Origin of the sequence: Mesohalobacter halotolerans, from assembly GCF_006120725.1 — a bacterium.
Taxonomy (GTDB): Bacteria; Bacteroidota; Bacteroidia; order Flavobacteriales; family Flavobacteriaceae; genus Psychroflexus; species Psychroflexus halotolerans.
The window spans coordinates 57,672-173,014 of sequence record NZ_SWMU01000003.1 but is presented as its reverse complement, the minus strand read 5'-3'; the positions used below and the strand labels follow the sequence as shown (position 1 = coordinate 173,014).

90 protein-coding genes (2 of these 90 cut by a window edge) are annotated in these 115,343 nt (G+C 34.8%); 46 read left to right on the top strand and 44 right to left on the bottom strand.

The window, feature by feature from the left end:
* Both porQ and FCN74_RS07955 read right to left on the bottom strand, forming a co-directional pair.
* Positions 1-532, bottom strand: partial view of a type IX secretion system protein PorQ gene (porQ, locus tag FCN74_RS07960; RefSeq protein ID WP_138932072.1) — the 5' portion only. It extends 497 nt beyond the left edge of the window; only the first 532 of its 1,029 coding nucleotides appear in the window; its start codon is at positions 530-532; the stop codon falls past the left edge of the window.
* Between the two features lie 99 nt (positions 533-631).
* Positions 632-2,098, bottom strand: coding sequence for a TonB-dependent receptor (locus FCN74_RS07955; RefSeq protein ID WP_138932071.1), 1,467 nt, complete (start codon positions 2,096-2,098; stop codon positions 632-634).
* Positions 2,099-2,197: 99 nt separating this feature from the next.
* On the opposite strand from FCN74_RS07955, the gene FCN74_RS07950 reads away from it, so the two are divergent.
* The gene (locus tag FCN74_RS07950; protein ID WP_138932070.1) at positions 2,198-2,962 is read left to right on the top strand and encodes an MBL fold metallo-hydrolase; all 765 of its coding nucleotides are present in this window, start codon (positions 2,198-2,200) and stop codon (positions 2,960-2,962) included.
* A 154-nt stretch (positions 2,963-3,116) separates the two neighbouring features.
* On the opposite strand, the gene FCN74_RS07945 is transcribed toward FCN74_RS07950, so the two are convergent.
* Positions 3,117-3,872, bottom strand: a complete 756-nt coding sequence (locus FCN74_RS07945) for a bacteriorhodopsin-like (RefSeq protein WP_138932069.1) — start codon at positions 3,870-3,872, stop codon at positions 3,117-3,119.
* A 106-nt stretch (positions 3,873-3,978) separates the two neighbouring features.
* Between FCN74_RS07945 and FCN74_RS07940 the strand changes: the two genes are divergently transcribed.
* Positions 3,979-4,866: a Brp/Blh family beta-carotene 15,15'-dioxygenase gene (locus tag FCN74_RS07940; RefSeq protein WP_138932068.1), complete on the top strand. Its 888-nt coding sequence runs from the start codon at positions 3,979-3,981 to the stop codon at positions 4,864-4,866.
* On the opposite strand, the gene FCN74_RS07935 is transcribed toward FCN74_RS07940, so the two are convergent.
* The 9 genes from FCN74_RS07935 to uvrA all read right to left on the bottom strand — a co-directional run bounded on the left by FCN74_RS07935 (position 4,863) and on the right by uvrA (position 14,463).
* Positions 4,863-5,513: an alpha/beta hydrolase gene (locus FCN74_RS07935; RefSeq protein ID WP_138932067.1), complete on the bottom strand. Its 651-nt coding sequence runs from the start codon at positions 5,511-5,513 to the stop codon at positions 4,863-4,865. The two genes, FCN74_RS07940 and FCN74_RS07935, sit on opposite strands and share 4 nt — an antisense overlap.
* On the bottom strand, positions 5,514-5,834 hold the full coding sequence (locus FCN74_RS07930) for a hypothetical protein (RefSeq protein WP_138932066.1): 321 nt from the start codon (positions 5,832-5,834) through the stop codon (positions 5,514-5,516).
* Entirely contained in the window at positions 5,818-7,074 is a 1,257-nt protein-coding gene (locus FCN74_RS07925) for a dihydroorotase (protein WP_138932065.1), read from the bottom strand. Before FCN74_RS07925 ends, FCN74_RS07930 begins: the two co-directional genes overlap by 17 nt.
* Positions 7,075-7,080: 6 nt before the next feature.
* Positions 7,081-9,003 (bottom strand): BatA domain-containing protein, encoded by a 1,923-nt coding sequence (locus FCN74_RS07920; protein ID WP_138932064.1) that lies wholly within the window; start codon positions 9,001-9,003, stop codon positions 7,081-7,083.
* A 58-nt stretch (positions 9,004-9,061) separates the two neighbouring features.
* On the bottom strand, positions 9,062-10,270 hold the full coding sequence (locus FCN74_RS07915) for a sensor histidine kinase (RefSeq protein ID WP_138932063.1): 1,209 nt from the start codon (positions 10,268-10,270) through the stop codon (positions 9,062-9,064).
* Positions 10,271-10,386: 116 nt separating this feature from the next.
* Complete coding sequence (gene rplI / locus FCN74_RS07910) at positions 10,387-10,836, bottom strand: 50S ribosomal protein L9 (RefSeq protein WP_138932062.1); 450 nt, start codon at positions 10,834-10,836, stop codon at positions 10,387-10,389.
* Between the two features lie 12 nt (positions 10,837-10,848).
* The gene (gene rpsR / locus FCN74_RS07905) at positions 10,849-11,145 is read right to left on the bottom strand and encodes a 30S ribosomal protein S18 (RefSeq protein WP_138932061.1); all 297 of its coding nucleotides are present in this window, start codon (positions 11,143-11,145) and stop codon (positions 10,849-10,851) included.
* 3 nt (positions 11,146-11,148) lie between these two features.
* Positions 11,149-11,487, bottom strand: a complete 339-nt coding sequence (gene rpsF, locus FCN74_RS07900; RefSeq protein WP_138932060.1) for a 30S ribosomal protein S6 — start codon at positions 11,485-11,487, stop codon at positions 11,149-11,151.
* Positions 11,488-11,670: 183 nt separating this feature from the next.
* Positions 11,671-14,463, bottom strand: coding sequence for an excinuclease ABC subunit UvrA (gene uvrA, locus FCN74_RS07895; protein ID WP_138932059.1), 2,793 nt, complete (start codon positions 14,461-14,463; stop codon positions 11,671-11,673).
* A gap of 225 nt (positions 14,464-14,688) precedes the next feature.
* Between uvrA and FCN74_RS07890 the strand changes: the two genes are divergently transcribed.
* Complete coding sequence (locus FCN74_RS07890) at positions 14,689-15,279, top strand: RNA polymerase sigma factor (protein ID WP_138932058.1); 591 nt, start codon at positions 14,689-14,691, stop codon at positions 15,277-15,279.
* Between the two features lie 213 nt (positions 15,280-15,492).
* Here FCN74_RS07890 and FCN74_RS07885 read toward each other — a convergent pair whose 3' ends face one another.
* Positions 15,493-16,185, bottom strand: a complete 693-nt coding sequence (locus FCN74_RS07885; protein WP_138932057.1) for an endonuclease III domain-containing protein — start codon at positions 16,183-16,185, stop codon at positions 15,493-15,495.
* A 28-nt stretch (positions 16,186-16,213) separates the two neighbouring features.
* On the opposite strand from FCN74_RS07885, the gene bcp reads away from it, so the two are divergent.
* Positions 16,214-16,663 carry a thioredoxin-dependent thiol peroxidase gene (gene bcp / locus FCN74_RS07880; RefSeq protein ID WP_138932056.1) on the top strand — a complete coding sequence of 150 codons (450 nt, stop codon included), beginning with the start codon at positions 16,214-16,216 and terminating at the stop codon, positions 16,661-16,663.
* Positions 16,664-16,744: 81 nt separating this feature from the next.
* Here bcp and FCN74_RS07875 read toward each other — a convergent pair whose 3' ends face one another.
* The 4 genes from FCN74_RS07875 to FCN74_RS07860 form a co-directional block, all read right to left on the bottom strand.
* Positions 16,745-19,510 carry an alpha-amylase family glycosyl hydrolase gene (locus FCN74_RS07875; protein ID WP_246062590.1) on the bottom strand — a complete coding sequence of 922 codons (2,766 nt, stop codon included), beginning with the start codon at positions 19,508-19,510 and terminating at the stop codon, positions 16,745-16,747.
* 103 nt (positions 19,511-19,613) lie between these two features.
* Positions 19,614-20,819, bottom strand: coding sequence for a SusF/SusE family outer membrane protein (locus tag FCN74_RS07870; protein WP_138932054.1), 1,206 nt, complete (start codon positions 20,817-20,819; stop codon positions 19,614-19,616).
* Positions 20,820-20,838: 19 nt separating this feature from the next.
* Positions 20,839-22,446, bottom strand: a complete 1,608-nt coding sequence (locus FCN74_RS07865; protein ID WP_317128781.1) for a RagB/SusD family nutrient uptake outer membrane protein — start codon at positions 22,444-22,446, stop codon at positions 20,839-20,841.
* A 70-nt stretch (positions 22,447-22,516) separates the two neighbouring features.
* Positions 22,517-25,447, bottom strand: coding sequence for a SusC/RagA family TonB-linked outer membrane protein (locus FCN74_RS07860; RefSeq protein WP_138932052.1), 2,931 nt, complete (start codon positions 25,445-25,447; stop codon positions 22,517-22,519).
* A gap of 261 nt (positions 25,448-25,708) precedes the next feature.
* On the opposite strand from FCN74_RS07860, the gene FCN74_RS07855 reads away from it, so the two are divergent.
* From FCN74_RS07855 to FCN74_RS12350, 16 genes are all read left to right on the top strand, one after another.
* On the top strand, positions 25,709-26,761 hold the full coding sequence (locus FCN74_RS07855; protein WP_138932051.1) for a LacI family DNA-binding transcriptional regulator: 1,053 nt from the start codon (positions 25,709-25,711) through the stop codon (positions 26,759-26,761).
* A gap of 88 nt (positions 26,762-26,849) precedes the next feature.
* Positions 26,850-28,214, top strand: coding sequence for an MFS transporter (locus FCN74_RS07850; RefSeq protein ID WP_138932050.1), 1,365 nt, complete (start codon positions 26,850-26,852; stop codon positions 28,212-28,214).
* A gap of 9 nt (positions 28,215-28,223) precedes the next feature.
* On the top strand, positions 28,224-28,886 hold the full coding sequence (gene pgmB / locus FCN74_RS07845) for a beta-phosphoglucomutase (protein ID WP_138932049.1): 663 nt from the start codon (positions 28,224-28,226) through the stop codon (positions 28,884-28,886).
* Positions 28,887-28,937: 51 nt separating this feature from the next.
* The gene (locus FCN74_RS07840; RefSeq protein ID WP_138932048.1) at positions 28,938-31,244 is read left to right on the top strand and encodes a glycoside hydrolase family 65 protein; all 2,307 of its coding nucleotides are present in this window, start codon (positions 28,938-28,940) and stop codon (positions 31,242-31,244) included.
* A gap of 50 nt (positions 31,245-31,294) precedes the next feature.
* Positions 31,295-33,106, top strand: coding sequence for a glycoside hydrolase family 13 protein (locus tag FCN74_RS07835; protein ID WP_317128780.1), 1,812 nt, complete (start codon positions 31,295-31,297; stop codon positions 33,104-33,106).
* Between the two features lie 79 nt (positions 33,107-33,185).
* Entirely contained in the window at positions 33,186-34,196 is a 1,011-nt protein-coding gene (locus tag FCN74_RS07830) for an alpha/beta hydrolase (RefSeq protein ID WP_138932046.1), read from the top strand.
* Positions 34,197-36,605, top strand: coding sequence for a glycoside hydrolase family 31 protein (locus FCN74_RS07825; protein WP_138932045.1), 2,409 nt, complete (start codon positions 34,197-34,199; stop codon positions 36,603-36,605). It begins immediately after the preceding gene.
* A 51-nt stretch (positions 36,606-36,656) separates the two neighbouring features.
* On the top strand, positions 36,657-38,543 hold the full coding sequence (locus FCN74_RS07820; protein ID WP_138932044.1) for an alpha-amylase family glycosyl hydrolase: 1,887 nt from the start codon (positions 36,657-36,659) through the stop codon (positions 38,541-38,543).
* A 96-nt stretch (positions 38,544-38,639) separates the two neighbouring features.
* Positions 38,640-40,304: an alpha-amylase family glycosyl hydrolase gene (locus FCN74_RS07815; RefSeq protein WP_138932043.1), complete on the top strand. Its 1,665-nt coding sequence runs from the start codon at positions 38,640-38,642 to the stop codon at positions 40,302-40,304.
* Between the two features lie 190 nt (positions 40,305-40,494).
* Complete coding sequence (gene pfkA, locus FCN74_RS07810) at positions 40,495-41,481, top strand: 6-phosphofructokinase (protein WP_138932042.1); 987 nt, start codon at positions 40,495-40,497, stop codon at positions 41,479-41,481.
* A 26-nt stretch (positions 41,482-41,507) separates the two neighbouring features.
* On the top strand, positions 41,508-42,506 hold the full coding sequence (gene gap, locus FCN74_RS07805; protein WP_138932041.1) for a type I glyceraldehyde-3-phosphate dehydrogenase: 999 nt from the start codon (positions 41,508-41,510) through the stop codon (positions 42,504-42,506).
* A 60-nt stretch (positions 42,507-42,566) separates the two neighbouring features.
* On the top strand, positions 42,567-43,436 hold the full coding sequence (locus FCN74_RS07800; protein WP_138932040.1) for a BadF/BadG/BcrA/BcrD ATPase family protein: 870 nt from the start codon (positions 42,567-42,569) through the stop codon (positions 43,434-43,436).
* A gap of 9 nt (positions 43,437-43,445) precedes the next feature.
* On the top strand, positions 43,446-45,077 hold the full coding sequence (pgi, locus tag FCN74_RS07795; protein WP_138932039.1) for a glucose-6-phosphate isomerase: 1,632 nt from the start codon (positions 43,446-43,448) through the stop codon (positions 45,075-45,077).
* A 109-nt stretch (positions 45,078-45,186) separates the two neighbouring features.
* Positions 45,187-45,318, top strand: a complete 132-nt coding sequence (locus tag FCN74_RS12360) for a hypothetical protein (RefSeq protein WP_317128779.1) — start codon at positions 45,187-45,189, stop codon at positions 45,316-45,318.
* A gap of 20 nt (positions 45,319-45,338) precedes the next feature.
* The gene (locus FCN74_RS12355; RefSeq protein WP_317128778.1) at positions 45,339-45,524 is read left to right on the top strand and encodes a hypothetical protein; all 186 of its coding nucleotides are present in this window, start codon (positions 45,339-45,341) and stop codon (positions 45,522-45,524) included.
* A gap of 45 nt (positions 45,525-45,569) precedes the next feature.
* The gene (locus tag FCN74_RS12350) at positions 45,570-46,016 is read left to right on the top strand and encodes an OmpA/MotB family protein (RefSeq protein WP_317128777.1); all 447 of its coding nucleotides are present in this window, start codon (positions 45,570-45,572) and stop codon (positions 46,014-46,016) included.
* A gap of 71 nt (positions 46,017-46,087) precedes the next feature.
* On the opposite strand, the gene sucC is transcribed toward FCN74_RS12350, so the two are convergent.
* Entirely contained in the window at positions 46,088-47,281 is a 1,194-nt protein-coding gene (gene sucC / locus FCN74_RS07785; protein ID WP_138932038.1) for an ADP-forming succinate--CoA ligase subunit beta, read from the bottom strand.
* 150 nt (positions 47,282-47,431) lie between these two features.
* Between sucC and FCN74_RS07780 the strand changes: the two genes are divergently transcribed.
* Genes FCN74_RS07780 through FCN74_RS07765 form a run of 4 tightly spaced genes read left to right on the top strand, consistent with a single transcriptional unit; the run spans position 47,432 to position 52,241 of the window.
* Positions 47,432-48,043 carry a fumarylacetoacetate hydrolase family protein gene (locus FCN74_RS07780; protein ID WP_138932037.1) on the top strand — a complete coding sequence of 204 codons (612 nt, stop codon included), beginning with the start codon at positions 47,432-47,434 and terminating at the stop codon, positions 48,041-48,043.
* The gene (locus tag FCN74_RS07775; protein WP_138932036.1) at positions 48,044-49,288 is read left to right on the top strand and encodes a competence/damage-inducible protein A; all 1,245 of its coding nucleotides are present in this window, start codon (positions 48,044-48,046) and stop codon (positions 49,286-49,288) included.
* Between the two features lie 3 nt (positions 49,289-49,291).
* Positions 49,292-49,753, top strand: a complete 462-nt coding sequence (gene smpB, locus FCN74_RS07770; RefSeq protein WP_138932035.1) for an SsrA-binding protein SmpB — start codon at positions 49,292-49,294, stop codon at positions 49,751-49,753.
* Positions 49,754-49,763: 10 nt separating this feature from the next.
* Positions 49,764-52,241, top strand: coding sequence for a DUF5686 and carboxypeptidase regulatory-like domain-containing protein (locus tag FCN74_RS07765; protein ID WP_138932034.1), 2,478 nt, complete (start codon positions 49,764-49,766; stop codon positions 52,239-52,241).
* 28 nt (positions 52,242-52,269) lie between these two features.
* Here FCN74_RS07765 and FCN74_RS07760 read toward each other — a convergent pair whose 3' ends face one another.
* Complete coding sequence (locus FCN74_RS07760) at positions 52,270-53,562, bottom strand: T9SS type A sorting domain-containing protein (protein WP_138932033.1); 1,293 nt, start codon at positions 53,560-53,562, stop codon at positions 52,270-52,272.
* 140 nt (positions 53,563-53,702) lie between these two features.
* Between FCN74_RS07760 and FCN74_RS07755 the strand changes: the two genes are divergently transcribed.
* From FCN74_RS07755 to FCN74_RS07745, 3 genes are all read left to right on the top strand, one after another.
* Complete coding sequence (locus tag FCN74_RS07755) at positions 53,703-54,956, top strand: PAS domain-containing sensor histidine kinase (RefSeq protein ID WP_138932032.1); 1,254 nt, start codon at positions 53,703-53,705, stop codon at positions 54,954-54,956.
* Positions 54,956-55,990 carry a response regulator gene (locus tag FCN74_RS07750; protein WP_138932031.1) on the top strand — a complete coding sequence of 345 codons (1,035 nt, stop codon included), beginning with the start codon at positions 54,956-54,958 and terminating at the stop codon, positions 55,988-55,990. The genes FCN74_RS07755 and FCN74_RS07750 overlap by 1 nt, the downstream gene beginning before the upstream one ends.
* A gap of 78 nt (positions 55,991-56,068) precedes the next feature.
* A complete protein-coding gene (locus FCN74_RS07745) occupies positions 56,069-56,854 on the top strand; it encodes a universal stress protein (RefSeq protein ID WP_171047141.1) in 786 nt (261 codons plus the stop codon).
* Here the strand turns inward: FCN74_RS07745 and FCN74_RS07740 are convergent.
* A complete protein-coding gene (locus FCN74_RS07740) occupies positions 56,851-57,681 on the bottom strand; it encodes a universal stress protein (protein ID WP_138932029.1) in 831 nt (276 codons plus the stop codon). The two genes, FCN74_RS07745 and FCN74_RS07740, sit on opposite strands and share 4 nt — an antisense overlap.
* A 139-nt stretch (positions 57,682-57,820) precedes the next feature.
* Here FCN74_RS07740 and rimP point away from each other — a divergent pair, with 139 nt between their 5' ends.
* From rimP to infB, 3 genes are read left to right on the top strand one after another with little or no spacing between them, the layout of a single operon-like run.
* Positions 57,821-58,294 (top strand): ribosome assembly cofactor RimP, encoded by a 474-nt coding sequence (gene rimP, locus FCN74_RS07735; protein WP_138932028.1) that lies wholly within the window; start codon positions 57,821-57,823, stop codon positions 58,292-58,294.
* Between the two features lies 1 nt (position 58,295).
* A complete protein-coding gene (nusA, locus tag FCN74_RS07730) occupies positions 58,296-59,531 on the top strand; it encodes a transcription termination factor NusA (protein WP_138932027.1) in 1,236 nt (411 codons plus the stop codon).
* A gap of 55 nt (positions 59,532-59,586) precedes the next feature.
* Positions 59,587-62,280, top strand: a complete 2,694-nt coding sequence (gene infB, locus FCN74_RS07725) for a translation initiation factor IF-2 (protein ID WP_138932026.1) — start codon at positions 59,587-59,589, stop codon at positions 62,278-62,280.
* Positions 62,281-62,409: 129 nt separating this feature from the next.
* Here infB and FCN74_RS07720 read toward each other — a convergent pair whose 3' ends face one another.
* From FCN74_RS07720 to gldJ, 5 genes are all read right to left on the bottom strand, one after another.
* Entirely contained in the window at positions 62,410-63,870 is a 1,461-nt protein-coding gene (locus tag FCN74_RS07720; RefSeq protein ID WP_138932025.1) for a P-loop NTPase family protein, read from the bottom strand.
* Between the two features lies 1 nt (position 63,871).
* Positions 63,872-64,993, bottom strand: coding sequence for a vWA domain-containing protein (locus FCN74_RS07715; RefSeq protein WP_138932024.1), 1,122 nt, complete (start codon positions 64,991-64,993; stop codon positions 63,872-63,874).
* Between the two features lie 66 nt (positions 64,994-65,059).
* Positions 65,060-66,385, bottom strand: a complete 1,326-nt coding sequence (locus FCN74_RS07710) for an MATE family efflux transporter (RefSeq protein WP_138932023.1) — start codon at positions 66,383-66,385, stop codon at positions 65,060-65,062.
* Between the two features lies 1 nt (position 66,386).
* Positions 66,387-67,661: a UDP-N-acetylmuramoyl-tripeptide--D-alanyl-D-alanine ligase gene (locus FCN74_RS07705; protein WP_138932022.1), complete on the bottom strand. Its 1,275-nt coding sequence runs from the start codon at positions 67,659-67,661 to the stop codon at positions 66,387-66,389.
* A 67-nt stretch (positions 67,662-67,728) separates the two neighbouring features.
* Positions 67,729-69,381 (bottom strand): gliding motility lipoprotein GldJ, encoded by a 1,653-nt coding sequence (gldJ, locus tag FCN74_RS07700; protein ID WP_138932021.1) that lies wholly within the window; start codon positions 69,379-69,381, stop codon positions 67,729-67,731.
* Between the two features lie 162 nt (positions 69,382-69,543).
* Here gldJ and porU point away from each other — a divergent pair, with 162 nt between their 5' ends.
* From porU to cdd, 3 genes are read left to right on the top strand one after another with little or no spacing between them, the layout of a single operon-like run.
* On the top strand, positions 69,544-73,374 hold the full coding sequence (porU, locus tag FCN74_RS07695) for a type IX secretion system sortase PorU (protein ID WP_246062589.1): 3,831 nt from the start codon (positions 69,544-69,546) through the stop codon (positions 73,372-73,374).
* A 35-nt stretch (positions 73,375-73,409) separates the two neighbouring features.
* The gene (gene porV, locus FCN74_RS07690) at positions 73,410-74,573 is read left to right on the top strand and encodes a type IX secretion system outer membrane channel protein PorV (RefSeq protein ID WP_138932020.1); all 1,164 of its coding nucleotides are present in this window, start codon (positions 73,410-73,412) and stop codon (positions 74,571-74,573) included.
* Between the two features lie 10 nt (positions 74,574-74,583).
* On the top strand, positions 74,584-75,072 hold the full coding sequence (gene cdd / locus FCN74_RS07685; protein WP_138932019.1) for a cytidine deaminase: 489 nt from the start codon (positions 74,584-74,586) through the stop codon (positions 75,070-75,072).
* A 7-nt stretch (positions 75,073-75,079) separates the two neighbouring features.
* Here the strand turns inward: cdd and FCN74_RS07680 are convergent, their stop codons facing one another.
* The 8 genes from FCN74_RS07680 to FCN74_RS07645 form a co-directional block, all read right to left on the bottom strand.
* Entirely contained in the window at positions 75,080-75,958 is an 879-nt protein-coding gene (locus tag FCN74_RS07680; RefSeq protein WP_138932018.1) for an SDR family oxidoreductase, read from the bottom strand.
* A gap of 12 nt (positions 75,959-75,970) precedes the next feature.
* Positions 75,971-78,100, bottom strand: coding sequence for a methylmalonyl-CoA mutase (gene scpA / locus FCN74_RS07675; RefSeq protein ID WP_138932017.1), 2,130 nt, complete (start codon positions 78,098-78,100; stop codon positions 75,971-75,973).
* 12 nt (positions 78,101-78,112) lie between these two features.
* Complete coding sequence (locus FCN74_RS07670; protein WP_138932016.1) at positions 78,113-79,405, bottom strand: methylmalonyl-CoA mutase family protein; 1,293 nt, start codon at positions 79,403-79,405, stop codon at positions 78,113-78,115.
* 5 nt (positions 79,406-79,410) lie between these two features.
* Positions 79,411-79,728: an FtsB family cell division protein gene (locus FCN74_RS07665; RefSeq protein ID WP_138932015.1), complete on the bottom strand. Its 318-nt coding sequence runs from the start codon at positions 79,726-79,728 to the stop codon at positions 79,411-79,413.
* Between the two features lie 18 nt (positions 79,729-79,746).
* A complete protein-coding gene (gene udk, locus FCN74_RS07660; RefSeq protein WP_138932014.1) occupies positions 79,747-80,355 on the bottom strand; it encodes a uridine kinase in 609 nt (202 codons plus the stop codon).
* A gap of 96 nt (positions 80,356-80,451) precedes the next feature.
* Positions 80,452-81,084 carry a peptide-methionine (S)-S-oxide reductase MsrA gene (gene msrA / locus FCN74_RS07655; protein ID WP_138932013.1) on the bottom strand — a complete coding sequence of 211 codons (633 nt, stop codon included), beginning with the start codon at positions 81,082-81,084 and terminating at the stop codon, positions 80,452-80,454.
* A gap of 121 nt (positions 81,085-81,205) precedes the next feature.
* Positions 81,206-81,985, bottom strand: a complete 780-nt coding sequence (locus FCN74_RS07650) for a zinc ribbon domain-containing protein (RefSeq protein WP_138932012.1) — start codon at positions 81,983-81,985, stop codon at positions 81,206-81,208.
* A gap of 2 nt (positions 81,986-81,987) precedes the next feature.
* The gene (locus FCN74_RS07645) at positions 81,988-83,082 is read right to left on the bottom strand and encodes a Nif3-like dinuclear metal center hexameric protein (RefSeq protein ID WP_138932011.1); all 1,095 of its coding nucleotides are present in this window, start codon (positions 83,080-83,082) and stop codon (positions 81,988-81,990) included.
* 80 nt (positions 83,083-83,162) lie between these two features.
* Here FCN74_RS07645 and lpxK point away from each other — a divergent pair, with 80 nt between their 5' ends.
* Positions 83,163-84,152, top strand: coding sequence for a tetraacyldisaccharide 4'-kinase (gene lpxK / locus FCN74_RS07640; RefSeq protein ID WP_138932010.1), 990 nt, complete (start codon positions 83,163-83,165; stop codon positions 84,150-84,152).
* A gap of 39 nt (positions 84,153-84,191) precedes the next feature.
* On the opposite strand, the gene trxB is transcribed toward lpxK, so the two are convergent.
* The 3 genes from trxB to mazG form a co-directional block, all read right to left on the bottom strand.
* Positions 84,192-85,169 carry a thioredoxin-disulfide reductase gene (gene trxB, locus FCN74_RS07635; RefSeq protein WP_138932009.1) on the bottom strand — a complete coding sequence of 326 codons (978 nt, stop codon included), beginning with the start codon at positions 85,167-85,169 and terminating at the stop codon, positions 84,192-84,194.
* A 143-nt stretch (positions 85,170-85,312) separates the two neighbouring features.
* Positions 85,313-85,738, bottom strand: a complete 426-nt coding sequence (locus FCN74_RS07630; RefSeq protein WP_138932008.1) for a DUF4168 domain-containing protein — start codon at positions 85,736-85,738, stop codon at positions 85,313-85,315.
* A 55-nt stretch (positions 85,739-85,793) separates the two neighbouring features.
* Complete coding sequence (gene mazG, locus FCN74_RS07625) at positions 85,794-86,561, bottom strand: nucleoside triphosphate pyrophosphohydrolase (protein WP_138932007.1); 768 nt, start codon at positions 86,559-86,561, stop codon at positions 85,794-85,796.
* Positions 86,562-86,668: 107 nt separating this feature from the next.
* On the opposite strand from mazG, the gene FCN74_RS07620 reads away from it, so the two are divergent.
* Positions 86,669-87,829: a T9SS type A sorting domain-containing protein gene (locus FCN74_RS07620; RefSeq protein WP_138932006.1), complete on the top strand. Its 1,161-nt coding sequence runs from the start codon at positions 86,669-86,671 to the stop codon at positions 87,827-87,829.
* Between the two features lie 112 nt (positions 87,830-87,941).
* On the opposite strand, the gene FCN74_RS07615 is transcribed toward FCN74_RS07620, so the two are convergent.
* Genes FCN74_RS07615 through FCN74_RS07605 form a run of 3 tightly spaced genes read right to left on the bottom strand, consistent with a single transcriptional unit; the run spans position 87,942 to position 90,758 of the window.
* A complete protein-coding gene (locus tag FCN74_RS07615) occupies positions 87,942-88,784 on the bottom strand; it encodes a head GIN domain-containing protein (RefSeq protein ID WP_138932005.1) in 843 nt (280 codons plus the stop codon).
* 35 nt (positions 88,785-88,819) lie between these two features.
* Positions 88,820-90,421, bottom strand: coding sequence for a PspC domain-containing protein (locus tag FCN74_RS07610; RefSeq protein WP_138932004.1), 1,602 nt, complete (start codon positions 90,419-90,421; stop codon positions 88,820-88,822).
* Complete coding sequence (locus tag FCN74_RS07605) at positions 90,414-90,758, bottom strand: PadR family transcriptional regulator (RefSeq protein ID WP_138932003.1); 345 nt, start codon at positions 90,756-90,758, stop codon at positions 90,414-90,416. Before FCN74_RS07605 ends, FCN74_RS07610 begins: the two co-directional genes overlap by 8 nt.
* Positions 90,759-91,050: 292 nt before the next feature.
* Between FCN74_RS07605 and FCN74_RS07600 the strand changes: the two genes are divergently transcribed.
* The 3 genes from FCN74_RS07600 (at position 91,051) to FCN74_RS07590 (ending at position 95,511) form a co-directional block, all read left to right on the top strand.
* The gene (locus FCN74_RS07600; RefSeq protein ID WP_138932002.1) at positions 91,051-91,512 is read left to right on the top strand and encodes a DUF4442 domain-containing protein; all 462 of its coding nucleotides are present in this window, start codon (positions 91,051-91,053) and stop codon (positions 91,510-91,512) included.
* A gap of 104 nt (positions 91,513-91,616) precedes the next feature.
* The gene (locus tag FCN74_RS07595) at positions 91,617-93,053 is read left to right on the top strand and encodes an SLC13 family permease (RefSeq protein WP_138932001.1); all 1,437 of its coding nucleotides are present in this window, start codon (positions 91,617-91,619) and stop codon (positions 93,051-93,053) included.
* Positions 93,054-93,180: 127 nt separating this feature from the next.
* A complete protein-coding gene (locus tag FCN74_RS07590; protein ID WP_138932000.1) occupies positions 93,181-95,511 on the top strand; it encodes a hypothetical protein in 2,331 nt (776 codons plus the stop codon).
* 5 nt (positions 95,512-95,516) lie between these two features.
* Here FCN74_RS07590 and FCN74_RS07585 read toward each other — a convergent pair whose 3' ends face one another.
* Positions 95,517-97,103: a peptide chain release factor 3 gene (locus FCN74_RS07585; protein WP_138931999.1), complete on the bottom strand. Its 1,587-nt coding sequence runs from the start codon at positions 97,101-97,103 to the stop codon at positions 95,517-95,519.
* A gap of 280 nt (positions 97,104-97,383) precedes the next feature.
* Between FCN74_RS07585 and FCN74_RS07580 the strand changes: the two genes are divergently transcribed.
* Positions 97,384-98,124, top strand: coding sequence for an SOS response-associated peptidase (locus FCN74_RS07580; protein ID WP_138931998.1), 741 nt, complete (start codon positions 97,384-97,386; stop codon positions 98,122-98,124).
* A gap of 67 nt (positions 98,125-98,191) precedes the next feature.
* On the opposite strand, the gene FCN74_RS07575 is transcribed toward FCN74_RS07580, so the two are convergent.
* Both FCN74_RS07575 and FCN74_RS07570 read right to left on the bottom strand, forming a co-directional pair.
* On the bottom strand, positions 98,192-99,142 hold the full coding sequence (locus FCN74_RS07575) for a phosphoribosylaminoimidazolesuccinocarboxamide synthase (RefSeq protein ID WP_138932402.1): 951 nt from the start codon (positions 99,140-99,142) through the stop codon (positions 98,192-98,194).
* Positions 99,143-99,144: 2 nt separating this feature from the next.
* Positions 99,145-100,098, bottom strand: a complete 954-nt coding sequence (locus tag FCN74_RS07570) for a PhoH family protein (RefSeq protein WP_138931997.1) — start codon at positions 100,096-100,098, stop codon at positions 99,145-99,147.
* A gap of 300 nt (positions 100,099-100,398) precedes the next feature.
* On the opposite strand from FCN74_RS07570, the gene FCN74_RS07565 reads away from it, so the two are divergent.
* Genes FCN74_RS07565 through FCN74_RS07545 form a run of 5 tightly spaced genes read left to right on the top strand, consistent with a single transcriptional unit; the run spans position 100,399 to position 106,829 of the window.
* Positions 100,399-101,232 (top strand): SAM hydrolase/SAM-dependent halogenase family protein, encoded by an 834-nt coding sequence (locus tag FCN74_RS07565; protein WP_138931996.1) that lies wholly within the window; start codon positions 100,399-100,401, stop codon positions 101,230-101,232.
* On the top strand, positions 101,229-101,525 hold the full coding sequence (locus FCN74_RS07560; protein WP_138931995.1) for a putative quinol monooxygenase: 297 nt from the start codon (positions 101,229-101,231) through the stop codon (positions 101,523-101,525). The genes FCN74_RS07565 and FCN74_RS07560 overlap by 4 nt, the downstream gene beginning before the upstream one ends.
* Positions 101,526-101,531: 6 nt before the next feature.
* Complete coding sequence (gldF, locus tag FCN74_RS07555) at positions 101,532-102,263, top strand: gliding motility-associated ABC transporter permease subunit GldF (RefSeq protein ID WP_138931994.1); 732 nt, start codon at positions 101,532-101,534, stop codon at positions 102,261-102,263.
* A gap of 1 nt (position 102,264) precedes the next feature.
* A complete protein-coding gene (gene gldG / locus FCN74_RS07550) occupies positions 102,265-103,923 on the top strand; it encodes a gliding motility-associated ABC transporter substrate-binding protein GldG (RefSeq protein ID WP_138931993.1) in 1,659 nt (552 codons plus the stop codon).
* On the top strand, positions 103,920-106,829 hold the full coding sequence (locus tag FCN74_RS07545) for an FAD-binding and (Fe-S)-binding domain-containing protein (protein WP_138931992.1): 2,910 nt from the start codon (positions 103,920-103,922) through the stop codon (positions 106,827-106,829). Before gldG ends, FCN74_RS07545 begins: the two co-directional genes overlap by 4 nt.
* A 39-nt stretch (positions 106,830-106,868) precedes the next feature.
* Here the strand turns inward: FCN74_RS07545 and secDF are convergent, their stop codons facing one another.
* Positions 106,869-109,913: a protein translocase subunit SecDF gene (gene secDF, locus FCN74_RS07540; RefSeq protein WP_138931991.1), complete on the bottom strand. Its 3,045-nt coding sequence runs from the start codon at positions 109,911-109,913 to the stop codon at positions 106,869-106,871.
* A 162-nt stretch (positions 109,914-110,075) separates the two neighbouring features.
* Positions 110,076-110,918: a DUF2911 domain-containing protein gene (locus FCN74_RS07535; protein WP_138931990.1), complete on the bottom strand. Its 843-nt coding sequence runs from the start codon at positions 110,916-110,918 to the stop codon at positions 110,076-110,078.
* Positions 110,919-111,023: 105 nt separating this feature from the next.
* Between FCN74_RS07535 and FCN74_RS07530 the strand changes: the two genes are divergently transcribed.
* A complete protein-coding gene (locus FCN74_RS07530; RefSeq protein WP_138931989.1) occupies positions 111,024-113,777 on the top strand; it encodes a zinc-dependent metalloprotease in 2,754 nt (917 codons plus the stop codon).
* A gap of 86 nt (positions 113,778-113,863) precedes the next feature.
* On the top strand, positions 113,864-115,343 hold the 5' portion of the coding sequence (locus FCN74_RS07525; protein ID WP_138931988.1) for a zinc-dependent metalloprotease. It continues 1,196 nt past the right edge of the window; 1,480 of the gene's 2,676 nt are visible here — the first part of the coding sequence; its start codon is at positions 113,864-113,866; the stop codon falls past the right edge of the window.

Below are 115,343 nucleotides of genomic sequence, written 5' to 3'. Positions count from 1 at the left end.
ATTTGTAAGATAAGCCAATGTCTGAGGCGATACCAAATGAAGTAAAGTTTTCAAGTTTTGAAGTAATGAATTTGACATTGGCTCCGAGGTGAAAATCTGAGCGTCCCAGTTTTTGCTGATAACCTATTGATAGTGCCGCTTCATTACCGGTAAAAGTCCCAGTAGAATTCGCATTTTCGTCAAACCCATCAAAGCTGCCGTAATTGATGTATGTGATGCCAGCTTGTAAAACCCGTGTGCGACGATCAAACAAATAAGCATACGAAGCGGTACCGTAATTGATGTCACCGACAAAATTCATATAGTTGACTGCCAGCTGGTTGTCCATTTTGTAGTTAATCAGCGCTGGATTGTTTAAAGCAGATGACGGATCGTAATTATTGAGTGTAACATTTTTACCACCCAGCGCTGCATGTCTGGGTGAAACGGGCAGATTGAGAAATTGATATGTATTTTGTCCACCGATTTGAGCTGAAGCTAAAATCGGGATAAGGAAAATTAAACTACAAAACCAACGCGCTTTTAAATGCATTTAATAAGACAAAAATAGAATTGCAATAATAACGATATAATTGGAATTATATTTTTGTAAAGTGTTCTGAGATGTTTGGATTAAATCACAAGGTATTCACTACGAAATATTATATCCTACTTTATCGGCTTTTTTGTAATCGCGTTTAAACAGATTTTGGCTTTTTATCATTTCTGCAGTTTGTTTTGGTAGTTTGTCTTCCCAGCCTTTTTCGCCTTCAGCAATCATTTGCAAGACTTCTCTAGAAAAGATTCCGAGGTTATCTTCGTCGTAGTCTTCAATATCGACAACACGACCATTATTTTTAAAGAACTTGTAGAGTTCTTTCATTCTCGGGTGAACTTTTAAGTTTTCACTGTTAATGATATTACCGGTATCCGGGTCTTTGTAAGGATATAGATAGACCTTGAGGTCTTTAAAGAAAAGTTTACCAAAAGCTTCCAAAATACCACCACTGAGATGTCTGTAATAGCGTTCGTCAAAGACATCAATGAGATTATTTACACCCATGGCAATGCCCATTCTTTCTTTAGTATAGTTGGAAAAGTACTCGACGAGCTTATAGTATTCTTGGAAATTTGAAATCATCACGGTATGTCCAAGATTACATAATAAGTCGGCGCGATCAAGAAAATCCTCTTCATTAATTTCTCCCTCGGCCCTGAGGTTTGATAATGTTATTTCAAAAACAACCTGGGTTTGCTTGTCATCTACTTTTCTTTCTTTTTGAAATAATTCTAGAGAATTTTTATAAATATCCATATTGACATTGGTCACAGGTCTAAAACTACCGCGAAGAGCTAGGATATTTTTTTTATACAATACACTTGCAGGTAAAACATTGTTACCGCTAGGAGCAAACATGACTGCATCTGTCATATTGTTTTTTACCAATTGTAAGCTCATCAAGCGATTGTCTACATTTATAAATCGAGGACCAGAAAAGTTTATGGTATCAATCTCCAGCTGATCTTTATCCAAGTGATTGTACAAGTTTCTTAAGATATTTCTCGCGCTATCGTGATTATAATAGGCAGCGTATATTAAATTTACACCTAAGACACCAAGTGTAATTTGTTGATGCTTGGCATCATTTTCCTTAAACCTTATGTGTAAAACGATTTTATTGTAAGCTTCGTCAGGCTTGACTTGGTATTTTATACCTACCCAGCCGTGGCCTTTGTACTTTTTAGCAAAATCAATGGTTGTTACGGTATTGGCATAAGTAAAAAATAATTTATCGGGATGCTTACGTCTGATGATACGTTCTTCAATAAGTCTCGTCTCGTGATCAAGCATCTTTTGCAACCGGTTTTCTGTAACATATCGTCTGTCAGCTTCGGTCCCATAAATGGCATCACTAAAGTCCTTATCATAAGCACTCATGGTTTTTGCAATGGTTCCACTGGCACCACCGGCTCGAAAAAAATTTCTTACGGTTTCTTGTCCGGCGCCAATTTCTGCAAAAGTGCCGTAAATGTTTTTGTTTAAATTTACGCGTAAAGCTTTGTTTTTAATAGAGAGAACTTTGTCAAAGTCTTGGTCACCATCGATTGAAACAGCCATTTCTGAAGATTTAGTAGGTTTGATTTTGCTTAAAACAAAGATAATTAATTGCATAAGCTTACAAAAAATAATACCTATTTTTGTGAAAAAATAAGGCTTTTGAAAGTAACATTTTTAGGTACCGGTACATCACAAGGCATTCCAATAATCGGCAGTAAGCATCCTGTTTGTTTAAGTGAAAATCCAAAAGACAAAAGGCTGAGAGTATCTGTATTAATAGAATGGGGTAACTATGCTTATGTGGTAGATTGTGGTCCAGATTTTAGACAACAAATGTTAGCAAATCCTATTGATAAGCTAGATGGTATTTTATTTACCCATGAACACAATGACCACGTCGTAGGACTTGATGATGTAAGACCGTTTTATTTCAGACAAGGCGATATTTCGATTTATGCGCATCAAAGGGTTTTAAATGAACTCAAAAAACGTTTTGAATATGTATTTTCAGTTCAAAATAAATATCCAGGCGCACCAACTTTGGATATTAATATTATAAAAGACAAACCTTTTGATCTAGGAGATAAAACTGTAATTCCTATAAATGTTTATCACGGGAACCTTCAGGTTTATGGTTTTCGTATCGACGATTTTGCATATATCACAGATGCCAAAACAATACCTGCAAATTCAATAGAAAACTTAAAAGGATTAAAAGTACTTGTATTAAATGCTTTACGAAGAAAGGAACACCATTCACATTTTAATCTTGATCAAGCAATAGAGATTGTCAATATTTTAAAACCCGAAAAGGCATATTTTACTCACATAAGTCATCATATGGGATTCCACGATGAAGTGCAGCAGGAATTGCCAGAAAATGTCTTTTTAGCATACGATAATTTAAAAATTGATATCTCATGAGAGAAAAAATATTTATGTTTTTATTTTTCTTTACTATCCTGTTGAGTTTATTTATTTATGTCAATGGCCAAAAGGTTTTAAAGCAAAAGGAGAGTAAAATAAACAAGCTTCAAGCAGAGCTTGAAGCTTGTCAAAAAAATCAAACAACAATAAATTAAGATTTAGAAGTAGAACTCACAGCTAGAGAGAAAACGACTAAACCAAATCCAATTTTGTTTACAGCATCACCAATATTGTACACAACATTCATAGCTTGTTGAGCTGCATCAATATCTGAGACTAGTTGTACGCCAAACAAACCACCTTCGGTACCTAATATATAACCTAATGGATAGATTGCCCAACCTACTAACACAAACCAACATAGTATTTTGTGTGCGGTTAAAACACTACCTCCGGCTGATACTGCCAATTTTTTGGCTTCTCCAAACCATACAATATAAACAATAACAAAATATGCAATACCAGAGATTAATCCCCAAACCCATTGCATAGTAGGGTTACCAATTGCTATAGCTTCACCAAAGTAACCTGTGACCAGCATTACAACTGACCAGAAGATTAATTTCCACATTAAAGATTTCTTGGCACCAGCTGCTCGTAAGATTAAGAAAAATTCAACACACATTAGAGGTACTGTAAGCACCCAGTCAACATATCTAAAGAATGTTGGTGATTCTTGTACAGCATCCCAATAATCTCTCATGTAAAAATAGTGTACAGCTGCGATAAATGTAATCAAACCAGACACTAGTACTGAGGTACGCCACTTTTTATCAAATTGACTTAATGATAAAAAGAAAAAAGCTGAAGCGGCCATCATAGCCATACTTCCTACAAAGAATGTAAAACCGACATAATCGTCGTTTGCAATCTTTGACATTTCACTTAAAAATAGTAAAGTTCTCATAGTATTATAATTTAGTTTTTGTTTATCAAATATAATATTTTATTTAAACAAATGATTTTATTAATTAATTTTTTTTTTAATTTTAAGAATCTATTTAATTAAACAAATGAAAATTTATCATTATTCTATAGTATTGAGTTTTGTTACATTATGGCTTAATTCCTACATACCCTCGCAAGGGCTTTATTTATTGGGCTTATTTTTAATTTTAAGTTTTGGTATTATTCACGGCGCAAACGATATCGTAATCATACCAAATGCTCATAAGTCATTGAAAAACAAACCTTTAATAAAATTAATTGGCATATATTTAACAGTTGTCTTATGTTTTGCCTTGTTTTTTACTTTTTTTCCATCAATCGCAATTATACTTTTCATTTTGTTTAGTGCCTATCATTTTGGAGAACAGCATTGGCATAATATCATTCAAGAAGGTTCTAAAATACCAAAGTTTATTTTTGAGTTTTGTTATGGCTGTTTAATATTTGGCTTAATATTTATGTTTCACCAGACAGAGGTTGAAAAGATCATCACAGATATTACTAAGGTTCCGATTACTTTAGATTTTCTACAATACTTACTATTAGGAATAGGTATTATTTTAATTGCTTTAGGTTTTTATTTCTTCAAAACCACAACGCATTTTAAAACGCAATTGGCAGAACAAATCTTATATCTCTTGGTATTGACCATTATCTTTAGAGTTAGTGATTTGATATGGGCTTTTTCAATTTATTTTGTGTTGTGGCATAGCATTCCATCACTCAATGATCAAATTCACTTTATTTATGGAGAGGTAAATAAATCTAATATTTTAAAATACCTTAAAAAAGCATTTTGGTATTGGGTTATTTCTATTATAGGTTTAGTTGTTTTCTATTTACTTTTTAAGGATACAAGGATTTTTGAAGCGCTTTTGTTTTCCTTTTTGGCTGCGATAACATTTCCCCATGTTTTTGTGATTAATAAAATGTTTAAGCAAAGCTCTTCTTAATGCCTTTTCAGCCAATCTAATACGGCTTGAAAATTATCTTGGTTGACTCCGTGACCAACGGGAAATTCCTTAAACTCACAATCTATGCTTAAAGACTTTAAAATATCCGGTGTTTTTCTTGCCCATTCTACAGGAATCACCTGATCTGCTGAACCATGAGAACTGAAAACCCGAAGGTGTTTTAAGGCTTCCTTATCGGCTAAATCGATCATGTTTTTGTCGATATATCCACTTAAGCCAATAATGTTTTTGACTAAATATGGATAGGTTAGGGCGGTAGCAAAACTTAAAATTGTACCTTGGCTAAAGCCAAATAATGTAACCTCTTTGGGGTTGATGTAGTATGCATCAATGGCTTCAGAAAGAAACATTTTTATCTTTTCTCTAGATTCTATGCCTTGTTTGGTGTCACTAAATTTATTGGCATCGGCATCAAAATTTATAGCGTACCAAGCATTGCCCATGGGTTGCATAGGGTAAGGTGCCCTTACAGAAATCACCGTATAGTTATCGGGCAAATAATTGGCAAATGCAAACAAGTCTTTCTCGTCACTTCCATATCCATGAAGCATTAGGATGAGTGGTGAAGCTTGATTTAACTTAGAAGGTTCAATAAGATGCGTTAAGCTTAAATCTTTGGTAGTCATTTACAGGGCTTTAAATATTTTTTGAAATAGATTTCCTAAAATTGGAATGGCTTGAGTCTTGTTGGATATCGCATTAAAAAAACCAAAAAACCAAAGTACCATATAAAAAATATAAAGGGAAAAGGTAATCATCCAGTTATTAAATCCACTTGCTAATGGCGCAAAAACTATAAAAATGAAATGGATGCCAAAAGCTTGGCGAATATGAAATCGCGCAAACTTATAGCGGTGTTCTGAATTCATAAAAATAGCAATAATGCTGCCAATAATAGTAAAATAAGCAACAATAGCAGCTGACTTTCCACTAGGATTCTGAGACATAAAACTGATTTTTATTAATAATTCCTAAAGCTTTTCCTTTCATTTTTTCTCCTAAGAAAATAGCATTTTTTGATTTAGAAAAAATATCAGTTTCTGAAAATGTCCATTGGGCTTTTGGATCTAGTAAAGTTAAATCGGCATTTTGCCCAACATCAATAGGTGATGTAGATAGGTTAAAGCGAGATTTACCGCGTGTAAGATAGCTGATGGTATCTTCTAAACCGAGTTTTTCATTTAAAACCCCAAATGCAGATTCTAAGCCTATACTTCCAAAAGCAGCATGTTCAAACTCCGTCTTCTTGAGCTCGATATTTAAAGGTTGATGGTCGGTGGTTACCATATCTATAATACCAGATTTTAGTCCTTTAATTAGTGCCTTTTGGTCTGAGGTTTCTCTCAAAGGTGGCCAAACTTTATATCGGCTATCAAAATCTCCCAATTTCTCAGCTGTGTAAATGAGATTTGAGATGGCGACACTACATGTGACTTCTAAGCCTTCTTTTTTGGCTTTTTTAATCAGTTCAACAGATTCAGCTGTCGAAATACAAGAAAAATGAATTTTTGAATTTGTGTATTTTAATAAATCTAAGTCTCTTTTTAGTTGGATAACTTCAGCCATGCGTGGTAGAGCTTTTAGTCCAAGACTTGTGCTAATAAGACCTTCGTGCATTTGTGCTTGTTGGCTTAAACTATTTTCTATGGGAAAAACTTGCACCAAACCACCAAAACCTTTTACATATTGCAAAGCCAGCTTTAGTAAGTTAGCACTATTGATTCCTTTTTTATAATCGCCAAAGACAACTGCATGATGTTGATGCATATCAAACAATTCTGCAAGTTGTTCATTTTTTGACTGTTCTGTTAAAGCGCCAGAAATTAAAGCCTGAACAATATGGTTTTGAGTTTTGGTTTTTAAATATTGTACTAGAGCTGCGTTGTCGATTATGGGTTTGGTATTGGCATTGAGGATGACACTCGTGAAGCCACTTTTCATAGCAGTGTCTAAACCATTTTTTAAAGTCTCGCGTTCTTCAAAACCCGGTTCGCCAAAAGATACGGAAGAGTCAAACCAGCCTTGAGAAACATGAAGATGTTTAATGTGTATTTCATTATCAGCTGTTTGGTCAATGCTATTTTCTATAGCTTTGATGATACCATTTTCAATAAGTATATCTTTTTGTTGAAGGTGATAAGGACTTTTGGAGTCTACAATTTTTGCCGATTTGATAAGCAATCTCATGAAGTCTTATTTAATAAATCTCAACAAAAGTAACTCAATAAACATAAATATCAATGCAAATGCGATAAACCATTGCCATAAAGTTTTAAACTCTTGACTTTGAGCCAAATTTTGAGCATAAGCTTCAAAGTTGTCGTAAGCCTTAAAATAATCTGATGTTGAAAAATCTAAATATTTAAATTGGTTTTCTTTACGATCCAGATTAAATGCCAAAAAACCTAGTGTGTCTATTTGTGGGTTTGTCAAGGCATAATGTCCTGGAAACTTAGGATTATCGTTAAACTCAAGCTCGATATTTTGACCTTTTGCAGTTTGTCTTGGTATAAATTTGTAATCATCTTTAGAGAGACTTAAAACTTCATCGGCGTTGAGTTGGGTTTTTATATTCAGTTGATATTTTTGACCAACATTTGCATAAAGTTGAGCTTTATTTTGAGCTTGTAAAGCTAAATTATAAAAACTTAAAACCGTTAAAGGTGACTGTTTAAAATTTGAATTGTCTTGTATAGCTGCATTAAATCTGAAAACATTGTCTTGGGACTCCAAGAAAGCAAGGCCGTTACTAAAAGCTAAAGCTTTTTCTGGATTTGGACTTTCAAAATAGGTGTCAAAACTTGGATAGTCAAAATTTTCAACATTTTTAGTAAATACATTTTTAAATACTGGGTGTTCAAACACTATTGTAGTCAGTTTTATAGTAGTAGAATTTATTTTGTCATAAGGCTTGAGGTTTAATTTGTTAAATAAACTATTATAACTCATCAAATTGATTTCCTTTCCGGGAACGATACCAACTATTTTGTTGCTGATATATTGACTTTCTAAGTTCAACCTTAAAGCACTTGGTATACTTTGAAGCTCATTAAGGATGATAACATCAGCTTGACTGATTTCAGCATATTCTAAATTGTTTATTAAAACTTGTTGATAATCAAACCTATCATTGTTATAAACTTTGTCCAGATAGGCTGAAGGCTGATTTGAAATGACTAGAACTTTAATTTTTTCAGGTTTAGCCATTGAGAAAAAGAGTTGATTGTCAAAGTTGAGGCTAGAATCTTCAATTTGAATTAAGCCTTTTAAAATTTGATCCTGCTGAATATCAAAACTATAAGTTTTATGAGTTGCGTTTTCAAAATTTAAACTGAATTTACCAAGTAAAGTTTGACCATCATAAACCGATATTGGGAGGTTTTGAGTTGTTTGAGTAGACGCTGATACTTTAAAAATTAAAGTTTTTCCTTCTGCTGAGGTGTTCAGATAAGCTGTATCTATGCTGAAGTTAATCTGTTCCTTAGCTTGATATTTGACAAAATGGTAGTTGTAAACTGAATCGAGTTTTGTCGTATTAAATTCTTCAAAAATTTGAAAATCTGATAATATAATCAGTTCGTTAGATTGATTGGGATGAGCTTGATAAAGGCTTTTCGTTTTGTCGATTACACCTTTAAGGTCTAAGCTATAAGGACTGTAATCCAGATCGTAAATCCAAGATTCAAATTCTTCAGGGGTTACATTTTTTAAAGTTTGATCATGTGTGGCAATGTGAAATTTTTCATTTTCTGGAAGGGCTTTAAGGAGGTCTCCTTTAGCTTGATTGAAAAGCACAGTATTTTGACCATTTAATGCCATACTGTAGGAATTATCTATAAAAAGACCGATTTGATTTTGTTGACTTTCAACAGTTGTATCTGAGAAGTAAGGTTGCGCAAAAGCCAAAACTAAACACGTGATAATGAGCAATCTTGTGATGAGACTTAACCATTTTTTAAGCTTTGAACTTTTACGAGATGATATTATAAGCTTTTTGAGCAAAGCCACATTGGTAAATGGCTCAGTTTTAAATTTTCTTAATTGAAAAAGATGAACTATAACAGGGATAGCCAGCGCCAATAATCCAAATAGAAGTTCAGGATGATAAAATTGCATACTTAATTTTACAGGCGTTTAGGCAAAGATAAGTATTGGGGTTGTAAACAAACCAAACTCAACTACATTTCTCAATACTAAATGAGATTTTTGTATAAACACCTTTTTCAGACTCTACATCTATAGTACCACCTAGATTATTGATTAATTTACGAACGGTAGATAAGCCAATACCATTGCCTTTTTGACCGCGACGATCTTTTTCAGCTACAGTTGAAAATAATTTAAAAATATCTTTTTGCTTTTCTTTAGGAATGCCAATACCATTGTCTTTAACGCTGAAATAATAGTAATGCTCATCTTCAGAAACATCGATATCTACTATAATTTTTTCTTTGTCGTTATATTTTAAACTATTTCCCAACAAGTTGAGAAGAATTTGTTCTATAGCTGTTTTGTTGCATTTGAGCTGTATGTTGTCTGCTGGTAAATTGATATCACAGTTATCGTTGACATCTAGCAATTCTATAACATCCTCGAGAAGTTCGTGAACGTCAATATTTTCTTTGGACTGTTTTTCGGTGATTTCATCACTTTCATAGTGAGTGAGTATGTTGCTGATGTAATCACTCATTTTAAAAGCGGACTGCTTCAAATTGTTGAGATAATCAAAACCCGCTTCGTCTAATACTTTATTGTATTTACGTTTTAAAATATCAATAGTTACAATAATATTGGCCAGGGGCATTTTCATATCGTGAGAAACCACACCTGCAAAGTTTTTTAATTGTGTATTTTTCTCTTTTAAATTGCGTTGCGCTTCTCTTAGGTTTTCATTTTTAAAACGCAATTCAAAAAGTTTAACAACTTGGTTAGCTAAGTTTTTTAGGGCAAGTTTTTGTTTGTCAGTTAGTGATTTGGGTTTGTAATCAATGACACAAATTGTACCAAGTGCATGTCCATTATGGTGAATTAAAGGTGTTCCGGCATAAAATTTTACGCCCTTTTCAATTACAAATGGATTATCTTTAAAAAGATCATGTGATGAGGCATCTTCTATTTCATAAATCTCATTGGTTTGATTGATCGCGTGTGTACAAAACGAAATCTCGCGTTCAGTTTCACATGCATCAAAACCGATTTTAGACTTAAACCATTGCCGGTCTTTATCAATTAGACTAATAAGTGCTATAGGTGCGTCACAGATATATGCAGCTAATTCTGTCAACTCATCGTATTCCTTTTCAGGTTGACTATCGAGAATATCAAGAGACTTCAGCGCTTTTAGTCGCTCTTCTTCATGTATTGAGGTGGTGGAGCTTTGCATAGTATATAAAATGGCAATTTAATGAAATTTAAAAATATTTCCTATAAGCTTAAAGAGTTTATATAAAAAAACCTCGTCAATTGACGAGGTTTTATCAATAAATAACAAAAAATGTTTTAAGCTTCAGCGACAACATCAAACGTAAAATCTACCACAACTTCTCTATGGAATCTGATTTTAGCTTCATATTGTCCTAACCTTTTAATATTACCACCAAATATAGAAATGAATTTTTTGTCAATTTCTACACCTTTATCGGCTAAAGCTTCGCTTAAGTTGGCGTTGGTAATACTTCCAAAAAGTTTATCACCAGCACCAGCTTTAGCTGAAATTTTGAGTTCTAAACCGTCAAGTTTTGAAGCGGCTTCTTTAGCTTCTTTAATGACTTTTTCTTCTTTATGAGCGCGTTGCTTTAAGTTTTCTGCCAAAACTTTTTTGGCCGATGAAGTTGCTAAAACAGCATAGCCTTGCGGTATTAAATAATTGCGGCCATAGCCATTTTTAACAGTGACTACATCATCAGCAAAACCTAAATTTTCAATGTCTTTTTTCAGTATAAGTTCCATGTTTGTTCGGTTTTATTTAAGTAAATCACCTACGTAAGGCATTAAGGCTAAGTGTCTTGCGCGTTTAACAGCTTGGGCTACTTTTCTTTGGTATTTAAAAGAAGTTCCAGTAAGACGTCTAGGTAGGATTTTACCTTGTTCGTTTACAAATTCCATCAAGAAATCTGCGTTTTTGTAATCGACGTATTTTATACCCGCTCTTTTGAAACGGCAAAAACGTTTTTTACTTTTAGTTTCAATATCAAGAGGCGTCAAATATCTGATTTCGCCTTCATTTTTTTCTTTAGATTGTTCTTCAATTTTTGACATGGCTTAAGCTTTTTGTTTGGTTCGTTTTACGCGTTCTCTTGCCCATTCTATGGCATATTTGTCTAACTTTACAGTTAAGAAACGCATCACACGCTCGTCTTGTCTCATCATCATCTCAAAGTTGTCGATGATTTCAGGTTTTACCTTAAATTCTAATAAACGGTAGAAACCACTTTTTTTGTTTTCGATAGGGTAAGCCAATTTTTTGAGGCCCCAATCTTCTTTGTGCACCATTTCTGCACCTTGTGAAGATAAATAATCTTCGAACTTTTTGACTGTTTCCTTTATCTGGTCTTCAGATAAAACGGGATTCAAAATGAAAACAGTTTCGTACTGGTTCATAATTATAGTTTTAAATTAAACGGGTGCAAAAATAAACTTTTTATACTTAAAAACAAGACTTTATGTCAAATAAAATAATATTGGTAATTAGGTTTTAGCTGGTATTTAAATCAGGTTTTAAAAAAAGCCAATTGCTGCAGTTTTTTACTATAAGTGGATAACTGCCAATGCTGAATTTTTATTTTATGCGTTCAACTTACTTTTTAAATATTTTGCCGTCAGCGATTGTTTTGATTTTATGACTTCTTCTGGTTCTCCAGCAGCCATTAAGTCACCACCATTTTCACCACCTTCAGGGCCGAGGTCTATAATATAATCAGCACATTTTATCAAGTCGAGTTGATGCTCTATTACCACTATTGAATGTCCTTTTTCGATTAAAGCCTCAAAAGATTTTAACAATTTTTTGATATCGTGAAAGTGCAGGCCAGTTGTAGGTTCGTCAAAAATAAATAATGTATTCTGCGCTTTCTGGCTTTTACCTAAAAATGTGGCTAATTTGATACGTTGAGCTTCACCACCCGATAGGGTAGAAGAACTTTGCCCTAAAGCCACATAGCCTAAGCCTACGTCTTGAAGCGGTTGAAGTTTTTTTACGATTTTATCTTGGTTATGATCTTCAAAAAAGTCCATAGCTTCATCAATACTCATACTCAGGATATCATCTATGGATTTGTCTTCATATTTTACCTCAATGACTTCGGGTTTAAAACGCTTGCCTTGACAAGCATCACAAAGAATATGCACATCGGCCATAAATTGCATTTCTATGGTGATTTCGCCTTCGCCTTGACATTTTTCGCATCGACCGCCATCTACATTAAAGCTAAAGTGCTTGGCTTTAAAATTTCTAAGTTTTGATAATTTTTGTTTGGCAAACAAATTGCGGATATCATCATAGGCTTTGACATAGGTTACAGGGTTGGATCGCGATGACCGACCAATAGGGTTTTGATCGATATATTCAACTTGTTTCAAACTTTTTATATCGCCTTCAAGAGTATCAAACTGACCTGTTTTGCGGCCGTGTATCCCCAAAGCTTTACTAAGTGCTGGATATAAAATATTTTTGACCAAAGTGCTTTTGCCACTACCCGAAACGCCGGTTATTAAGGTCAACATGTTCAAGGGAATTTTAACATCAATATTTTTTAAATTATTGGTGCGAGCACCCTTAATGAGCAATTGTTTTTTGATTTGACGTCTTTGTTTCGGTACTTCAATTGATTGTTTCTCACTCAAATATTGACCGGTTAAAGATTTTGATTTACAAACCTTTTCAAATTCACCATAAGCGACAACTTCACCACCGTGAACGCCTGCTTCTGGTCCGATATCTATGATTAAATCGGCTGATTTCATAATGTCTTCATCGTGTTCGACCACAATCACGGTGTTGCCAAGATCTCTTAGGTTTTTTAAAACTTTTATAAGTCGTTCACTATCGCGTGAATGTAGACCAATAGAGGGTTCGTCTAGAATATACATCGAGCCGACAAGACTACTCCCAAGTGAGGTTGCCAAATTAATGCGTTGCGATTCGCCACCCGATAATGTATTTGATTTTCGGTTGAGTGTCAAATAACTTAACCCCACATCCATTAAAAATTGAAGCCGTGTAGTGATTTCTTTTAAAAGTCGTTTAGAGACCATTTTGTCGTGGTCCGACAATTCGAGACTTTTAAAAAACTGAAGCACTTTATGAAGTGGTAAGTCTACTAGGTCTGAAATGCTTTTGTCTTGAATTTTGACGTAATTGGCCTCAGGTCTTAAGCGCTTACCTTGACAAGTCTTACATTTGGTTTTACCACGATAGCGCGACAATAACACCCGATTTTGGATTTTATAAGATTTGGCTTCAAGTTTCTTAAAAAATGCGTTGAGTCCTTTGAAGTATTCATTGCCTTCCCAAAGTAAGTTTTTTTGTGATTCAGAAAGTTTGTGGTAAGGTTTATGTACCGGGAAATCAAAGTGATGGGCATTTTTGACCAATTGGTCACGGTACCAACTTAAAGAATCACCACGCCAGGGATATATTGCATTTTCATAAATGCTCAAGCCCGTATTAGGTATGATTAAATCTTCATCCAGACCAATGACATCGCCGTAGCCTTCACATTCAGGGCAAGCGCCGTATGGATTATTGAAACTAAACAAATGGATGTTAGGCTCTAGAAATTTCATCCCATCACGTTCAAAAACATTACTGAATCTCTGTTCATTTTCAGTTTTAAGGTTATTTAAGATGATGTGACCGTGACCTTCATAAAAGGCATTTTCAAAGGCATCGGCTAAACGGTTGTAAAAATCTTCGTTGTGTTTTACCACTATGCGGTCGACAACAAGAAATAAATCTTTTCGTGAAATTCTTTTTTTGAGGGCTTCTTCAAGCCTTATGATTTCACCTTTAAACATTATTCGGCTATAACCTTGTTTCAGTAAGACGTTGAGATGGTCTTTTATTTTGCGTTTTTTATCAATTTTAATGGGTGCAAGAAGTAATAATTTTGTTTTTTCTTCAATACCTTTAACTGTGTCAATAACATCAGCAACGCGATCTTTTTTGACGATTTTTCCGGAAATAGGAGAGTAGGTTTTTCCAATTCTGGCGTAAAGTAATTTGAGATAATCGTAAATTTCAGTAGTAGTGCCAACAGTAGAACGCGGATTGGTGCTGTTGACCTTTTGCTCAATAGCAATGGCAGGGGCTATGCCTTTTATATCCTCAACTTTAGGTTTGTTGAGCTTTCCCATAAATTGTCTGGCATAAGATGAGAGGCTTTCTACATATCGTCGCTGGCCTTCGGCGTAAAGTGTATCAAATGCTAGGCTAGACTTGCCTGAACCAGATAAACCCGTAATGACAACAAGTTGATTCCTGGGAATGACAACATCAATATTTTTGAGGTTGTGCATTTTTGCCCCTTTAATAATGATGTTTTTTAAGGGATTTAGATTTAGTGGATTTTTTGTCATAATTAACTAAAGCTACAAATATAGAATGACAAGATTAGCTTTAGGGATAGCCAATTGTTAAATTTAAGTTCAATTAGTAAATGTTAAATAATAAATTAAAATTTTGCGATTTTAAATAAAATTATATATTTGACATTCAAATAAATACAATTGCCTATAGCATAGCATTACTCTTTTAGCTTATAAAAATTAAAGAAAACCCATAATTGGGATCAAAGTAATGTTATGAAACAACAACAAACAATTTCGGAAGCTGAGCTTATAAGAAGCTATTTGGGCGGGAATGAAAATGCATTATGTCAACTCATTAATAGGCATAAACATAAAATATTTGGATTTATTATCTCAAAAATTCAAGATAGAGATCTAGCCGAAGATGTTTTTCAAGATACCTTTATAAAAGTCATTAATACCTTAAAGCGAGGTAAGTATAATGAAGAAGGTAAATTTTTACCTTGGGTTATGCGAATAGCACATAATCTGGTAATCGACCACTTTAGAAAAAGTAATCGCATGCCAAAATTTGATACCAAAACAGATTTTGATATATTTTCAGTAATTAAAGATGACAATTTGAATGCAGAGTCAAATTTGATTAAAAACCAAATTGAGAGTGATGTCAAATCCTTAATTAAAGAGTTACCTGACGATCAAAAAGAAGTTTTAGAAATGCGTATTTACAATGAATACAGCTTTAAAGAAATTGCCTATAAAACTGATGTTAGTATTAATACTGCTCTAGGGCGTATGCGTTATGCTTTAATTAATTTAAGAAAAATTATTGAAGAACGAAATATCATTTTAACCGAAAAATAATTTAAAATAAAACAATAAATTGGTCTTTAGTACGTTTGTTATTTAAATAAAATTTTTATATGGCAAACCTCTACTTAAACCCATCACCAAAAAAAAAGGTGGAAAACGTTGAACCCTCGAAGGAATGTATAAATTTCCTTCTTAACTATTCAAAAGCTTTGAAGATTATCAACCATAAAAATCTTCAATTTGAAAGTATTCAGAATTAGTCTTTTATTTGTTAGTTTCATTTTTAGCACCTGATTGTTTTCGGGTGCTTTTTTTGTAATAGGATTTTATAACCGACTGTCTTCCAATGGTTCGGGTAATGATGTCTTTGTCTAAATCCCAACCGCGCGCAGGGCTATATTCTCTTCCATACCAAATGATCTGCAAGTGAAGTTTATTCCATAAATCTTTTGGAAATAGCCGTTTCGCATCTTTTTCAGTTTGCTTTACATTCTTGCCCGTAGATAAATTCCAGCGATACATCATGCGATGAATGTGTGTGTCAACAGGAAAAGCAGGCACACCAAAGGCTTGGGACATCACCACACTTGCCGTTTTATGACCTACTGCTGGCAGCGCTTCCAAGGCCTTAAAGCTTTGTGGTACTTTAGCCTCGTATTTTTCAATGAGAATTTTTGATAAGCCATAAATACCTTTAGACTTCATAGGGGATAACCCTACAGGTTTGATAATTTCTCTAATCTGGTCTACACTTAATTTAACCATATCGTAGGGATTGTCTGCTTGTTCAAAAAGTAAAGGCGTGATTTGGTTTACTCTCTTATCAGTGCTTTGAGCTGAAAGCAAAACTGCAATCAATAAAGTATAAGGATCTTTATGGTCTAACGGGATAGGAATTTTCGGATAAATTTCATTTAACGTATTTATAACGAAATTTACTTTCTCAGACTTCTTCATTTTCTGTAATTTTAAACAAAAATACATTATGACAACATTAAAAGCAGGCGATAACGCTCCGAATTTTTCAGCCAAAGATCAAGACAGCAACGTTCATGAATTAAAAGACTTTAAAGGAAATAAACTTGTGGTTTTCTTTTATCCAAAAGCCAGTACACCGGGATGTACTGCAGAAGCTTGTAATCTACGGGACCATTGGAGTACTTTTCAGGATAAAGGCTATAAAATTCTAGGTGTGAGCGCTGATTCGCCAAAACGTCAACAAAATTTTAAAAACAAATATGAGTTGCCTTTCCCATTACTTGCCGATGAGGACAAATCGGTGATTGAGGCTTTTGGCGTTTGGGGACCAAAAAAGTTCATGGGTAAAGAATATGATGGTATACACCGAACCACTTTTGTTATTGATGAAGAAGGCAAAATTGAAGAAGTGATTTCTAAAGTTAAAACTAAAGCCCACGCAGAACAAATCCTTTAATTTTCATCATAAAAATTTAAAATAAAAAGGCGACTCGTTGTGAGTCGCCTTTTCTGCTTAATGAGAACAAAGCAATACCTATTAATCTTTTATAAGCTTAACAGACAAAGTTTTTTCTTGAGATTGAACTTTTACAAAGTATAAACCGCTATTTAAAGCTTCAATATTATAACGCTGGTTGATGTTAAAATCACCTTCAAATTGTTTGACAATCTGACCTGTAACATTATAAATTGTGATACTTTTGGCAGGTTTATTAAGCGAAAAATAATCTGATGAAGGGTTAGGGTGGATAACAATTTCATTTTCAAAAGTATTAAAATCTTCATTTGATAAAGTCACCAACTCATTACCATACATTTTAAATTCACCTGGAGCCAATGTGATAGACATATTTGTGTCATTGACCTGTAAAGGGGTTTCAGTCATCAAATCATACCATGCTCCAGTTTCCTGGAAAAAAGGTTGAGTCGTAATCGTGTTGACCCCAAAATTCCCAACAATAGTTACATATTCTAAATCATTTGGACCCGCATTATCATCGACTAAGAAAATTTTCTTTTCCACATCATCAGATACTTCTAAAGTAAAGTTAGGGGTGTCAAAAATGGGTTCCTGAAGTTTAAGGTTAATTAATTTGCTCCAGGTATCATAAACCTGAGTTCTGTTAGGGTTTGTATTATAGTTTAAGCCCCACGGAATAGGTTTTGGTGCAGTTCTACAACTGTTATCAATTGTTCCATTTGGACAATAATTGATACTAAAATCATAGCCCAATTCTCCAAATTGCCATAGCATTTTTGGTCCAGGAATAGGGAAAAAGAAAGCTCCGGCTATTTCAAGACGTTCCAATCCAGTGTTTAAATTTGTAATATCATAAGATCCTGAACTATTTCCAAATTCTAAATTTTTATACATCAAGCGCTCTTCGTCGTGGCTCTCCATATAGCTCATATTGGATGGAGTTGACCAACCACGATTTTGGTATTTGATAAAAGAAAAATCAGAATTATCATAACCCATAGTCGCTTGGTTATAGGTAAAATTAAAATTGCCCCAAACTTGCATACCTGGTTCATTAGGATCAGTGGTCAATCTATGGTTTATTAATTGTGTTTCTTCACTGTTTGGCGCAAAGTGCTCTAAGATAACGTATGCTGTAGGATCAGCTGCTCTGATAACGTCGTACATCCTGTTAAGATTGTTGATTCTGGAAGCGTCAAAACCGCCTCCGTCACCAACGACATTTGTAAACCCTTTGGTAAAATCAAAGCGATAACCATCTATATTGTATTCTTCTAACCAGTATAAATTCATACGATCCATATACTCTTCCATATCGGTTGATTCATGATCCATATCATTAAAGAATGAAAATGAGGTGTTAGGATCATTGACATTAAAAAATGGATTGTCGTTTGTCGCTTGACCAACAGTACACCCGTTACAATCATTCCACATTCTGTAATAAGGATTTTGACCGGTGGCATGGTTATACACCACATCTAAGATAACAGCGATACCTCTTAAGTGACATTCATCAACAAAGTTTTTAAAGTCTTCCGGTGTCCCATAATATTTGTCTAAAGCACCGTGAAGAGCAGGATTGTATCCCCAACTGATATTACCATCAAATTCATTCACTGGCATCAATTCAATGGCGTTGATACCTAAGTCTTCCAAATAATCCAATCTATTCACCACAGAATTAAAGGTATGAGCAGCGTCAAAATCTCTTATCAGCAATTCATAAACAACCAATTCGTCCTGATCGGGTCGTTGAAAATTTGGGACTTGCCATTGATATTCAGGCTGATTTAATCTCACCCAAGATATCAATTCAGTAGTTTTATCTTCTGGATAAGCTGGTATATTAGGGAATACTGTGTTATCAATAAAAGGATCATTAAATGGATCTAATACTAACTCTGAGTATGGATCTGCAACGTTTATCTCGGCATCAACAACATATTGAAATAGAAAATTATTACTAGGATGGTTGTTGAGTCCATTAATTGTAATCCAAAACCTATCATTGGAAGGGTCACGATTCATCAAGTAGTTATTACTTAAATTCCAGTCGTTATTATCAAAATTTCCAATGACATGGACAAAGTTTTTGTTGGGTGCGTATAGCACTAATGTGATCTCATCAGGATTATTGATATCGTAATTTATACCGTCTTGCATTCCTGCTGGAACGGGCGCATTGTTTACAACTGGGGTTGTAATAACATTAAATTCAGCGGTTTGAACTTCGCTTGTGTTGGGTTCTGTTGCAACCAGTTCAAAAGCAGCATCATTATTGACTGTATAATTAAAATTGTAACTTGTAGTGTTGTTTTGAGTATCAATAGAAGTACCGTTGGCAAATAATTCAAAGTTTGCTGCTAAACTTGTTGTGGCCGAAATAGTTAAAGAATTGCCTTGATCAACAATATTAACATCGTCTAGCGAGCTATCAAGAAATAATTGGAAACTTCCAACGGGAACTAAATGATCTTGGGTTTTTTTATCTCCGGTTCCGTCATCAGCTTTTACAAGCATACCAAGAGTGCCAATATTTGTTGTACTGTAAAAATTAGTAGGGGTAATGGTAAAAGAAAATGTACCATCTCCATTGTCTGTCATTTTTTGAGACTCGTCAGAATTTGTCCAAGAGCCATTAGTTGGAGAATCTCCACCAAAACTTCCATCAGGATTGAAGTACCACGCCCACAGATAAACGTCTGAAACTCCCCATATACTTGGGTCTACACCTGATACGGTTATTGTGATCTGTTCATCCTCTTCAAATGTTGCCGGATTGATGCTAAAAGTGCCCTGTTGGACTTGTGCATGTCCCAAAACAACAAAAGACAGTAAAAAAAAAAAGATTGAGTAATATTTTTTTCATAATAAAAGATTAAAAAAGGGCATTTGTTTCCAAATGCCCTTTTTGTGATTTTATTTATTCTTCTAATCTTACAAAAACATAAGTTTCAGTCAGGTCGTTAAACCACACGTCATAAGTCCCTGCAGCAACAGGAATATTAGGTCCATCTTGTGAAGCGAACCCAGTTAATTCGGTGTTTGCTCCCCAATTGACAGCCCAATCATCATCCGCTCTAAATTTAGCTTCACCATCAAATAGCTCAAGACCAGTCATATACCAAAGGTGTGGATCAAAAGTAGATTGAGTCATGTCCATATCTGCACTCCAACCAGAGTCATCTCCAGTAGTAGCACTACCTATAATTCCAATAGTAGCAAAAGTTGTGGAGCCTGATTCATCAAAGGATTGAATATCAAAAGTTGCATTGTCAATATCGACAGTAATGCTGTAATAACCTTCGCCACCAGGGATATTAAATACATCCGGGTCACTGCCAAGATCTTCAGAACTTGCTAAAGCACCTTCGCTTAAGCCCCATTGTGGCTGCCATGCCCCTCTTTGCTCTAAAAGTTTAAATGCAGCTGGATCGCCTAAAAATTTACCGGTAAAGGTGTACACATTTTGATTTTCAGGATCTCTAACAATAGGTGGATTGTTGTTGTTGTTATCCCAACCAGGAGCTGTAGCGTCACCGACTAAAAATAAATTTCTAAGCGCTACTTCACCGCCACCATCGTTTGACAATAATCTAACAAACAAGATTTGTACATCTGAAATTGAGCTAGGTGAATTATCAGCTTCATTGGTACCTAAATCACCTACAACTCTAAAGAACATTTCACCTGAGTCATTTGGAATAGGATTACCAGCTTCGTCCAAAATAGGGTCACCATTATCATCTACTAAAAATGTCTCTGGATCATTGTCTAACCCTAGTTCAGTTGTGGCTAGATTCCATAATTGTTCAACATTTATTGAAAGTTGGGTTTCTGTAGTTGAACCAACAACAATAGGGTTTTCAAAAGTACCATCAACAGAATATTCTAAGTTATATGAGATGTTAGACTCAACACCAAAATCTGGTGTCTCCCATGTAAATCTTTCAGCTATATTAGGAAATGTTTGGGTCGATAATAAATATTCTCCTAATAAACTATTTGTAATAGTCAACTGTTCAACTTCTGCTGGTGTTTGGAACCTAAAGTTATCATCATCTGTACAAGACTTTAGTCCAAATAGGCCTAAGCAAATTATTGTTAAAATTAAGAATTTATTTTTCATTGTTTTGAGTTTTTAAATATTAGTAACCAGGATTTTGAGTTAAATTTGGATTGGCTGATAAGCTTTCACTTGGAATAGGGAATAAGCCTCTATAATCAGCTATTGGAATACCACTTAAAGAATTTCCTTTGAGTGTCCAGACATAAGATGCGCCAGTAAACAAACCAAAACGTCTTAAGTCTTGTCTTCTGTGAGATTCCCAATAGAGTTCACGAGCTCTTTCATCGATGATAAAATCTAAAGTTAAATCTGATTCAGAAATATTCCAAGTTGTGCTGCCATTATGTGCACGTGTTCTTATAAGGTTAATATATTCAGTCGCTTGTGTCAATGAGCCACCCCCACCTCGAAGGTGTGCTTCAGCATACATAAGATACACATCAGCTAATCTGAACATTGGAAAATCTACTGATGAAAAGGTTAAATTATCATCTACCGGGTCATCAGATGTATTGAGATCTGTAAATTTTTCTAAAATATAACCTTGATCGCGATTGGATACATCAGTAATATTAATAGGTCTATCTTCTGAGATAATGCCATTTCTAGCATCATTTGTAAATTCAGCGCCTTGAAAAAGCGACACAAACTGCGGTGATAAGCGTATAGCACCGCCCCAGCCACCTTCTGTAACGCCAAGATTAGCTCCATTTTGTTCAATACTACCTACAGCACCATTGGTCATAACCGTTGTTGGGCCAAAAGACTGCGAAAATTCGCCATCTGCCGGCACAGGGAAAATAACTTCATTTTGCGCGCCATTTACATCATTATCTCCTCTAAAGACATCTTGATAATTTGGTGTTAAACTGTAACCTGCATCTATGATATTTTGGGAATATTCTAAAGCATCTGCATAGCGGTCTTCACCAATATATACTTCAGCATTGAGATAAAGCTTAGCTAAAATCATCCAAGCTACAGCTTTATCAGCTCTGGCATATTCATTGGTTCTAGCGTCTTTTAAATCTGGTATAATTTCTAAGAGTTCAGATTCGATGTAATTGAACAGGTCAACACCTACAATTTCTTCATTTCTAAATACACCTACAGGGTCTTCTTCTGTAATAAAATGAGCTTTGCCAAATAAGTCTAGCATATGGTAGTAAGATAATGCCCTCAATAATCTTGCTTCAGCTCTAAATGTTGGCATTTCTTGAAGTTCTTCTCCACTGATATCACGGGAGTTTAATTTAGCTTCTGTAGATTGTCTTAAAAATTCATTTGCAAAAGCTACACTTCCCATTATACGTCCAAAAGCTCCACGAATGATGACGTTTGCAGGCGTCCAGGTTGTACGTTGTAATTCGGCAATACCGGGGTCATTTTCGTAAGACCAGATAGCTTCATCTGTGGTAAAGGTTTGAAGATTCATCAAAGCTCGTCCATATTGACTTGTACCTGGGTCTAAGCCACCAATATTTGAACCAAAAGCACCACCAGCACTAGTCAAACTTAAATTGCCATAAACACCGGCTAGGAGACTTTTATAAGCATTATCTTGACTGAAAAAGTCTTCCGCCGTAGAAGCGTCATCATCTAATGGGACTGTATTTAAATCGTCTTCGCACGAAGAAACTAAAAACAGCAGTCCTGCAAATAGATAGATTAAATTTAATTTTTTCATTATTTTCATTTTCATCTTATTTTAATATTAAATATAAGGTATTCAGACTATTAAGCCTGTAAAACATTTCTTAAAATTTGAAATTTAAGCCCATTAAAAAGGTTTGAGGTCTAGGGAAAATTGTATTGTCTATCCCACCAAATACTTCTGGATCTAGGCCAGAGTAATCTGTGATGACAAACACATTGTTCATACCGGCCCAAACTCTAAGTGTTGAACTTTTCTGAACCACATCTTGAAACGTATAACCCAATTGAAAGTTGTCCATTCTTAAAAATGAGGCATTTTCGATATATATATCAGAACGAATCACATCAGAGGTGTTTTGAAATCCTGTTTCTAAAACTTGGGTTGGGATGTTCCCTAGAGCCGTATTGTCTTGTAAAAATTGAAATTGAGCTCTTGCAGAATTGACGTTATTATAGACATAATTGCCTAAACTCGCTCTCATATTAAAGGAGAAATCAAAGTTCTTGTAGTTCATTGTCGATTGAAAGCCCATAGTAATATCGGCATCAGGATCTCTAAATAAATAACGATCGTCATCATTAATGATGTTGTCACCATTTAAATCTGCATAAGCGCCTTCAATGGGTCTGCCATTATCATCGTAAATTTGGTTAAACACCCAAAATGAGTTTGGGGCATGACCTACACTGTGCAATTGAATAAAACCACCGGTACCACCACCAATGCCACCAACGGGAATATCAGAATCATTAGCTAATTCATCCAACTCTTGATTAAGTAAAGTGAAGTTATAATTTACATTCCAATCAAATTTATCAGAATCTCCTTCTGCATCAAACACTAAAGCATTGATCCCAAATTCAAGACCTTGTGTATTTAAAGTTCCTGAATTTTGTTCGATAGTATTCGTAAAATTTGAACCTTCCGGTACAGGTGCAACGACAAACAGATCTTCTGTATCTCTAGTATAAACATCTAATGTCCCCGTAATTCTATTATCAAATAAACCATAGTCAATACCGATGTTATAAGTTTTAGCGGTTTCCCAAGTTAAATTTTCATTTCTTGCATTCGGAAAACCAGCCGTTAAAGGCGCACCACCAAAAATGACTTGAGCTGTAGGCTGTGAGGTTGCAAAGCTTTCAAGACCGATAATACGTGGACCAATTTCCTGTTGTCCTGTTTCACCATAACTGGCTCTTAATTTTAAATTAGAAACCACTTCAGAATCTTCTAAGAAATTTTCATCAGAAATATTCCATGACAAGGCTGCCGATTGAAATGTTCCCCATTTGTTGCCTTCAGCAAAACGTGAAGATCCATCGCGTCTAATCGAGTAGGAGGCAATATATTTATCTTTAAAACTGACAAAGGCACGACCAATATATCCAATTAATACCACATCGGGTAAAGTGTTGACATCTGAGTCATCTACTTGCGCTTCTTCACGAGTCTCCCCTGTAGAAAAGCTTTCATTTTGAAACTCTTGATAAGAATAACCAACAGTACCTCTTAAGCTGATGTCGTCAGTGATGTCATCATCAAACTTTAAATAAGCATCAAATAAGGTATTTCTGATATCACTTGTAAATCTAGAAAAACTTCCATTGAATGTCCCGTCATTAAAACGTTGTCCATTGATACTTTCACGAGATAATTCATTAGTTCCGCTACCACTAGAATCGTCAAAACCAAAATTCACAACGGCTCTCACTTGTGGTAAAAAATGAAATCTATAATCTAAGTTTAAGTTCCCGTAAAAACGATCAACATCCGTAACATTTCGGCGTTGTAGTAAACTTGCTACAGGGTTTCTGGTGCCTAATAAGGGTTCATTATTGTTGTTCGGGTCATAATATTCAAAGAAACCACCAAAGGGTGAGTTAGGATCTCTCACCGGTTGCGTCGGGTCAAAGCGAATCGCTGCACCTTCTACACCATCAGCAAATCGGTTGCTTTCACGCGTATAATTTGCGTTGAGGTTAATTCTTAATCTATCGTCAAAAAATGTAGGGTTAATAGAAGTAGAGACTGAATTACGTTCAAACTGACTTGTTAATCGAATTCCTTGTTGGTCTAGGCGTCCTAAAGACAAGCGAACCGGGATTTTGTCAAACAATTGACCTCTAACCGATAAATTGTGATCAAACGAGTTGGCGACGCGGTAAATTTCATCTTGCCAGTTGGTATTAGCATTACCTAATTTATCGACGTCATCTGGTCTTTCTTGAGCAATGATGTCTCTAAAGCCTTCTGGAGAAAACACATCGATTTCATTCATCAAACTATATACCCCAGCGGTATAGTTAAAATCGACTTGAAAATCTTTAGTTCCCTTTTTGGTTTTAATGATGATTACACCCGCAGAAGCTCTGTTACCATAAATGGCGGTTGCTGCGGCATCTTTTAAGATAGAGAAAGACTCAATATCATTCGGATTAATAGAAGATAGAATGGATCGACCACCGCCGACATTATCATTACTTAATGGTAATCCATCAACCACAATCAGCGGTTGATTGTTGGCGTTAAGAGAACCACCACCACGAATTCTTATTTCAGAACCCGATCCCGGTGCACCACTGGTTTTAACTGTAACACCTGCTGCACGACCGTTGATTAAGTTCTCTGGCGTAATAATATTACCCTTTGTAAAATCGTCTTCAGAAATTGCGGTCACCGAACCTGTTAAATCTTTTTTGGTACTTGTACCATAACCAATGAGAACAACTTCTTCAAGTTGAGATTGGTCTGGTGTAAGTTGTACATTAATTTCTGATTGTCCGGTATAACTTATTTTCTGGGTTTTAAATCCTAAATAAGAAAAAACCAAAACTTCACCATTGTTGATTTCAATGTTGTAGTTACCGTCAAAGTCTGTTGTCGTTCCACGCTGAGTGTCCTCAATCAAAATATTTACACCGGGAATGGGTAAATTTTGATCGTCGACCACAGTACCACTAACGGTATTTTGAGCAAAAACACCTAGTGGTAAAAACAAGAACAGACATAAATATTTAAACGTCTTCATAAATGAGTGATTTGTGTTAATAATATGTTACTTTTTACTTCCAATCGTAAAATTAATTAAACAATGTCTAACGCAAACATTTTCGAAGAACCGCAAACGTTTTCGTGTTGACAACTTTTTGATTTTAACATTTTAAAGTGAGATTATGATAAAAAAACTATTGAATAAATCCTTTTTTTTGAATAAATCTAAAAGCTATACCTAATCTTATTCCTATATTTATATCATATTTAGAATTTAAATTTTCTAATATTTAGTCCAATGAAACAAAAACCGACTTTAAAACTCATCGCTAAAGAGCTCGATGTATCAGTGTCTACGGTTTCTAAAGCTTTAAGGGATAGCAAAGAAATTGGTAAAGAAACCAAAGAGAAAGTCAAAGCTTTTGCCAAGCTTTATAATTACAGGCCTAATAATATCGCTTTAAGTTTAAAAAATAGAAAGACCCAAACTCTAGGTGTGATCATTCCAGAAATCGTCCATCATTTTTTTACTACTGTGATTTCAGGGATCGAATCTTATGCCAATGAGCATGGATATAATGTCATTGTTGGACTTTCTAATGAGTCCTTTAAAAAAGAAGTAATCAATTTAGACACTCTAGCAAATGGAAGCATAGATGGTTTTATCATGTCAGTAGCTAAAGAAACTTTATCTATTGGCGATTATCATCATTTACATGAAACCATAGATCAAGGTATACCGATTGTGATGTTTGATCGTGTTTTAGATAATATGGATTGTGATAAAGTTATAGTAGACGATGTCCGAACTTCTCAACAAGCGGTTCAAAAACTTATAGGTAATGGCTCTAAGAATATAGGTATTATAAGTACAAAAGATTACGTAAGCGTAGGAAGACTGAGAACTGAAGGCTATTTAAAAGCCCTTGAGAAAAATCAAAAAGACGTTAATTTATCTTACATTTTAAAAATTCATGATGAGTTTAGTTCAGAAGACAATTTAGAAGCTTTAGAAGATCAAATTTCAGACTTCCTATCAAAAAATAAAGATCTCGATGCCATTTTTGCTGTCAACGAACTTTATGCAGTTACTGCGATGAAAGTTGCTCGAAAACTTGGTCTTGACATTCCTCATGATATGCAAGTTATAGGCTTTACAGATGGGGTATTGTCAAAACACGCTTATCCGCCGCTTACTACAGTGAGTCAAAACGGTTTTGAAATGGGAAGAACAGCAGCCCGATTATTAATCAACCGTTTAGAAAAAGACAGGGAAGAGATTGAACGCTTTGAAACTGTAATCGTTGATACAGATATAATTGAAAGAGAAACTACACATAAATCAAAATAATTTTTATATTTGTATTACAAAACTACTTTTTACTTCCCTTTAAGTTTTGTCACCAAAGCTTATCGTTTTTTAATTTAATTCAAACGATATGCAAAAACGTAGGTTATCTGCTTTAGAAATCACCTATATCAGTTTTGGTTTCTTGGGTATACAAATGGGCTTTGCTTTGCAAAACGCCAACGCAAGCCGTATCTTACAATCTTTTGGGGCAGATGTTCACCAATTGTCATGGTTTTGGCTTATCGCACCAATAATGGGTTTGATTGTACAACCTCTCGTTGGTCATTACAGCGACAATACCTGGAATAGATTTGGTAGACGTAAGCCCTATTTTTTGGTTGGAGCTATCTTAGCTTCAATAGGTTTAGTTCTATTGCCACAAGCCGATTTATTTATTGCATTTTTACCAGCTTTATGGGTTGGAACAGGAATGTTGATGATTATGGATGCGTCTTTTAATATCTCAATGGAGCCCTTCAGAGCTTTTGTAGCAGATATTTTAAATGAAGAACAGCGTACTGTAGGCTTTACTACGCAAACGGTCTTAATTGGTGTTGGTGCGGTTGTTGGTTCATGGTTGCCTTATGTTTTAACCGAATATTTTGGGGTAGCCAACCGCGCAGATGAAGGCGCCGTACCGCTTAACCTTATATTGTCTTTTATAATTGGCGCAGCAGTGCTTATCGTCACGATTTTAGTGACTGTTGTGACAACAAAAGAGTATTCTCCTGAAGAACTCGATAAAATTGAAAAAGCTAAAGCTCAAAAACTCGATGAAATCACAGAGGTCAAACCCAAAGACAAAGCCAAGCTCACAGATATCTTTGTAGATTTTGTAAAAATGCCAACAACCATGAAGCAACTCAGTTGGGTGCAATTTTTCTCGTGGTTTGCGCTATTTGGTATGTGGGTGTTTTCCACTCCGGCAATTGCACAACATTTTTACAACTTGCCACACACAGACTCTTCAAGTGAAGCTTTTAATAATGCCGGAGATTGGGTTGGTATTCTATTTGGCATTTACAACTTAGTATCAATTCCTGTGGCGTTATCATTAGGGAAAATCTCAAAATATATCGGAAGAAAGTCAACCCATATGTATGCCTTGATAATAGGTGGTATAAGTTTTATGTCTATCTATATTATGCCTGATCGCTATTGGTTAATTCTACCCATGATAGGCATTGGAATTGCGTGGGCTAGTATTTTGTCGATGCCTTATGCTATTCTAGCCGGGGCTATAAACCCAAAAAAAATGGGTGTTTATATGGGAATATTCAACTTTTTTATTGTTTTACCTCAAATTTTAAATGGCATCATTGGCGGACCAATGGTCAAATACTTTTATAGTAACCAAGCTATTTTCGCATTGGTTTTATCTGGAGCCAGTATGATTATTGCTGCATTACTCGTAACTCGTGTCAAAGATGTCGACGATGTTAAATCAACTTAAATTTAAATTATGCAAAAACAAACGGCCTTTATATTCGATTTAGACGGTGTTATCGTCGATACAGCCAAATTTCATTTTTTGGCTTGGCAAAAGCTCGCCAACAAAATAGGTATCAATTTTTCTGAAAAAGAAAACGAACAGCTCAAAGGGGTCAGTCGGGTAAAGTCTCTTGAAAAGATATTGTCTTGGGGTAATAAAACCCTGTCTGATGAAGAATTTCAAAGATTAATGAACGAGAAAAATCAAGATTATCTCAATTATGTTAAGCAGATGACCGAAGCTGATATTTTGCCTGGTGTAAACTCATTTTTAGACGATTTAAAGGCTAAAAACCATCCTATAGCTTTGGGTTCAGCAAGTAAGAATGCTAAAACTATTCTGAAATGCGTTAAACTTTCAGACACTTTTGAAGCTATAATTGACGGTACAGTCGTCAGCAAGGCTAAGCCTGATCCGGAAGTATTTTTAAAAGCTGCTCAATGCTTAAACACTACACCGAGCAATTGCATTGTCTTTGAAGATTCAATTGCAGGTATCCAGGCTGCGAATGCAGGAGGTATGACTAGTATTGGTATAGGAGATAAAAACACATTACATGAAGCAGACTTTTGTTTCAGTAATTTTTTACAATTTGATTACCCGTTTTTTAAAAACATAAAAATGAAAGCTTAAGATAAAATTTATATCTTTAAATCTATTTAACCATCATAAAGACATTACAATATGAATCAAGATTATATCACCCCTTATGCGTGGTCAATTGTTGAAGAAGGCTTTGAGCCAGAGCGGGTAGAATCTTCTGAAAGCCTGTTTAGTTTAGGCAATGGCGCCATGGGACAACGTGCTAATTTTGAAGAAGATTACACTGGGCAAACCTTTCAAGGTAGTTATATTGCTGGAATCTATTATCCTGACAAAACCCGTGTAGGCTGGTGGAAAAATGGTTATCCTGAATACTTTGCTAAAGTATTAAATGCCCCAAACTGGATCGGAATTCACATTCATATTAATGGTGATGTATTTGATTTAAATACTTGTAAACATGTTGACAACTTCAAACGTGAACTCAACATGAAAGAAGGATGGCACAAACGAACGCTTGAAGCAGAAATGCAAAATGGTATTATAGTCAAAGTAGAAGCATTACGATTTTTAAGTTTGAGTCAAGATGAGCTCGGTGCTATTCAATATAAAATTACGCCCTTAAATTCTTCTGCGCATATTACTTACTCACCTTATGTCGATGCCGGCATAAAAAATCAAGATTCTAATTGGGATGACAAGTTTTGGGAAATTACAGATGTACAAATAAAAGACCAAAAAGCATTTGTATGCTCACACACTGTGAAGACCGAATTTCATGTCTGTACGTTTATGCAATCTTCAGTATTGCTTGATGGAAAAATCCTGAATAGCAAACCCGAACCTCACCAAAAAGCGCACAAGGCTTTTATGGCTTATGAAAAAGATGTTCAAAAAGGGCAAACTTTTACTATTCATAAATTTGCAGGTTATGTCACGTCTTTAAATCACGATAAAGGCAGTTTAGTTGAAGCCGCTTCAAGTGTTTTAGATGTTGCTTCTAAAAAAGGTTTTGATACTTTACTTAAAGAGCAGCAGCAAGCATGGGCTGATATATGGCACATGAGTGATATTATCATAGAAGGCGATACCAAAGCACAACAAGGGATTCGTTTTAATATTTTTCAACTCAACCAAACTTATCTCGGTAAAGATGCGCGACTAAATATTGGTCCTAAAGGATTTACAGGCGAAAAATATGGAGGCAGCACATATTGGGATACCGAAGCCTATTGCTTGCCATTTTACATGGCAACCAAAGACCAAAAAGTGGCTCGTAATCTATTGACTTATCGCTATAAACACCTACAAAAAGCCATTGAAAATGCAGAAAAACTTGGTTTTGAAAATGGTGCGGCGCTCTATCCTATGGTTACCATGAATGGCGAAGAATGTCACAATGAGTGGGAAATTACCTTTGAAGAAATTCACAGAAATGGCGCGATAGCATTTGCCATTTTTAATTATGTCAGATATACTGGCGACTATTCTTATGTGCCTGAAATGGGAATGGAAGTATTGTTAGCCATCGCAAGATTTTGGAAGCAACGCGCTACGTTTTCTAAACCTAAAAACAAATACGTTATTCTCGGTGTAACAGGTCCAAATGAGTATGAAAATAATGTCAGTAATAATTTTTATACCAACTATATCGCCAAATGGTGCTTGAATTATGCGGTTGAAAATCTCAATATTCTTAAAAAAGACTACAATGAAGACTACAATAGAATTGTAGATAAAACAAACTTTAATCAAGACGAAATTCAAGCGTTTAAAACTGTAGCTGATGAAATGTATTTGCCGTATTCTGAAGAGCATGATGTTTATTTGCAACAAGATGGGTTTTTAGACAAAGAGCTTATCACGGTAAAAGATTTAGACCAAACCCAAAGACCTATCAATCAACACTGGTCTTGGGATAGAATATTGCGTTCGCCTTACATCAAACAAGCCGACACGTTGCAAGGTTTTTATTTCTTTGAAGACCATTTTACAAACCAAGAATTAGAGCGCCACTTTGATTTTTATGAACCGTTTACGGTTCACGAATCATCGCTTTCTCCTTGTGTACACAGTATTCAGGCGGCTTTGCTTAACCGTATGCAACAGGCTTACCAGTTTTACCTCAGAACATCTCGTCTAGATTTAGATGATTATAATAAGGAAGTTAAAGAAGGCTGTCACATCACCAGTATGGCCGGCACTTGGATGAGTATCGTTGAAGGTTTTGGCGCTATGCGTGTTAAAAATGATATGCTCAATTTTGCCCCAAAAATTCCTGACGAATGGGAATCTTACACGTTTAAGGTTAACTTTAGAGATAATATTATTGCAGTTAAGGTGACTAAAGATGCTACGCATTTTACACTTGAAGGTCAAGATGAACTAGAAATAGTAGTCAATGAAGAACCTGTAGTTCTTAAAAATGGTCAAAATATAAACGCCTAATGAAAAAATTGATTTATGTTTTTTTGGTCTTTTATTTAGTAAACTATTCTATGTCAGGTCAAATTGAAAGAATAGAACCACCACATTGGTGGATTGGCTTTGAACAACAAAATCTTCAATTGTTGGTGCATGGGAATAATATCAGCAAAGCTGAAGTTGAATTGAAATATCCAGGTGTCAGCATACAAGATATCCGTCAAGCAGATAGTCCCAACTATTTATTTTTGGATTTGAAAATTGATACCAGTGCCAAGCCTGGAGAACTTAAATTTAAATTTCAACTAGGAAAAGATAAATTTTCATACAAATATGAATTAAAATCAAGAAAACTTTCAGCTAAAGAATACAAAGGTTTTGATAGCTCAGATGTGATTTATTTGATTACACCCGACCGTTTTGCAAATGCTAATCCCGAAAACGATATTATTGATAACCTAAAGGAAACAAACCCTGACCGCAATGACGATTACGCGCGTCATGGTGGAGATATCCAAGGCATAATTGAGCATTTAGATTATATTGAGCAGATGGGTTTTACAGCGATTTGGTCTTCGCCTTTATTGATTAATGATATGCCTAAGGCTTCTTATCACGGGTACGCGATAACCGATTATTATCAAGTTGACCCGCGTTTTGGGACTTTAAAAGACTACAAAACGCTCAGTCAAAAAGCCAAAGACCGTGGCATCAAATTGATTATGGATATGGTTGCCAATCACTGTGGAAGTGAGCATTGGTGGATGCAAGATTTGCCATTCGAAGACTGGGTTAACGCTCAAGAAGCTTTTGAAAATGACAAGAAACTCCCAACCTCAAACCACAGACGAACCACCAATCAAGATTTGTACGCCTCCGAATACGATAGTTCAAAAATGACTGAAGGTTGGTTTGTGCCAACTATGCCTGACTTGAATCAACAAAACCCGTTCATGGCAAAATATCTTATACAAAACAGTATTTGGTGGATAGAAACATTGCAGCTCGGTGGTATACGTCAAGACACCTATCCTTATCCAGATAAAGATTTTATGAGTGACTGGGCAAAGGCCATTATGAGAGAATACCCTAATTTTAATATTGTAGGTGAAGAATGGAGCACAAACCCTTTAATTGCCGGTTATTGGCAGTCCGGACAAAACACCGTAGATGGTTATAAGTCTCATTTAAAATCTTCTATGGATTTCCCTATGCAACAGACTATTGTTGAAGCTTTAAATGAAGACGAAAGTTGGGGTACAGGTTTGGTAAAAATTTATGAAGGTTTGGCTAATGATTTTTACTATCCTAGACCAACGGATATGATGTTATTTCCAGACAATCACGATATGGATAGGATTTTTACGCAATTGCATGAAGATATTACCAAAACTGAAATGGCCTTAGCTTTAATTTTAACGATGCCACGAACGCCTCAAATATATTACGGCACAGAAATATTGATGGACAATTCGGCAAAGCCTGGCGATCACGGGTTAATCCGTACAGATTTTCCAGGCGGTTGGGCAGGCGATAAGGTTAATGTTTTTCAAAATAAAGGCTTATCAGACCAACAGCAAGATTTTAAACTTTTTCTCAAAACTTTGTTGAATTTCAGAAAAACTTCAAACGCTATTCATCATGGGCAAACCAAACATTTTGCACCATTTGAAAACACTTATGCCTTATATAGACAAGCAGGTGATGAAGCGGTTTTATTGTTGATTAGTAAAAATGAAAACCCTATTGAAATCGATTTAGATCGTTTTGAAGAGCTGAATTTAGAAGCCCAAAAATGGGCTGAATTGTTTACTAGCAATAGTGTTGAGTTGTCAGGCAAATTAACGGTCAAACCTGGAGTGAATTTGTTTTCTGATAAATTTTAACTTGAAGTTTGAGATTTGACTAAAAAACCTTTGCGAGATCTGCTAAAAATCTTGCGATAATCGCGATAAAACATCAAATATGGAAAATATTGATAACAATTATTTAATAAGAACTTTTACAGTCTTAATAATAAGTATGGGTTTAATAGCTTGTAAAAACAATCAATCTGAACGCAAGCCAATAAATGACCCTAATAGAATTGTGGTCGAATATCCTTTTAAAAAAGTTGATTCTGTTCAATTATCAAGTGGGAGTTTATTGCGCATAAATAATTTTGATTCTAAATATGTTTCTCCTAGAAACATCGATGTGTGGCTACCTGAAAATTATTCTGAAAATGAAGATTACCAAGTTCTATTAATGCACGACGGACAAATGTTGTTTGATTCTACCACCACATGGAACAAACAAGAATGGGGTGTAGATGAAACTTTATCTCAGCTTATCAAAACAGACAGCATCATACCTACAATTGTCGTTAGCACATGGAATGTTTTTGAGGACCGCCACAGCGACTATTTTCCTCAAAAACCTTTCGATAATTTAGAGGACGAGACTAAAAAAAACCTGATTGACTATAACCAATCCAACAGCGATAGGTTGTTTAAAAAGCTACCGCAATCTGATGACTATCTTAAATTTTTGATCCAAGAGGTGATACCCTTAGTTAAAAATCATTTTTCAATATTAGACCAACCCCAATCTATAACTGTTGCGGGCTCTAGTATGGGCGGTTTGATTTCATTTTACGCCTTGTGCGAATATCCAGATATTTTTGGCCAAGCCATTTGTATGTCCACACATTGGCCTGGCGCTATGTCTTATGAGGAGAATCCTTTTCCGCAGACATTTTTTAACTATTTAGACGATAAATTGCCACAATTGAATAATCATAAATTTTATTTTGATTTTGGCACTGAAACCTTGGATGAGCTTTATCCACAATATGAAGATGAGGTCAATCAATTATTTGCCAAACACAATTTTAATAGCAGTAATTTTAAAAATTTAAAATATGAAGGCGACGCTCATGATGAAAAGTCTTGGCGTCAACGTTTGCATATTCCTCTAAAATTTGCATTAAAATAAATGAAAAAAATATACTTCCTCATTCTTATTTGTTACTCATTAGGGATTGCTCAAAACCCTAATCGAGAATACATTTCTCATGATGAAAAAAATCATCAACTCCTTGTTGATACCAATGAGGGGCAATATATTTTTAAGTTTTACACCGAAGATATTTTAGAGACATCATTTATACCAAAAGGTGAAGCATCTAAGCCTAATTCTCATGCTGTTGTTTTAAAGCCAGATTTAGTGGAAACAACCTTAACAGAGACCGAAGGTGATATTTTATATAAAAGTTCTGGCATTGTATTGACCGTAAAAACTTCACCTTTTAAAATTTCGTATTCCTATAAGGGAAAAGAATTAATTTCTGAAAAAGAAGGTTACTACAAATCCAAACACCAAGTTATGGATATGGTAAAAGTAAATATCGTTGCAGATACCACAGAAAAAATAGCATTCAATCTTACAAATGATGAAGTACTTTATGGTGGAGGTGCCAGAGCTTTGGGAATGAATAGGAGAGGTTATCGTTTGCCTTTATTCAATAGAGCTCACTATGGCTATGAAACTTATTCAAAATTGATGAACTTCACTTTACCCATTGTGGTGTCCTCAAAGCAGTATATGATTCATTTTGATAATGCTCCAGTCGGGTATTTAGACCTGGATAGCCAGAACAATAACACTTTGATTTACGAGACTATTTCAGGAAAAAAAACCTATCAAATCATTGCAGGTGAATCCTGGGAAAATATTATCGACAATTATACAGATTTAACAGGAAAACAGCCCATGCCACCGCGATGGGCTTTAGGTAATTTTGCCAGTAGATTTGGTTATCACAGCCAAGATGAAGTTCTTGAAACCATCAGTGATTACAAAAAAGAAGATATCCCTGTGGACGCGATTATTTTAGACTTATACTGGTTTGGTAAAGATATTAAAGGTCATATGGGAAATCTTGCTTTTGAAAAAGACTCTTTTCCGACACCGAGGCGAATGATTAAAAAGCTGAAAGCCCAAAATGTAGAAACTATACTTATTACTGAACCCTTTGTTTTAACCTCTTCCAAACGTTGGGACGAAGCAATTAAAAACAACGCTTTAGCATTAGACTCAATTAGTAAACCTGCACGATATGACTTTTATTTTGGAAATACAGGTATTATCGACGTGTATAAAAAAGAAGGTTATGAGTGGTTTAAAAATATATATAAAAACCTATCAAATATGGGCGTGAATGGCTTTTGGGGTGATTTAGGAGAGCCTGAGGTGCATCCCAATTGGGTTCAACATGCCACAGGCTCAGCAGCCGAAGTTCATAATATCTATGGTCACGATTGGTCGAGATTGGTGTTTGAGGCTAGTCTGGAAGCAAAACCTAACCGCCGACCTTTTGTTTTAATGCGCGCTGGTTATTCCGGTTCACAACGTTACGGTATGATTCCCTGGTCTGGTGATGTTAACAGAACTTGGGGTGGTTTACAAAGTCAACCCGAGATTGCTTTACAAATGGGTATTCAAGGTTTGGGCTATATGCATTCAGATTTAGGTGGTTTTGCAGGAGCTAATTTAGATGACGAATTATACGTTCGCTGGTTACAATATGGTACATTTCAACCGATTTATAGACCTCATGCTCAAGAAGAAGTACCAAGCGAGCCGGTTTATCGTTCTGAAGATGCTAAATCTAAAGCCAAATCAGCAATTAAACTCCGATACCAACTACTACCTTATAATTATAATTCGGCCTTTATCAACAATCAAAAAGGGACACCTCTCATGCGCCCTTTATTTTTTGAAGAGCCTGAAAAACACCTCAAAAATGCAAATACCTATTTATGGGGCAATGATTTTTTGGTTACCCCTGTTTTAAAACAGGGCCAAACCGACGTTGAGGTTACATTTCCTTCAACTTCAGACTGGTTTAATTTTTATACTGATAAGAAGATTGAAGGTGGTCAGACCAAAACTTTTAAAACCGACCCAAACCATATCCCTACTTATGTCAGGGCAGGTGCTTTGGTATTAATGTCGCCACCTTTTGATAACACAACATCTTATCAAGGAAAAAGCTTGATTTTACATTATTATCATGATGATGCTATCGAAGAAAATGAACGTAAATACTACAACGATGACGGTAGGACATTTCAAGCATATGAAAAGGATAACTATGAAATTTTAGAATTTGAAGCAGAAACAGAAGGACGTTGGCTTGAAATAGAATTTGAAGCCGAAACAGGCGAAAAATTTGAGGAACATACAAAAACAATACTATTAAAAGTTCATAACATAGACCGCAGACCAAAAAAGATAAAAGTTAATCGAAAAAAGGTAAAAATTCAATACCAAAACAATATCTTAAGTATTCCCCTTGAATGGAACACTTCTAAGGAATTGAAGGTGAGAATTAGAAAGTAAAAAACTGATTGCATATTTTTAGATAAAATAAGCATACTATTTAATGGCATTATGAATACAAAACAACTAAGTTTAATTATCATTACAGCTGTTCTTTTATTAGGCTGTAAACCGGATTCAAAAGACTCTACTCAAAAGCTAAAAGCGAAACAAGTAGATACCCTTGAACGCAAAAAAGTAGTTTACCAAGTGTTTACCAGACTGTTTGGTAATACCAATACTACAAATAAACCTTGGGGCACTCTTGAAGAGAATGGAGTTGGAAAATTCAATTATTTCACGGATAAGGCACTATCCGAAATCAAAGCTTTAGGTATTACACACATTTGGTATACAGGTGTTCCTCATCATGCTGTCATAACAGATTATACCAAATATGGCATTTCCAATGATGATCCCGATGTAGTTAAAGGTCGGGCAGGATCTCCTTATGCCGTAAAAGATTATTACAATGTCAATCCTGATTTGGCTGAGAATCCGGAAAAGCGTTTACAGGAATTTGAAGCCTTAATTGAAAGAACACATAAGGCTGGACTTAAACTTTTAATTGATATTGTCCCAAACCATGTTGCACGTCATTACAAAAGTTTATCTGCTCCTGAAGGTGTAGAAGACTTTGGTATAGCAGATAGTGTAAATGTACAATACAGCCGTAATAACAACTTTTATTATAATCCAGGAGAATCTTTCAAAGTACCAGAATGGAAAAATGCTTACCAACCTTTAGGCGGGGAAAATCATCCTTTAGCAGATGGCAAATTTAAAGAATATCCAGCAAAATGGACAGGAAATGGTTCTCGTGCCTCCCAACCAGATATGAATGACTGGTACGAAACAGTAAAGGTCAATTATGGTGTAAGACCAAATGGGGGAAAAGATTTTAGTAAATTACCAGAGGGTTTTGAAAACAAAGATTACAAGACACATTATAAATTTTGGAAAGATAAAAGCGTTCCTGATTCATGGACCAAATTTAAAGATATCGCTTTGTATTGGATTGATAAAGGTGTTGATGGTTTCCGTTTTGATATGGCAGAAATGGTACCTGTAGAATTTTGGAGCTATATGAATTCTGCTATTAAAATGAAAAATCCAGATGCCTTTTTGCTAGCTGAAGTTTATCAACCAAATTTATATAGAGATTATATCAAAAAAGCCAAGATGGATTATTTATACGATAAAGTTCAGCTTTACGATTCCTTGAAACGCGTCATGCAAGGACGTGGTAGCACTGATAATATTCCACCGATTTTTGATGAGCTTAAGGATATAGAACACCATATGCTTCACTTTTTGGAAAATCACGACGAACAGCGTATCGCCAGCACAGGTTTTGCTGGTAACGCTCTCAAAGGAAAACCGGCAATGGTAGTATCTGCAACTTCTACATCATCACCAACCATGGTGTATTTTGGTCAGGAGTTAGGCGAACCTGCTAAAGAAGATTTAGGCTTTGGCGACCCAACCCGTACATCAATTTTTGATTATGGGTCGGTGCCGAGTTATGTGCGATGGGTCAATGACAAACAGTTTGATGGTGGTCAATTGACTGAAGATGAAAAGAACCTCAGAGATTTTTATAAACGTTTACTCAATTTTACAATAAAGAGTCCAGCTTTAATGGGTGAATATCAGGATATTCATCTTTATAATCAGCAGAATTCAGAGGTTTATAATGATAAAATTTTATCTTATGTCAGATGTAGTGCAGGTGAACAACTCATAATTGTATCCAATTTTAGCCCCGATAACGCATATCGTTTTAAATTACAGCTACCTGAGGATCTAGTGTCAAAATTAGAATTGAAGACTGGTGAGTATCAAGTTAAAGATCAACTTTATAATAATTATACTTCAACTCTAAAAGTAAAAAACAGTAAAGCAATCGTGAAAATTGATATTCAACCTCTAGAATCTTTTATATTAAAAATTCAGTAACGCTGAATTTAAATCTAATATCTAAATCAACTAATTCTCTGTGGAAAAGTTTAAAGCTTTGCAACCTATTTAAATAGAATCATAAATTATCTGAAGATGAAAAATATATCTGTAATTATTCTGGCTGTTATACTTTTTAGCTGTAAACAGAATACAAATCAAAATGAAATAATCCCAGACGAGCCTGAAAAGCCCTTCGTTTGGCAGGGAGCCAATATTTATTTTTTATTAACTGACCGTTTTAATAACGGCGACCCTTCAAATGATATAAACTTTGAAAGAACCAGAGAAACAGCAAAACTAAGAGGCTTTGAAGGTGGCGACCTCAAAGGGGTTACTCAAAAAATCAAAGACGGTTATTTTACAGATTTAGGCATCAATGCGATTTGGATGACACCAATTGTCGAACAAATACACGGTGCAACCGATGAAGGTACCGGCTTAACTTATGCTTATCATGGATACTGGACAAAAGACTGGACCGCAATTGATCCTAATTTTGGAACTTCAGATGATCTTCAGGAACTGGTAGATGAAGCCCATAAACGGGGTATTCGTATTATACTTGATGCAGTGATTAATCATACAGGTCCTGTAACTGACAAAGACCCGGTTTGGCCAAAACAATGGGTAAGAACAGGCAATCAGTGTACTTACGACAATTATGAAAACACAGTCAGATGTACACTTGTAGAAAATTTACCAGATATTAGAACAGAGTCTGATAACGATGTAGACTTACCACCTCAACTGGTAAAAAAATGGAAAGCCGAAGGAAGATACGATAAAGAAATGGCTGAATTGGATGCATTTTTTGACCGCACAGGTTATCCACGAGCTCCTCGTTTTTATATCATAAAGTGGTTAACAGATTATATAAAAGAATTTGGAATAGACGGTTATAGGGCAGATACTGTAAAACACACGGAAGCATACGTATGGCAAGAATTTAGAAAAGAATGTGATTATGCTTTTGAGCAATTTAAAATCAATCATCCTGATAAGATAATTGATGATAATGATTTTTTTCTAGTAGGGGAAGTCTATAATTACGGTATCTCAACTGGACAAACATTTGATTTTGGAGATAAAAAGGTCAATTATTTTGATCCACCGAGTTTTCAAAGTTTAATCAATTTTGAGTTTAAATGGAATGCCAAAAATATTGACAAACCAAAACTTTTTCATAAATATGATTCAATATTAAGTCAAGAGCTCAAAACTTTTGGGACTTTAAATTATCTCACATCACATGATGATGGTAATCCTTTTGATGCCAAACGTGAAAATTCATTTGACGCAGCTACTTTACTTTTGTTATCACCAGGCCAATCACAAATATATTATGGCGACGAGACAGAACGTCCACTCGAAGTTGAAAATGCTGTAGGAGATGCAAATTTGCGGTCATTTATGAATTGGGAAGACCTTAAATCGACAGATAGTATTCAAAATACGTTAGAACATTATCAAAGGTTAGGGCAATTTAGACAAAAGCATCCATCTGTTGGTGCCGGAAAGCATCAACTCCTATCGGAAAACCCCTTAGTGTTTTCAAGACAACTTAGTCTAAAAGACATCGATGATAAAGTTGTAATTGGTTTAGACCTGGAAAGTCAAGAGATTGAAATTGATATAAAAGATTTTTTCGGTGAGGTAAATAACATCTACGATTATTATTCAGGGCAAAGACTTAAAGTAAAAGATGGGAAAGTAAAGGTTACACCTCATAAAGGTATTATACTATTAGAAAGTGAATAATTATAAAATTATTTGCTTGTCTTTAAATAGGCTTTAAGTTTTAAATATTTTATAACTTTTAAAGGGTATTAAACCTGAGACTATGATAATCGTCATTTTTTCTTGTTATCTTTAAATAATTATTAACGAAAACGTTTTATAGTTCAAAATGATATTTGTGTAACTCTGAAAAATCTAATATTTTTGACGTATGAAAAATAAGCTTAAAACCATTGCAGTTTTAACTTCAGGTGGTGATTCACCTGGTATGAATGCTGCCATTAGAGCTGTGGTCAGAAACGCTGCTTACAACAATTTAGATTGTTTCGGAATTTATAGAGGATATCAAGGTCTTATCGAAAATGATTTTGAAAAACTCGGCCCGCGAAGCGTCAGAAATATCATTAATCGCGGTGGTACATTTTTAAAATCAGCTCGTTCAAAAGACTTCAGAACTAAAGAAGGAAGACAGATGGCTTTCGATAATTTGAAAGCTCGAAACATTGATGCTTTAGTTGTCATAGGCGGTGATGGCTCTTTTACGGGTGCTGATATTTTTAGTCAAGAATTTGATATACCAGTGATAGGTATTCCAGGGACCATAGACAATGATATTAATGGCACAGATTACACTTTAGGTTACGATACAGCCCTAAATACAGTAGTGGATGCAATTGATAAAATTAGAGATACAGCGAGTTCACATGACCGTTTATTTTTGGTAGAGGTTATGGGAAGAGATGCTGGAGATATTGCTCTAAATAGCGGTATTGGTGCCGGCGCTGAAGAAATTTTAATTCCCGAAGAAGATCTCGGTATAGACCGCTTATTAGATTCTTTACACAAAAGCAGAAAATCTGGAAAAACATCAAGTATAGTAGTCGTTGCAGAAGGTGACCAGATTGGAAAAAACATTACTAAATTAGCTTCAGATATTGAAAAAGACTTACCTGAATACGAAATAAAAGTTACGGTTTTAGGACATATTCAACGTGGCGGGTCGCCCAGTTGTTACGATCGAGTACTAGCAAGTCGACTTGGAGTAGGTGCAGTTGATGCATTACTTGAAGGAGAAAGTAATATTATGGTTGGTATTCAAAATAAGAAAATTGTATATGTACCTTTCGAAACAGCAATCAATATCAAAAAAACTTTAGATTTTGACTTGATGCGGGTCGCAGATATAGTTTCGACTTAATAATAATTTAATTTAAAATAAAAATAATGAAAACAAAGATTGGAATTAACGGATTTGGAAGAATAGGAAGAATTGCTTTCAGAATCTCACAGCAAAGAGATGATGTTGAAGTCGTTGCTATTAACGACTTACTAGACGTAGAACATCTGGCTTATATGTTGAAATATGACTCAGTTCATGGAAAATACAACAAGTCAGTTGAAGTTAAAGACGGTCATCTGGTTGTGGATGGAAAAACAATAAGAGTCACTGCAGAAAAAAATCCAGCAGACCTCAAATGGGACGAAGTAGGCGTTGAAGTTGTTGCAGATTGTACAGGTATTTTTAAAGAAAAAGACAATGCTTCTGCACACCTTGAAGCTGGCGCTAAAAAAGTAGTCATTTCAGCACCGTCAAAAACAGCACCAATGTTTGTGATGGGCGTAAACCATAAGGATGTTAAACCTGAAGACAAAGTAGTTTCAAATGCGTCATGTACAACAAATTGTCTCGCACCATTAGCTAAAGTTGTCGATGATAATTTTGGTATAGTTGAAGGCTTAATGACTACAGTACACGCAGCGACCTCAACGCAATTTACAGTTGACTCTCCTTCAAAAAAGAACTATAGATTAGGTCGCAGTGCGATGAATAATATTATCCCAACAAGTACAGGAGCTGCAGTCGCAGTAACCAAAGTGATTCCTTCTCTTGCTGGTAAATTAACAGGAATGGCATTTAGGGTGCCAACTGCAGATGTATCAGTAGTTGATTTAACCGTTAAAACAGAAAAATCAGCATCTTATGAAGATATCAAAAAAGCCATGAGAAAAGCTTCAGAAGGCGAATTAAAGGGTGTACTTGCTTACACTGAGGACGAAGTTGTTTCTCAAGATTTTGTATCAGAGGCTGCAACATCAAATTTTGATGCCAATGCAGGAATTGCTTTAAATGATAATTTCTTTAAGTTAATTGCTTGGTATGATAATGAGTGGGGTTTTTCAGAGAAAATGATTGACCTAGCTGCTCATGTAGCTAAAGTTTAAAAAACCATAATTTAAGGCTTGTGAAACCCCACAAGCCTTATTTATTTAAATAAACCAACTATGATAATCATTGCTGATGGTGGTTCCACAAAATGTGATTGGCTTTTATTAGATGATAAAGGACAACAAGTTTTAAAAACCAGAACCAAAGGTCTAAATCCCGCTGTCTTTAAACCTCATGTATTAAAAGAGCGCTTAGAAGAAAACGAAGATTTAGCCAAAATTAAAAAAGATATTACGCGCGTAGATTTTTACGGCGCAGGATGTGGAACACAAACACCACGACAAAATCTAGAAGAAATTTTACAAGAGTTTATCCCACATGCCGAAATTAATGTGGATGAAGATATGGTTGCTGCAGCATATGCCGCAACAAACGAACCGGGTATAGTCTGTATTCTAGGAACTGGCTCGAATTCTTGTTTTTTTGATGGCAAAAAAATACATATGGAAGTCGAATCGTTAGGTTATGTCCTAATGGATGAAGCTAGTGGGAATTATTTTGGTAAGCGCCTAATCAGAGATTATTACTATAAATTTATGGGTGAAGATATGAGTCGTGAATTTGCTAAACGCTACGACTTAGATGCTGATACCATAAAGTACAACGTTTACAAAAAAGATAATCCCAACACCTACTTAGCGTCGTTTGCGGAATTTATCTTCACATCAGAAGAAAGGAATGGCTATTTCTACAAGCTTATTTACGAAGGCATGGAAAAATTTATAGAACGTCGCGTTATGTGTTATAAAAACGCTCAAAATGTGCCTATTCATTTTATTGGTTCTATTGCTTTCTTTTCTGAAGATATTATTCGAGACGTTGCTAAGCGTTACCATTTAAATATTGGTAATATTATCAGAAGACCTATCGATGGTTTGATAAATCACTATCAAAAAAATGTAATTCCTCAACTTAAAGAAGCCTAAATCTAAATAATGCCTTTATCCAACATAAACCCGACCCAAACAAAAGCTTGGCAAAAACTCACAGAGATTTATCAAGCAGAAAACCAACAAAGCATTCTTCAGCACTTTCAAAATGATAAACACAGGACCGATAATTTTTATGTTCAATTTGAAGATTTGCATTTTGACTTTTCTAAAAATAGATTATCTCAAAAGGCTTTTGATGCCCTTGTTGAGCTTGCAGATGAGGTAAATTTAAAATCAGCGATAAAAGCGCAATACTCTGGTGAACCAATAAATCAAACCGAAAACCGCCCAGTTTTACATACGGCCTTGAGAACAAAAGATGAAGTAAAAATTGATGAAGAACCTCTAAATAAATTGGTAGAAGACACCAAAGTCAGAATGTCTGAATTTGTTCAAAAAGTAGAAAACGGACAATGGAAAGGATTTTCAGGTAAACCCATCACAGACGTTGTAAATATAGGTATTGGCGGGTCAGATCTAGGGCCGCAGATGATAGTTGAAGCATTATCTTTTTACCATAATCATCTTAAAACACATTTCATTTCAAACGTCGATGGGGATCATGTCGCCGAAACTCTAAAGAACCTTAATCCCGAAACGACACTGTGTATCGTGGTTTCTAAATCTTTTACAACTCAGGAGACTTTGACTAATGCCAGTACAGTAAGAAGTTGGTTCTTAAAACATACTACAAAAAATCAAATACAACATCACTTTGTTGCCGTTTCTGCTAACATCGTAAAGGCCAATGAATTTGGTATTTCTTCAGATAATATTTTTCCGATGTGGGACTGGGTCGGCGGTCGATTTTCACTGTGGAGTGCGGCAGGTCTATCAATAGCCTGTGCAGTTGGGTTTAAACCTTTTGAAGAATTATTACACGGTGCACAGCAAATGGATGAGCATTTTCAGAGCGAAGACCTTAGCAACAATATTCCGGTTATTTTAGCTTTATTAGGCGTGTGGTATAACAACTTTTATAATGCTGAAAGTGAAGCTATTATTCCATACACACAATATTTAGAAAAATTGGCGCCTTATCTTCAGCAAGCCAGCATGGAAAGCAATGGCAAGGGGATAGATAGAAATGGACAACCTGTAGATTATCAAACTGGAACTATAGTCTGGGGAGAACCTGGTACAAACGCCCAACATGCCTTTTTTCAGTTGATGCATCAAGGTACAAAATTGATACCTGCAGATTTTATTGGATTTAAGAAACCTCTTAACCAATATCAAGACCACCATGATATTTTAATGGCTAATTTCTTTGCGCAGACTGAAGCTTTAATGAATGGAAAAAGTGAAGCTGTCGTAAAAGATGAACTGAAAAACCAAGGTCTTAATTCAGAGCAAATACAAACTTTGACTCCTTTTAAAGTGTTTTCAGGGAATCGTCCTACAAATACCATAATATTTGATAAGCTTACACCTAAAAGTTTAGGAATGCTTATTGCTATGTACGAACATAAAATTTTTGTGCAAGGTGTAATATGGAATATTTTTAGTTACGACCAATGGGGTGTCGAGCTAGGAAAACAACTTGCAAAAAATGTGCTTAAGGATTTTAAAGAAAAGGAAATTATTACCCATGATTTGTCTACTTCAAAGTTGATTGATTATTATAAGAATTAAGAGATATCAACACACATTTTATTAAGAATTTAGAAAATCTATTATTTAAAATTTTATTTATGATATAATAACATATACACTTGTTAAAGTTTAATCCAAAACCCTAATTATGAAAAACAAAATTGCATTATCCGGATTAGTTCTCACAATTTTAATGAGTTGCATCTCTAAAAAGAAATATGTAGAGCTAGAAAATAACTACGAGAATACGAGGTCAGAACTTCAAGCGACACGCATGTAACGTGATAATCTCCAATCAAAATGGAAGAGATCCAAATGCGAGTGCAAAGATACAACAACAAAATAGCTTCTTTAAATCAAGAAAAAGAAGGTATGATGGTCAATGTATCTGATGACAATATCGTACTCTCAGAAAAAAATAAGCAAGCGATGCGCAAAACTCTGGCTGGACTACCAGAATCCAAACTTGCAGGTGCGACTACCTAAAAAGATTCTTTGAATATTGCCATAGCTCATAATGTATCAAAAAATATGAGCAACTCAGAAGAAAATCTAAATATGAGCATAGCAGAAACTTATGTCAAAATTAATATTGATGATAATCTGCTATTTAAAGACAGTAGTTATAGAGTAGGTAGCGATGCAGACGATATTTTGGCTAAAATTGCTGAAGTTGCCAAATCTGAACCTTCACTTGAGGTTATGGTAGAAGGGCATACCGATAGCCGAACCATGAAAAAAGACAGTTATATCATTGACAACTGGGACTTGAGCGCCAGAAGGAGTGCAGCAATCGTGAGACGTTTACAGGATAAATTTGGTGTTTCACCAGATCAACTTATTGTTGCTGGTAGATCAAGTTATGACCCTGTCGCTCCTAACGATACAAAAGAAAATATGGCCAAAAATCGAAGAACCCAAATCGTAATTATGCCTAACCTAGATAAGTTTTTTGCACTTTTAGGTGAAGAAGAATAAGTTTTATAATCTTACTAAAAAAGCCATCTCCAGAGATGGCTTTTTTATTTATTTTAATGTCGTTTTGCAAATTAACTTAATACCTCGTGAACTTTGTCTGCTGCTTCTTTAAACAATACAGCGCTTTCAACATTTAAGCCAGAATTGTCAATAATTTCTTTAGCTAAATCTGCATTTGTCCCTTGAAGTCTAACGATAATTGGCACTTTAATTTGATCTCCGAGATTTTTGTAAGCTTCAACAACACCTTCAGCAACACGATCACAACGGACAATGCCACCAAAAATATTAATTAAAATAGCTTCGACTTTTTCATCTTTAAGGATGAGTCTAAAGGCTTCTTCAACGCGTTTTGCATCTGCAGTTCCTCCGACATCAAGAAAGTTTGCAGGCTCACCACCTGCTTGTTTGATCAAATCCATAGTAGCCATAGCTAGACCAGCTCCATTAACCATACAGCCTACATTACCATCGAGATTAACATAGCTTAACCCCGCTTTTTTAGCTTCAACTTCTGCAGCGTCTTCCTCTCTAATATCTCGCATAGCTTCGTAATCTTTATGTCTAAACAAAGCACTGTCGTCTAAAGTCACTTTAGAATCGACTGCCATGATTTTATCATCACTTGTTTTTAAGACTGGATTAATCTCAAACAATGAAGAATCCGAACCCTCGTATGCTTTGTAAAGGCTTGTGACAAACTTGCACATTTCTTTAAAGGCCTTTCCGGATAAGCCAAGATTAAAGGCTATTTTACGAGCTTGAAATGGCAAAATTCCCGTTGCGGGATCTATGACTTCAGTAAATATTTTGTCTGGAGTTTTTTCAGCTACCGTTTCTATATCCATGCCACCTTCTGGGGAATACATAATCATATTTTTACCCTGAGCACGATCGAGTAAGACTGACATGTAGTATTCGTCTGGCTCATTATCTCCAGGATAATACACATCTTCGGTAATTAAGACTTGGTTTACTTTTTTACCTTCCTTTGTGGTTTGTGGAGTAACTAAATTCATGCCAATGATATTATCGGCAATTTCTTTGACTTCCTTGAGGTTTTTGGCCAACTTCACACCACCACCTTTTCCTCGGCCACCGGCATGTACCTGAGCTTTGATGACGTGCCAACCTGTACCAGTTTCTTCTGTGAGTTTTTTAGCCGCTTCAACTGCCTCATCGGCTGTAGTGGCTACAATGCCACGCTGGATATTAACACCAAAACTGCTAAGTATTTCTTTACCTTGATATTCGTGAAGATTCATAATCTAAAATTATATAATTTTGAATTGCACAAAAGTAATAATTTATAAAGTTGAAACAAGATTTTTAACCCAAATTATGATTTAGCTTAATTTTAAGTCAAAGTCACTGGTGCATAGTTTACATTTGTAACAATTTTAATGAGTTTGTTTATGAAAATAATTTGTATCGGTCGTAATTATACCGAGCATATCAGTGAATTAAAAAATAAAAAACCAGACAACCCTGTTGTTTTTATAAAACCAGACTCCTCGGTACTCCCCAAATCACATCCGTTTGTAATTCCTGAATTTTCAAGTGAAGTACATCATGAAGTTGAACTTTTGGTTAAAATAAATAAGCTGGGGAAATATATTCAGCCTCATTTTGCCCATAAATATTATCAAAAGATTGGTTTAGGTATTGATTTTACAGCGCGAGATTTGCAATCAAAACTCAAAGCAAAAGGCTTACCTTGGGAAAAGGCAAAAGGCTTTGATGGTGCAACACTTATTGGACGACGTTGGTTTGATAAAACAGATTTTGACTTATCCAATCTAAACTTTTCATTACTTAAAAATAATGATATAGTTCAAAATGGTAATACCAAATTGATGCTTTGGACAATTGACGAACTCATCGCTTACGTCTCTCAATTTTTTACTTTAAAAATTGGTGATATCATTTTTACTGGAACGCCATCGGGTGTTGGAAAAATAAAAGAAAACGATGTATTAATAGGTAAAATAGAAGACCACGAGATTTTTAAAGTTAATGTAAAGTAAATGAACGCTGAAATCATAACAATAGGTGACGAGATATTGATTGGTCAAATTGTAGATACCAATTCTGCTTTTTTGGGTCAACAGCTCAATAAAATCGGTATTGATATCTTACAGATTACTTCAATTAAAGATGAACAAGACACCATTCTAAAGGCTTTAAAAGATGCTGAAAATAGGGTAGATGTCATCATAACCACTGGCGGTTTAGGACCTACAAAAGATGATTTAACAAAACATACAATGTGTCGTTTTTTTAATGACGAGTTGGTTCTGGACCAAAATACACTGCAGCATGTAGAAGATATTTTTGAAAAATATGTAAATCACCCTATTTTAGAAGCCAATCGATCACAGGCTTATTTACCTTCAAAATGTATTGCGCTGAATAATCAATACGGTACAGCGCCAGGGATGTGGTTTGAAAAAGAAGGTAAAGTTTATATAGCTTTACCGGGTGTGCCCTTTGAGATGAAAGGATTAGTAAGAAAAGAGGTTATTCCAAGGCTTAAAGACCGATTTAATCGTCCATTTATTTTACACAAAACTGTTTTAACTTACGGCCTTGGCGAAAGTGCAATAGCCGATAAAATTGAGGCTTGGCATAACAATCTCCCAAAATTTATCAAGCTTGCCTATTTACCAAGTTTAGGGCGTGTACGGCTTAGGCTTACGGCTCGTGGTGATGATGAAGAAGTATTGCAAAGCAGCATCAATAAGGAAATTAAAAAATTGCACGAACTTATAGGAGATATCATTAAAGGTTACGAAGATGAAAACACCATAGAAGAGAATATTGCCAAAAGTTTGACTGATAAACACCTCACTCTAGCCACAGCAGAAAGTTGCACAGGTGGTCGATTGGCAGCAAAATTTACTGAAATTCCTGGTGCTTCAGCATATTTTAAAGGCAGCATAGTAAGTTATGCCACTTCAGCAAAACACGATGTTTTGAATATCTCAAAAGACTTTATTCAAGCTCATTCTGTGGTAAGTGCAGAGATTACAAAGGAAATGGCTTTGAGCGTACAAAATTTATTTAAAAGTGACATTGCTGTTGCAACAACTGGAAATGCTGGACCAACTAAAGGCGATAGTGATGCTGAAATTGGAACGGTTTTTATAGCTTTGGCTCATCTGTCTGAGGTTACTGTTAAAAAATTTAATTTTGGCAATCATCGCGAACGTGTTACCCAAAAAGCTGTCAATAAGGCCCTTGAAATGCTTTACGACCGATTAAAAGATTAGAACATGAGTAATAATATCAATATTAAAAACAGAAAGGCCAAATTTCAGTATGAAATTTTGGATCGATATACAGCAGGAATCAAGCTTGTTGGCACTGAAATTAAATCTATTCGATCTGGAAAAGCTTCAATTGCTGAAAGCTTTTGTGAATTTAACGACAATGGTGAATTGTTTGTCATTAATATGCATATTCAAGAATATTCGCATGCGACACATTTTAACCACAACCCTAAAAGTGAGCGTAAACTTTTATTGCAAAAAAAAGAACTCAAAAAACTATATAAAGACGTTAGAAATACCGGTTTGACTATTATTCCACTTCGGTTATTTATTAACGACAGAGGTATTGCTAAACTTGTCATTGCACTTTGTAAAGGTAAAAAGCTATACGATAAGCGTGAAGATATTAAAAAACGAGACACTAAAAGGCGTCTAGATCGTGTTAAAAAAGCCTTCAATAATTAATAATATTCTATTGAAACAATTTGTATTTTTAGGAATTATCTTTAGTGTCTTTTTTGCTGAAGCACAAACAGTTAAAGGTATAGTTGTAGATAGTTTAGATCAAAATTTAGCCAATGTCAACGTCTATATAGAAGGGACATACAAAGGTACGACAACCAATCTTGACGGTAGATTTGAATTAGATGTAGAAGATTTCAGTAAAAGAGATATTGTCTTCAAATACTTAGGCTATAAAACTCAAAAAATTCCTATCACTAAACTTAGAAAACAGGATAATCCAAAAATTATCATGAAAGCGATTGCTACAAGCTTAGCTGAAGTGGTTGTCAAGTCTGATGAAAATCCGGCTGATAAAATAATTGAACAAGCGATAGAACAACGTGAAATTAATTTATCTAAACGACTATCCTACCAAGCTGATTTTTATTCTAAAGGTTTGTGGAAAGTGCAGAATGTCCCCGAAAGGATTCTCGGACAAGAAATTGGGGATTTAGGAGGTTCACTAGACTCTACGCGAAGTGGGATTGTTTATTTAAGTGAGACTGTTTCAGAAATTGCGTTTAAAGCTCCTGATAATTTTAAGGAAAATATTACGGCCTCTAAGGTAAGTGGTGATGATAATGGTTTTAGTTTTAATTCAGCGCAAGATTTTAACTTGAGTTTTTATGAAAATACATTAGAGATTAATGTCAATTTGATCTCACCTATCGCCGATTTTGCGTTTGACTATTACAGATACAAACTCGAAGGCATATTTTATGATGACAATGGGTTTGCAATCAATGAAATAAAAGTCATCCCCAAGCGTAAAAACGACAGAGTGTTCTCTGGTTCAATTTTTATTGTGGATGAGACTTGGGAGCTTTACGGTGTAGACCTAAATACAAATGGTAAGTCTATAAATGTTACGCCTTTAGAAAAATTAAATTTTAAACAGAATTTTACTTATAATGCTAAAGATAAATTTTGGGTTTTACTCTCTCAAAGTTTTAAGTTCAATTGGAAAATATTGGGTATTTCTGGTTCTGGTCAGTTTGTAGCCTCTTATGCTAACTATGAGTTTAATCCCGGTTTTGAAAATGGATTTTTTAGCAAAGAAATTACTTCTTTTGAGCGATACGCTAACCAAAAGGATAGTTTGTTTTGGAATAAGGCAAGACCATTACCGTTAACAAATGAAGAAATTGAGGACTACAAAAAGAAAGATAGTGTACAAACTGTAAGAAACTCCAAAAAGTACAAAGACTCTATAGATCAAGCCAGAAATCAATTTAAGATTCTAGACCCAATTTTAGGCTATAGTTGGCAAAACACTATCGACAGCAGGCATTTTAGCTATGATGGTGTAGTCGGTTTAGACAATCTTAATTTCAATACTGTCCAAGGCTTTAATGCTAGTACAAACTTTAACTTTACCCAACGCGATACATTAAATACTTTTGATAAATATTGGCGTGTGGGTTCAAGTCTTAATTATGGTTTGTCGGACGAAATGCTGAGAGCTGTTGGGTATTTTACCAAAAAGTTTAATAATTTTTCGAGACCTTACTTCACCTTGCGTGGTGGTGTAGAAGCTACCGAAATCAATTCGTCTAATACGACATCGAATATAGCACTTAATGTTGCAGCTATTTTTTTTGAAGAAAACTATTTAAAACTCTATGATAGACAGTTTATTGAGGCTGCATATTCTCAAGAGATTGTCAACGGTATAAGGGCAATGGCAAACCTTTCTTATCAACGTCGTAAAGCTTTAGTTAACGAAAGAAATGAACATGTTTTTGGCAATGATAATGGCGGATTTACCTCAAACAATCCTTTAGCACCAGAAGCGTTTGGTTCAATTTTATTCCCAACGCATCATATTTTAAAATTTAAACTAAATGCTAGAATAAGATTTGACCAAACCTACACGACAACACCACGTGGTAAATACAATAACTTTTCTCAAAAATACCCAACACTTCGATTTAATTATCAAAAAGCTTTTGGCTCGACACAAAAGGGTTATGATTACGACTTTTTTAATATAAATTTGAGACAACGACTGAGTTTATCTAGGTTTGGGAAATTAAGTTACCGTATTGATGGTGGTGTATTTTTGAATGCAGATGACATTAGCTTTTTAGACTACAAACATTTTAACGGCAATCAAACTCGTGTAGTTTTGGATGGAGACTTCTTAGATAAATTTAATTTACTACCCTACTATGAGCGTTCAACTAATCAAAGCCACAATCAAATACAAGTAGAACATAATTTTGAAGGACTTGTAATGAATAGATTGCCCTTATTAAAATACCTTAAAAGTAATCTAATCTTAGCAGCAAAATCCCTATTTATAAATGGTCAATCACCCTATCATGAATTATCTGTGGGTCTAGATCGTCTAGGCTTTGGTAAATTCAGATTTCTCAGATTAGACTATGTTGTGCCATATAATGGAGGTTGGCAAGATGGTGCACTCATTTTTGGACTTACGTTTTAGTAAAGCGATTAAAAATTAATAATTACAATCAATTTTTGACCACTTTGTAAACTGTTAAAGATTTATCAATAAAATAAATTTTGGTTAAGTAAATTCCCTTTGGAAAACCATTGAAACGAACTTGTGTTTGGTCTGTTTTAAGATGTTTAGTTTTTAAAATTTCACCATTAATATTGTAAACTTCAATCTTTTTTATGCTTAGGTCAGCGCTTATTTGTAGTAGATTTTGAACAGGATTAGGATGAAGCTGAACACTTTCATCGTCAAATTCGACAGTGGAAAGATTTTCACAATCAATAGGCGAAGCATTTTGAGATTGAAAATTACCTTGATTAACCCACCAATTCTCCCATTGACCGCCATTGCCAGTTTCCCAAGTATTGAGGTCAAAAGTGTGGGTGCCATTTGAAGTACCTGCAACTTTATATGCCTTAACTGCACTTTGATTGAGATTCCAATTCAAGGCTTGATTTGGGTTAAGGCTTTCTGGTGAAGTCGTGTCTAAACAATTGATTTGAATAAAATAGGCATAATCATTAAAGTTTGGAAAATCACCATATATTTGAGCGATACCGTTCTGGTTTATACAGGCTGCTGTAAATTCATCTAAACCTATGCCAAAAACGCGTTCTCCGATTTGATCTTGCAGCCTTGCCATAAAAGCCATATGACGGCCTCTTCTATCGGGATTATCGTAATGTGTATCAGTGATGGTGTTGGATAAAACATTTGCATCAATAAAATCTGAAGTGCCCAAGGACAACTTAGGATCAAAGGGATTTGACAAGGCTTCGATAGAAGTTATTGTCCCATTTAAGGCATCAAAATAAAATTCACTTAAAATCGCCATCCCAGCACTAATACCACCAATAGGATATTGTTTGATGTTGATATGGTCATTGAGTAAATCTTCTAAAGCTGTATTCTTAAAATAATTGACATAATCGGCTTGATCGCCACCGGCAAACCAAATGGCTTCAGCCTCTGCAACTTGTTGTAAAACATAATTTTCTGTCGCTCCTTGCGCTTGGTCTATTCTTATGGTTTCTACTGAGTTTAGATTGACTCCAAGCTGATTAAACATATAATCATTATAACCATCTGTACCTGAAGTTCTTAATACGACAATATCGCCACCATCTGCCAGATTTAGAAACCACTGCATTGCGTTGTCATTTTCACTGGCGCCACCCATAAGGCAAATCCCAAATTGCGGATTGGTGTCAATATTATTGGGATTACCTGTGTAAAAACTGGTATAATTCTGCGATAAACACAGTTTAAAACAAAATAGTATTAAAGTATATTTCAGTAATTTCATGACAAAATTTAATAGACAAAAACGAGATCAATATCGCAAGATAAGAGATATTTGAGTGAACCTCAAATTTAAATTTATATTTCATTTTTTACTGAATGATTATTTAATAAATTCTTATTTTTGGTGACAAATTTTTAAAATTGAAACCTTTTACGTTATCAGATTCTGATGTGTTCTCTATTTTATTCGATGGTATTTCTGAAGGAGCTTTGATTGTCAACACAAAACAAGAAATTGTTGACCTTAATCTGGCAGCGGCCAAGATGTTTGGCTATGATAAAATCGAATTGAAACATCAACACATAAATACACTCATTCCTCAAAAGTTTCATCGTAAACACGATAAACATGTCAAATCATTTATTAAAAAAGATGAACCCCGCCAAATGGGTGCCGGACGTAAAATATTTGGTTTAAAAAAATCAGGGGAAACGTTTCCTGTAGAAGCAGGTCTAAATCCGTTTGAAATTGAAGGCGAAAAATATGTCATGACTCTAATTACAGATATAACAAAAAGGGTCAAAACAGAGCAACAAATATTAGAACTAAACGCTTCACTAGAAGAGAAAGTCCAAAGACGCACCAAAGACTTGAAAACGAGTGTAGATGAATTATCAGAGCTCAATGATTTACTTAAAGATGAAATAATGCGGCGAAAACAAGCCGAAGCCCGCATAAAAACAGCATTGCAAAAAGAGCGAGAGCTCAATGATTTAAAAACGAAATTCTTATCCTTGGTTTCTCATGAGTTTAAAACCCCTTTAAGTGGAATTTTAACATCATCTACCTTAGCTAAAAAATATACTAAAACTGAGCAACAAGATAAGCGAGATAAACATCTGAATACTATCAAAAATAAAGTGCATTATTTAACTAGTATTCTCAATGACTTTCTATCTGTAGAGCGACTGGAGTCTGGAAAGTTTACTTACAAATTTGATCATTTTAGCTTATTAAACTTAATTAATGAAGTCGTTTACAACGCCAATGTAACGCTTAAATCAGGTCAAATTATCAATTATCCTCAGGATATAGAAGATGTAGAGTTATATCAAGATCGGAATGTTTTGGAGTTGATTCTGTCTAACTTGCTTAACAATGCGATCAAGTATTCAAAAGAAGATACTACAATAACTTTAGATATTAATATTGACAAAAAGTATTTAAATTGTAAGATCACTGACGAAGGTATCGGTATCCCAGATAAAGATAAGCAGCATATATTTGAACGCTACTTTAGAGCAGAGAATGCATTGCTTAATCAAGGTACCGGAATTGGTTTAAATATCATTAAAGTACATTTAGATAATTTAGGTGGAGAAATTTCATTTGAAAGTCAAGAAAATAAAGGGTCTACATTTAAAATAAAACTTCCAATAAAACACGATAACTAATGGCAAAAAAAATCTTATTAATAGAAGACGATATTACAGTAAGAGAAAATACTGCTGAAATTCTAGAACTCTCAGAATATGAAGTACAAACCGCAAATGATGGTCTTAAAGGAGTAGAAGAGGCTAAAAGCTTCAAGCCAGATATTATCGTATGCGATATCATGATGCCTGAACTAGATGGATACGGTGTTTTAGAGACCTTGTCCAAAGATGCAAACACAAAATTTATTCCCTTCATTTTTCTCTCTGCAAAAACAGACCATAAGGACATCAGAAAAGGTATGGATTTAGGAGCCGATGACTACTTGACAAAACCATTTGAAGAAGAAGAGTTGATAAGTGCCATAGAAAGTCGATTAGCCAAAACAGCAATACTTCAACAACGTGACAATGTCCAAAAAAACAACTACAAATTAAGTAATTTTGATGAATTAAAAAATCACCTGAAAAGTTATGAATTGAAATCTTTTGAAACTTCTGAGGTTGTGTATGATAGTCATAAAGGTTCAAATTACTTTTATATGGTTGAAAAAGGTGTTGTAAAAACTTACATGATAGATGAAAATGGCAAAGAACTAATTACAGCTTTGTATAAAACAGAAGATGTGTTTGGCGATTTTACATTTAAACAAAATACTTCAAAAGAAATTGCAGAATGCTTGGAACCCACAAGGCTGTATTGTATCCCAAAAACAGATTTTAAACGCTTTTTAGATGCAAATACAAATATGCTTTATGATATTATTGACGTTTTAGACCATAACTTGAAAGATACCAAAAATCAACTACTTGATATGGCCTATAGTTCTGTAAAGCGAAAAACGGCACAAACCATCATTTTATTTACTGAGCGACTTAAACGCAATAAACTTCGACAAATAAGAATTTCAAGAGCCGATCTGGCAGCAGTAGCCGGTATCGCTCAAGAAAGTTTAATCAGAACACTTTCAAAATTAAAAAAAGAAGGACTTATCGAAATTGAAGGTCGAAACATTAAAGTATTAGATTTTGAAAGACTTGAACAAATTTCTTAATCTATTTTTTCAAAACTGATAAATATCATTTTGTAGCATAAGCTTAGCCATTAGATTTGCACATCTATAATGGAGTTTATGCAGGTATTATTGCTTACCGACTTTTCTGAAAATGCCAAAATAATGCAGGATTATGCGCTGAATTTTTTTGGTAAAGAAGATGTACATTTCATTTTATTTCATGCCATGAAGCCTTGTAAAGGTTCAGCCTGTGAAGGAGTTTGTTCTAGCCAACGCCATAAAGCGCTGACTTCAAATACCGAAAAACTACAGCAAAGGTTAAAACCAAATCAAACCCTTACCAAAGTCTTTATAAAAAATAATCTTGTAGATGCTGTAAGAAATTATATTGAAAAGAACAGTATCGATATGATTATTATGGGTGGAAAAGGGATAACCTCAGATAAAAACAGACAATTTGGTAAAAACACTTATGATATTGTCACTAAAATTAAATGCCCAATCCTTGTCATTTTTGAAAATTCAGTCATAAAAATACCCGGGCGCATCGTATTTCCATTAGATTACAGTACTTCTTTTCAACACAAATATTTTAAAACGATCAGTAAATTAAATTTTTGGAAAACCATAAACTTGTCAATTTTAGAAGTTCCCAACCGAATGTTAAACAATTTAATGTTTCAAAAAACCAATAAGCATAAAATTTCTAAAACTTTTAAAGAAATAAATTATCAATTCAAACCTATCGAAAATAAAGGCGAAAATGGTATTTGTGATGGTTGTTTAGATGCAGATATGATCATGTTTATGGCTAAAAATTTAAGCATAAGTAATCAAATATTCAGCCAACTCAATGCTAAAAAATTGAACCAACAAACGCCGCTATTAGTCTTACACGCTTAAATTTTAAAAGTGACAATTGGGCGTTTAGCGTGATTAACTAAATCCTCACTTAAACTACCATTGATAAAATGCGCTATACCTTGTCGACCATGGGTGCTAATGCCAATTAAATCAGCATTGATTTTTTTTGCATAATTCAAAATTCCAGTCTCTACATTCACATCGTTGTAAACACTAAAATGATAATCGGCATTATCAATATCTTTGGTATAAGTCTTTAGCTTATCATCAATTTCATCGGTTGTCTTAAATTTACTTGCTGTATTAACCATAACAAGTTCAATTGTAGTTTCAAGCTTGTGTGCAAAATCAATAGCGTTTTTAAACGTATTTATGGTTTCGGGGTCTAAATCTGTTGCAAATACAAACTTTTTAACTTCAAATAAGGGTATTTCTTTTTTAATGACAAGAACAGGAATATTAGAGTGACGGACAACTTTTTCGGTATTCGACCCAATAAAAATTTCTCTCAAACCATCAGCCCCACTTGACCCCATTATAATGACATCACAATCGTGCTTTTTGCTGATTTCCATAATACCGTCAAAAGCTTCATGAAATTCTACAGTTTCGTGAACTGTTATGCCTTTTAAATAGTCTTTTCTCATGATCTTGTTAAACCTTTGATGGGCAAGCTTCATAAAGAAAATAGCTTCTGGCAGATCGCCAGTGCCCTTTGGTTGTGCGGGGTCAATTAAGTCTAGTGGCAAATCTAGCATGTGTAATAGGAATATTTCACTATCAAATTTTTTTGCAATTTGTGCAGCAACTTTTAAAGCGTTTTCTGCCTCAGGTGAGAAGTCTGTAGGAACAAGAATTTTTTTCATGGGTTTGGGTTTGAATTTTTGTTAATAAAACTACAAAAAATATCTAATTCTTAAAAGTTTTTAGAATCGTAATATAATCGTATATTTGCAAACAAATTTGAAGATGAGGGGACAATTTGTCCCCTCTTTTTATAAGACTATGCAGGCAAAGGCAATTATAGAGCAAACGATCTCCAAAATTCTTGAAGAAAGATCAGATTTATTTGTCATTAATCAGCATATATCTGATGCTCTAGATATCAATTTAACAATAGATGGAGAGGATCTTGTAAATATATCAGACTGTATTGAAATCAGTAGAAAAATAGAATCTGCCCTAGACCGAGACCTATACGATTTTTCTATTAAAGTCCAGTCCCCTGGAGCAGATGAGCCTCTTGTTGATAAGAGACAATATAAAAAGCATATCGGTCGAAAAGTAAAGTTAAAAACCGATTCCCAATATGTCGAGGGCAGATTAGTTGAAGTTGATGATGACCAAATTAGATTAACTTGGAAATCTCGTGAGAAAAAACCAAAAGGCAAAGGCAAAATGACTGTAAAATACGATAAAACTTTTGCTTTTACAGAAATAAAAGAAGCTAGTATCAAATTAATGTTTAATAAAAATTAAGATGGAAAATATTGATTTAATCAATTCGTTTTCAGAGTTTAAAGACGATAAATTAATCGATCGTGTTACCTTGATGGGTATCCTTGAAGATGTTTTTAGAAATGCTCTAAAAAGAAAATACGGCGAGGATGACAATTTTGACATTATTATAAATCCAGATAAAGGAGACTTAGAAATCTGGAGAAACAGAATTGTTGTTAATGACGGTGAAGTTGAAAATGAAAATCAAGAAATATCCCTCACAGATGCCAGGAAAATTGAACCGGATTTTGAAGTAGGTGAAGACGTATCAGAAGAAGTGAAATTAGCACACTTAGGTCGTCGTGCCATATTAGCTTTAAGACAAAACTTGATTTCAAAAATCCATGAACACGATAGCACCAATACATTCAAATATTTTGAAGACCTTATCGGTGAGATATATACTGCAGAAGTTCATCACGTTAGAAGAAATATGGTCATCCTTTTAGACGATGACGGCAATGAACTCATCATTCCAAAAGAACATCAAATCCCATCTGATTTTTACAGAAAAGGTGATAGTGTAAGAGGAGTTATAGATAAAGTTGAACTCAAAGGCAATAAGCCGATTATAGTTTTGTCAAGGACTTCACCAAAATTTTTAGAAAAATTGTTTGAACAAGAAATCCCAGAAGTTTTTGACGGCTTGATTAATGTCAAAGGAGCTGTTAGAGTTCCAGGTGAAAAAGCAAAAGTTGCCGTAGATACCTACGACGATCGAATAGACCCTGTTGGAGCCTGCGTTGGGATGAAAGGATCCAGAATTCATGGCATTGTTAGAGAATTAGGAAATGAAAATATCGATGTCATTAACTATACTGACAATATTCATTTGTATATTACGCGAGCTTTAAGTCCTGCTAAAGTGATGAACGTAAAAATAGATGAAGACAAAAAAGTAGCCGAAATTACGCTTAAGCCGGAGGAAGTCTCAAAAGCTATTGGTCGTGGTGGCCATAATATCAGATTAGCCGGTCGATTAACAGGTTATGAGCTTGAAGTGTTCAGAGATGGGATTGAAGATGAAGATGTTGAATTAAGCGAATTTTCTGATGAAATTGAGGATTGGGTTATTCAAGAATTTATAAAAATTGGACTCGATACCGCAAAAAGTATACTGGAACAGTCTATCGAAGATTTGGTGAGACGAACAGATCTAGAGGAAGAAACTGTTTCTAATGTAGTAAAAATATTAAAAGAAGAGTTTGAAGATTAAATATTTTAAAGTAATCTTTGTATAATAGTGATAAAAGAATTTAGTAAACTCATATATGGCAGAAGTCAAAAAAATTAGATTAAATAAAGTATTAAGAGAGTTTAATGTTTCATTAGATAGGGTAGTAGATTTTTTAAAATCTAAAGGCTACGATATTGATGCAAGACCAACAACCAAGATATCTGACGAAATATACAATGTCTTATACGATGAATTTGAAACAGACAAATCTAAGCGAGTTGAGTCCAAAGAAGTAAGTGAAGAACTCAAAAAAGAGAAAGAAATGTTACGCTTAGCTCGAGAAAAAGAACTCGAGCGAAAAAAGCAACAAGAAGAAAAGCAGCAAAAAGAAAAAGAAGAAAAAGCCCTACAGGAGAAAAAAGCCGCTGAAGAAAAAGAAGAAAAAGAAAGAAAAGCCAAACTTTCTGGGCCTAAAACCGTTGGTAAGATTGACTTAGACAAAGACAAGTCAAAAACTAAAGACTCTAAAGAGGAAACGACTAAATCTGAATCACAAAAAAAACCTAAAGCTAAAACCACTTCTGAGGAAAATCAAAACAAAACTGAAGATAAACAAGATAAAGCAGAAGAAACTGAGGATGCAAAGACTGAAAAAATAGAGACCAAATACACAAAACTTAAAGGTCTTAATGTCACTGGTGAAAAAATTGATCTTGATAAATTTAAAGATAAACCTAAGAAAAAGGACAAGAAAAAATCTTCTGATCAATCAAAGAAAAGACGCCGTAAACGAATTACCAAAAATGATAATAAACCTAATTTTGATAAACGTAAAAAATCTAAAGGCAAAAAATCTAAGCGAGTAACCAAAGAAGAACCTACAGAGGAAGAAGTACAAAAGCAAATTAAGGAAACTCTAGAAAAACTTCAAGGAAAATCTAAAAAAGGGAAAGGTGGTGCTAAATACAGAAAAGAAAAAAGAGAACAACACCGCCAAAAATCTCAAGAAGAGCTCGACCAGCAAGAAAAAGAAAGTAAGACACTGAAGGTTACTGAGTTTGTTACAGTCAATGAGGTAGCAAGCATGATGGATGTTTCGGTAACAGAAATTATTTCAGCATGTATGACTTTAGGTATGATGGTGACAATGAACCAAAGACTAGATGCTGAGACTTTGACCATTGTGGCTGAAGAATTTGGATTTGAGGTCGAATTTGTAGACAGTGAAGAAGAGGAAGATATCGAACCTGAAGAAGTAGACAAAGAAGAAGATCTTGAACCTAGAGCGCCTATTGTTACGGTTATGGGTCATGTAGATCACGGAAAGACTTCATTGTTAGATAATATTAGAGAAGAGAATGTTATTGCCGGTGAGAGTGGTGGCATTACCCAACACATCGGTGCTTATGGTGTTGAACTTAGCTCTGGGCAGAAAATTGCATTTTTAGATACACCTGGCCATGAGGCGTTTACAGCTATGCGAGCCAGAGGTGCTAAAGTTACCGATATCGCTATAATTGTCATTGCGGCTGATGACGATGTGATGCCACAAACCAAAGAAGCAATATCGCATGCCCAAGCAGCTGGTGTGCCTATAATTTTTGCGATTAATAAAGTTGACTTACCAACGGCAAATCCTGATAAAATTAAAGAGTCTTTAGCCAATATGAACTTATTAGTCGAAGATTGGGGTGGAAAAATTCAATCTCATGATATCTCTGCCAAAAAAGGAGAAGGAGTTGACGACTTACTTGAAAAAGTTTTACTTGAAGCTGAACTATTGGATTTAAAAGCCAACCCAAATCGCCTAGCTCAAGGAACAGTTGTAGAGGCTTATTTAGATAAAGGTAGAGGTTATGTCTCTACAATTTTGGTTCAAACAGGAACACTTAAAGTAGGAGATTATATCTTAGCAGGAACAACTTCTGGTAAGATTAAAGCCATGCAAGATGAACGTGGCAATAAAATAAAAGAGGCTGGTCCTTCAACACCGGTATCTATTCTCGGATTAGACGGTGCACCTCAGGCGGGTGATACCTTTAAAGTGATGGTAGACGAAAGAGAAGCTAAGGAAATTGCTTCAAAACGAACTCAACTTCTTCGTGAACAAAGTGTTAGAACCCAGAAGCATATCACTTTAGATGAAATCGGCCGTAGAATTGCTCTTGGTGACTTCCAAGAACTTAATATTATCCTCAAAGCTGATGTTGATGGTTCGGTAGAAGCTTTATCAGATAGTTTACAAAAGTTAACTACTGACGAAATACAAGTCAATATCATCCATAAAGGTGTAGGCGCGATCACAGAAAGTGACGTGTTGCTAGCTTCAGCCTCTGATGCAGTAATTATAGGCTTTAATGTAAGACCAGCCGGGGCTGCTGGAAGTCTAGCCGATAAAGAAGAAATTGATATTAGAACTTATTCCATCATTTATGATGCCATTAACGACATTAAAGATGCTATGGAAGGTATGCTTTCTCCTGAACTTAAAGAAGAGGTGACAGGTAATGCAGAAATAAGAGAAACTTTCAAAATTTCTAAGGTCGGCACAATTGCAGGTTGTATGGTTACATCCGGTAAAGTTTATAGGAAATCAAATATAAGATTGATTAGAGATGGTATTGTAATTCATACAGGCGAATTGGCTGCTTTAAAACGTTTTAAGGATGATGTTAAAGAGGTGTCTAAAGGTTATGACTGTGGAATGCAAATCAAAAACTATAATGATATCAAAATTGGCGATATTATAGAGGCCTTCCAAGAAGTAGAAGTTAAGAAAACACTTTAGAATCTGAAACAAGTTCAGATTGACAAGAGGAATTTAATCTAAAATGAGTCCAGATTGACAAAATTTAGAAGACCTCACAGGTTTCAAAAACCTGTGAGGTCTAAATGGTTATAATGGAAAACGTTAAACCTAAATCCCTTTTATAAAATCTCCAAAAAGATCTTCAAATTGACTACCTTGATCAAAGCGACGTTTGCTTAACTTTTTGTGAATAGTCAGTGACCACAGCACTAGCTCCATATAAAAATAGAGACTGTCCTCAGGTGGTTCTTTTAGATATTCATGGACAAACTTTTTTAAAGGTGTTATCTTAGATAACTCTTCTTTATAAAGGCTATCTGGACTGTCGTCTAAAATCTCAAGGCCTTCATTTCCAGAAAACCATTTTATAATATCATCGTAAGGCTTCTTTTCATCCTTTTTTTCAAGTTTTTTAATTTCTGGAAAATAGACATTATATAGACTGAGAATAGCGTTTTCAATTAAACCTTGTGCGACATATTCAACACCTTCTTGTTCACCTTCATAGAGCAACTCTACTTTACCTGTAATGGCTGGAAGAATACCATTAAAATCGGCTAACCGGATAACTGTATTTGCTTCATCGTTGATCATAGCACGTCTTTCTGCAGTACTGACTAAATTTTCGTAAGCACTAATACTTAATCTTGCACTTATACCACTTTTAACATCAATGTATTCACTTTTTCTTGCTTCAAAACTAATTTGTTCTAAGAGTAATTGTGCAATCTCAGAAACTTTAATGTGACTTTGATCTTCAGTAATATTGACCTCTTGTTGAGTAATGTCTTTAGCGATTTCAATATTTTTAGGATAGTGGGTTAAGATTTGAGAACCAATTCTATCTTTTAAAGGCGTGACGATACTACCTCTGTTGGTGTAATCTTCCGGATTGGCGGTGAACACAAATTGAATTTCCATTGGAAACCTAAACTTGAACCCTCTAATTTGTAAGTCACCTTCTTGTAAAATGTTAAACAAAGCGACTTGTATTCTAGCTTGCAAATCTGGTAATTCATTAATGACAAATATGCAACGGTTAGCACGTGGTATCATACCAAAATGTATAACACGATCATCAGCATAACTGAGTTTCATGTTTGCAGCCTTAATGGGATCAATATCTCCAATTAAATCAGCGACACTTACATCTGGGGTAGCCAATTTTTCTGAAAATCTATCATTACGGTGAAGCCATTCAATAGGTGTATCGTCTTTTAATTCCTCAATGCATTCCTGAGCATGTCTTGAAATAGCATGAAACGGATCATCATTAATTTCAGACCCTTTTACAACAGGAATATATTCATCTAATAAGCCAATTAATTTGCGAGCAATCATCGTTTTAGCCTGACCTCTTAAGCCTAAAAGATTAATATTATGTTTTGATAATATGGCTCGTTCAACCTGTGGTATGACGGTATTTTCATAACCTACAATCCCTTCAAAACTATTGACATTGTTTTTAATATTGTCTATTAAATTATCCCTTAATTCATCTTTTACAGATTTTGATGTATAGCCATGTGATTTGAGCTCACCTAAGGTTTTAATTTTCTCTATATTCATGTTATTTCATTCTTTTATTTCTGTTTTGTTCGTAGTCTCTAAATACCAATTCACCCAAACCTTTAAGTCCAGAATAGAAGGCTTTACCTTTATTTGATTTTGTAAAACGATCTACAAATTGTTGCAAATAAGGATCTGATGTTATCATAAAAGTTGTAATGGGAATATTAAGTTTTCTCGCTTGAGCTGCCATATTATAGCATTTTCCAGTGATAAATGGATCGAGACCGGCACTATTTTTATAATAAGTGCCGTCAGCCATTTTTAAACAACTAGGCTTACCATCGGTGATCATAAATATTTGTCTATTGGCTTGACGTTTCCGTCTTAATAAATCCATAGCGAGTTGCAAACCTGCAACTGTATTGGTGTGGTAAGGCCCAACATTGAGGTATGGCAAATCTTTTATATTTATAGGCCAAGCATCGTTGCCAAAAACTATAATGTCAAGTGAGTCTTTTGGATATCTTGTGGTAATTAATTCCGCCAGTGCCATCGCAACTTTTTTTGCCGGCGTAATGCGGTCTTCACCATAGAGGATCATACTATGACTGATGTCTATCATCAAAACCGTGCTCATTTGCGTTCGGTGATAACTGTCTTGAACAACTAAATCTTCTTCAGTTAAATTAAAATTTGACAAACCCTGTCTGGATTGTGCATTTTTAAAACTTTCAGTAAGTGATATTCTATCTAGAGCATCACCAAATTCGTAAGCTCTCAAATCCCCAGAAGGTTCGCCGTGAAGTCCTTTTTTGGAAGTTTCATGTTGACCTGAAGCACTTTTTTTTAACTTACCAAAAATCTGCTCCAGCGCTCGTTTTCTGATAGCCTGTTCTGTTTTGTCTGTTATAGATATTTTATTTCCACCGTCAGGTTTTATCTCTTCTTTGATATAGCCTTTTTTCTTAAGATCTTCTATAAAATCTTCTATCGTGTAGTCTTCGGTCGTCAGATTATACTCTTTATCTAAGGCTTTTAGCCAGTCTATAGCTTCGTCAAAATCGCCTGAAGTGTAGGTGATAAGCTCTTTAAAAATATCAAACAATTTTTCAAAAGTCGAGACATTCTCTTCATTGTATGCCTCAAATCTGTAACCGCTTTGCTTGAATTTAAAATTCATATCACTAAATTAAAAGAATTCTAGCGATAGGGCTAATAAGTATTTGTTAAACTGTTGATAAATCCATTAAATACGATTCAAATAAGAGAGTCTAAATTTAAAAATTAAAGTTAAACTTCTGATGAGCATCCAGATAAAAAAGGCAATCCAAATCGCATAAAGTTTCAGTTCAAAATAATCTGTGAGGAGTAGAGTAGGGATAAACCCTAAAAAAGTAGCAATGAGAAGAATATTTCTAAGAAATTTTGCTTCGCCCAATCCCTTAAAAATCCCATCAAACACAAAAGCTAATGCATTGACAGGCTGCATTAACAAAACGACCCAAAATACTTGGTAAAATAAATTCAGAACGTCTTTATCTTTATTAAAAATAAGTCCGATAGGCTCATATAAAACTGTACAAACCACTATGAGAATACCAGCTACTAATATGGCATATTTTGAAATGTCAATACTTAAATACCACAAAGATTTATAATTTTTTTCACCGAGTAATTTTCCTCCAATTGCATTTCCAGCATTTGCGAATCCATCTATAAAAAACGAAAAAAACAACCAAATATTCATCAATATGCTTTGTGCAGCAATGTAATTATTGCCGTAACCTGTGGCATAGGCATTAGCGACGTAAATAGCTACATTTAATGATAGCGTTCTTAAAAATAAATTAAGACTCATGTTAATCAAAGGCTTGAGTAACGGATTAATTTTAAAACTTAATTTGAGGTGAAATGGGGTTTTTTTAAAAAAATAATACAATGCCATAATTAACATGACAAGCTGCGCACATAAACTCGCTATCGCAGCTCCTGTGAGGTGAAGTCCATCAAAAACACCATCTATTCCGTAAACTAAAAGATAAGTTAATACGACATTCACCGCACCTCCAGTTAAACTACATCGCATGGCCCAAGCGGTATTTTGTAAACCTCTAAAGACCCCAAATATGGCAAAAGTGACTAAGGTTAAGGGGAAACCTAAAGCTCGGATACGGTAGTAAGATTTGGCATAATCTAAAATTAAGCCTTCTGCTTGATAGAGTTTAAAAATATACTCAGCCAGTAAAGCCGTTACGGCATAAATGAAAAGGCTTAATAGAAAGTTTAACGCAATTGTTTGTGGTACGAGCGTTTTTACAGCATTTAACCTCTTAGCGCCTAAATGTTGTGAGACTAAAGCCGAAATAGCAGTTTTGGTTTGGGCTAAAATCCAAATGATGGCACTTAGAAATGAACCCACCAAACCAACTGCTGCAAGGGCTTCAACGGGATTGAGATCGACGTTGCCAATAATAGCAATATCGGTTAGTGAAATAAGTGGTTCAGCTATCCCAGCTATGATAGCAGGAATAGCAATCTTATTGATATCTTTTAGGCTGACTTTTGATGCCATATTAAAGGATCTCGTGTAATCGTTCTAAGGCCATACCACGAGAAGCTTTGATTAAAATATGTGCTTTTTTAATAGGGTGGTGATTTAAATTGTCTTTAAGCGCTTCAAAACTATTGTAGACATTATATACATTAGGATTGATAGATTTTTTAAATATTTCACCGCAAAAGTAAACCTCATCAATATCGAGGCGATTTGTAAGCTCTGCAATTTTTTGATGCTCTTCAATTTCGTCCTCACCTAATTCGTACATATCACCTAGAATAGCTACTTTATAATCAGATTGATAGGTGTCAAAACTCATCAAAGCAGCTTCCATACTGGTTGGATTTGCATTATATGCATCTGAAATCAAGGTGTTATTAGAGGTGATTTTGATTTGAGAACGATTATCCTTAGCTTCAAAATTTTGTATTGCATCTTTAATTTTTAAAACTGGTACATCAAAATAATAGCCTATACCAACTGCAGCAGCAATATTTCTAAAGTTATACTCACCAATGAGCTTAGATTTTATAGTGATGCCCTCAAACTCTAACTCAACAAAGGGTTCTGCCGACTTAAAGTAAATATTTAAGTCTGCATGTTGAGATTCGCCAAAACTAAATTTTTTTGAATCCTTTAACTTCTGCATTTGTTTGTTATCATCCGCATTCACAAATGCAATTTTTTTATGCGTTTTTAGGAAATCATAAAGCTCACTTTTACCTTTTATAACACCTTCTACACCACCAAAACCTTCGAGATGAGCCTTTCCAAAATTAGTAATATAACCAAAATCAGGTCTTGCAATTTCAGACAAAAATGCAATTTCTTTTTGGTGATTGGCTCCCATTTCAATAACACCAATTTCTGTTTTTTGATCCAATTGAAGTAAGCTCAAGGGAACACCAATGTGGTTATTAAGATTACCTTCTGTAGATTTAACATTAAATTTTTGTTCTAAAACAGCATGGATAAGTCGCTTAGTTGTTGTTTTGCCATTACTGCCGGTAATAGCCAATACAGGAAGCTCTAAAAAGTCTCTGTGAAAAGTGGCTAAATGTTGTAGAGTTTTTAAGGTGTTTGAGACTTCTATTTTTCCAGACATTTTGTCCTGCTTTTCATCTACAATGGCTTTCAAAGCCCCTTTTTTTAGGGCTTTATCTGCATAGTGATTTCCATTGAAGTTCTCACCCTTTAAAGCAAAGAATAGTTGCTTTCTCTTAATTTTTCTGGTATCAGTACAAATACCATCACTATCTAGAAATAATTTGTGAAGTTTTTTTATGTCCATTTGATTAATATAAAAAGCCCTAATTTGAATGTAAAATTAGGGCTTTTTGAATTAAAATTAATAAAATTTAATTCCTGATTTTAGTATTTAGTACAGCTTCAGAACCTGACATTGACATGGCATTTCTAAACCCTATGTAATCTGTTGACATATCTTGTGGGTAAAATCTGCGTTGAGCTGGGTCAAGCCAATAAGCCCTGTCTCTCCAGGATCCACCTTTTATAACTCTAATTTTATTATTTATAAGTGTCGTTCTTTCACTACTTTTATCATATTGTCTTTTAAGACCAGTGGAATCAGCTTCTATTTGATGTTTTGGGGAATTGTACATTCTCTCATCATCACTGACATCGGTAACGCCAAAATATCTTGAAGATTGCTTATCGCCATCTCTGAAATCTCTATTATCAGCTCTATTAAATTGAGTTCTTAAATAGGTTTCTTTTTCATCAATTTTTTCCTTTTCTATTTCGCCAGGAAGATTTCTATAGACAATTTTACCATCACTTAAGGTATCGTACTGAACTTCACTAGGGTCTAAGATATCAACTGAACCATCATCATTTATCACATTTCTGGTGTAGACATTACCTCTAAAGTAGTTGAAATCATTGTATTCTTCATCGATTTTTGGTCTGTAAACATCGGCGACCCATTCTGCCACGTTGCCAGCCATATCGTATAGACCATAGTCATTTGGCTCATAAGATTTTATGGGTGCAGTAATTGAAGCATTATCATCACTCCAGCCGGAAATACCACCATAATCTCCTATGCCTTGCTTAAAGTTTGCTTTCTGATCGCCAAGTGATCTTTTGTCACCAGAACGCGTATATTTGCCATCCCATGGATACTTCTTTTTACCACGATATGAATTGTAGTTTCTTAATGAAGAAAGCCCTAAAGCAGCAAATTCCCATTCAGCTTCGGTAGGAAGTCTATATTCAGCTGGGAGTAAAACACCATCTTTTTGGTTGACGTATTTACCACTCGTGCTATCTCTTTTCAATTTGTTTTGAGAAACCTTGCCACCCAAAGTCTTATCGGTATCTCCACCATAGACTTGACTTGGTGCAGAAAGGTAAGTCTCTGTGGAAAAAGCAGGAACGGTATCACTATTATTAAGATAAATATCTCTTTCGGTATAGCCTTCTTCAGATAATCTTCTTTCATTGACACGGTCAGTTCTCCATTCACTAAATTCTGTCGCTTGTATCCAATTTACGCCAACAACAGGATATTTAGCATAAGACGGGTGTCTCAAGTAGTTTTTAACCATACTTTCATTAAAACCTAATGGGTTTCTCCAAACTAAAGTGTCTGGTAATGCGCCTGAATATATGTTGCTGTAATTTGGATTAGACGGTGGAAATTTGGACTTTAACCAATATAAGTATTGAAGGTACATATTGTTTGTAACTTCAGTTTCATCCATGTAGAAAGATTGAACATGTTGTTGCGTTGGAGTATTATTCCAGTCATGCATCACGTCTTCACGAACTTGACCCATGGTAAAAGTTCCTCCTTTAACTGGAACCAAACCTGGTCCGGTTGTTTCGTTCACAAAATCTTTCATAAAAGAAGGACCACCTTTTCTACCAGTAATATCAATTCCAGTAGCTCTCGATACTTTATCATAATTTCTGGTGTTATTACAAGAAATCATAATTGTCGCTAATGCGATACAAGAAAATAGATGGGTATTTTTGAATTTCAACATATTTTATAATTTCAAAATAGGGTTGCAATATAATAATTAACGACGTATTAACAACAATATTTTATCCTTTTAAAAAATTTCTTAATCTAAATTCTTTGTCCTTACAAAATACTACATTTGACATCCTGTCGTTAATATTGCACAGATTTTATCTTGATTTGAATGAATTATATCAAATTTACTATTTTTTGTTTGCTTGGATTTCAAGCCCTAGTCGCTCAAAATACAAGTTATAACATTATTTGGAATGATCAGAAAAACGTGTCTACAAGTGTAGACAACAGCATAATTGTACCTGGTTTTGATAGCAAATACTTTTACTATGATGTTTTGACAAAAACCGTTACCTATGCGCGTTCTTTCTCTAATTTCAATGCACAAAATTATGAGGTTACTCAAGTTCAATACGAAAATATAGATAATAGATTTTTAAATCAAGTCAAACAAATTGATACTGAATTTGAGTATACTTTGGTCCAAACCTATGCCAGAAACAAAAAGATATTTACACTCAAGTTTAATCCGTTTGTCAAATCAAATGGTACAACAAAACGAGTAGTTTCTTACACACTTTCTCCAACTTCTAGAAAGCCAACTCAAAGTAATACTACTAATAGAAGTACATCCGTTCAAAATTCTGTTTTATCAAATGGGCAATGGTTTAAATTTTATGTCGATCAAACGGGTGTGTTTAAAGTTACCTATTCCTTTTTATCCCAATTAGGATTAGATGTAAATAATGTGAGTTCAAACAATTTAAAAGTACACAGTCATGGTGGTCGTATGTTGCCACTTACAAATTCTGAGAATCAATTTTTTGATCCACCTCAATTACCATTGCAAGTATTTGATGGAGGAGATGGAGTGTTTAATCCTGGGGATTACTTTTTGTTTTATGGTGAATCTACTAGAGTTTGGAATCAAGAGAGTATAACCCATATAAATGCTTATGCTGATAAAGCTTACTATTATGTAACTTTAAATACTGAGACACCAAATCGCATACAGCCGGCACAAAATGCTACAAACTCACCTGATATAACTGTAGATACATTTGACGATGAACAGTTTCATGAAGAAGATTTAACAAGCATGTCTTTAGTTGGTAGACGATGGTTTGGAGAACGGTTTGATATTGAGACAGAAAGGGAATTTGATTTTGAATTTAAAAATATTGTAACTAGCGAGCCATTAGTTTACGATATAAGATTTGGTGCAATTTCTGAAGCTACAAGTAGTTTTTCTGTCAGCATCAATGGAAATGAAGCCGGTACGGTTGCTATTGGTCCTACAGGAGATGATTTACCTTCAAACGGTTCACAAATTTTTACAACAATTAGTGTCAGTTCAGACGATATCAATATCAAGTTAATTTACAATAAAAGTGGTAATCCTGCAGCTAGAGGCTTTTTAGACTATATAAGGCTTAGAGCCAAAAGAGAACTTCGAGCAGAGGATACCCAATTTGAATTTAAAAATTTAGATATTCCTGCATCTACTGGCTTTGTGCAATATAATCTATCCAATGCCTCAGAAATTTCTCAAGTTTGGAAAGTCAATAGTTTAACAACTATCGATACCTATAGCAATAATAATTCATCTCAAAACTTTAGTTTTGTTACAGCTCATGATCCACAAACCAAATTTATTGCCGTCTCACCAAATGATTACTTTCAACCTAAAATTGATGGTAGTGATAAAACAGTTGCTAATCAAAATTTGAAAGGCACTATCTTTAACAATAATCAAGGAGATTTTGAAGATGTTGATTATGTGATTATTACAAGACAAGATTACCTGTCTCATGCCAACAGGCTTGCAAATTTTAGGCGGAATAACAATAACCTCAATGTCAAAGTTGTTGATTTAAAATCAATTTATACGGAGTTTTCTACCGGTAAACCGGACATCTCAGCAATTAGAAATTTTATGAAATACATTTATGATAATGCAACATCCACTGATAAAAGAATAAAATATCTGTGTTTCATTGGGGATACTTCTGTAGATTATAAAAATAGATTACAAGGCAACAACAACATAGTTCCAACATTCCAAAGCCTTGGTAGTTTTGCCACTACGAGGTCATCATTCATGTCTGATGATTTTTTTGCCATGATGGACCCCAATGAGGGCGATATGAATTCAGGTAATAAAATGGATTTTGCAGTTGGTCGGATTGTGGTAGAAACACAACAACAAGCTAGAGAAGCTATTGATAAAATTATAGATTATGAAACGCGGCCTGCCTTTGACGATTGGCGAAATAATTTTATTCTGGTATCAGATGACGTAGATAAAGATTGGGAGCATACTAGTATTCAGGTCAATCTAGACAACTTAGGAGATGAAATATCAGAGAATAAACCCAATATTAATGTCAAAAAAATACACAGTGATGCCTTTCAGCAAGAGTCTTCTGCCGGAGGCGACCGTTACCCTAGGGTTAATGCTGAAATCGCCGATCAGGTTGAAGTTGGAGCTACTGTATTAAATTATTTTGGTCACGGTGGTGAAGATGGATTAGCTCAAGAACGTATTGTTACCCAGTCTGATGTAGAGTCATGGCAAAATCCCAATCGTTACAACATCTTTTTAACGGTGACCTGTGAGTTTACAAGATTTGATAACCCCTTGCGCATAACAGCTGGAGAATTGTCGTACAGAAACCCTGAAGGCGGTCCAGTAAGTATGATTACTACGACTAGGGCTATTTCTGTTAGTGACGGTGTTAGTTTTAATCGTGAGTTAGCACCATTTTTATTTGACTATGATGAAAATCTTATTTCAGTTGGAGAAGCTGTACGATTAACCAAAAACATACTTGGAACAGATGGTCGTCGAATTGTTTTTTATATTGGTGATCCGGCATTGAGAATACCTTTTCCAAAACCTAATGTTCGTTTAACACAAATTAACGATGTGCCAATCAACCAATTTAATGATACACTTAAAGCCTTAAGCCAGTACAAAATGTCTGGCGAAATTGTTGACGATACTGGTAATCTTATCAGTAATTATAACGGTATAGTTTCTACAACACTATTTGATAAGAGAATTCAACGTTCTACACTAGCCAACGACAATACAACAAACTCTCAAGGTGAATTATTGATCATGGATTTTACCACACTTGGAGAAATCTTGTTTAGTGGCCAAGCAAGTATAAACAATGGTAAATTTGATATTGAATTTGTATTACCTAAAGATACTCGAATTCCTGTTGGAAATGGAAGAGTGAGTTTTTATGCTTTAAGAGATAATGTGCTTGAAGACCAGTCGGGATATAATAATGGCATTTTAATAGGTGATATTAACGAAAATGCACCTGAAGATAATCAAGGTCCACAGATACAACTGTTTATGAATGATGAATCTTTTGTTGATGGCGAAATTACCGACGACTCTCCTTTTTTAATCGCCAAATTGCAGGATGACAATGGGATAAACACTGCCGGTGGTATAGGTCATGATATTGTTGCTTTTTTGGATGGAGATGAGTCCAATCCTATTGTTTTAAACGAGTTTTACGAAGCTGATGTTGATGATTTTACCTCAGGAGAAGTGGCGTATAAACTAAGAGATTTAGAAGATGGATTGCATACCTTAAGCTTTAGAGCATGGGATGTTTATAACAACTCATCTACAGCTGATATACAATTTAGAGTAGCTTCTTCAGAAGGTCTCGACATCACTAGGGTTCTAAATTATCCGAATCCTTTTGTGAATTATACCGAATTTTGGTTTCACCACAACCAGCCGTTTGTACCGTTAAATGTTCAAGTTCAGGTATTTACTGTAACCGGTAAAGTTGTATGGACGCATAATGAAACTATAACTACCGATAGTTTTTTAGCCAGAGAAATCACCTGGGACGGTCGGGATGATTTTGGAGATCAAATTGGGAAGGGGGTTTATGTGTACAAACTCACTGTCGAATCTCCCAGCATAAACAAAAAAGTAGAAAAATTTGAAAAACTCGTTAAGCTATAACGACATAATTATATATTTGCTTTAATTTTTATTTTATGAAATATAATTCAATAATTCTTGCCTTACTCACTTTCGGGACTATATTTAACTCCATTGCTCAAACTGAACCAGTGAGACCTATAACTACATCAGTACCAACAATGTTAATTGCCGCAGATGCGAGATCATCCGGTATGGGCGATATGGGCATTGCAACACCTGTCGACGGCTTTTCTCAACAATGGAACCCAGCCAAGTTTGTATTTTCAGAAACCCGTTCCGGTATAGGCTTAGCATATACACCATATTTAAGAGAATTGGTCACGGACATAAATTTGGGTCAACTCACGTACTTTAATCGAATCAATCAACGAAGTGCATTTTCGGGCAGTTTAAGGTTTTTTAGTTTCGGTGAGATTGAGCTTAGAGATTCGGCTGATGATATTGGCATTATAGATGAACCTAATGAGTTTTACGTTGATCTAAGCTATTCTCTTAGATTAAGTGAAAAATTTTCAATGGCTGTAACCGGTCGTTTTATAAGCTCCAACCTTGTTGTCACAAGTACAGGTGGAGATGCTTCAGCCGCAAATACATTTGCAGCCGACATTTCAGCTTTTTATCGTGGTGAAGAAAAATTTTACAACAATTTTAATGGACGCTGGCGATTTGGAGGAGCCATTCAAAATATTGGTCCCAAAATAAAATTTGACGATGTAGGTCAAGAAAATTTCTTACCAACAAATTTAAAGCTTGGAGTTGGTCATGATTTCATCCTTGATCCTTCTAACACGATTGGTCTTTATACTGAATTTAATAAACTATTGGTACCAACACCTCCAGATACTGAAGGATTATCTAATGCTGAAAGTCAACAACTCATAAATGAATACAATGATATTGGTCCGTTTTCGGGTATCTTTCAATCTTTCTCTGACGCGCCAGATGGGTTTTCAGAAGAGCTTAAGGAAGTGACCTGGGCGATTGGTGCTGAATATTGGTACGAAGACAGTTTTGCGTTTCGATTAGGTTATTTTAATGAGTCTGAAGAAAAGGGCTTTAGACAATTTTTGACTTTAGGTGTTGGATTTAGATATTCTTCAATCAATATTGATGCGTCTTATCTATTTTCAACGACACCTGTTCAAAACCCTCTAGAAGGGACACTACGATTTTCGTTGACTTTTAATATAGGAAATGATGCTTATATCGAATATTAAATAAGCTTTAATGCCTAAGGAATCTATTATAAGGACTTCAGTATTTGAGTATAACGACATCAAAGCGTGTCCTAGCGATATTCAACAATTAATGGATAAAGCTGTTATTGCCCGAGAAAAAGCGTACACACCCTATTCCCAATTTAAAGTTGGAGCTGCAATTAGGTTAGAAAACGGTAAAATCGTTACTGGTAGTAATCAAGAAAACGCTTCCTATCCTTCAGGGCTTTGTGCAGAACGCACCGCTATATTTTACACTGGGGCACAGTACCCTGATCAAAAAATCAAATCTATTGCCATTACTGCAACTGGTACTGATAAAGAAAATACTGAGCCAGTTCCACCATGTGGAGCCTGTCGTCAAGCAATAGCTGAATATGAGCAAAAACAAAAATCGCCGATTGCTGTATATTTTATGGGTAAATCTGGTCAAGTAAAAATGGTCAAATCTTTACTTTCTTTGTTGCCTTTGGCATTCTCTGAGCAATATTTAAAATAAAATGTTTTTACGATTTTTTAGCTTTTATCATTTGCTCGAGCATATCCCAAAGTTCATCAGGCACTTGGTCTAATAAGTTAAATTGACCAGCTCCTTTTAGCCATTCTCCACCGTCAATAGTAATGACTTCTCCGTTGAGGTATTCCGCAAAATCGGATAGGAGGTAAGCTGATAAGTTTGCAAGTTCTTGATGATCACCAACACGTTTTAAAGGCACTTTTTTTGATAGATCAAATTTTTCTTTTAAATCACCGGGCAGAAGTCTGTCCCAGGCACCTTTCGTTGGAAAAGGTCCAGGTGCAATGGCATTAAATCGAATACCGTATTTCGCCCATTCTACAGCAAGAGATCTAGTCATGGCGAGAACACCAGCCTTGGCTGTAGCACTTGGTACCACATAAGCCGAACCTGTCCAAGCGTAGGTTGTGACAATATTTAAGACTACTTTTTGCTTTTCTTTGAGCTCAATCCATTTTTTACCAAAAGCTAATGTGCAATTTTTACTGCCTTTTAAGACAATATCAATTATGGTATCAAATGCATTGGAAGACAACCGCTCAGTGGGTGAAATGAAATTTCCAGCAGCGTTATTGAGCAGACCATCAATTTGTCCAAAATGATTGAGGCTGTCATCTCTCATTTTACAAACGGCATCGTAATCTCTGATATCGCACTGTAAAGCTAAAACTTCGCTGCCAGTTTCACTTTCTAATTCTTTGGCTGTATTTTTTAATTTATCTAGATTTCTAGAAGTGATAACGACCTTAGCACCGAGTTCCAATAGGTAGCGAGACATAGATTTTCCAAGTCCGCTGCCACCACCGGTAACCACGTAGATTTTTCCTTGAAGGGCATTGTCTTTAAGCATTTTGTCCTGATAGGCCATAGTATGTTTTGTTTAGTCGGGAATGGTTTTTATAAGAATTTCAAGCAAATCAATAGCGGCTTGACTAATTTTGGTTCCCGGACCAAAAACAGCAGCTGCGCCAGCGTCAAATAAAAAGTCATAATCTGCTGATGGAATGACTCCGCCAACAATCACTATGATATCTTCACGTCCTAATTCCTTAAGGGCTTTGATAACTTCAGGGACGAGTGTTTTATGTCCAGCAGCAAGAGAAGATACACCAAGCACATGAACATCATTTTCAACGGCTTGTTGGGCAGCTTCTTTTGGGGTTTGGAATAGCGGTCCAATATCGACATCGAAACCAAGGTCGGCATAGCTTGTCGCCACAACTTTTGCGCCTCTATCGTGACCATCTTGTCCCATTTTGGCAATCATGATTCTAGGTCTTCGACCTTCAAGTTCTGCAAACTCATCGGCGAGTTGTTTGGCTTTTTCAAAAGTTTGATCTGTTTTCATTTCACGACTATATACACCACTGAAAGATTGAATTTCTGCTTGATGTCTGCCATATTCTTTTTCTAAAGCATCGCTAATTTCTCCTAGTGTAGCTCGCTTTTTGGCAGCTTCGACGGCGACTTCTAGTAAATTGCCTTTATTGCTTTTGGCCGTGTGATACAATTTTTCAAGAACATTCTTAACCTCAATGTGGTTTCTTTCTTTTTTTAATTTATTTAATTTTTCTAATTGTTGCAATCTCACTTTTTGATTGTCAACCTCTAGAGTAACGATGGGCTCTTCTTTTTCTAGACGATAACTATTTACGCCAATAATTTTATCCTGACCTGAATCAATTTTAGCTTGTTTTTTAGCCGCAGCTTGTTCGATACGCAGTTTTGGAATGCCTTTTTCTATAGCTTTAGTCATGCCTCCTAAACCTTTAATTTCTTCAAGGTGTTTCCAAGCGCGTTTGACAATATCGTCCGTCAATTTTTCAACATAATAACTTCCTGCCCAAGGATCTACAGTTTTAGTGATTTGAGTTTCTTGCTGTAAATAGAGTTGCGTATTTCTTGCTATACGTGCAGAAAAATCAGTCGGTAAAGCAATGGCTTCGTCTAAAGCATTAGTATGTAAACTTTGAGTACCTCCAAAAGCCGCAGCAGCAGCTTCAATACAGGTTCTAGCGACATTGTTAAACGGATCCTGTTCTGTCAGAGAATATCCACTGGTTTGACAATGTGTTCTCAATGCTAGAGATTTTGGGTTTTTGGGGTTAAATTGTTTGACTAATTTTGCCCACAGTATTCTTGCCGCACGCATTTTGGCAATTTCCATAAAATGATTCATGCCAATGCCCCAAAAAAATGATAATCTTGGCGCAAAGCTATCAATATCCATTCCCGCATCAAGTCCTGTTTTGATGTATTCTAATCCATCGGCAAGAGTGTAGGCCAGTTCGATATCGGCAGTAGCTCCAGCTTCTTGCATGTGATAGCCGGAAATGCTAATACTGTTAAATCTGGGCATTTTTTGGGAGGTGTATTCAAAAATATCAGCGATGATTTTCATTGATGGTGTTGGCGGATAGATATAAGTATTGCGCACCATAAATTCTTTAAGAATATCATTTTGAATGGTACCAGAGAGTTGTTCAGATTTGACGTCCGTTTCATGCGCCGCAGCTATATAAAAAGCCATAATAGGCAATACTGCACCGTTCATGGTCATTGAGACAGACATTTTATCGAGAGGAATTTGGTCAAATAAGACTTTCATGTCTTCAACACTGTCAATCGCTACACCGGCTTTACCAACATCGCCTACTACGCGTTCGTGGTCGCTGTCGTAACCCCGGTGGGTTGGTAAATCAAAGGCGACCGACAGTCCCTTTTGACCGGCTTTAAGATTTCGACGATAAAAGGCATTACTTTCTTCGGCGGTAGAAAATCCAGCATATTGACGAATAGTCCACGGTCGACCCACATACATACTGGAATATGGTCCACGTAAATAGGGCGGTATACCTGCAGCAAAATTGAGATGCTCAAGGGATTCTATGTCGTCAGAATCATAATGATTTTTAACCTCAATTTTTTCATTTGTCAAGAATTTATGATCTGCGATTGGTGCTTGATTAAAATTATAATTGAGTTTTAAAGTATTGATATCTTTTGTCATAGTCAACTGTCTTTAAACGCTTTCTTGTGGAAGTCTTTGTTGTTCTAATTGTTTAGCTATACGTCTTTCAGTAATGGGTCTTAAAAGGGTTTTTCGTTTCTTCATTTTTGGAAAAATGTCTTTTTCTATTTGTTTTTTCATTTGATCGTCTTCATTTTCAAAAACGTTTACACCAATGAGTTTCAAAGTATTATTTTCAAATTGTTTTAATGTTTTTTGAAATTGCTCATCAATTTTATGCTGAATTTTTCCATCAAACAATTGTTGAATAAAACCTCCAGACTTTTCAATGGATTTAAAGAGTTTTAACGATTTTTCTGATAAAGCATTTGTAAGATAATCAATATAATAGCTACCGTCTGAAGGATTACTGACTTTATCAAAATAGCTTTCGTTTTTTAGAATAAGAAGTTGGTTTCTTGCAATGCGTTGGCTAAATTGGTTTTTGTTTTTAAAAATTTTATCGTAAGTCGTATTACACACATAGTTACTTCCCCCAAGTATAGCACTCATACATTCTGTTGTAGAGCGTAACATGTTGACATTGTAGTCATATATACTCATGTGGTGAAGTCCCGGCTCTGAAATAATATTCAGGTTGTAGTTTATATTTTGATGCTTACAAATCGTGTTGACTAAAACTCTGAGTGCTTTGAGTTTAGCAATTTCAAAAAAATAATTTGGCCCAATACTGCAAAATATATTTAGATTTAAGGTCTTGGTTTGGTTAAAATTTAATTCTTTGAAATAACTATAAAGCTGTGAAGTGGTGTAGGCGAGTTGTTGTGTGATATTTGCGCCTGAGTTGTGATATAATCTGGCGTCTATGCTAATGCTATCAGTTTTATCCAGAAAACTTTGGTAAAGATTTATATCTTGCTTTTTATTGCTATACCAATTTCCAGTTTGCATTAAATGATGAATAGGATCAAATTTGTAAATCAAATTTTCTCTGAATTCAAAATTGAATTTTTCAGGTTGTTTTACATCTAGAATCAATGGCAACTTAGTATGAGTAAACGGTGTGTTTGATTTTATCCAAAAGGCTTCTGAGCCTTGAGATACAGGTTGTTCTAAGTTTTCAAAATCATCAAGTGAAATTTTTTCTGTAACAAGCCATTTTGAAGGCGATGGAATGTTGAGTTTTTGATGTGAATCTCGGTGATAAAAAGGTTTGATGTCAATGCCTTCATCTGTAGAGGTCAACAATTGGTTGTAGTCTTTGCCTTTAAGATCAACTTGTATTTTTTGCTTCCAGGCTTTTTCTGATACGGCATCAAATTCTTCAAAAAGGTGGTTTGGCATATTTATTAATTTAGGCTGTCTTCGTACTTAATGATAAATACATCTTCGTTTTTACGCTTCATGAAATAATTTTCTCTGGCAAATCTTTCTATTTCCACAGAATCTCTAAGCGATTGTAATGTTTTTTTATCTTTCTCAATTTCAGATTTGTAGTAATTAATATTGCTCTTGATTTCAGAAATTTCTTGATCAAGCTTGTGGTGTGTTAGCCAAGAATTGGTATCAAAAAAAAGCATCCATACCAAAAATACAAGTAGTACAATAATGTATCTATTGGTCAGAATTTTAAACCAAGTTTTTTGTTTAAGGCTTTTCCACTTCATTTGGTTAAATATACAAAATTAGATCAAACGTTCTTTGATTATGGTCTGAACAATTTCAACAGCAACGTTATTGTATTTGTTGTTAGGAATTATAATGTCTGCATATTCTTTGGTGGGTTCTATAAACTGAATATGCATAGGTTTTAAAGTATTTTGGTACCGGTCTAAAATCTCTTCTAGATTTCTGCCACGTTCATTAATATCTCTTTTTAGACGCCTTATGAGACGCTCATCACTATCCGTTTGCACGTAGATTTTAATGTCTAACATTTCGCGAATGGCTGGATTGGTTAATATCAAAATGCCTTCGACAATCATAACTTTTCGAGGTTGGGTTGTCTTGGTTTGTCCGGTGCGATTGTGGGTTTTAAAAGAGTATATAGGCTGTTCTACAGTTTGTCCTGATTTTAAAATTTTAAGGTGTTCAACTAAAAGTTCAAAATCTATAGATTGGGGATGATCAAAATTGATGTTTTTACGTTCCTCAAAAGTAAGGTGAGAGGTGTCTTTGTAATATGAATCTTGATAAATCACATCTACCTCGTCGTGTTGAAGTTCATCGAGTATGTGATTGACTACAGTTGTTTTACCACTGCCTGTTCCACCAGCAATTCCAATTGTAAGCATACAATAAAATTTGTGTAAAAATAATACACTTCACTTACATTTGGAATTGAAATGTGTTACTTGTTTTGAAAAGCTGATTTTTGTCAAGCTGTACGCTTATTTTAAGACCTCCGGCATTTTAGCCTTAAACCTTTCAAACCTGGGGTTAGAGACGTTTTGGATATACCTATTATTGGGATGTTTCTTTTTGTAATCTTGATGGTATTCTTCAGCAATCCAAAACTTTTCAAAAGCTTTCACCTCTGCAGCTATTGGCTTGTTATATTGGGGTTGCAGTGATTTTATTTTTTTGTCTATGATAGCTTTTTCTTTGTCATTTTGATAAAATATTATAGACCGGTATTGACTGCCTCGGTCTGGACCTTGGCCATTAACTTGAGTGACATTTTGTGAGGCAAAGTACACATCAACTAAGGTTTTAAAGCTTACAATATCACTATCATAGATAACTTTTACTGCTTCAGCGTGTCCTGTTTTTCCGGTATTACTTTCTTCATAGGTGGGATTTTTAGTATGTCCACCAGAATACCCAGAGACCACTTCTTTGACTCCTTTTACTTTTTCATAAATGGCTTCAACACACCAAAAACAGCCGCTCGCAAAGTAGGCTTTTTCCATGTCTTGGTAAGTGTTTTTGGCCATCGAAGGCTGAGCTTTAGATTTTTTATTGTCGGCATTACACGCCATAGCTAAAGGGGCAAATAGTAAAAGTAGTATTAAACTTCTCATCATTCTAGTTTTGGATAAAATTAAAAATAAATGAATAATTTTTACTTATAACATTGTTAATAAAGAAACAAAAAAAATCCACCCATTAGGTGGATTCTGAAAATATAATTTAAGACAGTGATTATAGTTTTTTGAAGATTTTTTGCATACGATCTTCTTCTTCTTGAGCGAGCTCTTGGTCTACTAATATTCTTCCGCTGTGTTCATCTGTCATAATTTTTCTCCGGCCTGCAATCTCAACCTGTACTTGTGGTGGGATGGTAAAGAATGACCCACCAGAAGCGCCACGCTCTATAGTAACAACAGCTAGACCATTTTTGACACTGTTTCTGATTCTCTCGTAAGCCTTTACTAATCTTTCTTCAATTTTAGTTTTTAACTTTTCAGATTCTTTTTCAAGGGCTTTTTCTTCTTTTTCAGTTTCCTTGAGGATATTCTTTAGTTCAGATTTTTTATGATCTAAGTGAACTTGTCTATCCTCTAATTTTGCTTCAGTTTGTTCTAATACTTCTTGTTTATGCTCAGTCTGGGCATAAAACTCCTTGATGTGCTTTTCAGCCAATTCGATTTCAAGTTCTAGGTATTCTACTTCTTTGCTGAGGGCATCAAATTCTCTGTTATTCCTTACGTTTTCCTGTTGTTTTTTGTATTTTTTGATGCGATCTTCGGTTTCTTTAATGAATAGTTTTTTGGATTTTATTTCCTCTTCAATATTGTCTAAAGAAGCCTTGATTTTATCAATTCTTTTATTGAGACCAACAACTTCATCTTCTAAATCTTCAACTTCTAAAGGAAGCTCACCACGCATGTTTTTTATTTCATCAATTCTTGAATCAACGAGTTGTAAATCATATAAAGCTCTGAGTTTTTGCTCTACGCTAATCTCTTTCTTTTTTGCCATAATCAATAATATTGAACGGGATTTGTATTAGTATTTGATAAAACGATTGCAAAATTAGTGAAATTTTCATTAATAAAAGTATATAAAAGCTCTTTTGTGAATTGCTCGCTTTCATAATGGCCGATGTCGACCATTAAAATTTTTTGTTCGGCTTTAAAAAAGTCATGGTATTTAAAATCTGCAGAGACGAATGCATCTGCTCCTGAAGCTTTGGCCTTTGCTATTGCCGAGGCTCCACTACCTCCTAAAACTGCTACCTTTTGAATAGGTTTTTTTAAGAAAGCAGAATGTCTTATAGTTGGGGTTTTAAATTTATTTTTAAGTAGTTTTAGAAAATCTCTTTCGTTAAGTGGTGCCTCAAATTGCCCAAGCATTCCTAAGCCAATATGCTGATTTGTATTCTCGAGGGTTTCAATTTCATAGGCAACTTCCTCGTAAGGATGATGTTTAAATAACTGTGTAAGCACTTGATTATGAATGTGCTTGGCATAGGTTATATTTATCTGTATTTCGTCTTCTAAATGGGTTTGTCCTTTTTGTCCCACCGCTGGATTTGAGTCTTCATTTCCTTTAAAACTGCCTTGGCCTTGAAGATTAAAACTACAATTAGAATAATTTCCAATATTACCAGCACCAATTTTAAATAGCTTTTCTCTTAACTGGTTGGCGTTATCCTTTGGGACATAAGTCGTTAATTTTTTGATTGTACCAGCTTGAGGCATCAATATGCTTGTGTTTTTTAAGCCTAGTTTATTACAAATAACCCGATTTACACCATGAAAGGCATTGTCTAAAGCTGTATGTATCGCATAAATTGAAATATCATTTTTTATAGCTTTTATGACAGCTCGATTGACGTAATTATCCGGATTTAGTTTTTTAATGCCAGAAAATATAATAGGATGAAAACTAACTATCAAATTGCAATTATGCTCTATAGCTTCTTGTACGACATCTTCAGTTGTATCTAAACTTATAAGCGCACCTTTTATCGATTGGTTTTCATCACCTACAATTAAACCTACATTATCAAAATCTTCTGCATATGCTAGTGGCGCATAATTTTTTAGATGATAAATGAGCTCTTTGATTTTCATAAGTTATAAGTATTTCAGTTTAATTGTAAATTTAAATATTATACTTTCGTAATCCATAGAACTTAAACTTATTTTTTGTCATGGGTATATTTAAGTGGTTATTATTACCATTTTCAATGATTTATTTGATCATCACCAATGTTCGAAATTTTTTTTACGATTTTGGAATATTTAAATCCTATTCATTTAAAACACCTGTGATTTGCGTTGGAAATATAAGTGTGGGTGGCACTGGAAAATCTCCAATGATTGAGCATTTAATACAGCAATATCAAGGCGATTTTAAAATTGCCATATTAAGTCGTGGATATAAAAGAAATACCAAAGGCTTTATAGAAGTTTATTCTGACATGACTGCGACTCAAGTTGGAGATGAGCCTTTACAATTTAAAAGAAAGTTTAAAGATATCAAAGTATTTGTAGAAGCTGACAGAAAATATGGTATTGAACAAATAGAAAAATACTATTCAGATATAGAACTCATTTTACTTGATGATGCCTACCAGCACCGGAGAGTAAAATCGGATATCAATATTCTTTTAACTACTTACGATAAACCGTTTTACAGAGACTTTATTCTACCTGTTGGACGATTAAGAGAGTCTAGACAAGCCAAAAAAAGAGCAGATTTGATTGTCGTTACAAAGTGTCCTGAAAATTTAACTAGTGATAAAATCGAAACCATTAAAACCCAAGTCAATACCAGTCAACATCAAAAAATTTTATTTTCAACCATAAGTTATGATGAGAAAATTTACAGTCAAAAGGAAACTAAGGATCTAAAATCCTTTGACGATTTTTATTTAGTTACAGGCATAGCAAACCCAAAGCCCTTGATACAATATTTAAAAGACCAACAAAAAAACTTTGATCACCTCAAATTTTCTGATCATCATAATTTTACTGAAAAAGAAATTGAAAAACTAAAGGCATTAAAAAAGCCTATACTTACCACTGAAAAAGATTTTACAAGATTATCTCAAAACATCCAGCACAATATCTTTTACATTTCAATAGAAGTTAAGTTGGATAAAGATTTGAAATCGTTATTAAATATAAAACCCCAGTAGAGACTGAGGTTTTTAATATTGTTTTAGACTTAACTAAACTTATTTGGCTTCTTCAACCAACTCGCTAACACTTTCAACTTCAGCAAGGTAGCGCTCAGCATCTAAAGCCGCCATACATCCAGTACCAGCTGCAGTGACAGCTTGCCTGTACTCTTTGTCCTGCGCATCACCACTGGCAAATACACCGGGATAATTGGTTTTTGTGCTCTTAGCTTCTGTAATGATGTAACCAACATCATCCATCTCTAACTGACCTTTAAAGATATCGGTATTAGGTTTGTGACCAATAGCGATAAACAGACCAGTAATTTTTATTTCTTCTTTTTCTTGAGTTTGGTTGTTAACCATTCTTAGTCCTTCTACCACTTGTTCGCCTAAAACCTCATCAACTTCTGTGTTAAACCTGACATCTATATTTTTTGTATTAAACACACGATGTTGCATAGCTTTTGAAGCTCTCATGACATCTCGACGTACTAGCATAGTTACTGACTTACAAATTTTGGCAAGGTAAGTGGCTTCTTCAGCTGCTGTGTCGCCACCACCGACAATGGCCACATCTTGACCTTTGTAAAAGAAGCCGTCACAAACTGCACAAGCAGAAACGCCACCACCTCTTAACTTTTGTTCACTTGGAATTCCAAGATATTTTGCAGAAGCACCAGTTGAAATGATGATACTTTCAGCCTCAACCCACTTATTGTTATCGATTTGAACTTTATGAATACCGCCTTTTTCCTTGTTAAGCTCTGTTTTAGTAGCCATGCCAATTCTCACATCAGTATCAAACCTTTCGGCTTGAGCTTTGAGCTCTTCCATCATTTTAGGACCGTCAATTCCGTCAGGATATCCTGGAAAATTGTCAACATCAGTTGTTGTTGTCAACTGTCCACCTGGTTCCATACCAGTGTATAAAACAGGTTTAAGATCTGCTCTTGCTGCATATATTGCAGCAGTATAGCCTGCAGGTCCAGATCCTATTATTAAACATTTAATGCGTTCTACTTGATTATCCATGGTCAATAATTTTATTTAGCAAAAGTATTATCTTTTATTGTATTGTCGACAATTTAGTTATAGGTTTTTACAATTTGTTATAAATTATAAGTATAAAAAAAAGCCGACAAAAATGTCGGCTTGAATTATGTGTAGAAAAAATTTTATTGAATTAATTTCTGAATTTTATCGTTTAAAGATTTATCGTTTTGAGAGGCTTTGGCTATTGCTTGATAGGTTTCTAACTTTAACCCATTATTTTCAATCAACCTTTCCATTGTCTCCTGAATATCTTTTTTAAGATTTTGAATATTCTTAAAGGCTTGATTGTATTGGCGTTTTTGAGCTGCTGTAGGTTGTTTTTCAGCATTAGGGTTTTTAACTAATGTATGAATTTCAGTGAATTCATCATTGGTTAAACCTGCATCTTCAATAGCTGTCACCATGTTGAGTTGGAATGTCATATTTTCATTTCTAACTTCTTTGTAGGCATTTGCAAACTTTTGAAGTGTTTGATCAGAAAATTGAGCTTTTTGACCATAAGACATGCCTACCATTATAAACGCTATAAGAAATACTGTTGTTTTCATATCATTATATTATAATAACAAATATATTAATATTGAACCTTCTACAACGATAAAATTATAAATTTTTAGCTTCTTCCCAGAATTTATTCATTTCATCTAAAGTCATGTCTTGTAACTTTAAATGTTGTTTTTGTGTCTCTTTTTCAAGATAAATAAAGCGATTGGTAAATTTTTTATTGGTTAACTGTAAAGCTCTTTCCGGATTGATGTTGTGATGTCTTGCATAATTGATCAATGCAAATAGCATATCTCCAAATTCTTCTTCCATTTTTTCGTGATTTTGAGTTTTGGCTTCTAACTCAAACTCTTCAATTTCTTCCTTTACCTTATCTAATATTTGTTCTGGTTTTTCCCAATCAAATCCAACTCCAGCAACTTTATCTTGAATACGTTGAGCCTTTACAAGAGCCGGTAGACTTTTAGGAACGCCTTCTAAGACACTATTCTTACCTTCTTTTAATTTGAGATTTTCCCAGTTTTGCTTGACTTCTTCTTCATTTTCAACTTTTGTATTCCCATATATATGAGGATGTCTATGGATAAGTTTTTTACATATAGTTTCAATTACGTCTTCAATGTCAAATTTATTTTTTTCTGAAGCTATTTTAGCGTAAAATACAATGTGAAGTAAAATATCACCTAGTTCGCCTTTCATGCTTTCAAAATCTTCTTCAAGAATAGCGTCTGTTAATTCATAAGTTTCCTCAATGGTAAGGTGGCTTAACGTATGAATGGTCTGTTTTTTATCCCAAGGACAACCCGCTCGGAGCTCATCCATGATTTTTAGCAATTTCGAAAAAGATTTTTCCTCAGGTTTTTTCATGTTTTTTGGTTCAAAAATAAGGATTACTTTTGTTTACATCTATATGTGAAATTTGTATTTCATCTAAAAATTATATAAATTAGTTAAAATTATTAAAACTTTAAATTATGAAGCAATTATTATTTTTTACAATTTTATTGTGCTTTCCATTTATGATGAAAGCGCAAACTGTAGGTATTGTTGGCCCTGCAGCCAACGGTTGGCCAGATGCCAGCAACCCAACACCAGATATCATGTTGACAGACAATGGTGATGGTACGCATTCTATTGATGGCTTAACCCTTACAACCGGTCCGGCAAAATTTAGAGAAAACCAAGATTGGGCTGTGAATTATGGTGGAGATACTTTTCCAAGTGGACCAATTACAAATGGTGATATTCCTGTACAAGCAGGTGTTTACGATATTGTTTTAGATTTAAACAACAATACTTACACCTTTACCGATGTTGGAGCGTTTACTGAAATTGAAATTGTTGGTACAGCCGTAACAGGTTCATCAAATCCTCAAATGCAGACCATTGACGGCGTCAATTATGAATTAAGTGTGACACAGTTTGGTGATGGTGATTTACAATTTCAAGAAGTCGGAACTTCAACCGTTTATGGTGCCAATAGTTTTCCAACGGGAACTGCTTCTATGGGAGGAATGATGATTCCTGCTCAATTTGGCTTTTATGAAGTAAATTTTAATCTCAACACTGGAGATTATTCTTTTGAAATCCCTGATGTTGGAATTGTTGGTCCCGCAGCAGCTGGTTGGCCAAGCGATAATAATCCAACCGATATTCTTATGAGTAGTACAGACGGCGATGTATATTCATTAGGAAGTCAAGTATTGAACGATGGTGAGCTTAAATTTAGACAAAACCAAGATTGGTCTGTAAATTGGGGAGGAACTGATTTTCCTAGCGGTTCTGCAGTGCCAAATTCATCTGACAATATACCAGTAACAGCTGGAACTTATGATATTAGCTTTTTTAGAGATAATCAAACGTATACGTTTACTACATTATCCCTAAATGATCAGTCTTTTGAGCAATTTCAGTTATATCCAAACCCCACTCGTGATGTTTGGATTTTTGAAAATCCAGGTACTGCTATAAAGCAAATTCAAGTCTTTGATGCTTTTGGCAAAACAGTCTTAAATCTTAAGCCAAACTCTACAGAAGTTGAGATAAATGCTCAAGTTTTATCGCAGGGATTGTATTTGGCAAAAGTAATTTTGACAAACCATTCAGAAACAACTGTAAAAATTATCAAGCAATAACTTATATTTATAATTTAGATGGCTTCGACTCCGCTCAGCCATCTAAATTATTTCGACTCCGCTCAAAATGACATTTAAAAATATTTTGAGGCAGCATCTTTTTAATTTATGTTTATCTAGAGCTTACATCACCTCCAGAGGATTCATTTTTGGTTATTTTTCCGCTGGGCTCATTATGATAATTAATATCTGAACCACTTGAGGCATTACCGACTAAAGTTTCTATGGGATAAACATCGATATTAGAGCCGGAACTAGCTGTCGCTGTAACATTTATGGCTTTTAACTTTTTAGCATTTATATCTGAACCGCTAGAAGAATTAGCAGTTAAGTCATCAGTATAGCCTTCTATATTTAAATCTGACCCACTTGAAGATGTCGCTTGTATAGATTTACTTTTCCCGATAAGCTGTAAGTCAGAACCACTGCTAGAGTTAGCAACGACATCTGTAGAGGAGATTTTTAACTTTAAATCAGACCCGCTGCTACTACTACAATTCAATTGTTCTGTTTTAAGGTTTAATTCAACATCAGAGCCGCTTGAAGATGAAATCTCAATATCGCCAAATACAAGTTGCTCGGCTGCAAATAGATTGACACCTGACGAGGCTTTTACTATGGATAACTTACTTGAAAAATAAACTGTAATTAGTTTTGAATCTGCTCTACCGATGTTATTTCCACTTTTGGTTCTTATGTTTAAAGTTTGTCCATCTTGATTTATTTCTAGCTCATCAATTAGGTTTTCATTAGCTTTTACAACTAATTTGTTTTGATTGGATTGAACTAGTTTTACATCCCAAGCATTGGCTAGAGATAGCTCCTGAAAAGATGAAATGTCTAACTCTTTTTCAGCAACTTCACCTTCACCATCAATGGTATTGTAGCCATCAATGTTGCATTGTACACTGAAAGTTAAAATGGTAAAAACTAAAAATTTTAATAATGTTGTCATGAGTTTTGGTTTTTAAGGTTAAATATATAGACGAATTATTGTTCTATTGGGTTGCCTGTATTATCATTTATTTTACAACTTGAGCATGATAATTTGTTATCATTCAATACATAAATTTGATCAAATTTGTTTTCACTTTCAATTGGATGAAAATAATTTTCAAGAAAGTCTTTAGTGTTTTCATTTAATTTGATTTTTAGGTCTTCCGGGACATAAATGTCAATATCTATACCGAGATAGTTGTCTACTAATTCTGGTGGTGAGAGTAAATAACTGTCTAACAAAATCTGGTTAGCATCTATTTCATAATTATAGGTCAATAGGCTGGCTTGGTTTCGAGCCTTATTTTCGTCAAAAGCATACGTCCATTTTGAAACTCTGATATAGGCCACTTGATCACTGCTGTGATTAAATTTTACATCAACATTAGAGTCGTATAAAATTTTATTATCGTTTTTATCGTAAGTTATTTTCTCTTCATTGTGTTTAAATGGAGTCACCGTATAATCAAGGTTACCTCTCATCTTTATAAACAAAGTGTCTTGTGGAGTTAGATTCAAACTGTTGGTATTAACTATTTCTCCAGATACTCTTTCTCTGAGAGATGAATTTACCCCTATAAAGATAAGCGTAGCTATACTTAAAATCCATAAGGCCACTATAGAGATAATAAATGTTCTGTTTATCCGCTTTAGATTGGAAAACAACATTTTAAGACTAAATATAAATACTAGAATTAATGGAATAGCCACTGCTATAAAAGTTGCTATGATGGCTAACCAAGTGGGAACGCCACTATAGATTAGTCCATCTAGTCTTATGATACCAGATTCTATGAGATCTATATTGCCAAACAAACCTACTCCACCAAGGCCTAAGGCGGTAAACAATAAGCTAATGAGGCCTAAACCAGAAAACACCAGTAAAAAGAAACCGATAATCTTTATTAGAACTTCCCCAATTTTTATTGCAATTTTTTCTACTTGATTAAAAAAAGAGGAGATGTTACTTTGAGCCTGTTTTGAGTGTTTTTTAACATCGACATCTTTTATTTTTTCGGATACATTATCGTAGCCTTCTTTAATTTTTTTTTCAATATTGGACAGGTTGATGGGCTCTCCTTTCATGGCCAGTTTTTCTGCTGTGGTTCTGGCTTCAGGAACGAGTATCCATAGCAAAACATAGATAAGTATAAACCAACCTGTAGAAAATATTGTAAATAATATCCAAAGTAGTCTCACCCAAACCACATCGATGCCAAGGTAATGTCCTAAACCAGCAGAGACACCGCTGATATAAGAATTTTCTTTATCTCGATAAAGTTTTTTATCGACGTATTGTTTATGATGTGTTTGCTGAGTATCTTCATCTTCAGATATGTCGTAGTCTTGAGGTTCACCCATGATTTTGATAATCTCTTTGACATCTTCAGAGGTGATAACTTGTTTATCAGAAATCATACGCTCTATAAAAAGTTCAGCGATTCGAGACTCAATATCCTGAATAATTTCGTCACGGCTGTTTTCGTTTGCCAAATAGGATTTTATGGCATCTAAATAGTTTTTTAGAACCTTATAAGCATTTTCATCAATATGAAAAATTTGATTGGCAATATTGATATCTAAGGTTTTATTCATGGTTATTTTGTTTTGGGTTTGTTATAGTTTTTACAGCGATTTGAAGGTCTTTCCAAGAGCCTGAAAGTTCATCCAAAAACTTTTGACCGGTAGAGGTTAGTTTATAGTATTTTCTCGGCGGTCCACCGGTAGACTCCTCCCAACGATATTCTAGAAGTTCTGCATTTTTTAATCGGGTTAATAAAGGATATATTGTGCCTTCAACTACTATAAGTTTGGCCGATTTCAACTCGTCTAGTATTTCAGCAACATAAGCATCTTTATTTTTTAGTATAGATAGAATGCAGTACTCTAATATACCTTTTCGCATTTGTGCTTTTGTGTTTTCTATATTCATAATTTGTTGACATTAATTAAGATATATAGTAATATCTGATACAAAGATACATTTATAAGAAGTTACTTTGCAATACATAGTAGTATAATTTAACAAATATTTAAGATTTTGTATTTCTTCAGATATAGATTAGCATGCGAAGTATAAAAGCTTAAACATATGATATTTAATTACTTAATTAATTAAAATTCTTATTAAAGCATTATTATTTAACGTGTATACTGAATAAGTAAAACAATTAATTATTTTAGTGAAGTTTTTAAGAAATAATGTATTTAATAGTCCTTAATTAATGGTTTTAAGCCCTTCTAAAGTCAATTGGTTTTTATTATTTAAGCTTCCGTCTGCATGGATTTGTGGTGTTCGCCTCAAGGCGATTGATGATACCAAAGCCCAAGTTATCGTCAAGCATCGTTGGATTAACCAAAATCCTTTTAAGAGTTTGTATTTTGCTGTACAAAATATGGCTGCGGAGTTAAGTACAGGGGTTTTAGTGATGCAGGCGATCAAATCACAAAACCAAAAAGTTTCTATGTTGGTCATAGAAGCACATTGTGAATTTTTCAAAAAAGCAACTGGGCGAATACGATTTGAATGTCATCAGGGGCAAAAGGTCAATAGAACGGTACAGCAATGTCTAAGGGATAAATCATCAGAACAGATGACATTATTGGTTAAAGCCTATAATGACAATAATGATTTGGTCTCTCAGTTTAATTTTAAATGGAGTATCAAACCAAAAAATTCGAATTAATTATATATCAAAATTGACTTTAATCATATCAATGGTAAAGCTTTAAATTAATTTGACATTACAATCAAACTTATGTTTAGTTTTGTAGAATAAATACTTTCTTAATGGCAGATTCCAGAACCTATGCCGGTAAATTTCTAAGAAAAATTAATGAACGCGTAAACTGGCACAGCCATTTTACACTTTTCATTTTATCTGTATTGGTCGCTTTTGGGCTTTTTTATTTTGTGAGTGACCCTGAATTTAATAATTCTCAGAATTATGTTCTATTTATTTTATTTTTATCAATTGCGCTTTGGGTTACTGAAGCTATACCGCCATTTGCAGTTGGAATTCTCATTATCGGTTATTTGGTCTTTTCAATTGGGAGTACAGATGAACCATACAATGTAAAGCAATACGTTCAAACCTGGTCAGATAGTGTGATTTGGTTGTTTTTAGGCGGGTTTTTTCTAGCTGAAGCCATGAAAAAGACTGGTTTAGATAAGGATTTATTGAAACTTACAGTGCCAAAGTTTGGAAATAAAGCCAGTGTTATATTGCTTGGTTTAATGATGCTTACAGCGGTGTTATCAATGTTGATGAGTAATACGGCAACAACAGCTATGATGATTGCTACGATTACGCCCATTTTGAAGACTTTAGGATCAAAAGCAGCTTTGTCAAAAAATTTACTTATTGGTATTCCTGCTGCAGCATCTGTTGGTGGTATGGGAACAATTATTGGCTCAGCACCAAATGCTATTGTTGTAGGTGCTTTGGAAGGTGTTGGAATTCAAATTTCATTTTTGGAATGGATGATGTTTGGTATTCCAATTGCCTTAACACTAATAATGATTTTTTGGTATGTTTTGTTAAAAAAACATCCCATAAAAACTAAGACATTACAGCTTGATCACTTATTTAATACAGCAGAAGAACGACGACCACATAAACACGCCAAATTACACAAAAGGATAACTTTAATCATTTTATCCATAACGTTATTTTTATGGTTAACATCAGGGATTACCGGAATTCCAGTTGCTGCTGTCTCAGGTATACCAATTATTGCATTGACGATGTTTTCTATTATCGAATCTGATGATGTTAGAGCTTTATCTTGGGATACTTTAATGCTTGTAGCCGGAGGTTTGGCACTTGGTTTAGCTGTTCAAGAGCAAGGTTTGGCACAGTATTTTGTTAGTTTAATTCCAGCTTCAAATATCAACATTTATGTCCTTTACATAGCATTTGGATTATTTACTGTAGTATTTTCAAATATCATGAGTAATACTGCGACTGCAACAATTTTCATTCCTATAGCCATATCTCTCATCATGAGCATCGATGTATCCAATACTATTACATTACCATTGATAATAGGGCTTTCTGCTTCATGTGCATTATTACTGCCAGTTTCAACACCACCAAACGCTATTGCTTTTAGTACCGGTATGCTTAAACAATCCGATTTTAGGTTTGGCGGAATATTTGTGGGACTGTTAGGACCATTTGTGGTGATGCTCTGGTGTATGTTAATAATTAGTATATTTTATTAGCTATTCACAGGTTTAGTGTTATATTTATGGTATATTAACCCTGAATACTCTTGCTATGTTAAAATGTTATCTTCTCTGTTTTGCTTTCATCACATCTATAATTTGTCATGCTCAATCAAGCAACAGCTTGGAAACCTCAGAGCCTATTGAACAACCCCAGCTGTCAGAATCTTATCAGCAATACTTTGAGGCTCCCAGAGAATCATTATATCTGCATTTTAATAAAAGCAGTTTTTTGAAGGGTGAAAATTTATGGTTTCAGGGTTATGCTTATGATAGGCAAACTCAAAAGCTCAGTCAAAAGACTCGTAATGTAGAACTTAGACTTTATAATGCCAATGGCAGGATGTTGCAAAAACAAATGTACCTATCTATTGGGGGAAAGTTTATGGGTCAAATCCCAATTGATTCAACTTTTAAAGATGGTAACTATTACCTTAAAGCAGAGACACAGTGGATGAAAAATTTTAATGAAGATTACACCCATTTACAACAATTTGAGGTTATAGGTTCTGAACAAACGGCCCAGAAACAAGACGTAAAAGATTATGATCTTCAAATTTTACCTGAATCCGGTCACAGCGTCGTAAACTGTGATGGTGTTTTAGGCTTAAAGCTTATTAATAAAAAAGGCTTGGGTGTTAGATTTAAAGCCAAACTTTATGAAGATGACAAGGTAATATTCATTTTTAAAAGTAATAAATTTGGTATGGCAAAAGTTGATTTTAAGCCCAAAGCCAACAAGACTTACAAAATTATGGCCGAATTGCCAAACGGTAAAACTGTTACTAAATTTGTAGATGATATAAAGCCTTTTGGTATAGATCTTAAAGTCAACAATATATTGTCTGAACAAACTGTTTTTTACATCTCCTCAAACCTCGAGAATAATAAAGATTATTTAACTTTAGACGCAAAATTGTTTGTGCATCAGGAAGGCAATCGATTTGAGGTACCGCTAGAATTTTCATCTGAAAACCCTCAAATCTCCAAAGGCATAAAAAAAAACCAATTGTTTTATGGGGTTAATACTGTTACGCTCATGGTAAATAATAAACCAGTTGCTGAGCGACTGATTTTTAATAGAAAAAACAGTATTAATAAAACTCATGATGTCAAGGTAGAAATAACTAAATCACATGCGGATTCTTTAACTATGGATTTGTCCCTCCCTACATATAATAATAAAGCCCATTTAAGCATTTCTGTTTTGCCTGAGAAAAGCATTTCATATGTCAAAAATCAGAATATAACTTCAGCATTTTTATTAGACCCCTTTATAAATGGATATATAGAAAACAAACCATATTATTTTAGATCTCCTAATCGTTTGGTTGATTATAATTTAGACCTTTTACTACTTACTCAAGGGTGGAGTAGTTATGAATGGGGCAATATTTTTAATCGACCACCTAAAATTGTATATCCAAGAAAAGATGGATTGATACAAAACCTTGCAATCAATGGTAATGTGCCTAGAAAAACAAATAAATTGTTGATATATAGTACAATATATAATGGTGAACAAGTCCTTGAAATAAACGAAAATGCATCATTTAGATTAGAAAACAGATACCCTTTTGTTAGTGAAAAAATGGAATTTTCATTTATCAATCATAAAAAAGATTTTATAAGACCTAATATTATAGTTGGTACAGAGTTTAAACTTGATGATAATAGCTTAAAGAGCTCTGAATTATTACCGCCCATTTCAAGCTTAAGACAGTTAAAATTAAAACTTGATAACAAAAAATTATATGCTAACTTTTTAAAAGGAGAAATACTTGATGAGGTTATTGTTAAAGTCAATAATGATTCAAAACCAGAAAAAGCTAAATATTATGTATCAAACTTTAAGGATAATACTGTAAAAGTAGATGAAGAATTGGCAACTACATATCCCCTTTTGTCAGATTACCTAAGTTATCGCGGCTACATTGTTAAAGACAATGGAGGAGGCTTTAGCTTAAGAAATTTAGCTCGAATGTCCCTTAGCGGCAGTAATACTCCAGTTGTATACCTAAATGGGACTCAATTAAATGACTTATCAATTTTATCCCAATCTAGAACTTCAGATTATGAAGAGATTTATATTGATAAAACAGGTTTTGGCGGCGGCGTTCAAGGGGCGAATGGTATCATAAGACTTCAGCAACGCAAAACAGTTTTATTTTCTAATAATGAACCTGCAGAATCAGATTTGCCCTATTCCCAATTTGAAATAAAAAAAGGTTTTGAGCCACCCAAACGTTTTTACATGCCGGAATATGCATTTTTTAAGACCGAATCTTTTCAACAAGTTGGTACCATTGCATGGTTCTCAAATGTGGTTGTCCAAAAAGGCGAAAGCTTAGAACTCGATATTTTAGATACAGGACTTTATAAAATGAACCTTTACATTGAAGGTATAGGAGAAGATGGTAGTATAATCAATGTAGATAAACAAATCAGTAAATAAGCAATCTAAAACTCTGACGTAAAATTAAACTTCAGGGTTTTGTATTTATCTTGAGCCATCTGTAATGAAAACGCTGAATCTGCCAAAAAGACCAACTGATTGCGCTTATCTCTCGCCAAATATTTTGATTTTATACGCTTAAATTCTTTAAACTCATCGTTATTTTCACCCTCAGCTTCAATCCAGCAGGCTTTGTGTATATTCACGTTTTCATACGTACATTTTGCACCGTATTCATGTTCTAACCTATATTGAATGACTTCATACTGAAGTGCACCAACCGTACCAATAATTTTTCGGTTGTTCATTTCGAGCGTAAAGAGTTGCGCAACCCCTTCATCCATCAACTGACTAATTCCCTTATTGAGTTGTTTGGACTTCATTGGGTCTGCATTATTAATGTATCTAAAGTGTTCTGGTGAAAAGTTTGGAATACCTTTATACATGAGTTTTTCGCCTTCAGTTAGCGTATCTCCAATCTTAAAATTCCCGGTGTCATGAAGCCCAACAATATCGCCGGGATACATCTCATTGACCACTTGTTTCTTTTCTGCAAAAAATGCATTGGGACTTGAGAATTTTAAATTTTTTCCTTGCCTAACGTGAAGATAGGGTTTATTGCGTTCAAACTTTCCTGAAACGACTTTCACAAAAGCCAATCGGTCTCGATGTCTAGGATCCATATTGGCATGTATTTTAAATACAAAACCTGTAAATTGATCTTCTTCGGGTTTAACTTCACGAGAATCGCTGTCTTTTGAACGAGGTGAGGGCGCAATGTTTACAAAACAATCCAACAACTCACGAACGCCAAAATTATTCAAAGCCGACCCAAAAAATACAGGTTGTAAGCTACCGTTTTTGTAGGCTTCAATATCAAAATCCGGATAAACGCCTGTAGCCAATTCTACTTCTTCTCTTAGATTTTCAGCCGCCTCATCACCGATAAGTTTATTTAAATCTGGCGTTGATAAGTCTGTGATTTCTATAGTGTCTTCAATATCTTTTCTGGGGTCACCGGTAAATAAATTAATATTGCTCTCCCAAATGTTGTAAATGCCTTTAAAATCATACCCCATTCCAATTGGGAAGCTTAATGGTGTGACCTTTAAATCTAATTTTTGTTCAATTTCATCCAAGAGTTCAAATGCATCTTTTCCTTCACGGTCCAGCTTGTTGATGAACACAATCATAGGAATATTACGCATACGGCAGACTTTCACCAATTTTTCGGTTTGTTCTTCAACACCTTTAGCGACATCTATGACAACAATGACACTATCTACAGCGGTTAAGGTCCTAAAGGTATCTTCAGCAAAATCTTTGTGACCAGGTGTATCGAGAATATTGATCTTATTGTTCTTGTATTCAAACCCTAAAACTGATGTCGCTACTGATATTCCACGCTGGCGCTCTATTTCCATAAAGTCACTTGTGGCTCCTTTTTTGATTTTATTTGATTTTACAGCGCCAGCTTCTTGAATGGCTCCGCCAAATAATAATAATTTTTCAGTTAGAGTGGTTTTTCCTGCATCCGGATGTGACACGATACCAAAGGTTCGTCGTCTATTGATTTCATCTTTAAATTTCATGCTGCAAATTTAACCGAAATTCTAAACTAGAAATAAAATATGATGTCAGGTTTAAATTTTTAACAGGAATAGGAAGTCGAGAAGCCATTCTTTTTTCTTTAGCGTTTATTGGTTTTGTAAATAAGCTAAAGATCATTTTAAAGTGTCTATTCAATCTTATTTTTAAGTTTAAAAGCAAAAAGTATAGTCACAGGGTTTTTCATTTAATACTGCTGTATTCGCGCAAAGTCTGTTTAGGATTCGCTCAGTTTATTTATTTTAGTAATAAATCTGAAAAACCATGTGCTTTCATGCTTCCTTAATTTCTACGTCAGAACAGCTCGAGAACCGTTTCGATGCAAAATTTGTGAATCAGGAGGTGAAGTCCAAATTTGAAACCTCTTCATACCATCTCAATGGGTTTGAACACCCCAATTTACCGATCATTACACAAGAATTAAAAGATGTCGTTTTGCCAGCCGTTTGGGGTATTGTGCCTACTGGTGAAGACTCAACAGCATTAGAGGCTTATTATAAAAAAGCTGCAAGATTTGGCGGTGGTCTTAATGCAAAATCTGAAAAATTAGATTCTCATTTTTTATACAAACACCTTTATAAAAATCAACGTTGTCTTATTTTAATCGATGCTTTTTTTGAACCCTACCATGTCAACAATAATTCTTTTCCTTACCTCATCAGACGAAAGGATAAACAAGCTTTTGCATTGGCCGGCATATACTCTAGATTTGATAATGGCTTGATTACTTGCTCTATTTTAACCCGCAAAGCTATGCCGTACATAGCCAAAATTCACAATGTAAAAAAACGCCAACCGGTGATGTTAAATCCTGACTTAGAGCAGCAATGGTTAAGTCAAGATTTAAAAGACAATGATATTTTTAAGATAATCAATTCAGATTATGATGACCAAAGTTTAGAATCTTATCCGGTAGACAAAAAACTGTTTAGTCCAAAAGAAAATTCTAATATGGTAGATATTTTAAAGCCAGTTCAATATCCGGAGTTGAATACTTTGTTTTAACTCACTCTAATCATTTGATTTTTTGGTAGGTGAATAAACGAGATTTTAAAAAATCGACTTTTATTGTCTATTGTTTTAAAAAGTTAAGCACTGCATCTTGGATGTCATTTTCAATAGTGCCATAAGCCATTGGCTTAAATGTTTGAGCCGTTATTTTTTCATAAAGTTCTATATATCTATCGGAGACATGTGATATAAATTCATGGGGTAAATCGGGAATATTTTGTCCTGTTTTACCTTGAAAGCCTTGTTCCATCAACCATTCACGTACAAATTCTTTAGAAAGTTGTTTTTGTTTTTTACCCTTATCCTGTAACTCTTGATAGGTATCTGCATAAAAATAACGAGAAGAATCCGGGGTGTGGATTTCATCGATAACCACAATTTTTCCATCTGTAGTTTTGCCAAATTCATATTTGGTGTCTACCAAAAGTAAATCTCGCGATTTAGCTAAGGTTGCTCCCATTTCAAACAATTTGAGACTGTATTCTTCTAAGGTTTTATAATCTTCTTCACTTACAATGTTTTGGTCTAAAATCTCGGCTTTAGAAATATCCTGGTCGTGATCGCCTTGCTCGGCTTTGGTGGTTGGTGTAATAATAGGTTGTTCAAACTTGTCATGCTCTTTCATTCCATTGGGAAGTTTTACACCGCATAATTCTCGCTTTCCAGCTTTATATTCTCGATAAGCATGTCCTGTCAGGTATTGCCTCACGACCATTTCGACTTTAAAGGGTTTGCATTTAAGCCCTATGCTCACATTAGGGTGTGGCGAGGCAATAAGCCAATTAGGCACCTCGTGCTGTGTTTTGTCAAGCATATAGGTTGCCAATTGATTTAAAATCTGGCCTTTGTGTGGAATGCCTTGAGGTAAAACCACATCAAAAGCACTGAGTCTGTCAGTAGCTATAATGATGAGTATATCATCATTTATCGTGTAAACATTACGCACTTTGCCCTGATAAAAGGCAGTTTGATTAGGGAATTTAAAGTTGGGTTTTATTAAACTTTGGGTTATCATTAATTTTGATTTTCAATAGATTTGTATGCAGCAATGACTTTTTTGACGAGTTTATGGCGAATGACATCTTTGTCGTCCAAGTAAACAATGCCCACACCCTTAACTTCTTTTAAAATAAGCAAGGCTTCTTTTAAACCGGAGATCACGCGTCTTGGTAAATCAACTTGCCCTGTATCACCGGTAAGCATAAATTTAGCATTTTTGCCCATACGGGTCAGAAACATTTTCATTTGGGCATGTGTCGTATTTTGAGCTTCGTCAAGAATGACAAATGCATGGTCTAAAGTTCGTCCACGCATAAATGCCATAGGTGCAATTTGAATGATTCCTTTTTCAATATAGGTGTCGAGTTTTTCCGGTGGTATCATATCCCGTAAAGCATCGTAAAGGGGTTGCATATACGGGTCTAGTTTTTCTTTAAGATCGCCTGGTAAAAAACCAAGATTTTCTCCTGCCTCAACGGCGGGACGTGTTAAAATAATACGTCTAACTTGCTTTTGCTTGAGCGCTCTTACGGCCAATGCTATACCGGTGTAAGTTTTTCCGGTACCAGCAGGACCAATGGCAAAAACCATATCGTTTTTATTCATCTTTTCTACAAGCTTGCGCTGGTTTGCAGTTTGGGCTTTGATGTTACGACCACTTACGCCATGTACTAAAACTTCAGAGGCGCTTTGTGGAGTGGCATAATCAGCTGAGGAGTCACTGGTTAAAACGCGTTCTATACTGTTTTCGTCAATTTTGTTGTATTTGCTAAAATGCTCTAAAATCATAGCAAAACGTTTGTCAAACTCTTCTAAGCGCTCTTCGTTGCCGTAGACCTTTATTTTGCTGCCACGGGCTACGATTTTGAGTTTGGGAAAGTAAGATTTGATGAGCTCGATATTGGAGTTGTGGTGTCCAAAAAACTCTTTCGGGTTGATGTCAGATAATTCAATAATAAGTTCGTTCAAAGAAAGCTAATTTTTTTATTATGGTTAAATTCGCATTCCAAATTTAAACAAATTAAAATTTAGAACATCAATTTAATGTTATTTTAGTGGTTTGTTTTTAGTTGTAAGGAGATACTATATATATAAGAGTTGGGTCTCTGCAAATGAATAAACTTATTAGTGTATCTTATTGTTCTAAAAGGGTTTGAAAACGAGATTTGCGGTAGGGATAGAAGTGGTATCCCGAACACTGACCGAAAGCGTCAGTGAGAGGAATACAAACGGATAGCCCGGCTACCGCCCAAATTATACATTTTATTAATGTCTATTATAACTTTAACTACAGATTTTGGTCTAAAAGACCATTCCGTCGCAGCAGTCAAAGGTGCATTGTACAGTGAGCTTGATGAGGCTAAAGTTGTAGATATTTCACATTTAATTTCTCCTTTTAATATTATAGAAGCGGCTTTTGTGATCAAAAATGCATATCATAATTTTCCTAAAGGAAGTGTACATGTTATTGGTGTAGATGCAGAAATGACTCCGGAAAACAAACATATTGCTGTTGCTTTGGATGGTCATTATTTTGTGTGTGCCAACAATGGCATCATGTCACTAATTGCTTCCGAAATTAAGCCTGATAAAATTGTAGAGATTAATATTCACAGAGCTTTAGGGACTAACTTTACAGTACTAGACGTATTTATTAAAGTGGCTGGGCATATTTTAAGAGGTGGCAAGTTAGAGGTTATTGGCAAGCCTATTGAAGGACTTAAACAATTAAAATATATTGAGCCTCAGGTCAACAGTGCTGAAAATCAAATTATTGGTCATGTAGTCTATATCGATAATTTTGGTAATGTGATTTCAAACATTAAAAAACCATTTTTTGAATCTTTGGTCAAAGGTCGTAATTACGTCATTAGTGCACGCAATATTAAGTTTAAAACTATTTACGATACCTATAGTGATGCTATTAACTTTGAAATGCCGGTCAATAAGCGAGAAGAAGCCGGTAAAAAGCTCGCTTTGTTTAATGCTTCAGGATATTTGGAATTAGCTTTGTACAAAAGTAATCCTAAGCTTACAGGAAGTGCAGCGAGTTTGCTAGGATTGAAAGTTATGGATACCATTACAGTGAATTTTTTATCATGATAAAGCGAGTTGTAAAAATGGAATTTGAAGAGAAATTTATTGAGAAATTTCTACAGTTGTTCGATAAACACAAATTAAAAATTCGAAATTATAAAGGTTGCGAATATTTAGAATTATGGCAAGACACAAATAAGCCTACAGTGTTTATGACTTATAGCTATTGGCATTCTGAGGAGAATTTAAACCAATACAGACAATCTGAGTTGTTTAAAAGCGTTTGGTCTAAAACCAAAATTATGTTTGCAGCTCAACCACAAGCATGGAGTTTGAATACAATACATCAATTAAAATAAGTGTCGATGTTGGCAATTTTTAAAAAAGAATTTTTTGGATTTTTTAGCTCAATCATTGGGGTATTGGTCATTGTTATTTTTTTAGTGGTCACTGGTCTTATGCTTTGGGTTTTTGATACGCCGTATAATATTTATAATGCAGCTTATGCCGACTTGACATTGTTTTTTGAACTTGCACCATGGGTGTTTTTGTTCTTAATTCCTGGAATCTGTATGAAGAGTTTTTCAGAAGAACAACGTCAAGGAACCTTAGAGTTGTTATTAACCAAGCCTGTGAGTATAAGAAGTTTAGTATTTGGAAAGTTTTTTGGGGCTCTAGTCTTAAGTGTTATTGCAATTTTGCCGAGCCTGATTTATGTTTTTTGCATCAAAAGTCTAGCGGTAAGCCCAGAAAATATTGATTATGGCGCTATGGCGGCTTCTTATTTTGGACTACTGCTTTTAATTGCGGTGTATACGGCTATTGGTATTTTTTCATCAACATTAAGTCAGAATCAACTCACCGCATTTTTGATTGGCCTGGTATTGTGTTTGACGGTGTATTATGCATTTTACGGCATATCAACTTCAGGAATTTTGGGTAGTAATGCTTTTTTAATAGAATTTTTAAGTTTGAAGTACCATTATAAAGCTATGATGCGAGGCGTTATTGACTCAAGAGATTTAATGTTTTTTGCAAGTATATGGATTGTATTTATGAGCTTTACATTTTGGCGATTGAAATCTATGAAAAATTAATATGAGTAAGCCATTAAAGAATCTTATTGTTTTAATTGTACTATTGATTATAGTCAATATATTTTCATATCATTTTTACAAACGATTCGACTTTACATCTGATGGTCGATTTACGATATCATCTGTCAGTGAAAATTTGATAGACTCAATCAAATCTCCCTTAAGTATAACCGTTTTTTTAAAAGGTGACTTAAACGGCGAGTTTAAAAGACTACAAAGAGAAACCCGGTTTATTCTGGAGGAATTTAACGCTAAAAATCCTCAGATCAGATTTGAATTTATAAACCCTGTCGCAGGTAAAGATAATCCTCAACAAGTTGGTAATGCTTTTTATCAAAATGGAATGATGCCTGAGAATTTAAGTGTGATGAAAAACGGTAAGTTGACAAAAACCTTAATTTTTCCTTGGGCAGTTGTCAAATACAAAGACCAGCAAATGGCGGTACATTTGTTAAATAAAAAACTCAATGCCAGTGTTGAATCTATGATCAATTCTTCAGTGCAAAACCTTGAATACGCCTTTACAGATGTGTTTTTAAAATTAAGTCGAGAGCGTAAAAAGAAAATTGCTGTACTGAGAAGTAAAGGCGAACTTGAGGATAGGTACCTGACTGATTTTTTAAGTCATATTAGAGCGTATTACTTAATAGCTCCGTTTTCTTTAGACTCAGTTCAAGGCCATCCCAAAAAAGTTTTAAAGGAATTACAAAAATTTGATGCTATTATTGAAGCTAAGCCTACTAAAGCTTTTACAGAGAAAGAGCTTTATGTTTTGGATCAGTACATTATGAACGGAGGAAAAGCACTCTGGATGGTAGAAACTGTTGCTATTGAAAAAGATAGCCTTAAGCAAACAGGATCTAATATTGCAATGCCTAAGGATTTAAATCTTTTAAACTTATTTTTTAAATACGGTGTCCGAATCAACTACGAACTCATAAATGATGTTTACTCTGCACCAATTTATTTAGCAACCGGCAAAGCTAATGATACGCAATTAAATCCTTATCCATGGTTTTATGAGCCTTTGGCTAAACCCTCTGCAAACCATCCCATAGTGAGTAATATCAACGCCGTAAAATTTGAATTTGCTAACAGTTTGGATACGTTAAAAAATGGAATTTCTAAAACAGTTTTACTTCAAAGCTCAGAAATGTCAAGAGCTGAAGATGTACCAAGAGAAATTAATTTAAATATGATTAATGTAAAGCCTTCTCCTGAAATGTACCCTAAAGGTAAATTCCCTTTGGCCGTTTTGCTAGAAGGTGAATTTACATCGGTCTTTAAAAATAGAATACCGCCATTTGATTATAAAAAAGCTAAAGATAAGAGTGTCAAAACAAAACAAATTGTGGTATCTGACGGAGATATCGTAAAAAATGAAATATCTAAAGGCGAAGTTTTGAATCTTGGATTTGACCGTTTTACTGGAGATACTTATGGCAATAAAACTTTTTTAACCAATGCGTTAAACTATCTTTTGGGTGACGAAAATTTAGTTAAGTTGCGGAATAAGCAAATTAATATTCCAACATTAAATTCAGAAAAAATTTTAAACCATACAAAGCTCTGGCAAATATTAAATATTGGAGTAGGAATTGTATTGATAGTAGGATTCGGATTTGTGATGTATTGGTATAGACTAAAGCGGTTCCGATGAATTTTGATGTATTAAAAGAAAATTTTACCGGCGAAATTAAAACAGATGAATTGTACCAAAGTATGTATGCTACTGATGCGTCTGTTTACCAAAAACACCCATTGGCAGTTGCCATTCCCCAAACCAAAGAAGATTTAAAACTTCTCATAAGTTTTGCTTCAAAACATAATACTTCTTTAATTCCCAGAGCAGCCGGTACATCTCTTGCCGGACAATGTGTTGGTTCAGGAATAGTAGTTGATTTAGGCCAAAATTTTACCGAAATATTAAGAGTTGATAAAAAACAAAAAACAGTTATACTTCAACCTGGTGTGATAAGGGATGAACTCAATTTAACATTAAAACCTTACGACTTGTTTTTTGGGCCCAATACTTCAACCTCAAATCGTTGTATGATAGGTGGTATGGTAGGAAATAATTCGTCTGGCACAACATCTATACAATACGGTACAACAAGAGATAAAACTCTAAGCCTTAAATGTATCTTGTCAGATTCTGAAGAAGTACATTTTAAAACACTATCTCAAGAAGAGTTTAAAAACAAAGCTAAGCTCAAAACTAAAGAGGGCGAAATCTATTCGTTTTTTTGGGATCTAGTAAATGATCCAGAGCTTATAAAATCTATAAGACGTAGTTATCCAAAAAGAAGCATTCATCGGCGTAATACTGGATATGCCTTAGATGATATAGTCCAGCAATATCATGAAAACCAAACCATTAATTTGTCGAGATTTATTTGCGGGAGTGAAGGGACGCTGAGTTTGATTACAGAAATTGAACTACAACTAGATGATCTTCCGCCAAAACATTCTGCATTAATTGCTGCTCATTTTGACTCGGTAAGTGCGACATTGTCGGCAGTCAAAACCACTATGAAACACAATTTGTATGCCTGCGAGATGATGGACGATACCATTTTAGACTGTACAAAAGATCATTTAAAATACAAAGATTATCGCTTTTTTATAAAAGCAATACCTAAAGCGATTTTGCTTTTAGAACTTAAAGCATATAGTAAGAAAAATTTAGAACAACAAATAAATACCCTTAAAGCAGACTTAACACAACAAACAGCATGTTACGCACAACCTGTTTTGAGAGGTAACAATATCCAAAAGGCTTTTACATTGAGAAAAGCCGGTTTAGGCTTATTGGGAGGTATTGTAGGTGATGACAAAGCTGTAGCATGTATAGAAGACACTGCGGTAGACATAGAAGATTTAGAATCTTATATATCTGATTTTGCTGAATTGATGAAAAACTACAATCAACAACCTGTGTATTATGCACATGCCGGTGCCGGAGAATTGCACTTGAGGCCTATTTTAAACCTAAAAACCCAAAAAGGTGTTAATGATTTTGTTTCTATCACGCATGATGTTGCTTTGTTAGTTAAACAATATGATGGTTCATTAAGTGGAGAACACGGTGATGGTATAGTAAGGTCAAACTTTATTAAACTGATGTTGGGTAAGACTTGTTATGAGTTGCTCAAACAAGTCAAAACCATTTTTGACCCATCACAAATTTTTAATCCAGGTAAAATAATTAATCCGTATCCTGTAAACAAAAATTTCAGATATGTAACAGATAGAGAAGAGCCTAAAATTGACAGTTTTTTAAATTTTAGTAATGAGAAAGATCTCCTTAGAGCTACAGAAAACTGCAATGGTAGTGGCGATTGCAGAAAGACTCAATTGTCTACTGGTAGTATGTGCCCAAGTTATCACGCTACAAGACAGGAAAAAGACACAACTAGAGCTCGAGCCAACGCATTAAGACAGTATCTTACAAGTCCTAAACTTTTATCAGATCGAGCTGTAAAAGAGGTTTTTGATTTGTGTATTTCTTGTAAAGCCTGTAAGCGCGAGTGCCCAAGCAATGTTGATGCAGCAAGTTTTAAAGCTGAGTGGACTTTTCAGTATTATAAGACCCACAAGAGACCTCTCAGAGATTTTATGATAGGTTTTAATGATACTATAAATAAAAAATTACTACCAATAGCTAGTTTATACAATTATGTTGTTCAACATAAGTTTTTGTCCCAACCTATTAAAACATTGTTGGGGTTTCATCAAAATAGAAGTTTGCCTAAGCTCACTCAACAAACCTTATTCAAGTATTTGAAAAGCAACAGCGGAAAATTAATTCCTAAAAATTCAAAAATTAAAACCGTTTATCTGTTTGTTGATGAGTTTACAAACCGTTTAGAGAGTGAAATTGGTCAAGATGCTATAGAGCTCTTAACCCAACTTGGTTATGAAGTTAAGACATTACCCAACAAAGCTAGTGGAAGGGCTCAAATTTCTAAAGGGTTTTTGAAACAAGCTAAAGCCTTAGCCGAATATAATGTCAAATTGTTTAAAGATGTGATAAGTAAAAATTCACCTTTAATTGGAATCGAACCCTCCGCAATTTTAAGTTTTAGAGACGATTATTTGAGGTTGACAGATGATACTAAAGCCACAAAAAAATTATCAAAAAATGTATTTTTAATTGATGAATTTTTAAGTCACGAAATACAAAAAGAACATATTAAACCATCTCAATTTACTGATGAATTTTGTGAGGTTAAGCTTCACGTGCATTGTCATCAAAAAGCTTTGTCCAACTCAAAGTATACATTTGATACAATCAATATTGTGAAAAATGCAAAAGTGAGCATCATTCCTTCTGGCTGTTGTGGAATGGCCGGCGGATTTGGATATGAAAAAGAACATTACAATATCAGTATGAAAATCGGAGAGCTTATTCTTTTACCTGCGGTTAGAAAATCTGCTTTTAAAACCTATATTATTGCAAACGGAAGTAGTTGTAGACATCAGATTAAAGATGGTACATCCAGACAGGTGCTTCACCCTGTCAGTTTCTTAAAGACCATGCTTAAGAATAAAAAAAATTCCTAAGCGGCTACTTAGGAATTTCTTCAAATTAATTAAATAGTATTAAGCTTTAGCTTTTTCATCAACTTCGTCATCTTCTTTTTTAGCATTCTTATCAGAAAGGTCAATTTTTGTTCTACTGCTTGTATCAAACATAATAGGTGTTGCGATAAATACTGATGAATACGTTCCTACGATGACACCAATAATTAGAGCAAACATAAATCCACGGATGCTATCTCCACCAAAAATAAATATGGCAAGAAGCACAACAAGTGTTGTGAAAGACGTATTTAAAGTACGACTCAATGTAGAACTAGCACCAACGTTGATGATCTTGAATAAATTCCATTTTGGATGAATATTATAATATTCTCTTATTCTGTCAAACACAACAACGGTGTCATTTAATGAGTAACCTATAACAGTTAGAATAGCAGCAATAAAAGCCTGATCAATTTCTAAACTAAATGGCATAAATCCATATAATGCAGAGAAAATACCAAGAACAATTAAGGTATCATGAATAACAGCTACAACTGCACCAACACTAAATTGCCAGCGTCTAAAGCGAATTAAAATATAGAGAAAAACCACGATAAGTGATCCTATAATTGCATAAAATGAAGCTTCCTTAATGTCGTCAGCAATGGTTGGTCCAACTTTCATCGAAGACATAATACCATATTCAGAATCACTGCCTTCGGCTAGAGAAAAATTGTCTAATGTTAAACCATCAGGTAAATAGGGTTGAAATGCACTGTACATTTTGGAGACAATTTCTTCATCGATTTCAATTCCTTCTTCATCAACTTTGTAGTTGGTCGTAACTTTAACTTGATTATCAGAACCAAAAGTTTTAATATCAGCACTCCCTAATTCTTCAATTAAGACACCTTCAAGTTCGTTGGCGTTTACAGCCTGATCAAACCTAACTGTATAAGTTCGTCCACCAACAAAGTCGACACCTTGATTTAATCCTTTTGTTGATAATAAAAATATGCTAACTAGAATTAGTGCACCAGAAAATATGTAGGCTACTTTTCGTTTAGACAAAAAGTTTACGAAGACATCTTTAAGAAAATTCTTAGTTGCCGCAGTTGAGAACGCAAGAGCATTATTGTTTTTGCCATAATTATCTAAAAATAGTCGCGTTATAAAAATTGCAGTAAATAAAGAGGTCAAAATACCAATGAGTAGGGTAGTGGCAAACCCTTTGATTGGACCTGTTCCAAAAAGTAGTAAAATCAGACCAGTTAATCCAGTTGTGATATTGGCATCTAAAATAGATGATAAGGCATTTTTAAAACCATCTTTTATAGCATCATATTGAGCTTTACCAGCGGCGAGTTCTTCTTTGATACGTTCAAATATCAGGACGTTGGCATCTACAGACATACCTATTGTTAATACGATACCTGCGATACCGGGAAGTGTTAATACAGCTTTGAGGCCAGCCAGAACACCAAAAATAAAAACGATATTTACAATCAGAGCAATATCTGCATAGATTCCAGCTTTGCCATAATAAAATACCATCCATAGCAGAACAAGTACTAAGGCAATCAAAAATGAGTTTATACCACTATCGATAGCCTCTTGACCTAATGACGGTCCCACGATTTCACTCTGAATAATATCTGCTGAAGCCGGGAGTTTACCTGCTCTTAATACGTTAGCTAAATCTTTGGCTTCTGTGATAGTAAAATCACCACTGATCTGGCTATTCCCACCGGTGATTGGACCGTTTGAGACTCCAGGTGCAGAGTAAACAATATTGTCAAGTACAATTGCAATTTGTGTCTGGTTTTCGTAAGCTTTTGTGGTCATTTCTTCCCAAATTTGAGAACCACGACCATTCATTTTCATGCTGACAACAATTTCTCCGGTTTGAGTATAGGTTTGATTAGCATCTACAATCACAGAACCACTTAATTGAGGTTTATCTTTACGATTACCTTTTATCGCATATAATTCTATAACTTCACTTCCTTTAGCTGGTTTTCCCCATTTGAATTCAAGAAAGCGTTTTTCACTTTTCAGGAGGTTCCTTGCTTTTTCGTTTCTAAGATAAGAATTTACAACTGCGGTATCATTTATTCTTGCAACACCTAAAATAGCAGATTGTCTATTTTGGGACAATTGTAATTTTGCAAAAAGAGGGTTGGTTTTGCTGAGTTCATTCTCTTCATCTTCAGCATCTTCACTACTATCCAATAATTCATCTAAGTCTTGATCGGTTTGTGTGGAATCTGATTGCGTTTCTACTTTTTCTTTTTCTGGATTGTTAATAGAATCTTGAATAGCGATATTTTGAGCAGCAATTTTATCGGCTTCGACAAAAAATTCAATGAGATCGCCGACCTGATATACTTCCCAAAACTCAAGTTGCGCTGTACTTTGTAAAAGTTTTTGAATTCTACTGATATCTTTGGCTCCAGGAAGTTCTACAAGGATTCTACCAGAATCTCCAAGTCTTTGAATGTTAGGTTGTGTAACCCCAAATTTATCAATTCGTTCGCGAATGACTTCGAAGGCCGAAACAATACTTTCATCTATCTTTCTGCGGATAATGGGTTTGACCTGTTCATTGGTCATATTAAGATTGATATCATCAGATAGATCTTTGTTTGCAAATATATTAGGTGAAGCTAACTTGGCACCCTGAATATTATCAAAGGCCTCAAAGAATAAATCAACATAAGGATCTTGACTATTTTTTTGTTGCTGAGAAGCTTCATTTAAGGCTTTAACGAAACTGGGATCATCTGAACCATTGGCTAAATTTCTCAAAATATCTTTAACCGATATTTGAAGTATCACGTTGATACCACCCTTTAAATCAAGTCCTTTATTAAGTTCTTTATTTTTAGCATCTTCGTATGTGATACCTATGAAATAAGGCTCGTTTTTGACAGAATCTAAGTAAACCTTAACTTTTTCTTCTCTGAGATCGGCATAATTCTTTTGATTTTCAGAGATTTCAGCTTGCGCAAATTTTTCAGCATTATTTTCTATTTGACTAGCGATGTATGTGTAGGATAGCTGATAAATACATACTAAACCAAATAAAATGGCAAATAATCTTATAAGTCCTTTATTGTGCATTTGTATAAAATTAGGTGTGTCTAAAAAATCGCACAAATATAGGCTTTCATAAACAAATCACAATAATTTTAAAGCAAATATTTAAAAGTGGCAATTTATAATTAAAAAACGCCCTATCATATGATTGATAGGGCTGATAATCAATATCTTATTTAATTTTAATTAATAGGCTCCCCATTCTTTCAAAGATTCTTTATTCATTTTGACATAATCTGCATTTCTGGCTTTCTGTGCTGCTTCTAGTGATTGCTGAGCTAATTTTATAGCCATATTTTTTTCTCCCGCTTTAGCATATATAAGAGATTGCTGTCTTAACATCCAGTATGGTTTGTCATCACGAGCATCCATAGCCTGATCAATCCACTTTTTAGCTTTGTTGATGTCTCTGTCTGTTTCTAAAAAATAAACTGCAGCACTGTAAAGGTCTGCAGGCGTAGGATCCTTCATGCTCATCTCTATACTTTTCATAACTTTTTTATCGGAAGGCACTTCAATAAGTATATGAGTTGAAGTATTTGCCCAGGTCATGATCAGGTGTGCAGAATCTTTTGTGAAATGGCCAAAACTTATAGTGAATGATTCAAATGCAGGTTCTACGTTTATGGCTTCTACCATAGCGCTTGCGGCGATCAACTCTTCATTCCACTCCCTAGGTGTTCCCCAGTTTTCTGTATTTTTATAAAGGTAAATTTTCCACTCTCGCTCTCCCGGCTCTGAAAAGATCGCATATTCTCCGGCTTCAACTTCAACACCACCAAAAACGATATTGTCATCAAAACTAATGGTGGTATTCTTATTGGCTCCCGTTCTCCAGAGTTTTTCAAATGGAACCAGATCACCAAAAATTTCTCTTCCTCTCATTGATGGACTTGAGTAATTAATTTCAAAGTTGGTTAGTCCCACAACCTGTTTCAGTTGTACAGAAGGACTGGGTTGTGGTGTTTGTACCTGAGCACTTACACCGGCAAATACAGTGATAAAACATATCAGTAATAATTTTCTCATAATTTTAAATTTTTAAATTTGATGTCTCAATATTATGATTTTAGCAAAAAAAAACCTTAATTTGTGAATAAAAATTAATTTAAACTTAACAATATCAGCAGGACCATGATTAAAAATTTACTAAAATTATTTTTACTATGTTTTTTATTTTCAACTACTTATGCTCAAAAAAACCCTTGGAAGGGGATCGATTATAAGGATATAAAAATAGATGAAAGTGAAATTATTGAATATGATATAACCATCAAAAATGCTTCATACTTTCAAATGAGCAAATCAGAAGTTTTGTCTTCAATTATTTCTGCACCTTACAGGGAAGATTTTTCAAATAGTAATGTTGAGCTTAAAATTCCAAATTTCAATGGTGATTTTGAAACTTATGAAATATTCAGAGTAAAGACACTTTCGCCTGTTCTTTCTTCAAACTATCCTGACATACACTCTTTTATAGGTAGAAGATCTGATAAGAGCGACGGTAGCGTGTTAAGAATAACCATTACGCCCTACGGATTTTATGGAATGGTATTAAAACCTGATGTAGGACAGGTATTCATAAATCCGCTTGATAAATCCAGTGATTATTATGCTATGTTTTTAAAATCGAGTACTTCTGATCTTACTCAGGCCGGTTGTCTTTTTCATAATCAATCAGACTTAATAGCAAATCAAACATCAGCAACAGAAAACCAAACTTATACAGTAGATGACAGTAATTTAAGAACTTACAGGCTCGCGGTTGCGGCAACTGGTGAGTATTCTCAATATCATATAAATCAAGCTGGTGTCGGCGGAGGAACAACCACACAACAAATAGCTGCTGTTCTCGCTGCTATAACTGTGACCGTCGACAGAGTTAATTCAATCTATGAGAGAGATCTTGGCTCTACAATGCAATTGGTCGCAAACAATGACCAGATTATATTCTTGAACGGGAATACGGATCCCTACACTAATCTTGACGTTTTTGCAATGCTTGGTGAAAACCAAACCACAATTGATAATGTCATTCAATCAGCTAATTATGATATAGGACATATTGTAAGTACGGCACCAGGTGGTGGCGTAGCTGCTTTAGGAAGCTTATGTGTGCCAGGAGCAAAAGCCCGTGGTGCGACAGGTGGAGTTGCTCCTGTGGGCGATCCTTATGATGTTGATTATGTGAGTCATGAAATAGGGCATCAGTTTGGTGCGCAGCATACATTTAATAACTTTTGTGGCGGTGCAAGAAGTGATGCAGTAGCTGTTGAGCCGGGAAGCGGCAGCACAATTATGGCCTATGCAGGTATATGTCCGCCAAATGTACAGAGCAATAGTGATGCGCATTTTCATCAGATAAGCATCAATCAGATTTACCAAAACATTTCAATTGGAAATGGTTCCGGCTGCGCAGCTCTTACAGGACAGCCTAATAGTGCACCAACTATCACTCCGGTACCGGATTATACGATTCCAAATGGAACAGCTTTCTATCTTGATGTAACGGCAACTGATGCTGAGAATGATGCATTGACATATAACTGGGAGCAAATAAACAACGGGATAGCATTTCCTAACGGTCAAGAGCAAACGCCATCCCCGACATCTACTACAGGACCTAGTTTTAGATCTTTACCTTCTTCCAGTGATTCCAGACGCTATTTCCCTGAGTTTAACTCTGTTTTAAGTGGAAATCTGGCACCAACCTGGGAAGTTATACCTACGGTAGCAAGAACTATGAATTTTGCTGTAACGGTGAGAGACAACAATATTAATGTAGGTCAATCTTCAAGAGACGTCGTAATTGTCAATTTTGCAAACGTTGGACCATTTCAGGTTACCTCTCAAAACACAACCAATATTAACTGGTTGCCCGGAGAAACAAGAACAATTACATGGGATGTTGCAGGTACCGACGCCAATGGAATAAATACAAGCAACGTCAATATCTTATTGTCTACTGACGGTGGAATCACTTTTAATACCACTTTAGCTGCAAATACACCAAATGATGGAACAGAGGACATTGTAGTCCCAACGTTACAGGCTCCATTTTGCAGAATTCTTGTAGAACCAGTAGATAACGTGTATTACGCAGTTAATCAAACGACATTTGCAATAGACTCCAATGTATCCGTGAATTGTGATAATTTTGCTAATAATAATGCTGTAGCCATCCCTGATGGCGCTGGCCCGAATCAGCAAGGCCCTTTGGTAACCAGCGTTATCAATATTCCATCTGACATAACTAATATAGATGACGTTAACGTGACACTCGACGTATCACACACTTATATTCAGGATATGGTTTTTCAATTGGCTAGTCCGAGTAGTGAAATAGTCTCTCTTTGGGCGAGAAATTGTGATAACGAGGACAGTTTTGTTATTACTTTTAATGATAATGGTGCAGCTTTACCTGCGCCAGGCACTGACTGCGGTCCGTCACCGGGTCCCGGTCCAACAGGCGTATTTGCCCCGGTAGATCCGGATGATGACTTATTGACGGTATTTTCAAATGGAACAAGTGGTGATTGGACATTGCAGTTTGCTGACTTTTTTAATGGTGATGTGGGTACACTTAACTCCTGGGATATCGAAATTTGCTCAACAACCTTCTCGGTTGAGGATAATCAATTCAATGAATTTTCAATTTCACCGAACCCTAACGATGGAATCTTCAATTTGAATTTTAATCAGCCATTAGGTAATGATTCAACTATTTCAATTTTTGATATCCGCGGAAGACTTATAGAATCTATCATACCAAATTCAAACAATACCTCTTTAAGGGTCGAGCTTCAAAATGAATACCAAAGAGGCGTTTACCTTGTCGAAGTTAATAATGATAATGGTAAATTCGTGAGTAAATTGATCATAAGATAAGTTCCAAATACTTAATTTAATAACAAAAAGCTGCATGTTTTGCAGCTTTTTTTTGGTCTATTTGTATATTTACAAAAAAGTTTAATATGAGAAATGTAATTTTAGCTATCACGATTATTTTATCAACAATAGCTTATTCCCAGTCTAATCACTGGAGTCTAAAAAACATTAATGCAATCGATAATGAAGATCTTGTATATTATGAAACACAGGTTTCTGATTTTAGTGTATTTCAATTGAATGAGCAATCTTTGAAGAATACTTTACTACAGGCACCTATGCGCTTTGAAAAAGATAATTCCAATGTATTGATCGAGATTCCTTATGCCCAGAATAAATTTGGTGTATTTGAAATGTTTGAAGTACAGACTTTACATCCGGATTTGGCTACAAATTATCCTATGATCAAATCTTATCTGGGTAAACACAGAGGTGATAATTCAGATAGGGTAAGAGTAACAGTTACGCCACATGGCGTATACGCTAAAATATTTAGTTCTAAAGGTTCAGTGTATATCAATCCTTACACCAGAAACGGTGGCTTCTATAAAGTTTTCAATATGAAGGATGCAACATTCCCTCAATTCACATGTGATTTTGAAAATCAGGCAGAAAACCAGGCTATGGAGGCAATGGGTTACTCACCGGAAACAGATGAACTTACTATAGAAGATTCTACATTCAGAACATACAGATTTGCTTGTGCAACGACTGCTGAATATTCTTTGTACCACATTAACCAGGCTGGTGTTTCTTCTGGAACAACAACTCAGCAAAAGGCTGCCGTTCTTTCAGCAATGACTGTTTCTTTAGACAGAGTTAATGGGATACTTGAGAATGAAATAGCTGTCAACCTACAATTCATACCAAATATAGATAATATTATATTTTTAGATCCTGCAACAGATCCTTATTCTGATACAAACAGTACAGGTGTTATCTTAGGTGAACACAATGCATTTTTACCCCCATTCATAGGAGACAATAATTACGATATCGGTCATGTTCTAACAACAATTGGTGGTGGAGTTGCTTTTTTAAATAGTTTGTGTAACGACAGCATAAAAGCCGGTGGTGTCTCGGGCTCCTCAGTGCCCGTTGGAGACGGCATAGACTTGACTTTTGCCCATGAAATCGGACACCAATTTGGCGCGCCTCATACCTTTAACAATCCTTGTAATGGTAACAGGTCTGACAATTCGGTTTATGAAATTGGCAGCGGTGTTACAATTATGTCTTACGCCGGTATTTGTAATCCTAATGTTATAGGAGATAATCTGGATCATTACCATTCTTCCAGTTTGATTCAGATGTTTAACCGAATGACGACAACAAACTGTGCACAGACTGCTAATATTGCAAATACACCACCTTCTGTTACACCTGGGGCAGATTATTTAATTCCAAGGAGAACGGCTTTTGTTTTAGAGGCACAGGCTTCAGACCCTGATGGAGATTTTTTAACCTACACCTGGGAGCAATTTGATAATCAAATTGCAACACAACCACCGTCTTCTTCAACATCCGTGGGCCCAATGTTCAGAGGTTTTGCACCGACAACAAGTC

Bases quoted from the DNA above. Each gene is read 5' to 3' on its own strand.
- FCN74_RS07800 (WP_138932040.1), top strand. From the start codon at position 42,567: ATGATAATCATTGCTGATGGTGGTTCCACAAAATGTGATTGGCTTTTA.
- bcp (WP_138932056.1), top strand. From the start codon at position 16,214: ATGACAACATTAAAAGCAGGCGATAACGCTCCGAATTTTTCAGCCAAA.
- FCN74_RS07775 (WP_138932036.1), top strand. From the start codon at position 48,044: ATGAACGCTGAAATCATAACAATAGGTGACGAGATATTGATTGGTCAA.
- rplI (WP_138932062.1), bottom strand. From the start codon at position 10,836: ATGGAACTTATACTGAAAAAAGACATTGAAAATTTAGGTTTTGCTGAT.
- FCN74_RS07885 (WP_138932057.1), bottom strand. From the start codon at position 16,185: ATGAAGAAGTCTGAGAAAGTAAATTTCGTTATAAATACGTTAAATGAA.
- FCN74_RS07585 (WP_138931999.1), bottom strand. From the start codon at position 97,103: ATGAAATTTAAAGATGAAATCAATAGACGACGAACCTTTGGTATCGTG.
- FCN74_RS07740 (WP_138932029.1), bottom strand. From the start codon at position 57,681: ATGAAAAAAATTCTTGTTCCTACAGACTTCTCACCTGAGGCAGAAAAC.
- FCN74_RS07855 (WP_138932051.1), top strand. From the start codon at position 25,709: ATGAAACAAAAACCGACTTTAAAACTCATCGCTAAAGAGCTCGATGTA.
- FCN74_RS12350 (WP_317128777.1), top strand. From the start codon at position 45,570: ATGAGCAACTCAGAAGAAAATCTAAATATGAGCATAGCAGAAACTTAT.
- FCN74_RS07710 (WP_138932023.1), bottom strand. From the start codon at position 66,385: ATGGCATCAAAAGTCAGCCTAAAAGATATCAATAAGATTGCTATTCCT.
- FCN74_RS07530 (WP_138931989.1), top strand. From the start codon at position 111,024: ATGATTAAAAATTTACTAAAATTATTTTTACTATGTTTTTTATTTTCA.
- FCN74_RS07830 (WP_138932046.1), top strand. From the start codon at position 33,186: ATGGAAAATATTGATAACAATTATTTAATAAGAACTTTTACAGTCTTA.
- trxB (WP_138932009.1), bottom strand. From the start codon at position 85,169: ATGGATAATCAAGTAGAACGCATTAAATGTTTAATAATAGGATCTGGA.
- FCN74_RS07925 (WP_138932065.1), bottom strand. From the start codon at position 7,074: ATGAGATTGCTTATCAAATCGGCAAAAATTGTAGACTCCAAAAGTCCT.
- FCN74_RS07620 (WP_138932006.1), top strand. From the start codon at position 86,669: ATGAAGCAATTATTATTTTTTACAATTTTATTGTGCTTTCCATTTATG.
- FCN74_RS07580 (WP_138931998.1), top strand. From the start codon at position 97,384: ATGTGCTTTCATGCTTCCTTAATTTCTACGTCAGAACAGCTCGAGAAC.
- FCN74_RS07890 (WP_138932058.1), top strand. From the start codon at position 14,689: ATGAAACAACAACAAACAATTTCGGAAGCTGAGCTTATAAGAAGCTAT.
- FCN74_RS07835 (WP_317128780.1), top strand. From the start codon at position 31,295: ATGTCAGGTCAAATTGAAAGAATAGAACCACCACATTGGTGGATTGGC.
- FCN74_RS07600 (WP_138932002.1), top strand. From the start codon at position 91,051: ATGGTTTTAAGCCCTTCTAAAGTCAATTGGTTTTTATTATTTAAGCTT.
- porV (WP_138932020.1), top strand. From the start codon at position 73,410: ATGAAATATAATTCAATAATTCTTGCCTTACTCACTTTCGGGACTATA.
- FCN74_RS07930 (WP_138932066.1), bottom strand. From the start codon at position 5,834: ATGTCTCAGAATCCTAGTGGAAAGTCAGCTGCTATTGTTGCTTATTTT.
- FCN74_RS07935 (WP_138932067.1), bottom strand. From the start codon at position 5,513: ATGACTACCAAAGATTTAAGCTTAACGCATCTTATTGAACCTTCTAAG.
- FCN74_RS07715 (WP_138932024.1), bottom strand. From the start codon at position 64,993: ATGAATTTTAAATTCAAGCAAAGCGGTTACAGATTTGAGGCATACAAT.
- msrA (WP_138932013.1), bottom strand. From the start codon at position 81,084: ATGAGAAGTTTAATACTACTTTTACTATTTGCCCCTTTAGCTATGGCG.
- rpsF (WP_138932060.1), bottom strand. From the start codon at position 11,487: ATGAACCAGTACGAAACTGTTTTCATTTTGAATCCCGTTTTATCTGAA.
- cdd (WP_138932019.1), top strand. From the start codon at position 74,584: ATGCCTAAGGAATCTATTATAAGGACTTCAGTATTTGAGTATAACGAC.
- infB (WP_138932026.1), top strand. From the start codon at position 59,587: ATGGCAGAAGTCAAAAAAATTAGATTAAATAAAGTATTAAGAGAGTTT.
- pgi (WP_138932039.1), top strand. From the start codon at position 43,446: ATGCCTTTATCCAACATAAACCCGACCCAAACAAAAGCTTGGCAAAAA.
- porU (WP_246062589.1), top strand. From the start codon at position 69,544: ATGAATTATATCAAATTTACTATTTTTTGTTTGCTTGGATTTCAAGCC.
- secDF (WP_138931991.1), bottom strand. From the start codon at position 109,913: ATGCACAATAAAGGACTTATAAGATTATTTGCCATTTTATTTGGTTTA.
- rimP (WP_138932028.1), top strand. From the start codon at position 57,821: ATGCAGGCAAAGGCAATTATAGAGCAAACGATCTCCAAAATTCTTGAA.
- gap (WP_138932041.1), top strand. From the start codon at position 41,508: ATGAAAACAAAGATTGGAATTAACGGATTTGGAAGAATAGGAAGAATT.
- FCN74_RS07870 (WP_138932054.1), bottom strand. From the start codon at position 20,819: ATGAAAAATAAATTCTTAATTTTAACAATAATTTGCTTAGGCCTATTT.
- FCN74_RS12355 (WP_317128778.1), top strand. From the start codon at position 45,339: ATGGAAGAGATCCAAATGCGAGTGCAAAGATACAACAACAAAATAGCT.
- FCN74_RS07650 (WP_138932012.1), bottom strand. From the start codon at position 81,985: ATGGCAAAAAAGAAAGAGATTAGCGTAGAGCAAAAACTCAGAGCTTTA.
- uvrA (WP_138932059.1), bottom strand. From the start codon at position 14,463: ATGACAAAAAATCCACTAAATCTAAATCCCTTAAAAAACATCATTATT.
- FCN74_RS07545 (WP_138931992.1), top strand. From the start codon at position 103,920: ATGAATTTTGATGTATTAAAAGAAAATTTTACCGGCGAAATTAAAACA.
- FCN74_RS07945 (WP_138932069.1), bottom strand. From the start codon at position 3,872: ATGAGAACTTTACTATTTTTAAGTGAAATGTCAAAGATTGCAAACGAC.
- FCN74_RS07815 (WP_138932043.1), top strand. From the start codon at position 38,640: ATGAAAAATATATCTGTAATTATTCTGGCTGTTATACTTTTTAGCTGT.
- FCN74_RS07630 (WP_138932008.1), bottom strand. From the start codon at position 85,738: ATGAAAACAACAGTATTTCTTATAGCGTTTATAATGGTAGGCATGTCT.
- FCN74_RS07680 (WP_138932018.1), bottom strand. From the start codon at position 75,958: ATGGCCTATCAGGACAAAATGCTTAAAGACAATGCCCTTCAAGGAAAA.
- FCN74_RS12360 (WP_317128779.1), top strand. From the start codon at position 45,187: ATGAAAAACAAAATTGCATTATCCGGATTAGTTCTCACAATTTTAATG.
- smpB (WP_138932035.1), top strand. From the start codon at position 49,292: ATGAGTAATAATATCAATATTAAAAACAGAAAGGCCAAATTTCAGTAT.
- FCN74_RS07940 (WP_138932068.1), top strand. From the start codon at position 3,979: ATGAAAATTTATCATTATTCTATAGTATTGAGTTTTGTTACATTATGG.
- FCN74_RS07865 (WP_317128781.1), bottom strand. From the start codon at position 22,446: ATGAAAAAATTAAATTTAATCTATCTATTTGCAGGACTGCTGTTTTTA.
- FCN74_RS07760 (WP_138932033.1), bottom strand. From the start codon at position 53,562: ATGAAATTACTGAAATATACTTTAATACTATTTTGTTTTAAACTGTGT.
- FCN74_RS07565 (WP_138931996.1), top strand. From the start codon at position 100,399: ATGTCTATTATAACTTTAACTACAGATTTTGGTCTAAAAGACCATTCC.
- gldJ (WP_138932021.1), bottom strand. From the start codon at position 69,381: ATGTTGAAATTCAAAAATACCCATCTATTTTCTTGTATCGCATTAGCG.
- pgmB (WP_138932049.1), top strand. From the start codon at position 28,224: ATGCAAAAACAAACGGCCTTTATATTCGATTTAGACGGTGTTATCGTC.
- FCN74_RS07535 (WP_138931990.1), bottom strand. From the start codon at position 110,918: ATGAGAAAATTATTACTGATATGTTTTATCACTGTATTTGCCGGTGTA.
- FCN74_RS07720 (WP_138932025.1), bottom strand. From the start codon at position 63,870: ATGAATATAGAGAAAATTAAAACCTTAGGTGAGCTCAAATCACATGGC.
- FCN74_RS07780 (WP_138932037.1), top strand. From the start codon at position 47,432: ATGAAAATAATTTGTATCGGTCGTAATTATACCGAGCATATCAGTGAA.
- scpA (WP_138932017.1), bottom strand. From the start codon at position 78,100: ATGACAAAAGATATCAATACTTTAAAACTCAATTATAATTTTAATCAA.
- FCN74_RS07955 (WP_138932071.1), bottom strand. From the start codon at position 2,098: ATGGCTGTTTCAATCGATGGTGACCAAGACTTTGACAAAGTTCTCTCT.
- FCN74_RS07820 (WP_138932044.1), top strand. From the start codon at position 36,657: ATGAATACAAAACAACTAAGTTTAATTATCATTACAGCTGTTCTTTTA.
- FCN74_RS07860 (WP_138932052.1), bottom strand. From the start codon at position 25,447: ATGAAGACGTTTAAATATTTATGTCTGTTCTTGTTTTTACCACTAGGT.
- nusA (WP_138932027.1), top strand. From the start codon at position 58,296: ATGGAAAATATTGATTTAATCAATTCGTTTTCAGAGTTTAAAGACGAT.
- rpsR (WP_138932061.1), bottom strand. From the start codon at position 11,145: ATGTCAAAAATTGAAGAACAATCTAAAGAAAAAAATGAAGGCGAAATC.
- FCN74_RS07750 (WP_138932031.1), top strand. From the start codon at position 54,956: ATGGCAAAAAAAATCTTATTAATAGAAGACGATATTACAGTAAGAGAA.
- FCN74_RS07610 (WP_138932004.1), bottom strand. From the start codon at position 90,421: ATGAATAAAACCTTAGATATCAATATTGCCAATCAAATTTTTCATATT.
- FCN74_RS07745 (WP_171047141.1), top strand. From the start codon at position 56,069: ATGCAGGTATTATTGCTTACCGACTTTTCTGAAAATGCCAAAATAATG.
- gldF (WP_138931994.1), top strand. From the start codon at position 101,532: ATGTTGGCAATTTTTAAAAAAGAATTTTTTGGATTTTTTAGCTCAATC.
- sucC (WP_138932038.1), bottom strand. From the start codon at position 47,281: ATGAATCTTCACGAATATCAAGGTAAAGAAATACTTAGCAGTTTTGGT.
- FCN74_RS07670 (WP_138932016.1), bottom strand. From the start codon at position 79,405: ATGCCAAACCACCTTTTTGAAGAATTTGATGCCGTATCAGAAAAAGCC.
- FCN74_RS07840 (WP_138932048.1), top strand. From the start codon at position 28,938: ATGAATCAAGATTATATCACCCCTTATGCGTGGTCAATTGTTGAAGAA.
- FCN74_RS07915 (WP_138932063.1), bottom strand. From the start codon at position 10,270: ATGCAAAGCTCCACCACCTCAATACATGAAGAAGAGCGACTAAAAGCG.
- mazG (WP_138932007.1), bottom strand. From the start codon at position 86,561: ATGAAAAAACCTGAGGAAAAATCTTTTTCGAAATTGCTAAAAATCATG.
- FCN74_RS07825 (WP_138932045.1), top strand. From the start codon at position 34,197: ATGAAAAAAATATACTTCCTCATTCTTATTTGTTACTCATTAGGGATT.
- FCN74_RS07645 (WP_138932011.1), bottom strand. From the start codon at position 83,082: ATGAAAATCAAAGAGCTCATTTATCATCTAAAAAATTATGCGCCACTA.
- FCN74_RS07665 (WP_138932015.1), bottom strand. From the start codon at position 79,728: ATGAAGTGGAAAAGCCTTAAACAAAAAACTTGGTTTAAAATTCTGACC.
- FCN74_RS07850 (WP_138932050.1), top strand. From the start codon at position 26,850: ATGCAAAAACGTAGGTTATCTGCTTTAGAAATCACCTATATCAGTTTT.
- lpxK (WP_138932010.1), top strand. From the start codon at position 83,163: ATGGGTATATTTAAGTGGTTATTATTACCATTTTCAATGATTTATTTG.
- gldG (WP_138931993.1), top strand. From the start codon at position 102,265: ATGAGTAAGCCATTAAAGAATCTTATTGTTTTAATTGTACTATTGATT.
- FCN74_RS07560 (WP_138931995.1), top strand. From the start codon at position 101,229: ATGATAAAGCGAGTTGTAAAAATGGAATTTGAAGAGAAATTTATTGAG.
- udk (WP_138932014.1), bottom strand. From the start codon at position 80,355: ATGCTTACAATTGGAATTGCTGGTGGAACAGGCAGTGGTAAAACAACT.
- pfkA (WP_138932042.1), top strand. From the start codon at position 40,495: ATGAAAAATAAGCTTAAAACCATTGCAGTTTTAACTTCAGGTGGTGAT.
- FCN74_RS07705 (WP_138932022.1), bottom strand. From the start codon at position 67,661: ATGGACATAAAAAAACTTCACAAATTATTTCTAGATAGTGATGGTATT.
- FCN74_RS07595 (WP_138932001.1), top strand. From the start codon at position 91,617: ATGGCAGATTCCAGAACCTATGCCGGTAAATTTCTAAGAAAAATTAAT.
- FCN74_RS07615 (WP_138932005.1), bottom strand. From the start codon at position 88,784: ATGACAACATTATTAAAATTTTTAGTTTTTACCATTTTAACTTTCAGT.
- FCN74_RS07605 (WP_138932003.1), bottom strand. From the start codon at position 90,758: ATGAATATAGAAAACACAAAAGCACAAATGCGAAAAGGTATATTAGAG.
- FCN74_RS07920 (WP_138932064.1), bottom strand. From the start codon at position 9,003: ATGCAATTTTATCATCCTGAACTTCTATTTGGATTATTGGCGCTGGCT.